Source organism: Leptospira inadai serovar Lyme str. 10 (assembly GCF_000243675.2).
GTDB classification, from domain to species: domain Bacteria; phylum Spirochaetota; class Leptospiria; order Leptospirales; family Leptospiraceae; genus Leptospira_B; species Leptospira_B inadai.
In genome coordinates, this window is sequence record NZ_AHMM02000015.1 from 288,358 (window position 1) to 403,700 (window position 115,343).

Consider the following 115,343-nt stretch of genomic DNA (forward strand, 5'->3'; position numbering starts at 1 on the left):
GCGCCGAATAACGACAGCATCGCCGAGGAAGCTCGAATTCATAAAGAAGCCACCGAACTTCGCAAAACATTGCAGGCCGACGCAAATTCGTTCACTCTCATCGCCGGATCTCCTAGAAATAGCGACGTCAGACTTCGCGGTCGAAAAGGATTGGTGGATTGGATCTCCTCCTTCGAGTTGTATAAGATCAGCAAATCTTCCGCAATCGCAGCCTCCCCGCTCCAAGCAGGTAGCATTTCGGAGGTGTTTCGGGACGAATACAAACGCTATTGTATTCTCAAGGTGGAAGGGAAGAGAACGACTCCTTTCGATACGATCAAGGCGGGAATTATGAATATTCTGGCTCGTGAAAAAGAGGAAGAAAATTTCCAAAAATGGGTTCGAGAGCAAAGAAGCACTGTCCCGATTCAGATTTTCGACGATGCTTATAAAAAGGAAAATAAGATTCCGGACCACAAAGAATCCATCCATCTAGATTGAGTTTCGTTTCCTGCAGCTTTAGTCAGAAATAAAAATATGAAATTTCCTCCCCAAGCGATCGCATTTTATATTCCCAATTCGAAATTCCGATTCCTAACTTCTAGGTCGACTCGGGAAACCTCGGAATATCTTCGAACTACGCTTCATAAGCTCTCGCAAGTGTTTCCGAAACTCCCCATCTATTCCAATACTCGATTTGACGAGAGCCTTCCTTTGCAGGACCTCGCTCATGAATTCGGTTTTACGGAATTCGTACCGATCGATTCGGAATCGGAGGCTCATTTTTTTTCGACGATCGCCGAACAATTACTCCCCTCGAGAACGGGGGATCCGGATTGGGACGAGGCTAGTTTTATCGTTCTAGACGGAATCTTTCCCTTATTAGATCCGAATCTAAGTCGCGAAATCGCAGAGAGACACGATACGTTTCTGGCGCACTATTCTTATTCCGAAAATCTTCCCGTCGGAATCGTTCCTCGAATCCTTTCGCGGGAATTCGTTCGAAGTCTTCCGGCTAATTTTACCGGAAGCACTCAGGATTTCTTAGCTAAGAATATCAATCATTACGATACGGAAATTTTTTATCATTCGCCGGACTTGAGACAGTGGCGTTTGGATTTTTCTCTTCTCGACCTTCGTTCCGTTTTACTCGTGAACTCTTTCCTCGCAAAAAAGAAAGATTGGAAGTACGAGGAAATTTTACCCTTTTTACTTTCCGATCCTCAAGCGTTTCGCGTAGGACCGAGTTATCTGGAACTGGAACTCTTCGGAGGAAAACTTAGGGAATCGCCTATTTATCCCGCAAGTAAACTCAGGGAAAATGGACCGGAGAGCCGCATAGAACCTTCTCTTTTGAATTCCCTGATCGAGCAGCACAGATCCAATTTCGGAACCGAATATAGCGTTTGTTTCGGCGGTTTGGGGGAACCCATATTACATCCTCAACTTCCGGAATGCATCGACATTGTCTTAAAATCAACGTCGTTAAACGAATTATTTATCGAAACCGACCTGGTCGACGATATCCGAAACTTGAAACAAAGTTTCGAGAATCGTACAAAGGAAGAGCTATCGAAAGTCAGCCTCATCGTTAATTTAAGTACCTGGAATAAAAAAACGTATACCGCTTTGTACGGATACGATGGATTCGATGCCGTCGTTCGAAACTTGGAAGAGATTTCGCAGGTTCTTCCCAAGTCCTCCATTTATCTTCAATTTCTAAAATTAAAAGAGATCGATTCGGAACTAGATTCCTGGTACGAAGCCGCGGAGAAGGCAGGATACGGAATCATTCTTCAAAAGTATAATTCGTACGCCGGGAAATTGCCCGAACGTAGGGCCGCGGATCTGACTCCTTTGGAAAAGGAATTTTGTTGGCACCTAGCCAGGGATCTCTACGTAAATGCGGACGGGTCGGTCGCAATATGCAAGCAGCAACCGGGGACCGCATCCAGAAGTCTCGGAAATCTAAATTCGCAATCCTTGCTGGATATTTGGAAAAAAGGCCATCCCTTCTTTGCACTCTCCGCAAGCGGAAAGCACGAAGAGATCCCTGCGCCTTGCCTTACTTGCGATGAGTGGTACACTTTTAACGCATAAAAGACTCGGCTCCCTGTATGCGTTCATACAGGCGAGGACGAGTTCGACTCGCCTCCCCCGAAAAGTACTGAAGGATCTTCCGGAAGGTTCCGGAAACGCCTTGCTGGATCATATCCATTTTCGAATCAGTAAGGTTCTACCTCAATCCCGCATCGTTTATGTCGTGCCGGAGGAAGATTTCGAATTGGAAGCCTTTCTTTCTTCCAGGAATAGACGAGTTTTCTCCGGACCGTTAGAAGACGTGAGAGCTCGATACATTCTCGCAGCCTCGAAATTCGGCGCGGAAGCTGTCCTTCGCTTAACGGGTGACAATCCGTTTTACGACGTAAAACATCTAGGACTGCTTTTACTATCCTTCTTACAAGGATCTTCGCAGCTATCATACTTCAAAGGATTACCCTTAGGAATGGGGGGAGAAGTTTTTCGTACGGAAGCTTTGCTTTGGGAGCCGCAAGACGGATTGGAGGAGCGACATAGGGAACATGTCAGCCTACATATTAAGGAGCATCCGGAAAAATTTCGAATTACTTCCATCCCAGCTTTGCTAGCGGAGGAGGATTCGGATAGAATTCCGCGTTTCCGTCTGACCGTCGATACGCCGGAAGATTTTCGAACAATGGAGGCAATCTTAGAGGGACCGGCAAAATCGATCGGGAACACAAAACCTGAAATTCCGGATTGGGGTGTGGGAGATCTTCTTAAATGGGAAGCGGATTTTCCGAAACTATTCCGGGAAAATGCAAGCGTTCCTCAGATAAAATTTTCTCTTCCTAGGGTAAACCGAAAGTCGAAAGGCAAGATCGCACTTCTCGTCGCTCCCGCAAAGGAATTCGGCAGCGGCCATGAAGCAAGATCGCATATTTTATATTCCCTGCTTCCCGACCGAGATTGGGAACCCACATTGATTTCCAAGTTTCCAAAGGACGGCGAATATCAAGGATTAATAATCGACTACAGGGATATAAGTATTCCGATAGAATATAAGAAAACAAAATTATTGCTTTTGGATCATTTCGGAGCGGAACGGAAAATTCATCCCCATTTCGATCTATTACCCCATCCACTGAATCGTGGAGACTTTGACTGGAGTAATATTTTGCTCCCTCCTTCCCTTACAAGTTCCGCATTAAATCCGACACAGGAGGAAATGGAAGAATATGAATTCTTTTGCTACGCCGGCACGATCGAAAAGCGACAATCGAACGACTTGGATCGAATTCTACTTCGGCAATCACCATCCGGAAAAATCCTAAGAGTCGGCGGAACTCCTCCCGCCGCAGAGAACGCAAGAATCGAACATGTCGATAGACTTTCCACGAACGATTATTTAACGGCGCTTAGAGGCTCAAAACGATTTTTCGGATATTTCGGACAGAGTCTATTCGAAGCCTTATATCTTGGAATCCCATCCGCTACGTTCGGAATCTCCCCCGTTCATGAAACTCTTTCGTCCATGTTGGAGGAAGACGCAGGAATTCCGTATTACAAAAACATCGGTTCCGCAAAATTTTCCGTCGGAACGCGAGCCCCCGGAGCCGGCGGATATGATAATATATTAGAATATATAGATTTTCTGTTTTATCAAAAATGAAGATATTCAATTTTGCGCGGATCGGACGGGAAGCAAGATTAGCGATTTTATCCGGAGCCCTCCAGAGCCGTAACAAAACTAAAAATAAAAAGGCTACCTCTGGATACCCCGAATCGTTCGGTATTTTCCGGAAAGGAACAGATTGTATTTTAAACCGTTCTTTTCTACGGCTCCGATCGAAGCGGATTTATTATTCGATTGAATGACTCTCTGAATATCCTACAGATCTAAACCGTAGGCCCGGAGTTTTTGAAGATTGCAGGCGATCAATGCATCCCGGACCTTGCGCAACCAGGAAAATAAGTGATTGCACGTTGAGTGGAGTTGCTGTCATACTTTCCTTGTAACCGTTAAAACGGTTAAAGGCTTCGGGAGTTTTTATGGTAAAGAGAATCGTACACAATCTGACTCTTCCCTTGATTGTAGCGTCTTTTATTCAAATTTCCGCCTGCACTGCTGCGAATCCGCATCCCAGAGAGATCGCCATAGGCGAGGAAAAGATTAGCGTCACTCTAAAAATCGATGAAACATTCAAACCCCAAATTTTTTATCCGTTTGGAACAAGTGCATTCGAAACCGTAAAAAAACCCCAATGGATCCCGCTCGAAGAATCTCCGAATATTCTTCTGAAGCCGTTCGTCGGACTCTTTCGGCGAGAGACAGGAATCCTGCTCCAAACGGCGCCATCCCAGTCTCAGTCGATCATGATCCAGCCCGTAAATTTACTCGTAGCGGATAGCATGGCCGCCTTCGCTGAATTTAGAATTTACTACAAATTCTCCTCGGGAGAAACGACGGAAGATCGGTTTAGCGTGGCCTGTAATCAGGAATTTCCGACGGCAGCCTATCCTCGCGCCCTCATGGAAGCGGCTTCGAACCGAGCAGCCGCTTACTATTATCATCGCTCGAAAGTTGAGCCTCAGGGCAAACTCCCGGCTTACTATAAGGCAAAAAGTGGATTCCTGGAATCGCCGGTCACTTATGTTCTGAATCTATTTAAGAACAATCCGGAAATCACGGTCGTTTATTTTGAAACCGCAGATTCCGCCTTATCATATCTTCCCAAAGAATTCGAGACGACTGGCTGCCTGATGTACACGAATAATATAGGCGGAGGGGTCCGTTGCGTAACCCCGCAAAAAATCAAAATCCCGGCGAAATGGTCCAGTAAACTAACTCAGACTCCGATCGAGCCGAATTAGAATATCCGACGGAGAAGATTAGGATTCTTTAATCCACGTTGAAAGAACAAAGATGAGTTGTTAATCGACTCTTTCGCATTACTTCAAAGAAATGGTAATCAAGAAAACGAACAGAGCAAGCGGGAAAGACCAGGTTAGGACTGCCTTTCCGGTATTTAAACCGAAGCAGGATTTTAGCCCTTTCATAAACAGAATCGCCTGAAGTAGAAACCCCGCTAATAAAAAGATCCCGTTTAAACTCAGAAAGAACACCAGCTTAAATGTATCCTCCCTAAAGCTAGCCGGAGCGATATTGAATAGGAGAAGGATCGGAAAGAAGGAAAGAAGAATATAAAAATTACTTATTGCCGTAATCCCTAAGATCCTGAAATAGGATTTCCTTTCTTCTCCGAGTAACCAAAGAAAGATATGACTCAGACTTCCGGCAATAAGCATCGCAAGAAGAAAGGAAAAAACAAGGGTAAAAAGATTCCAAGGAAAGACGTTAAACAGAAACATCGAAAAAGAGATTTTTCCCTCGTTATAGTAGGTGCGCATGACTGACGAAAACGACTGAACCTTTTTCCAATTGGCAAACGAAACGAGCAAATTAAATACTATGTATGTAATTAAATACAGGCCTTGGATTCTCAGAGTGCGAAGCAAAAAGATCGCGGGCTTGATCTCCAAGATCGTCTCAGGACGGATCGAGTATCTCCAGTTCTGTTGAAACGCATCGGAATAAATCTTTAAAAACTTCAAATTCTAATCCTCTATAGATTCGTTCGAAAATAAGTCGACCATTCGCTTAAACGCATCCGATTTCTTTTTATCTTTCGAATAGATTGCGGACAGCCGAGCGTAAGCCAATGCGGTTTTCCTACCGACGATACGCATCTGATTATATGCCATAATCGCACGATCCAGCCGTTTAAGATCCTCGAATAATTTACCTTGAATAAAAAGGACATCCAAATTTTCCGCATCCGAACGGAGAAATTCTTCTACTGAAACCAGAAGTTTTTCCTTGCTCGACGTATCTTTTGCAGTTGCATATTTGCATCTCAAAAGAACGGACCAAACGTTTAAATTTTTAGGATTGGATTCAAGAGCCTCTTCCAGAATTTTTTCCGAATTCCGAAAATCCTTTTCGTAATAATAGATTTTTCCCAAATGTAAAGCGGTGTCCAAAAAATCCGGATCATCTTTGTAGATTCGTTCTAACGCCTGTCTTGCTTCCTGGATTCGATTCGATTTATAGGATTCGATGGCGGACGTGTACGTTTTTCTTTTCTCTTCGGAACTCATGGAGCCGCAGCCTACAAGACTTAGGAAAAAACCTAAGAATAAAAGAACAACGAGACGTGGTTTTTGCCCGATCGGAAGCATTGAAGGGATTTTCAAAAAACTATCTTGATACAAAAGGAAAGTCTCCGTTTATTTATGAAACCAGGATCTTAAAAGCGCGATAGCACCCATCGCCAAAGGACCGATGACAATTAGATAATAGAAGAATAAAACGGATTTCTTCTTTTGGATAAAAAAGGAAATCGTTTTATAAAATTTAGTCCCCTGCTCCTGAAATACGAAACTACTCGGATTTGGGTCCCCCAAAAGATTTTTCTTGGAAAATAAATTTTTGAATTCGGGATGTGTTTCAAGATATTCATCGACTACCTGGGAACACAAAATGCACTCACGTAAATGACGAAGATAAATTTGATCCGTTTCATTCCCGGGTCGGAAGCTCTCTATAGCCTCGCTCCAAAAGTCCACGGAACCGATTTTTAGATTGCAGACCGGTCCTGGCGGCTCGGGAAACTCGGAGATTTCCTCCTCACCAACCTTAACCTTCGAATCGATCCTTTCAGCAACAGGAAGATTCTTTTTGGGCTTCGCAGGAGCAGGAGTCTTCCCTTTATTAGAGTTAGCAATTGGATTCGATTTTTTCATAATCTACACTCGAAGGTTTTGATAGTATTCAGAAAGTTTTGCACAATTAGGATTTCAGAAAGAGCGTTTCACAGCTTCCTTCAGTCCTCCGTTGTCGTAGCCCTGCGCTCCTTGTAGGATCGCCTTTATTAATGCTACTTGGCTTTTGCGTTTTTTCCTCATTCTGGGCGGCCCCCTCACTTCGCTCCGGGTCACGCTGCTCCGGGCTCCGCTTTCGCTACGGTCTCAGCGGCTCCTTTCTTTTAATATTAACCGTTACCCGGAAACGCTGCGACTGCTTCGCACCCTACACACCGTTGCCGCGGGGGGAAGTAGAAAATTCTGGCTGAAATACTTAACGTTCGGAAGATAATGTCAAGAATTATATCCCCTTTTAGGATTTCAGAAAGAGTGATCGTAGTGAAAGCTCGAATTTCGGTCCCTAAAAGAAGAGTCAGATAGTGTTTTCTCGTTCGCTATATATGCGCTTTCATCTGCTACTTTAGTTTTTGCGAGGCTCACCCTGTTCTTTTGACCGTTCTCGCGCCACTGATCAAAAAGTCTCTGACTATTAGGTTTCTCAATATCCAAAGCTAATCGTTGATTACTAATATATTCTGAAGTTTCGGCGCTTGTCAAAGGTCTTGTTTTGGCTATTTCATTTAAACGCTCATTCCTATTATTAGCTTTCTCCAGAGAGTCTATAGCAAATCGTTCTGCTGAATTTAATGCAAAGCCTCTCTCTTGTTTAAAGTTAATTGCGGAGATAGTTCCATGAGAATCTAATTCCCGGTTAAAGAATTGGAGATCCGTTGAAAAACTCCCTTTAGTAATTAGATTATTAGCGCGCTCATGAAGACCTGTCAAAAAGCTACTAGGGTCCACTAGTTCTGGTAATTTCTTCGCACTGTTACTTTCAATCGAAAAGGTTGAAGACATTAAACTCTCTTCCGATTTTGCGCTTCCTGATCCGCTAATTCTAGTATAACCTATTGGAATAACCGTTTGCGGTGCATTCGGATCTACACCCAAGCCATCCCTGGTAGCTGTAGGCTCGGAAAGTACCTGCTCCTCTTCCTTCGTCCGAGTCGCCTCATAACCGGCACCTAACACATTTGTCGCATTCTGCTGGTCCGGAGTCACCGGCCAAGAACTCGGATCATAGGGACTAGCCTCATTCGAAGTACCGCTCGTCCGCTCAGTCTGCCTCGTCTCAGGAATATACTGGTCTCCCCCGGCCATCGCCTGGTTCTGGTTCACATCCGCATAAAAGTTATTGTTAAACGTAACATTACCGAAACTACCAGGATCATTCAGATTCCCGGTCACCGATACCGCCGTCGCATTATAATCCGTCACACTGATCGTCGTATCCCCATTCTCCGAGATCGTAACCGAACCTCCCAGTTGCGTCTCTTCTTCCGTTCTCTGATACGTCAAGCTCGGACCCTGGTGTTGCCCCACATTCACCATTACTCCGTTCGGATTGCCTCCCGTCATGTTGATGCTACCACTGAATCCGCTTGCCGGATCATACTTTAAATTACCAGCTTTCGTGCCTATGTTAAACGAAGTAGAGCCGTGCTCTGAAAAATTGGCCCCCACGTTCAAGCTCGACGGACCCACGCTTACCCCCCCTCCAAATCCGCTCTCATCGCTATACGATACGTTTACATTCAAACCGTAGGGATTCATATACGCGCTACCAATTCCGCTGATCGCTCCGGTCAGGGCTCCCTTCAGTCCTCCGTTCTCGTACCCCTGTGCTCCCTGTAGAATCGCTTTGGTTAATGCTACTTGGCTTTTGCGTTTTTTCCTCATTTTGGGCGGCCCCCTTCACTTCGTTCCGGGTCACGCTGCTCCGGGCTTCGCTTTCGCTACGGTCTCAGCGGCTTCTTTCTTTTAATATTAACCGTTACCCGGAAACGCTGCGACTGCTTCGCACCCTACACATCGTTGCCGCAGGAGGTAGCAAATTCTAACTGAGATACTTAGCGTTCGGAAGATAATGTCAAGAATTATATCCCCTTTTAGGATTTCAGAAAGAGTGATCGTAGTGAAAGCTCGAATTTCGGTCCCTAAAAGAAGAGTCAGATAGTGTTTTCTCGTTCGCTATATATGCGCTTTCATCTGCTACTTTAGTTTTTGCGAGGCTCAACCCGCTTTCGTGCCTATATTAAACGAAGTTGTACCATGTTGCGAGAAATTGGCCCCCACGTTCAAGGTCGATGGACCCACACTCACTCCCCCTCCGAATCCGCCCTCGTCGCTATACGATACGTTTACATTCAACCCGTAGGGGTTCATATACGCGCTACCCATTCCGCTGATCGCTCCGGTCACAGCTTCCTTCAGTCCTCCATTCTCGTATCCCTGCGCTCCTTGTAGGATCGCCTTGGTTAATGCCACTTGGCTTTTGCGTTTTTTCCTCATTCTGGGCGGCCCCCTTCACTTCGTTCCGGGTCACGCTGCTCCGGGCTTCGCTTTCGCTACGGTCTCAGCGGCTTCTTTCTTTTAATATTAACCGTTACCCGGAAACGCTGCGACTGCTTCGCACCCTACACATCGTTGCCGCAGGAGGTAGCAAATTCTAACTGAGATACTTAGCGTTCGGAAGATAATGTCAAGAATTATATCCCCTTTTAGGATTTCAGAAAGAGTGATCGTAGTGAAAGCTCGAATTTCGGTCCCTAAAAGAAGAGTCAGATAGTGTTTTCTCGTTCGCTATATATGCGCTTTCATCTGCTACTTTAGTTTTTGCGAGGCTCACGACGTTTGTATCTTTCGATGATCGCAGACTCGAACGGAATTGTTCTAAGTTTAGGAACTTTTAACTTTACTTTTCCGGCTTTTGTTTCGAAGTTTCTATTATAAGATCCGGCTCGGGTATCTACTCGATCTGGATTTCTTTCATACTTCGAGGCTTGGCAGAGTTTATCTGCCTCCTCATCTAAAAGAGCATTCAGCGTTTCTTCGACTGAACCTCTTACGAGTTCACTCAAGTCCTTCTTGAGTTGGGTCTCATCCACTTGGATTACTTTCAGGTGGCTTTTATCTTCTTCTGCCCTCATGGGGGGTTCTCCTCTTCTTGAAATTTGTTTGCTTACAATCTCAATCGGTTAGGAGAGCCTTTCTTTTTATCTATAAATGTGCGAAATATTTAGAACGTTATCTTTCCTTTGGTCAAGCTACGAACCATAGTCGAAAAGCTATAACAGAAAATACGGAATGAATCTAAGAAAGATAGAGGCCGAGAAGCTTCATATAACAAAGTATAAACTTCACTCGCGATAATGCTGCCTTCCGACCTATCTTGATTGCCTGGAGTTTTGAGTAACCTGTTCTCACCGTTCACAATAATTACTCCGCCCGGATTAATACTCTTATCATTCGTTCGAATAAAATCCGAAAAGGAATAAGTTTTAAAATCCTTATACCTAATCGGAATCCCGCCTTCTTCATCACCCCTAGTTGCAAAATAGCGAACTAGACCAAAATAATCTATCCAGGACGAATAAAGTCCAAATTTAAAATTCGATAAATCAAATTGTATCCTAAATCCTGTATCTGCTATCAGTTCATTTGCAATCGTTATGGAGCAATTTTCAAATAAATATTTTCCATAACGGTTATAGGGATATAAAGTCTCCTTGATATTATCAAGATTTAAATAGGAAATATACGAACATAAATATTTACTTCGCAAAATCATGTCAACGGGAGGTATACTAATTCCAGTAAAGTCCCAAGAATGAACAAAATACGAATCATTGATTGTTCCCTTAATGGCCTTACCAATCCAACGCTCCGCTTCAGGGGACAGGCCCAACTCTCGATCACTTGAATTCAGGTCAATTAGAGAAATTGTTCGAATTTCTCTATTTAATTCTTTGGCAAATTCAGCTTCATTTCCCATTTTCAACACGAAAGCCATATTAAAGAATATGACGGACGGTTTATATCGCTTGATCTTTTCTGATAAAATTACTAAATTTTTACGAGAATCTCCTTTCTTAAAGTCCCGATTATTTTCGATTTCAATTATAGAAATATTCTCTTTTTGTAATTCTATCAATTTCAATCTTTCTTCTATATCAGAAAAACTATTTTTACATACAAAGAAAATACTGATAAAAACTATAAACGAAATTATTTTTAATGAAAATTTCATAGCGTTATAAAACAGTAAGCTCTATTAATTTTACCGAGGCTTGTCTACGCCACTCGGTGGTTGCATTTTTCCTGGTTTATTTTTATTATTATCATTCGGAAGACGAATAATTGGATCTAGATTTATTTTACTATTTGGCTTGGTCCATTCCGTAGGAATTTGGTTACTATCAACTTTTTTACCCTTCGGAATTATTAACGACCCGCCATCACGAAGAATGATTTCTCCTGACCTCTTAGAACCTTCTGTTGTAATTATGATATGCCCATTCTTATCAGCGTACCATTTTATGCCCTCCAGTCCTTGACCTTTTACATAAAATTCTGTACCAGGAATATGAAGTAGTTCATTCTCCCCGATAGGCTGCGGTGCCATTTTGTTAAGCGATCCATCTATTGGCTTTCCACTTTCTTGTGAAGTAATAACTTGCCCGAGCTCTTTAACTTTTGCGCCAGGATTATTTCTCAAATATTCATCGATCTTCCCATTCGAGTAATCATTCGCAATCGGTTTTCCTTTATCGTTCCCACCCGTTAAAACAATCGGTAGGGATTCGGAGTTACCAACATTTTGTGGCTCTGCAAATGTTGCTCCGTCCAAGGCACCGATAATAAAGGAATCAAGAGGTGTAGAGCCTTCCGGTCCTGTACGAGAATTGTCCTCAGATGTCGCAGCCCCCTCGCTCCGCCTCCTACCACGAACGGCTCCTGCCACCGCAGCTCCAGCAAGTAACAAGCTATTCGGATCTACACCCAAGCCATCCCTGGTAGCTGTAGACTCGGAAAGTACATGCTCCTCTTCCTTCGTCCGAGTCGCCTCATAACCGGCTCCTAACACATTCGTCGCATTCTGCTGGTCCGGAGTCACTGGCCAAGAACTCGGATCATACGGACTAGCCTCATTCGAAGTACCACTCGTCCGCTCATTCTGCCTCGTCTCAGGAATATACTGATCTCCTCCGGCCATCGCCTGGTTCTGGTTCACATCCGCATAAAAGTTATTGTTAAACGTAACATTACCGAACCTACTAGGATCATTCAGATTCCCGGTCACCGACACTGCCGTTGCATTATAATCCGTCACACTGATCGTCGTATCCCCATTCTCCGAGATCGTAACCGAACCTCCCAGTTGCGTCTCTTCTTCCGTTCTCTGATACGTCAAGCTCGGACCCTGGTGTTGCCCCACATTCACCATTACTCCGTTCGGATTGCCTCCCGTCATGTTGATGCTACCACTGAATCCGCTTGCCGGATCATACTTTAAATTACCAGCTTTCGTGCCTATATTAAACGAAGTCGTACCGTGTTGGGAAAAATTGGCTCCTACGTTCAACGTCGATGGACCCACGCTTACACCGCCTCCAAATCCGCCCTCGTCGCTATACGATACGTTTACATTCAACCCGTAGGGGTTCATATACGCGCTACCCATTCCGCTAATCGCTCCGGTCACAGCTCCCTTCAGTCCTCCGTTCTCGTAGCCCTGCGCTCCTTGTAGGATCGCTTTGGTTAACGCTACTTGGCTTTTGCTCAATATCTGCGTACTCGCATTGGCTCCCGACTCTACAGTACCCGCCGCAGTTTGGGCCCCATCGCTTGCAGTCGTTGTCGCGGAATCGCTAACCAAGGCTCGGGCGCTATTCGCAATCCCCCTTGCACCGTTCGCGATCGAGCTACCCACGTCCGATACAAATTCAGAAGCCGAGTTATACGCGCTACTCGCTAAATCCGAAAGGGAGCTGTCCGCTAAATTACTGACCGTCGTCATCGTGCTATTCGCAAAATTTCCGATACTGCTCATTGCATTTCTCGTAAAATTCGAAATCGCATTTCCGGCGGTCTCAAACATGCTGGAAGAGGCCGCTTCTGCACCTGATGTCGCAGCTCCCTCGGCCAACGTTTCCGCTCCTATTTCAGCCGCAGTTCCGGCTGCTTCCGCCGTTAACGCTCCTTCGGTTGCCGCCGCTCCGACTGGACCCGTAAATAGAGTCGCTACGATTCCACCGATGATCGTCGCACCCATTACGAATTCTTTTTGTAATGCCTGCGATTTCGCTTTTTTGGCAGCCTGCTTTCCTTTATACCATTGTAGCAATTGGCTCGCCACATCCGGAGACAATCCGGTCATCGAAGCCAATACCTGGGATTCCGCCTGGTTGACCATGCTCTGTAATTGGCTTTTGACCCAACCGCTGGTGCTCATTCCTCCAAGCAGAACATTCTTCGCAAAATCCTCCATTAGAGATACGGTAGAAGCCCTACTTTGTGCATTTTGCTGGGCCGCTGTTAATTCCTCGGAATCTTTTTTATCTACCGCTGCCATACCTTCCATCATTCCGTTCACAAGTTTATTCAGGTTATCTTGGTTTTCGAAACGATTCAGATTCGTTAGAGCGGTATTTGCAAACTGATTCACTGCGTTGGAATCAAACAGATTTACTGCAGGCTGTAAAGTGCCGCTCCCATTCAAGGACGCAGCAAGTAGCGAATTTTGCCGGGGAACTCCAGTATGACCATCGGTAACGGTTTGATCCGAGTTATTTGCAGCCGGAGGAGAAACGTTCTTAGAAGTCGCTCCAAAGGCAATCATTCCAGGTGCTTGGATCGTAAACGTTTCCGCCTTGGTATCATAATTATAATTATTCGCGTCGGTGGCATCTCCTTTACCCGAATACGTCGCATTACCGGTATGCACATTTCTCGTCACAAGCACGGAACCGTTGGACTGAACGGTCACGTCCGTATACTCATGAGTCGTATAGGAGCTACAAGCTGCATTCGATAAATCCGCGCCGCAAGTGGACGCGATAAAACTTTGAAGCGTGAGATTATTTCCTTTCGCATCCGTCCGAATATTCCCGTTCGAATCGGTGATATAGACGATCCCGTTTTTACCCGTTACGGTAGAATCTCCATACGCTTGGAGTAGTTCTCCTTCTCCCTTATCGGTAAACGTCATCTGCTTAGATAAGGAATCGGCAAAGTTCTGGATAAAACCGGACCTTGCATTCAAAAGGGAATTATTGACCGCACTCAAGAGGGAGAAGTTCTGAGTTGCGGTAAGTCCTTGGTTGATATTATTATAAATGTTTTGCAGGTTAGACGTATCCGGAAGATTCGTTTGCGCGCTCGCAGTCGTCTGAGAAACAAGGCTCGCAATTTGCGCGCTAAAATTCTGAGCCACATTGCTTGCATTCGTGTTGGGAGCTACGACCGGAATCGTATTGAATAGATTCGCCAGAGAAGAATTAAATCCTGTACCGTCCCCGTTCGCTTCCGACTTGGACAGCGTGATGCTCGCCTGCGCGAATTGGCTGACGGCTTGTTTCTGTAAATCCTCCATTTGCATCATCCAAGCGGCTTGCTCCGACTGGAGTTTGGCGACTCCGGATTGATAATTCGCCTGGGCGGTCGCTAATTCCTGTGTTTTCTGAGCCTGGAAAGCCGCATATTGGGATTGGTACTGAGAGGTTTGAATCTCCCAATTGGAGATGGCCGGAAGGATCGTATTCGTGAAATTTGCGGAGAATCCGGTCAACTGAGTCTTTAAGGAATTCCAGTTATTAGCGCTGATCGCAGCATTCGGATCGTAAGTATTATAATAGAGAATTACGCTGATTTGATCGGCTTGATAATAATTCGTTACTGGATTACCATTGCTGTCAACGGTATCGTCCGCGTAAGTAGTAAAGCCGGAACCTACATGTGCATAGACTGGATCGCCTACATCCCCAATATTGCAACCTGCCTTTATACCCCAAGCATCAAAACAATAATGTTCAACATTGGATCCTGGAAAAAAATATGACCAAATAGCATAATTATCTGCTGCGACAATGCTACTCACCTGGAGATCTCCAGTAAGTCCCATCAATGCCAAGCCATTCGCCTTTGCTATGTTTAACCAGTTCATAAATTGAGCCTGAGATATGGCCCCATCGTTGTACGCCTTAATTTCATAGGCAACGCTAGTAAGATTATATCCTCCTGGATTTCCTGCATTATAATCGTTTACGAGCAACAACGGTCCCCCGCCGTTATACCGAATCGGTGTAGTCGAATATTCCAAGTTCGTATAATAGGTAACATTATTCGTCGCCATCTGTTGTTCGGATTTCAAGAAACTGCTCAGGTCCCCCGCAATCGTACTCAAGGGTAGATTTTGGTTGATATCGGTTTGGATTTGATTCAGGAACGTCTGCAAAGTCTGGCCATCTGCGGTCAGAGTCGTTTTCTTGGTCGGGTCTGTCGGATCATGGTTCCAAAATAGATCTTCTGAGTTTAAATACGACTGTACACTATTCACCTCGGTCTGGATTCCCTTGATCACTAGCTGCTTATAGGAATTAATCTGCTGTAGATTCGCCTGAAACTGCGCGTCCGTTTGATTCAACTGGTTCACCAGGGCTTGGTAATTATTCTGCATATCCTGTAAGGATTTTGTGTACTGGGAGATCCCGTCCTGTAAATTCGTATCGTACGTTTTCTGCCATTCGCTCTGTACATAACCCATGACCTGGCTTGACTGAGTCGGGGTATTCGTCTTTGAGTTTAACGTTTGATTGAGTTGGTTCTGAAAATTTGCCTGGTCCTGCGCAGTAACTTGGTAGTTCGCACCCAATAAAGATTGCAAAAAAGCGTCTCTCTCCGCATAGATCTGAACATCCGCGGCAGCGACCCAGGTATTTAAGGAAGTCTGTTCCTGGGATTGAAGAGCTTTGTACAGGTAATCTTGGTATTCCTGAACGGTGGTAAAACCGTCGGAAGTAGTGACCGAGGAAACATAGGACAGGATCGCCTGGTCTACCGTATTTTCCCAGTTTGTCTTATAATATTGCACATTATTTAATACGTAATTCGACCAAGCAGCCTCGTCCTGTAGATGACCCGCGCTCGAATACATGGTTTGCAGACTGTTCGGATTAAAAGCCGGTGCGTTCAACTGCGGAGGGGTCAGCGGTTGCGGGTAAATTCGATCCGAGAATACGCAGAGTCCTAGGGTAGCAATGCTAATCTTATAAAAGTAATTCAGGGATTTACCGGCAACCATACAAAAACTTCCCCCACTTTGGTAGCTACTGATAAGCGACAAGATACCTGGTTTTTCAGAAAAACATCAGAAAAATGTCGAAATCTGTAAAAAGAATTTTCAAATTGATAATTACACCAAGGGTGCCTTTCTTCAAAATCAAAATCAAATACTTTTTGGCCTTCTTTTTGACATAAAACCGAGAATGGGTCGATTTGGTTTTCCAAACTGTAAATTTGAATCTTAAATTAATAATTTACCAGAAATCTTTCTATCCTTCTCGATTCGATAAATAATATATCCAAACTCGATGCTAAAGTTTTTAAAGGCAAAAGATTTTATTTGGGTCCCGGTAGGAATTTTCCTTTTATCTCTTGCCGTGCCGGTTTTATACATATTGCACGGGAACTCCGTCTGCTCCATCTCTCCGACAGGACTCCATCAGTCAGGAGATTCTTATTTTATATTAGAACAAAATTTTGCTGGCTGCTTCAGTAAGGGCGTGGAAAAGAAATTTCATTTTACGATCGCTAACGCGACGGAGCAGGAAAATCATTTAGAAATTTATGAAAACTTAAAAAAACTTGGAGATTGGCCCATCAAAAAAGGAATCAGCAATATCGATTTAATTTCCGATCGAAGTACTATAAATTTAAGTTTTAAACTTAAGATCCCGCCGCAGGCGCAGAATCACTTATTTCTGTTTCAAAAAAAGACGATCGAATTTAAAACATTTTATCGTCTCACGATCGTACTACTAGTTATTTCCCTCTTAATCTTAATTCTTAAATTTCCACTCTTAATTAAAAGCAAACTTAAATATTATACTCTGATGTGGATACTCAGCTTTTCCATATATTTCATGCTGTTTTCCCATTCTCCGATTTCTTTAATTGGAGATGAACCTCATTACCTGATTGTTGCAGAATCCATAATAGAGAATCATGATTTAAGTATGAAAAATCAGTATGATACAACTAAGCCTTCTCTACTCTTTCGCGATTTTGACCATCATACATTATCAATCAATGGAGTTGAACGTCCGGCCCACTATCCTTTTCTTGCACTCTATCTCGCACCGGCATTCTTGAACCAGAATGGGAGAATTCACGCTGATCCCGTATTAGCCGGGAAGTGTCTAATGATACTGATATCAACTACCCTAAGCGCCTTTCTACTCTTTACTTTCATCAATCGGCCAATAACCCCGATCAAATATTTATTCACGCCATTAATTGTCTTCGGAATGCCTATCCTCGCCTATTCAAATCAAATTTATCCCGAAGTGATGATTTCGTTTTTTTTATATATTTCCTATTTCCTCTTAACCAAAAGCAGATACTCGAAGCTATGGAATTACCTTCCGATTATTTTTATAATTTTCCCTTTTATCCATATTAAATTTTTAGCAATATCATGTATCCTCGTTGTATATTGGGCGTGGAAACTTCGAAAAAAAGGTAAACTTATTTATTCAGGCCTAGCTATTTATTCTTTGGGAATACTGCTCTTCTTTTACTATAATTATTTTATATACGGAAAAATATCTCCCTATACTGAACGGGATATTTTTTTAGAAAATATAATAAAAAGATACCTTGGATATCTATTCGATGTAGATCGAGGTCTCTTTGCATTAAACCCATTACTCTTTTTTGCCTTTATTCAGCTGACTATCCTTTTTCGAAGAAATAAAATTGAATTTCTCTTGACCTTATCATTGATAGTTTTTGGACATATACCCAATTTACTTCATTCGATATTTTGGTTAGGATCCTGCCCATTCGGACGATATTGGATAGCGATCTACCCTCTGATGTCCTTCCTTTCCCTCTTAGGCATCCGCGATACGATCCGATTCTTCCAGAATTCTCCGGATGTATTGGTAAAATATCTAAAAATTTCCGTCTTTGCAATTTCCTCAATGCTTCTGCTTATAACGACGTTACAAATCATAGGTTATATTTCTTCGCCCGAAAACTATTATACGCATTTCGAGAAAAATATGGTAATGCCGACATTCATCGAAAAATACACGCCTCTAAATATTCGCTTTTTATTTTATTCTTACTTTATTGAAAGTACGTTATTCCATGTGATATTTTGGTTTGTCATTTTGATATTTTTTATATTTTTAGGGATTAGAATATCGACGCATAAGAGGGAACCCACCCGAAACGGAAAAATATGAATTGATCGGGCAAACCTCTTCTCGCTGGTCCTCCACCTGGGGATTATATTTAGGAAAGAATCCTTAACGAGGAAAGTTTTCGCAAGCGATCAACGTCGATTCCGATGACGATGCGCACTTTTGTCGAAATCGATTTGAATCAAAAATCTCCGTCGGGACGGGAGAGAGCTTCGATTTTTTTTCTATAGATCTCCCGCCTCGTTTTAAACGAATCTCCTTTATAAATTTCGGAAAGTCTAATATACGCCAAAGCCACCTTTGCCGACGATGCTTTTAACTGAGTATAGGCTAATATAGCCGTCTGGAGATCCCCGGCTTCTTCGGAAATCCTGCCCTTAATGTAGAGTACGTCCAAATTTTCGGAATCCCGCTTTAAGTAATCCTGAATGTTATTTTTCAATGCGGTCTTGTCCTTTTGCTGAGCGAATTGGCATTTTATCAACCAAAGCAAAGGGCTTAAATTTTCGGGAAAAAGTTCCCGCGCCTCCATAAAGTATTTCTCGGCTTCCTTGAAGTCTCTATTGAAGTAATGAATTTTTCCGATAAAAAGAGCGGTGTCCTGGTAGGAAGGATCGCTCTCGTAAATTCTTCGGAAGGTTCTCTCCGCCTCGGCTCTATTATTTAGTTCGTAATATTTATACGCCTCTAGATAAAGTTTCTTCTTTTCCGTTTCGTCTAACCCGCCGCAAGAAAATGAATTACAATATATGAGAATTATAATTGCGAATCTTAGGAAAAACGTTCTTATTTCGTCCATGAATTTCAAAACCGCCTAATAGATAAATCGATCAATTCGTATAATAAACATTCCGGTCAAATTAAAATCGCGCCTTTCCGTTGTTAATTTCTTGACCACCCGATCCGAAACCGTTTAGGCTAATAAAACAGGAATCGCAAAAAATGCTAAACAAATTGGAATCCGTATTCGAAGATTTCTACCCTCTATTTCAAAAAAAGATAGAACTCGAAGATCGAACCGAATCGGCGCTGCGACGAGCCTTTTTTCGATACATGTCTTTATCGTTAATTTCGGTTATCCTAATCGGATTAACGCAGATCATCGGAATTTACCTCAGAAATTCCCAAGGAAACAATTACATTAATAATTTATACATAAACGGTAAAATCGGTTCGTTGATGTACTATGCGGCTCATTTTCCGCAAAATCTGATTTCTATCTTTTTGCTCTGGCTATTCCTGCCGATTTTATTCGCTCTAATTTGGTACTTGGCTCTCTTGTCGCTTAACGGCGCAAAAAGCTCGCCTAATAGACTTACGCTGTCCTTACTCACGTTCAACGGATTCTATTTGACCATGGCGGGAATTTCCCTGAGCGGATTCTTGGAAATTCTAAAATCCTTTTTACCGTTCGGCGGTTTTTTGATGAGCTTGCTCACGATATTCCAAGCCCTCGTCATCTGTGTGGGATACATTTCTAGTTTCGTCTATTTTATCCTAGGATTCCAAAAACAGTACGATCAACCGATCGGGCGGGCCGTAGCACAAACTCTCTCTCCTTTACTCTTACTTTTCTTTCTCTTGTATTTTTTTCTGTAGAGAGTATTAAAGAGCCCTTATTAAGGGAGGTCACTCCCTCCGAAATGATTCGATTCTTCGATACGAACCTAGAGTATACTTCGAGCCTGGAGGAAGAATCCTCGTATCTAGCGACCTAATCCGATCGTTTTACGATCCCATAATATTATCCGATTCTTTAACCGGATCGCGAATCATATACGGTGTCCGAACCCGAAAGGGATGAATCCGACAGACTACCCTGGAAATAATATAATCTTTCCTTAACGTATGAAAATTCGGGTCGGATTTTCCGACTATTACAGTTTCATAAATCTCGCCGATTCGATTTTAATGCAAGCGATCGCTCAATCGATCGTCGAACTCAATCGGAATGACCCTTACAATCCTAGGAAAACGATGTAAATCTTATTTGACTCAATTCATTCATGAGTAAAAAACCTAATCCGGATTCCAGGAATTCTCCAAAGTCTCCACATCTCTTTCCCAAACCGGAGCATCGTAGGTAAATTTTTCGACCGCCCGACTACGAGGACTAGGAAGAACCCACCAAGCGTCCATCGTCCAAAAAGAATTATCCGTAACGATCTCTTTTAACAGATTCAATTTTGCATCGTAAATTCGGAAAGTGGAAACCGTTTTCATTTCCTCAAATGCAGGCAGGGTTCCGAGAGTGAATAGGCTAATGAAACTCGTCGGCACGGTAACTATCGCTCCCAGTAATGTATAATAGCGAAAATGAGGATTAAAAATGCCGACTGCATAGTAATCCACGTTTCTCTTTCTTAATTGGAAGGAATTCGATTTAGGATCCCAATCCAAAACCTCGCAAAGATCTGGAATCGCTCCCGCTTCGGACTTACCATAATAAAAATCTAGGAACTCCTTTATCCGATCTTGAGACCCGTCGGGATCAATGCCGGATGCTGGGAAATTCCGAATAGGCTCCCCCCAGGAAATTCCGCCTATCACTTGATCGAATTTAGGAATGATCATGACATGCTTTGAAACGACATTCTTCCTACCTTTAAAATAAGCGGCGTTAAATTTCTTACCGTACCGATTCGCCAGCTCTATATTACAATCGGAGGTTAACCAACCGTTTACCTTTTCTCCGACTAGAATCGAACGGTAAGGATGAAATCCTACAAGTGCGACTTTCGATTTCTGACCTACCCTTGGCTTCCGGGTCGGAGCTGGACCCACGAAATTCATCGTAGTGCAGGAAATTATTACGAACAAGGACAGAAGAAGAACGATACGGCTTCGGATCATGAAAACTTTCCCCGATGAATGACTCAGAATTGAGTAGCTTTTCATACAATTCAGTCGATGTCCAATGTTTTAAAAATCTCAAAATGGTAAAATGTTTAACTGAAAACCGAAAAATACCCGGTTACCTATTTCCAATTCTTATAAAGATAAATCAAACCTGGAAGGATCGGAAAAATCACAATTGCATAATAGAATAATTTTAAAAGATTCTTTTTATCACCGATCACGCTAAATGAAGGCAAGACTTTTTTCAAAAGCGCAATCTTATTCACACTGTAGTAATCATTCCGCTTCCGTTAAAAACCCTGAAACGCGGCGAGGGGACTGAAGAGATTTTTCCTACGCTCGGATAATAATCCGCAATAACGGCAGTGTCCACGGGCGCCATTAATTTTATGAATTTTGGAAAGACTCCGATTGGGAATCCCAAACGCAAATCACGTCCTCCGAGAACCGAACTTTTTCATGGTTTTGATAAGGGAATAAAATAAATTTTCCGAAATAGCCTTCATCTTTTTCAAAGTGAAATTCTGTTCGAAATATTTTATAGTAATCGGAGTCAAAAAAATGGAAATAAGATATCCTACGACGATCGTCAGTTCGAATTCCCGTAAAAATTGGCCACCTTCTTTCGCGAATAAGATTTGAGGGATAAAAAGAGCAAGAGCCGGAAGAAAGGATGTCCATTGAGCCTTGGAAAATTTTGCATCCTTAATCCTATACCGAACGATAATTTGAAACGATACCAAAGCCACCAAGAGTAAAAGACCTAGATACATCGATAAAGTAAAGGAGCCGAATAAATAACTCAAAAAGAACAACGTGACTGAAAAAGGAAAGAGTAGAACCAATAGGACCAGAATCGATCGTTTAAAGGATTCGAAATAGGAGGATAGAATGAAATATATTAATAAAAATGCATATATTATGACGCTATAAATTCTTTTTTCGGTTTCGATCGTTTTCTTAACGCTTCGGCCCATCTCAATATGATAATTCTCCGGAAGATTGGCACTCGCCAACGCGCGCAATTCCGAGAAAATTTTTGCGTGAGAAATGTTTCCGGTTCGCAATGCGAAAGAAAGGGATCTTTTTTTATTCTTTCGGAATATCTTAATCGGAGATTTGGACTCTTTCTGTTTTGAAAGTTCGGTTAACGGCGAAAATTTCCCTTCGGTATTTTTAATATAAAATTTTTCCAAACTCGATTCCGAATTTCTAAATTCCTCCGAAAAACGGATACGAATGTCGATCTCACGGTTTTCCTCCAGAAATTTGCTGGCCACTCCGCCTTGTATCGCCAGTTTTAAAAAACTTCCGATTTCAAAATTGCTTAATGAAGCTCTTGCCGCTTTGTTTTTATCCAAGACTATATGCAGCTCGTCTCTTGGAGGCTTGTATCGAAGAACCACCTCTTCTATTCCGCCCAGTTTGCCGGCTTTTTCCGCAAGCGATCGGACTATTTGATCCAGCTTTCCGTTATCATCTCCGAGTACATCCACGACGATCTCTTTGAATTTACCCGCATCCGATTCTCGCGAGAAATAACAAAAGGCCGGACTAGTATTTCCGATTTTTTGCTTTATTTTCTGAATGAAATCGTCGCTGCTTACCCGACTTTCATTTAATGATATGATTAAAAATGAATGACCGGAATCGATCTTCGTAGTTACCTCTTCCACACCAGGAATTTCTAGGATTTTCTCTTCCACCTTTTTAGTGATTGCATTAGTAAATTCGAATCCTGTTCCGGAAGGAAGTTCTATATACCCCAATATTCTTCTATTTTCGATGGAATAAAAGAGTTCCTTATCAAGCTTTGTTAAACGATAAACTCCCGCTAAAATTGCCAGGGCATATACGGTGAAAAATAACTTCGCAGATAGGCCGGGGATAAACCTAAAATATCCTCCTGGGCTGGGGGAAGAAATCGGCATCGAGGTTGCAGCTTGAAAATACTTGAATCGGATTTGATTAAAAAAACTACGTAGCGGGATGAAAGAGACGTACGATAATACCAAATAAAGTACGATAAAGAATCCCAAGCGCATTGAGGATTCGCCGGTATCTCGGTCTAGGATATAAAGCGGAAGGCATAATGCGAGGATCGTTACCGCAAGAGTCGTAAATTCCGGCAACGTATCCTTTAGTCTCCAATTTCCCTCTTTAGACCGGATATTCTCCAATAAAAAAAAGCAAATAATGCTCCAGATCGAAAACCCGAGCAGGAAGGAACTAAAAATGATAATATCAAAATCTAATTTTAAAATAAATAATATTAACTGGAATATGAAGAAATTGATGAAAATTTGAAAAACAAGAGTTGACCTGACTTGAAAATATTTGTATTTTTCGTTGAAAAAAACCAACAGGAGAAAGGCAGCGAGACCGATAAGGCCACATATTACTAAATTCAAATATGATTTTTTGACCATTTCGGCTTGGTCATAAATATAGTTAAAACGAAGTCCCGTGATATTTAAGTTTTTAAGTTTCTTATTTACCTCTTTCGAGATCTCGAGGATATTTCCTAATGCGGATTTATAGACATAAACGCTCACATTCTCCTTCCCGTTAACCCTGGATCCGCTATCTTCTTCGCGATAGGAAAAGGAGACTTTGGCCACGTCTTCGATGAAAATATTTCTCCCTCGTTCGCTAGAATAGACAGGTAGCTTCTGAAGGGTCCGTAATGCCTTATATCTACCCTCTAATATCAAATTATAAGTCATCCCTTGTTTATCGACGGACGCTACGGAATTCGTCTTATTGTTCTGCTCGATCGCTCTTTGAATGTCTAAAAGGTCTAAACCGAAGCTTTTTAATTTTTGCATGTCGCAGGAGACTAAAACCTCCCGGACTTTCCCTCCGGAGACGGCGATTTTACTGACACCATCGACGTTCTCTAGAAAGCTTTTTACTTCATGGTCCGCGATACTTCGTAATTCGATGAAATCGTATTTCTCGCTCTCCAACGTGATGATCATCGCCGGACGCTGATCGGGATCGTATCGGTAAATAAACGGTTTATGAACTTCTCTCGGGAATTGACCCGCGACTATATCTATCCTTTCTCTGATTTCAAGGCTTTTGAATTCAAGGTTGACATCTTTCGCGAATTCAACGTTTATTTCGGTCTTTCCTCTTTCGGAATAGGAGTATATATCTTCGATCCCGCCGACGCCGGAGATTACTTCCTCGATCGGGATAGTTATCGTTTCTTCGATATTATCAACGTCGGCACCGGGAAATTCGACGGATATCGTTAGCCCTGGATAGGCGGAAGTCGGAAAAAGGGAAACCGGCACTCTGAAGAACGAAAAAAAACCGAATATGATCAATCCGAAAAAGAACATTCCGATCGTGATCGGTCGCGAAGTAAGAAAATTTTCCTTTCGGGAATGCATCTCGTTTTTATCTTTCGTTCTTAAGCAAATAGTAAAAGAGCAACGGTATTAAATATAAACTAAAGAAGAAGGACGCGAACAAACCTATCACGACTACGACCGCCATCGGTGATTGAAATTCCGTACCTTTTTGAAGTTCCAACATTATAGGCATCAAACCTAAAATCGTAGTGCTGTTGTTCATCAGGATCGGCCTTAATACGATCTTGCCGGAATCGACGATGATCTTTTTTAGCGGAATATTCTCCTTGAATAGAAGTTGAACGTATTCGTAATACAAGGCGGCATTATCGACCACCACGCCTAAGAGTAACACTATTCCCATAAAGGAACTTACGTTGAGGGACTTTCCGAAAAGAAATAGCGCGGGGAAAGTTCCGATAAACATCAACGGAATGGTGCAGATCATCACTAACGAATAAAGCAGCGATTCGAATTGACTTGCAAGCAGCATATAAATGAGAACTGCCGCTAATACAAAAGCAAAAGATAGATCGCTAAACGACTTCTCGATGTTTTCTTTTTCTCCGGAGAACTGTATCTTGTACCCTTCCGGAATGGGAAATTTTGCGACGACTTCTTCCGCGTTCGAAATGGCGGAATTCATCAAGACGGGGTTTATATCCGCCATTACTAAATTGATTCGCGAGTTTCCCGAACGTAAGATCGAAGTGGGAGCGACTTTTTCCTCGACCTTGCTGATTTGAGCGATTTGTATTAGTTCACCGGATGGAGCCTTTACATTCAGCCGCATGACTTTTTCCAGCGAATCTACGTCCTGTTTTCTAAAACTCAAGCGAACGTTTACGTTTTTGTTTGCTATTTTTATTTTCGTAACTATCGAACCGTGATTTGCGATTCGGAGATAGTTGGACATATATTCATTCGTCATATGAATGCTACTCGATTTAATCGGATCGAAACTCAACGCGTATTCGATCGATTTATCCTCCATACTCTCCCTGACATCCTTTACGCCGGCGATTGAGGAAATTTTTTTCGCTAAATTAGCGCCGATCTCGTGAAGAGTTTTGAGATCGTCCCCGTGAATTTCCAAAGTTAACTTACTCTGGTCGGAAGTAATAAGCGAAGAAAGAACGTCCCCGCTATTCTCGAAAATTATCTTTATATCCTCGCCTAGCGCTATTTTATTCCTAATTTCGTTAATGAATTTAGTCGTAGAAATATTAGCTCGGTCCTTTAAAAGCACTCTCAACGTCGCTCGGTTGGTTCCCCATTCCCCCTTTTTTTTACTCGCTAATTGATCCTCCTCATATCCGATCCGAGATATTACGCTGGCTACGGGTTCCGACTTTAGAAGAGTCGATTCAATATTGCTTACGATTTCGGAAGTAGCTTCCAATTTCGATCCTTTCGGCGCCTCGATAATGATCGAAAATTCACCCGTGTCAACGTGCGGAATAAATTCTTTCGACACTACCGAAATGAATTGGATGGAAAAGACGAATAAAACGACTATGATTACGATAAGCTTAAACGGATGATCCAAATAATGATTCAATCTGTTTTCGTAGCTCTTTAGCATGTTTAAGTATATTTTTTCGGATCTATTAAAGATTAATTTATTCAGAAATTCGGATTCCATATTAATCGTATAAAGAACCGAGGATAGCATCGGAATGATAGTAAGGGAGGCGATTAAGCTAATGACAAGAGAAATCGTTATTGCTAACGCCATTTCGGCGAATACGATTCCGACGATGCTTTTGAGGAAAATGATGGGTAAGAATACGATAACTGTCGTCAAAGTAGCGGAAATTACGGATCCGGTTACTTCCATCGTTCCGTTCAGCGCCGCCTTCTTTATCTCTGCGCCGCGAGAAAGATTCCTTTCAATCGCCGAAAAAACGACGTTGCTCGTATCGAATAGCATTCCGATACCGAGTGCAAGTCCGCCGAGCGACATCATGTTTAACGATATATTGAATAAATAAAATAGTAATAACGTTGTGAAAAGAGACGCAGGTATGACGGTCAGTAGAATTAAGGGACTTTTGACATTTCGAAGTAAAAAAACAAGGACGAGAAAAGCCAGTATAGCGCCGGAAATAAGCGAGCCGCTTACGCCGGAGATGGCCTCTTTAATATATTTCGATTCATCGAACACGATCTCCGCTTTCAGTTCTCTCCGAAATCTTTCGTTGATGCTCGCTAGTTCGCTTTGAACCTTATCCGAAATTTCGACCGAATTTTTCCCCGATTCCTTAAATAGGTAAGCGATAATACAATCTTTCCCGTTATATCTTGCTATTCCCGTTCTTTCTTTGTATCCCTCTTTAATGCTTGCAAATGAGGCTATATCGACGGGTACACCTTGGGTATTTGTACCTGCAATCGTTTGCCCTATTTCGGCGGCATTCTGAAATTCTCCGATCGCTCTAATTAAAAGGTCTTTTTTACCAACCGGAAGACTTCCTGCCGGAAAGTTTACGTTCGCAGCAACGATGGATCTCCGTACATCTAATAGGGAGATCCCGTACGCATTCATTTTATCCGGATCGATTTCGACGGATATTTCCTTTTGAAACCCGCCTGAAAATTGAACTGCCGCAAGACCTTCGATCTTCTCTAAATGGACTTTTACGTTGTCTTGTATAAAACCTCTTAATTTCTTCTCATCCATGTCTTTTCCGGGAAAAAAAACGATCTCTTGGAAAGCCGATTGCGAAGGATCGAATCGTGTGACGATCGGGCGACTGGCATCTTGCGGTAAAAAATCCCTAATTAAATCGATTCGCTCTCGGACCTCGATGATCGCATAATCGACTGTTATGCTGTTCGAAAATTGAAGAGTGATTAACGACATTCCTTCCACGGATTCCGAATTGATTTTGTCCAATCCTCCGATAGTTCCCACAGAATCGGCGATAGGTTTTGTGATAAGGCTTTCTATCTCCTCCGGCGAAGCGTTCGGATAATTGACAATGACGGTAACTTTAGGAAACTTAAGCTCCGGCATTAAGTTCATTTTAATTTTTTGTAAAGCGATTGCCCCGAACAGCGATAGAGCCAGCCAAATCATGGAAATCGTGATTTGGCGGGAAACGCAGAATTTTATAATGGATTCCATGATTTAGCCGAACAAGGAAGAGGATTGAGGTTTCAGTTTTGGCCTAGAATCGGTTTTACCGGTATTCCATCGCGTAGCTGCGATAGTTTATCTAATACGATTATATCGTCCTGCTGTAATCCCTCCATGACTTGAATATAGTCGTCATATTTTTTTCCCGTCTTTATTTCCTTTTTATAGCAACTGCCATCTCGGACCTCGAATACGATCGCTTTATCTTCTTCTTTAGGAATAGTCGCAGCTGCAGGTATTAAAATTGTAGGAACCGGTTCTCCCGTTAGAACATTTGCACGGATAAACATTCCCGGTTTTAGGCGATTGTCCGTATTCTTTATTAAAGACTTAACTTCAGTCGTATGTGATTTCTGGTCCACTAAGGGGCTAATAAGGACAATTTTTCCCGTGAAATTTTCCTTCTTAAATACGTCCGCCGTAAAGTCGACTTTCATGTCCTTTTTTAGGTGAATGGATTCCGATTCGGAGATATTGAAAACGGCATAAACTTGAGATATGTCTATTATCGTGAGGACGGCTTGGTTTCCGCCGGAATTACCGGAAATCACTTCTCCTTGACTCTTATATTTTTTAGCGACGATTCCGGCGATAGGAGAATAGTTCATAACTTCCTTTAACAGAATTTTCGTAGCATTCACTTGAGCCTGGTGCGATCTAAGAACTCCTTCCGCAACCTCCAACTCCGCTTTCTCGATTTTGGTATTAATGTCCTTGATAATCGAAATTCTTTCCTTCTCGGAAGAAGGAACGGAGTAACCGTTTCGAATAATATCTTCGTCGCTGAGACCTAAAGAATGAATCTCTAAATCTTTTTTTGCAATTGCATATGCGGATTCTTTATTTCCGACCTCTAGCCTTGCTACCTCGAATTCTTCGCGGCTTATGCCTCCGACTTTGTAGATTTCTTCTTTACCTTCGAACGTTTTTTTGGCTTTCTCATATTCGTCCTTTGCTCGCCGGAAAAGAGTCTTACTCTTTTCCATTTCTCTAATTCTTGCATCTATTCCGAACTTTGCTTTCTCGTATTTTTCGGCGGCAAGCTTGACTTGAGAACGGGAAGATTCCATCGTCGCTTCTTGCTTCATTAGCTCTAATTCATATTGGAGGCTTTCAATCTTAAATAATTTTTGATCGAAGGAGACTTTATCCCCTTCTTTCACAAATATTTTTTCGATGCGCCCACTTAATTTCGAATATATCTCGACTTTATCCTTAAAATCGATCATTCCCGAAGAGCTAACGGAAGGTGCGATATTTTTGATAACGATTCTGTAAGCGGAAACCGAGACCGGTCCGGCCTGATCTCCGGCGGTTGTCATCTTACTATCGCGAAAAACCCAAAAGAGCGGTTTAAATAGACTAGCTCCGATGTTATTTACGACCGGATAGCTAGGATTGTCTTTTAACCTGTAATAAGCCGCGAAAAGAAGAAGGTAAATCACCGCTAAATACAAAATAATTTTAGCCGCGATATTCTTGAAAATTGCCTTTAGAACCGAAAATATCAAATTTTTACCTTTAAACCTTGCGCGAATGTTCGCTTCACTCTTGACCTCGGTGAGTTCGGCAGTTTCTAACCGATGTCGTTAGAATAAAGATAGCAGCATCCAATTTTTCTTTTCTTCTCGTTTGTCGAGCTTATCTACTATTTTCGTGCATACGTCCCGTAACAAATTCGCTTCGGTAAACGTACGATCTTCGACGGTATAATTTACGCTGCTGATGATTTTACCTTTTTTATCGAAGACTTCCAAAAAGATAATAGCGCTCTCTTTTTTATCCAGGATTTTCCGATTGTCGTTCATCGATATCGCACCTTGAATAAAGAAGTCGAAAGCAACCGTGCCGGATAGATTTTTAATTTCCTGTTCTTTTAAGTTTCTGGGATCCAATTCGATATTTTGCCAGAAGTTTTCACCGGCCACATTTTTAGCGGAATCCGGTAAAAAGTTCGTGTTATCTTTAGATTCCGTCGACTTTTCCTTTTTAAAAGCCTTTTCCTTGGCCACATTATCTTCGATCGTTTTTAAATAATCTCCGATTACCAGAACGTCATATCCCGAAAACAAAAGTTCGAACTTAAGCATACTGCTCAGATTCTTCGTACTAAACGGATCAAAATGGGAATCTCTATTTTCTATGAATCCTAATAGATAAACTCCCTTAGCTTTGTCCTTTCTTTCCGCATATCTAACGGAGCCGGTATTGAAATAGGTACAAGACTGGATTGAAACGATGAGCAATATACTCAGAATTCCATATTTTATATTCTTAAATCGCATGGCATGTAATCCTCCTGTATTATGATTTCATGTAATTATTGACTAACGAAAGAAAAGAGGAACGGAGGCGATAGCGGTTTTCCGTTCACGTCTAAAGACGTACTGTTCACTTGGATCGTATAGATCGGTGCGTTCGGCGAAACCGGAGGAGACAACGAAACGTTCGTCAAATTGAAGTCGCCATTCGTTCCGAAGGCAGTAGTCGTTCCGCAAGTTGCTTCCATTTCCGAATACACTAAATCTAAAACGCGACACCCGAATGGTGCCACAGCCTGACAGTCTTGCCATTTCCATGTAGAAAGTCGAAGAGTTGTCAGGGGAGGTGAAATACGACTGAGTGAAATCGCATTTAAAGTGCTGCCCGGTTCCATATAATTACTGAAAATTAATCTAAAATTATCGGTAGTTCGATCAGCGCAAGCCGTGCTTGTTCCCGTTCCGTCGTCGCCTCCCCTAAATTGATAGGAACTCGGAGATAGAACCGAAATAGTATCGTCCCACCAGCAGGAACCTATGGTCCAGCTTCCACCGGCTGCATTGCCTGTTCCAGGTAAGGTAGTCGCGCAGCCCGGTTGGCTCGCAACTCCAATCGATTGAACATGAGGCGACGGGTTGTTTGCACCCGCCACGAAACTGCCGGTAACGGGGGTTTTTAAAGCCACTAAATTCGAACTCAGCGCGCTAGTCGATATGCTTACACTGTACCTAGTTCCGTAGGTGAGAACCGAATCCGAAACTAACGTTAATACGGTATTTCCACCCGACCAGGTGTACGTTCCCGGTATTGCAGGTGAAATATTAATCGCTGCTTGAGTACTAAGCGGATCCATTGGAGTCGAAAAATTGAACGTGAGAGTATTGCTTCCGGGGTTTCCCAAACAGCCGTTCGTGACCGCCACGGAAAGAATGTCGGACAATGTGCCTGCCCCTGCCTTACATGTGGGGATTGTTCCGGTAAAAACGGTAATCGAAGTGACTCCGGGAAGAGCGTTATTCGTTCCTACAAAGAAGCTTCCCGCTATATTTCCCGCCAAAGCGATGTTACTCGTGTCGACCGCTTGGGTACTTACAATAACACTGTATCGTTGTCCCGCCGTTAAAGGATAGTCGGGAATGATGGAAAGAGAACTTGAGGATGTCCACGTATAACTTCCTAGCAGGCTCGGACTAATCGCGATTGCTCCTTGCGTAATTTGCGGATTCATCGCTCGCGAGAAATTCAGTATAATTTGATTTTGGTTCGGGTTTCCCATACAGGCAGTTACGATATTCGAATTTAAAAAATCCCCCAAGGCGGCAGTTCCCGCATTACAGGCGGCAAGTGGACCTGCATAAACGTACATGTTATTAATTGTCGGATTCGTTCCGACGTTTGCGGCGCTTCCGACCGAGACCGAAGCGCTAAAAGGATCTTTCAAATCCCGTCCGGAATTATCTTCGCACGATTTAGTTAAAGAAAACGTATAAGTTCCGGCTTTAAGAGAGGCGGAAGGAAGAAAGTTCAAAACCGAAGGAGTATTGTTAAAAAAGCCGGGCGTCGTCGGCGACATAGAAAACGCGATTTGACAAGCGTTCATATTCATTTCCTTACTGAACGCAATTTGAAATGATTGGCTGCTTGGAAGATTTTGCACTCCCGAAACCGGATTACTGAATAAAACCTTCGGAGCGTCCGACTCCCCGATAAAGGGATCGAATTTAAGGAGACTATTTTGCAAATTTTTACATGAGGTCAGGAAAATAACAATCGCCATAATATAGAGCGATTGATTAAAAAAGATTAATTTATAAAGAGAAGTACTGTTTTTCATAATTTTTATTCTATATCAGCTATTTGTTATCGATCAAAAACGATTCAATCCTCTATCAAGCCTCGTATGGATTTACCTTTTATGTCGTCCGGCAGAAAAATATCATCGATACGTTCGTTGTTTAACAAAGCGGATATCAATGAATTCCCCTTGCCTTTTTTATATTGGATTAATTTGTTTATTTCGCCTTCAATCGTTCCGGTAAATGCGAGTTCGTAACATCCCGTAGCATAGGCGGAGAGCGCGTCGGTTAACTCTTCCTGAGATTTGACATATTCGCTTTCGGCGGCCAACATATCTTCGCGTTTGGCTTGACCCACTCTATATTTCGTGCTGGCGATTTTTAAGGATTCCCACTGAAGTAATACCTTCGAATTTGCAATTTTAATAATTTCCCACGATTCCAATAGCTTATCTGCGTTTTTTTGCACTTCAAGGCCGATCTGGTTTTCCAAACTTTTGCGATTTAGAATGGCTTCGCTTAACTGAACTTCGCCTTCCACAATCTTTCTTGCGTAGCTAAGATTATCCCAGAATTTTATCTGGCTGGAATTATATCCGTTCAATCCTGGTCCTACGAATTGGTTTCCGAATCCTGGATACGTTTGGATACCCGTTCCGTCCTTTTGAACGCCTAAGTTCCCGTTGGTCTGCACGGTATTACTACCAAACGGGAAGGTTAAGTTGAAATTTACTCCATAAATATCGTGTTGCAGAGGAAGGCGATCGCCGTTTCTACCGGCATAACCGCCCACATATAACTTAGGTATCCAATAGTTCTCCGCTATAGTTTTCTCATCCTTAAGGCGTTGAATTACGACTCGGGACTTTTTTACGTCTTCTCGTTCTTCCCTAGCTCTCGCGATTACGGTCATTACATCCAAGCGAGGAGGCGAGAGAATAAAATCAGTGAATATGTTTTCTTCCAAGTTAAGTTGAAGTTGATAATCCAAATTTAATATTTGTTTCAGCTCCAAAAGCGATTGTCCGTATTCGTTCTTATATTTCTGAAGAGAATATTGGGACTGCCGAAGCCTGCTCGCGGTTTCGATTAGTTGAATTTTAGGTATGAACCCTTGCTTATACTCGGCCTGGGATTTGGAATATGATTCTTCCATTTTTTCCAACGTTTTCCTTGCGAGAAAAACCTTACCCTTGGCCGCGAGCGTTTTAAAATAAGCCTTTTGAATTTCTAGTTTTAATTTTGCGTAATTGATTTTGAAATCCTTCTCATTCAGGACTTCGTTTAACTTGGAAGTCTCCAAGTTCAAAGAGGCTTCCCCTCCGTCAAAAACGAGTTGTTGAACCGTTAAGCGAACGTCATTATAAATATTATCCGCAGAACCGACATTGATGTTTCTCAGGCCGAAGTACTGAACCCCGACCTTAGGAAGAAATTCGCGCCAGCGCTCCGTGATCAGCATTTTAAAGATTTCTTTTTTGGCCTCGAGAGTTCTTAAAATAACGCTGTTGGTTGTGCCGATCATTATGGCTTGCTCGAGAGTTAACGTTATTCTTAAGTTCTCATCCTCTTTGGCAGGCGCAGCTACGATATTAAACGTGTTTAACCGATTAAATAATATCAGAATGATTACAAGTTTCAGTATAAAAGAATATTTTCGTCCGAATTTTACCATGACAAAGCTTTATACCTTCTAGTATCGTATTTTATAATTTCATTCTTAAAGAAAGATGTAAGAATTCCTCCCAATCTTCCTCGAAAAAACCATCTTAATGACTAAAAATCATGTAATAATTTATCATCGTTGAAATGGGACTTAAAAAGTCAATCAAGCTAAATTATTATCGTCGTTCTTTTATTTATGATTATGTCTCTTACTAAAAGAAAATATAATATAGGTATGCTAGCATTCTTTTGAACTAACCTTAATAACGGGGAGCGTACGAAGTTCGGTTTCCCGCTTACCAATCCAACGTAGAATATTTGAGAGTAAAATCAGAGCAAAGATCGGCATGTGCATACGGATCAATCATAACCGCCTAATGGAGCATAGGTGTGGTGAGTTGTGGCAGCTCCTTGCAAGAAAGACTCCTCGGCTCCCCTCTCCCAAGACGTAAATAGATCCCGCAAATACTCATAAGGATCGACTCCTGCGAGTTTTGCAATTTAAACTAAAGAATAAAATCCTGCACTTGTTGTCACGGCTTCCAGACAACTAAAGAAGAGCCAATTTTTTCTTCTTAAATTCCGAATCGCTGGATCCTTTAGACGTTCAGTTTGATCGAGAAATCGTAAGAACCCTGGAGAATGAATTTAACCGATTCTACTAATTTTCAATTTCGTTATTTTCAAGTTTGGTAGATGTCTTTTGCAATTTGGGATTTTTCGGAAGTTCGGCGAGCCTTTCGGCTATAATTTTGACTTGGCTTTCATGTAGAAAACCTTGGCCATTATCATTCGGGAGTATTCCGAGCTTAAGCCCGCAGTATTTATAGTCTACGCCGTCTATAACGCAAACTTCATAAAGATTTAACATTGATCTGAAAGTCTCAATTCCTTTAATAATGGAGAGAATATGGCCGTTGTCAAAATAAACCCATTTTCTTGAGACGGAGGTATCCGACTTATCTTCAATTTTTAGAATTCTATCTTCCAAGTTTTGTATAAAAACTAATTCAGACATTTCTTTAAATCCCCTTCAAAGCTTTCATAAATTCGAATCGAAAAATATTAAAGCTCTTTTCTCGTATTTTTGGCTTCGAATCTTGGAAAATATTCGCTTGAATATCTGTCGGATTCACAATCGGCTGAGTGCTCGGTAAAGAGTAAGAAAATTTAACGAGCAAAATTTCTGTGAAAGCCTGCTGAAATTTGTAAGCAGTGCTATATGCGGTATTTGTCCCTGCTATAATCGAATTCGCAACGTTTACATTTGGCGTATTTCAATCTTGATATGCAATATGACGACTTGAGTCGATGGATTCGGATTATTTACAGTAAGGTGGGTAGACGTGGAACTGAATCCAATACACTGACCTGCAGCTATGTTTACCGTAAGCGATCAATTAAACCCATCCCATCGATTTTGAAAAAAGACTTTCAAAATCTTGTGTTAAATGGGAGGCAGGCACCCCTTCGAAAAGAGTACGAAGGACGGCATAGGGATCTTTTTTGTTAGCGATAGCGGTTTGAACGATAGAAAAAAAGAAAGTGCTGGCCTCAGCTCCGTCAGGGCTGCCTGAGAATAGCCAATTCTTTCGTCCGATTACGAAGGGTCGAATTCCATTTTCGACAAGATTGTTATCGATATAAAATTCTCCATGAGAAAGATAAATCGTCAATCGCTCCCATTCGTTTAAGGTATAGCGAATTGCCTCTCCGATCGGACTCTTTGGAAGGACTTGAGAATAGGCGCTGTCTAAGAATGTTTTTAAATCATCCAAAATAGGTTTTGATTTTTCTTCCCTGATTTTTTGAATCTTTGAAAATAAACATAGAGAGTGAAGTTTTTGTTTTCGAATTTCTTTTTCGACCGCGTAGACTTCCCTGAGTCTTAAGATGACATAGCCTGCAATACGATCTTCTTCCGACTGCCAGACCGAGTAAAATTTCCTTCTCGCATGCGCGAAGCATCCTCCGTGAAGCACTCCTTTCCAATTTCTAAAATTGGAATCATAGCTACTAAAAGCGTCGGTCTGAATACAACCCTGGTATCGATTCAAGAATTTCGGGATGAACTCCGCAGACCTTGTTTCTCTATAAAGATAAAGTAATACCGGTTTATCCGGATGACCTCCTCGAAACAGCCACATATACGACTTAGTCGTATTGGATCTGTTCGGTTCTTTCATTACTTGAAGCGTAGTTTCGTCTATCCCGATCAAAGATCCTTCGAGTAACTGTTGTTTTAAAATAGAAACGAATGGCTTGCACTTCTCATACACTTGTTTTGTCCAATTGCACATCGTTGAACGGGGCAATTCCAGACCCATTCTACGAAATATCTTCTCCATTCTGTAAAATGGAAGATGATCTACGAATTTACTCGTTAAGAGATACGCTACAAGCCCCGGCGTTGCAATACTTTGCGGTAGTAACTGCGGAGGAAGAGGGGCCGTCTTTATTACGCTTCCCGCTTCGTTTCTTTCGTCTCCATTACAATGTTTGCATGCGTATTTGTATCGGATGTGTTTTACAACAAATACCTTCTGAGGAATGATATCCAGCTTCTCGGATGTCTCTTCTCCGATCCGGCTAAGTTCTTGCCCGCAGTTACAGATCTTCTCCGATTCAGGGATATCATGAATGATTTCCTCTCTCGGTATATGATCCGGGATCGGCTTTCTACCAGGTTTTTTGCGAGTATGAGAATGGACTTCGACTTTCTCGTCCGCATGTCCATTGTATAATCCGGGAGAATCGTTTTGCGATTCTTCTATTTCGTTGAACAACTTTCCCTGTAGGATTTCACTCGGATCTATCTTCTCCGATTTGCTTCCATACAATTCTTTGCGATAGCCGAGAACGAGATTCTCCAAAGAACTAATCTTAGAACGAAGAGACGCATTATCTTTCTGTATATTATGCAATAATACTTTAAGCTCTTCGTTTTCCGCTAAAAGTTCCTCTCTCGACACTCTGCTTTTATATTTCTTGTCCTACTTTCTTCAAGAACTTTTTATCGAAGGCCGGATACATCCATTAATCGATGCTCTTTTCTAAAATCTATACCCTTCAGTAGCCAGGATACTTCACGCCAACTTAAGTCCAACGCCGATTCCTCCGATTCAGGCCACGGAAACTTTCCCTTTTCGAGCCGCTTCTGCCATATGCAAAAGCCGTTTCCGTCCCAATACAGACATTTCAATCGATCTCGGCTCTTGCCACAGAACAAAAACAGATATTCCGAATACACATCCTTCGACATTTCTCTTTTCACTATAATACTCAAACCATTCCACGATTTCCTCATATCTGTCCTTCCCGGTCGGACATACACTCGCAGACTCTTCGGATCTCGAAATATCATTCCTATTTCCCTTGTATCGTTATGTTTATTTCTCCACTCCGGCTTATTTTTATTTCCACACCTTTACTCGCCTCTAAACTTCCTAAGTTTATCGGCACGAGCCTTTTCTCCGAGCCTGCCCTTTTCACTTTCTCTTTGGTATGACGAAGCCAATACCCTAACGTGCTTACGCTGATTCCCGACTCTTCGCAGTAAGCCTTTTGGCTCAAGCCGCTTTCTTGATATTCTGCTATATATTCTTCCCGACTCTTTCTTGCTTTGCTCATCTCATAAGTTTAACACGATTCGATCGATAGCTTACCCTGGGGTTAATTGAGCGCTTACGGATTACGGATCTAATTTCCGCTTTATAAATATTTTTCCATAGCTCCGATAGGCCGTATTTCAGTTAACGAATAGGTTTATGAGAATAAAGAATTCCGTTTACGTACAGGTTGAAAATATGCTTTCACCTTTTTTCGTTAGTCGAACTTTAATTGTCGATTTCTTGGCTTCTCCGGTATTTTTCGTTATTTATTGTTTATGGGGAAACCTACATTGAATTCGATTATCCAAACCGCATTCGATTCAATCGAACGGTAATCGGGGATCTAGAAAAACTGGATTCTCGAAATTGCGTTACGAGGAAGGATGCTATGAATATTAAAGGGAAAAAAATCGCCCTCGTTTTAGGGGGTGGAGGTGCATTAGCGGCTTTCGAAGTCGGCGTTATCAGATGGATGAAAGAAAATAATGCGTATATTGTCGGTTGTTATGGGACGTCGGCGGGAGCGCTGAATTCGGCATTACTATCGCAGGACGACTATAAAGGTCTTGAGACGTTATGGGGTTCATTTTCCGAAAATAACTCGTTTTTTAAACAATGGCCTTTCGGAATATTCCAATCCTACTGGAAACGTGCGGCCTTAAATCCGTCTCCGCTGTATAAACTAATCGAAAAATATACGGATCCTTCCAAAATATTAAAAAGCGGGATCCGCTTCGGTGCCATCATGACGAACATGTCTCTCGGTATTAAGGAATCCTATATTTTATCCCAGGATAATTTGTCCGAATTTAGAAGAGTTCTTGAAGCGTCGTCGGCGGTTCAAAGTATTTTTCCTCCGGTTCAGATTAAGGATTATTTATATGGAGACGGCGGATTAACAGAGAACGTTCCCCTAGAGTTAGCAAAGAAGGACATCTCTAATTCAAAAGCCGATTTGTTCGTTGTCGTAAGCTGTAGTAAAGTTTTAGGTCCGGTCTTACCGGCAAAAGCCAATTATTTTAGATATTTGATGAGGACGATCGATATATTGTTAAATGATCGGGAGAGAAGCGGTTTTGATAAGATTGACTCCGACACGATTTTAATAGAACCGGGAAAAGAATCCGGATTTTTCTCCATTTTAGATACTCGACAAGAATCCATCCGGAAGTTGATTGATCTAGGATATGATCGGGCAAAAACACTTTTTCAATCTTCTTAATTGTTCGTCGTCCTGCGTCGATTGATTCTTATACGATCAGAGACTACGATTGTCGTTGATGATTGTATCGATTTACGGTCGGAACGAATCCGAATGATATCGCAAGTTTAAGAATCGATTTTTTGAATCGGCTGATCGGCCTAAACTTAATTTCACAAAATATATTTCCTCGTAAAAATTCGAAACATACCGGTCATTGGTTATCGTACCGGCAAGACAAGCAAGAAGTAGAAAGCTACTATTATTGTCACTTTTACCTTTAGAACAGCCTGCAAGTAGCGCAGTGAATCCTAAAGCGATTAGAATGATTGATAGTTTATTTTCAAAAGACATGCACTCTCCGGCGAATTTATGTCATTTAGAATAAACGAAAGCGATGAGATTGACAATTCGTAGTATTCACATCGATGTCAATACTTGTACGTGATCTACTTACGATTATTCAAAAATTTATAAAACTTTCTAATTTTTATGAATCTAGAAGATCCCGAAGTTGCACTACAATAGTCGAGAATTGCATGCCCCCTTTGACACCTAGCTTTTCAGCCGCGTTTGCCCGATGAGCTTCGACTGTTCGCAGGCTAATCCCGAGTGTCTCCGCGATTTCTCGATTCATAAACCCTTTAGAAATATATCGAAGCAATTCCTTTTCCCTATCCGTCAATTTATGGAAAGAGAGGATGAGTTCTTCCGGTAAGACTTGGATACCGGTCGGAAAATCGGGAAATAACTTTTCTCCTGAAAACATTCTTCTGATCGATGAAAGTATTTCCATCGGCTCCGCATCTTTTAAAAGGTATCCCCGGGCTCCCAATTGTCCGGCGCGACGCAAATGATCCCAATCTCGAGAGGAAGTTAGGATCGCAAAGGGAAAACTTCGGCGCTCCCTATGAAGCTCTTCCAACAAAGCAAATACCGATCCATCCGGAAGTTGAATATCGAGCAGAGTCAGATCCGGAAGAGGGTCCGTGCGCAATCTGCGTTCCGCCTGGCTGCGGGATCGTGCCACTCCATCAATGCTAAAATCATCGGCTCCGATCAGCGCATTTTCAAGACCGGCAAGCACAAGCGGATGATCATCGACAAAAAACAAGCTACGCTTCAAACTCAACAAGTCCCTGTGCTGAAGGTATTCGTCCTATTCGATCGGTCAATTGTTAATGGAAGTCATAGTATTAGAAAATGTTTCGACTGAAATCACACGTTCGCAGGCAGCTCGATCGTAAATCGGCTTCCCTTTCCCAGTTCCGAATAAAAATGAATTTCTCCTCCATGAGCGAGTACGATTCTTCGGACCACCGCCAACCCTAATCCGGAACCTTTCTGATCTCCGCCGATAAGACCGAACGGTTGAAACAATTTACCTCGCAATTCGGGTTTTATGCCGGGCCCGTTGTCTTGAAAAATAAAATAAAGCCGATTGTCTTCCCGATCTATGATGACTTGAAAGAATCCACCGGACTGCATGGCCGCGGCCGCATTTCGAGTCAGATTTAAGACGACTCTACGAAACCTATCCATGTCCATACGAACGAGACCTTCTTCTCGTAAGACGACTTTATACTCGATAGGTATTTCCTTCAATTGATCGGACAGATCGGTCTCTATGCGCTTAGCTATCTCGGATAAAGTATGCGTTTCCAGACGAACAATAATTCGTTCCCTTGCGAAATCGAGAATGTCCAAGGCCATATTTCTCATGTATAAAGCCTCTCTTTCGATCTGTTCGAGAATTCCTCCTGCGGATTGCGGTTCTTGTAAAGCGGTACGAACTTGAATGCCGATGACCTGACAATGATGATTGATATCGTGAACGATTTCCGATGCGGCTTGACCGATGCTGGCCAGTGCTTCCGCTCGAATCTTATCGATATTATCCAAGACAACGCTAAGAGATTCGCAAACACCCGTAATGTACAGTTTTTCTCTTTCTAAATCCTCGATCTTTATTCCTTCACATTGTAAAACGCAAAGAATTTCATTTCCTCGAAGCACTGGAAGACGCAACCGAGTTCCGAGGAGTTCCAATTCGGATAAGGAACTTAGTTCCATATTAACATCCGATAAAGTGGCTTCCGGTAAAGAATTCGGTTCAGGAAGTAGTCGGATAAATTTCTCCGAATCCGGTTGGAAAAGAAATACGCAATATCCGCTTCTTATATTGAACGCCTCAAGAATTCCGGAGAAAGCGGTCCAAATCGCGGTTTCCCTAGTGTTCGAACGATTCAAATTTCTAGTAATCGTCAATAGGCTTTCCATTCTCTGACCGAGTCTTTCGCTTAAATTGAAAGTATTAGCATAGCGAACGGCGAGATAATACGAGTGAGTCAATAAAAAAATGTGTAGCCCAATAGCGAAAAAATATCCGGAATGAATGATAGACGATGTGTAGAGTATATCGTTTACGTTCGACAAAGTAGAAGCAATCCAACCTATCCAAAGGACGGCAGCACCTGTTTCTTTACGGAGCACGGCTATAAAGTTAATGTAAAGAAAATAGATCGAACAGCTGAGTAGGACCAAATGATAAATAGTAGCGAATCTGGTAAATATAAGAGGATCTAGAAATAAGACAAGGGCACTGAAAAATCCCGAAACGGAGGCAAAAACGCCGAACACGTATCGATTATAGTATTTTTTGAAAAGCGTAAACAAATACCAATGTAAGACCGGCGCTCCCACATAGACCGATAAATAGTCGAGTCTCACTAACGATTCCCAGGATAAATCCGGAAGAATCTGCAAAATATAGCGCTGCCCCGTTACCAAGCTTCGGACGGACATTATAAAACAAAAAAGGCCTAATTGTAAGAAAGTTAATTCCCTCCGCCGAACGAAGAAAATCAAACAATGATAAACTCCGATCATAAAGATCGAACCTGCGACGAAGAGTTCCAATGCTATCGAGTTCCGTTGATCCGATAAAAGGGATTCGGCCTTTCCGAAAGAAATTCCTTGCCAGATTCCACCCAACTGATGATGGAAATTGGAAACGTGAAGAAGTAATTCCGTGTCTCCCGAGGCCTCAAATGGATAAACGGCGGGACGCCATTCGGGGATTTCCTTTTCTCGCGAAGTTCCGACTGTTCCGTTTTTTCCTACGACATCACCGTTCACAAATAGAATATACGCCGATTCTAAGTCTATTATAGAAACTGCATATAATGAACGCTCTTCGGGTAAAAGTATTTTTAAACGGTAGCTTGCGTATCCCTGAGAGTTTAAGGCTTGTTGAGCGACGCTTTTTTCATTCCAGAATCCCGGCATCGGAAAATAATCAACGGGGCTCCGATTTTGGGAGAACGCTGGGACGAACTGATTCCAATAAAATTCCCAGGATCCATTCAATAGTAGAGGAGATGATTCCAGGTTCCGAACTCGCAGATCTAAAGTTCCGGACTCGATTTTCACCTCATTCGATTTTTCCGAAGAACTAGGGTGAGTCTTACATCCTACGCAAATCGCGATTAGCAGAAAAAAGATAAAGATACGGTGCATCGTCGGTTTGGATAAATAGGCTCGACTAACACTCTATAACGATTAGGTGCAAAGTCAACCCGCTTATTAAGAGATCAGACGTTCGATGCAAAAGATAAAATTCAATTTGCACTAATTATTCGACGAGCAATCGTTAATACATACGAATGACACAGTAGAAAGACTAAAGCCAAATTTTTATTTTAAGAACGATCGAATATCGATACTTGATTTAAGCATCGATCAGGAAATACAAATCATTCGTTGATGGAAAAAAGATAAAATCCGGATTTTCCCAATTGGGAAACAGTGTCGCTTTCCGGTATGATCGCAAAACTTTCATCATTGCTGAAAACGGAACCACCCGGTTCCCAAACCGACTGTCCTGTTTGTAACGAGGAAACGGGAATTTTTTTAGGCTTTTTAGAGATGGCCAAGACCTAACTTCCACTAATCCGCCGTGAACGAAGACAAATACGAATTTTCCTGAATTTGAAAAAATTAAATTCCGAGCTCCTTTAATAGAATCGAAAGTTTCCTGCTCCGACGAAGATAAATTCGTTTTGACCAGCTTGCCTGTTTCATTACTTAAAATTAAAAGATTTTGATTACTAGGATCGAATGCGACTCCGTAACGCCCTTTGCCCCGTCAAAGAGAACAAGATTAGTATTAAATTGGACGAACGATCTTTCGTTCGGAAACGTTCCGATTGAGTGGCCTTTATAAAAACATCCGGATGATTCGCCGCAAATTCCGCGACCGGCGGGGACAAATCAACCGTTTTTCTATACGGAATATCTAAAATACGAAATGTAACTTTATTCTTTTCTAATGATTCCCAATTTTCGTTCTTCTGTCCCGCTAAAACGTACCGATTCGCGTCTAATTTCAAAAAGGCATCCGCTCGATTTTGCACCTTGTAACTTTCTATCTTTTTTAACGATTGAGAAGCGACTTCTCCGGACAGTAGTCCTGTAACCACAATTGTTAAGCGTATTAATATATTCCAAAAACTACCCATCGTATTCCCCAGCCGACAAAAATCGATCGCTCAAGAAATAAACGTGTCGTCCGGATAGGGCAAAAATTTATTCGGATTTATAAATTATATTTCCTGCTAATCCGCACTCGGAACATATTACATATTTCGTTTGACAAACCGGTTAATCCAATTAGGCCTTTAAATTCGCGGATTCATTTCGTCAAAGGGGTAGAAAACATGCCGGACATTTTTCACAGAGTTGGAATCGCCTCGCCGATTCAAAAAGTATTCGAAGGTATTTCGAGTATCGACGGATTACGTCATTGGTGGGTATCGGATACGAAGGGAAATTCCGAATTAAACGAGACGATTCTCTTCGGGTTTACTGACATGAAGGTAGTCGAGTTGCTGCCTTACGAATCGATAAAATGGAGGTGCATTCGGGGACCGGAAGAGTGGTTGGATACCGAGGTTAAGTTTAAGCTGGAATATAAGGAAAACCAGACATTCGTAATTTTTACCCACGCGAATTGGAAGAATCCGGTCGAGTTTATGCATCATTGCAGCACCAAATGGGCCACTTTTCTCTTAAGTCTTAAATACTGGTTGGAACGAGACGAAGGTCGTCCCGCTCCTTACGACGTTAAAATACATATAGGCGATTGAAGTTTTCCGTAATATTCGTTAAGATCCTTTTGCGATATTACATTTTTTTCAAGGACGCATAATTAGTCGGGAAAAACGAATTGAAAGATCTTAATTAAAAAGAGATAATTATTGCGTGCCGAACCAGTTAAACATCGAGTATGATCGATCCTTAATTTTAGAAGAGTGGAATCTTCTTGAAAATTGTGTCGAAGACCCCTTATTACTCCTCGATGAGGATTTTAATATTCTAAAATGGAATATATATGCGGACCGGAAATTTAAAAATCTCGGAGAATCCGTACGATTTGAGACCTTGGCTCGAATTATACCCGAATGGGACGGGCGAAACGATTTTTTGTCCTTATCATTTCATGCCGCAATCCGTTCCAAAAATAGAAACGTGGATTCTTCCACAGGGCTCGTTTCCATTTGGCGGAGTTCTTCGAATCGTAATTTTTATTTTGTGGTATTTGAAGCTCCCGACTCGGCTCCTTCCGCGCATAATTCTTTTTCGAAAGGGCGGACATTGTCTTATTCTCGATCCTTTCAGGAATCGGATTTTCAGACCGATCCGATTATTTCTGGAACTAAATCTTTAACGTTAAATGACGAGTCCATAAAGTCGGATTCGCCCGATAAAGAACAACTTCTCTCTAAGATTTCTATTTTAAACCTTCTCCAGCAAATCTCGACGGCGGCCAACGAGGCGGACGATGTCGAAGCGCTTTTGCAATTTGCCTTAGATAGAATTTGTCTGATATCGGGCTGGAAACTTGGTCGGGTTTATCTGTGGTCCTCCGAAACGGAGATGCTCGAGTTAGCACCGATTTGGTATATGGAGGAAGAGGCTGCTCTCAAGGCATTAAAGTTGGAATTGGAAAAACAGATTCATTCTATTGCCTCGGGAATCGCGATGCGGGTAATAAGGGAACGAAAAGTAATTTGGATCGAGGATATTCGTTCCGAGTTCACGACTTTGCAGCAGGACTTGGCTCGGAAGGCCGGCATTTCTTTTTGTTGTTCGATTCCTCTTTTTGTTCGCGAAACGATCGTAGGCGTTTTGGAATTTTTTTCCGGTCCTGAAGTACCGGAGCCCTCCTTCTTGGAAGCCTTACGGCATATCGGTTCTCAAATCGGACGAGTTTTTGAAAGAACGTACGCCGAAAACTATCTTCGCAATTCAAGGGAAGAATTACGAGCCTTGGCCGCTCGCTTGCAAAGGGTGCGGGAAGAAGAAAGAGTTCGAATCGCTCGCGAAATTCACGACGAGTTAGGGCAATTATTGACCGTCTTAAAAATCGACCTTTCTTTATTGCGTAAAAAGAAGAACGATATAGTCCATAACGAAGAAAGGCTAATGGATGAAATAAATTCAATGAACAAGATCGCGGATTCGGCGATTCAATCGGTGCAAAGAATCGCCACCGAACTTCGCCCCTTAATCCTCGACGATCTTGGTTTGTTGGAAGGTATAGAATGGTACGTAAAGGACTTTCAAAATCGTTCGGGGATTATCTGCAGTATCTCCATCGAAGTCGATGTCCCGCTTAGTACCAGTGCGGAAAGCGCTACGGCTATTTTTCGGATTCTTCAAGAAACACTCACGAACGTGATTAGACATTCACAGGCGACGATTGTAGACGTGTCGTTAAGCCAAAATGCATCGAACCTACGATTATCCGTGCATGATAACGGGGTAGGAATTCCTACCGACAAGATTTCAAATTCTAAATCCTTAGGTTTGATCGGCATGAGGGAAAGAGCCACGGTTTTAGGAGGGGAACTGACTATCGAAAATAATAATTCCAAAGGAACTACCGTGACGGTAAGAATTCCGCGCGGAGAAACATTAAAAACGGCATTTCCATGATTGATACTATTCTTGCGGACGATCACATATTGATAAGAGAAGGCCTTAAAAAAATCCTGGTCGGAGAACAGGATATTAACGTCGTATATGAAGCCGAAAACGGAAAGCAGGTACTAGAGTTTCTCGCCGATCGTACTGCGGATATACTCATTCTGGATCTGAATATGCCGCTTATGAACGGTATGGAGACCGTTAAATACGTTCACAAATCCTTTCCGAATATGCGAATCTTGGTCTTAAGCATGTATTCGGAAGAACGATTTGCCGTTCGGGCCTTAAAATCGGGGGCGGCCGGCTATATTACGAAAGGCAGCGCAGGAGACGAATTAATCAGTGCAATTAGAAGAATCGCTTCCGGCCAACGTTACGTAAGTTCCGAAGCGGCGGAAATTCTCGTCAGAGAATTATCCAACCCCGTTGACCGTTTATCCCACGAAAATCTTTCAGAACGTGAATTTCAAATTCTTCTACTATTGGCGAAAGGGAGAAATGTTCGAAGCATCTCGCAGGATTTAGGCTTGAGCGTAAACACGATCAACACGTATCGATCTCGAATTTTATATAAAATGAATTTAAAATCGACTCAGGAATTGATACGATACGCTTTCGATCAACAATTGCTCGAATAAAATATCCAACCTTTCCCGTAAGCGTATATTCCAAAATTGAATACATAGGCCTACGCGCCCTTTGTCACATTTTCTGCTACAAATTATGATGCCGTTTAACTATAATAATACGATAAATAGCAATATCATTTTTTGTTGTTACTCTTCCATTTACGTTGCATAATTATTACTTTCCGCAATATTTTTTGCATCTTTAGCACCGGAGTAAACGGCTATGGTTTCCACTAAAACGACTGAAATCCCTGTTAGAGAAGCGCTGGATTTAAAACAATTATTGGAAGTTTTGTCCGCCTTGAAAAGGGGGGATCTATCCAGACGAATGCCCCTCGACCAAACGGGTATCGCCGGTAAAATATCAGACATTCTTAATGAAATCATAGACCAAAACGATCGGATGGTAAAGGAATTCGAGCGAATCAGCAACGAAGTCGGACAAGAAGGAAAAATTTCACATCGGATCAGCGCCGTAGCAACGGGTGGCTCTTGGGCAGCCTGCATGAATTCCGTTAACTCTCTTATAGGCAATTTAGTACAACCGAATACTGAAGTAATGCGCGTAATCGGAGCGGTAGCCGGCGGAGACCTTTCGAGAAATATGGCTTTAGAAATCGAAGGACGCCCGTTAAAAGGGGAATTTTTACGTACCGCTAAAATCGTTAATACGATGGTGGATCAATTGAATTCCTTCGCCTCCGAGGTGACCCGAGTCGCTCGAGAAGTGGGAACCGAAGGAAAACTCGGGGGCCAGGCAGATGTTCGAGGAGTGGCCGGAACCTGGAAAGATCTTACGGACAGCGTAAACTTTATGGCCGGAAACCTCACGGGGCAGGTTCGGGATATCGCCGAAGTAACTAAGGCAGTTGCGACCGGTGACTTGTCCAAGAAAATCACCGTGGATGTAAAGGGTGAGATTCTAGAACTCAAAAACACGATCAACACGATGGTGGATCAGTTGAATTCATTCGCCTCCGAGGTGACCCGAGTTGCCCGAGAAGTGGGAACGGAAGGAAAACTAGGAGGCCAGGCAGATGTTCGAGGAGTGGCCGGAACCTGGAAGGACCTCACGGACAGTGTGAACTCCATGGCTTCCAACCTCACAGGACAGGTTCGGAACATTGCAGAAGTTACAACGGCAGTGGCGACCGGTGACTTGTCCAAGAAGATCACCGTGGATGTAAAGGGTGAGATTTTAGAACTCAAAAACACGATCAATACGATGGTGGATCAGTTGAATTCATTCGCCTCCGAGGTGACCCGGGTTGCTAGGGAAGTGGGAACGGAAGGAAAACTAGGAGGCCAGGCAGATGTTCGAGGAGTGGCCGGAACCTGGAAGGACCTCACGGACAGTGTGAACTCCATGGCTTCCAACCTCACAGGACAGGTTCGGAACATTGCAGAAGTTACGACTGCTGTTGCTCGAGGAGATCTCTCCAAGAAGATCACCGTGGATGTAAAGGGTGAGATTTTAGAACTGAAGGACACGATCAATACGATGGTGGACCAGTTGAATTCCTTCGCCTCCGAGGTGACCCGGGTTGCGAGGGAAGTGGGAACGGAAGGAAAACTAGGAGGCCAGGCAGATGTCCGAGGAGTGGCCGGAACCTGGAAAGATCTCACGGACAGTGTGAACTTCATGGCGAATAATCTCACTACTCAAGTGCGTGGCATCGCCAAGGTGGTAACCTCCGTAGCTAACGGAGATTTAAAGAAAAAGTTATATTTGGAAGCGAAGGGGGAAATAGCCGAACTCTCCGATACGATCAACGATATGATCGATACGTTAGGCCTATTCGGAGATCAAGTTACGACCGTTGCACGGGAGGTGGGAATCGAGGGTAAATTAGGAGGTCAAGCAAGCGTTCCTGGAGCAGCCGGGTTATGGAGAGATTTAACGGACAATGTGAATCAGTTGGCCAGCAACCTTACCACTCAGGTTCGCGCAATCGCCGAGGTTGCCACGGGTGTGACGAAAGGGGATTTATCCAGGACGGTTACGGTTAAGGCTGCCGGAGAAGTCGCGGCTCTTTCGGATAATATCAATGAGATGATTCGAAATCTAAGAGAAACGACCAGAATCAATACGGAACAAGACTGGCTCAAAACGAATCTTGCGAAATTTACAAGATTGTTGCAAGGACAAAGAAACCTAGTAAATGTAAGTAAATTGATCTTATCGGAATTGGCTCCTCTTGTTTCCGCACAGCACGGAGCTTTTTTCATCACCGAAAACTCGGAGGACGAAACCTCTTTAAAACTCTTGGTAAGCTATGCGTACCAAGAGCGCCAGAATGTCTCGAATCGATTTAACCCTGGAGAAGGATTGGTAGGCCAGTGTTACCTGGAAAGAAAGAGAATCCTATTAACTCAGGTCCCGGATGATTACATCAAGATCAGCTCGGCGTTAGGAGAATCGGCACCCTCGAATATAGTCGTGCTTCCTGTTCTATTCGAGGGAGAAGTCAAGGCGATCATTGAGTTGGCTTCCTTTCCGAGTTTTACTCCGATCCATCTGAACTTTTTAGATCAGCTGACCGAGAGTATCGGGATCGTTTTAAATACGATCGCAGCCAGTATGAGAACGGAAGAACTCCTAATTCAGTCACAGACTTTAACCGAGGAACTACAAGGACGTCAGGAAGAGCTGACTAAAACGAACGAACGATTGGAAGAACAAGCCAAATCATTGCAGGCATCCGAAGATCTGCTTAAAGAGCAAAGAGAAGAATTGCAGGACAAAAACGACGAACTGGAAGAGAAAGCTAGACTTCTCGCGAGAAAAAATAACGAAGTCGAGCGGAAAAATATGGAGGTGGAGCAGGCCAGACATTCCCTTGAAGAGAAGGCCAGACAGCTCGCCTTAACATCTAGATACAAATCCGAATTTCTCGCCAATATGTCCCACGAATTACGAACTCCGCTGAACAACATGTTGATCTTATCGAGATTACTATACGATAACGAAAATAATAATCTATCGATGAAACAAATCGAATATGCAAGAACGATTCACAGTTCCGGAAACGATCTACTGCAATTGATCAATGACATATTAGATTTATCAAAAATAGAATCCGGAAAAATGACGGTCGATTTGGATTCCGTATCATTTCAAGAATTTGCGGATTATCTTGAAAGGTCTTTTCGAGAAACAGCTAGAAATAAGGAGCTTGAATTTCAAGTGGATTTAAACGTCGATCTCCCGGCCAGAATGACTACCGACCTACAAAGGTTGCAGCAGATCTTGAGAAATCTCCTTTCTAATGCATTTAAGTTCACGCATAAGGGAGGAGTGCGCTTGGTCATTTCTACCGTCAAATCAGGCTGGGGAGGTGATCACCAAATACTCAATCAGGCCAGCTCGGTGATAGCTTTCTCCGTCATAGACACCGGGATCGGCATCCCGTTGGAAAAGCAAACTTTGATCTTCGAGGCGTTTCGGCAAGCCGACGGAAGCACGAGTCGCAAATACGGTGGGACAGGTCTAGGTCTATCGATCAGCAAGGAGATCACGAGATTATTAGGCGGAGAACTCAAACTCACAAGTCAATCGGATACGGGTAGCACATTCACGCTCTATCTCCCGATCGAATACATACCGACGGATGAAGTTCAAACCGTTGGAGAGCCGACGGAATGGATTCAGTCCAACCGAATCGGCGATAAGATGAATCCGATAATCTTACATGAATCATTCCCGAAAAATTCCGGCAGAATTCCGAGACGTTTGGTGGAAGACGATCGTTCCAGCTTATCCGGGGATACGATCTTAATTATCGAAGAAGAGGAATCATTCGCAATGCTGCTTTTAGAGATGGCCCGAAAGAACGGGTTCAAAGGCCTCGTCGCATTGGACGGTAAAACCGGATTTTCTCTCCTCAAGGATTTTCCCGTTCAGGCAGTATTGCTCGATCATCAATTACCCGACATGAACGGTTGGCTCATTCTTAATTGGCTAAAAAAGGAACCGAAATTCAGACATATTCCGGTACAGATAATATCCGAACGTGATGAATGGAGGAGAAGCCTTCGAATGGGAGCTCTCTCACATGTAACCAAGCCGATCGAGTCGAGTATGATTCAGCAAGTCTTTGATAGGTTCTCAAATTTTAAAAGTAAAACTTCGAGATCGCTGCTGATCATCGACGGAAACGAGGAAATATCAAAGGAACTACGTGAATTACTCGGCGAGTGCGATTTGAATATAAAGACGACGGAAAACGCAGGTGAAGCATTAGGCTTCTTAATGCAGGATTCTTTCGACTGTATTTACTGTTCGTTTGACCTACCGGACAGGCCTTTCCACGATTTCGTTCTTGAAATCGACCATATTGGCAAGGAAATAATTCCGATCGTTTTAAACATCGACTCCGAACTGAGTCAAGCCCAGGAGGCGGAAATTCAAAGTCTAAAGAAAGGTTTTATCCTGAAGGAAGTTGAGTCTCCGGCTTTGGCTGCGGAAGAAATATCGATCTTCCTGCATCAACGGATCGAAAACTTAACCCCTCTGCATCAAAAATTGATTCAGGAAACTTTGCATAATGATCAAGCCTTAAAAGGCCGCAAAGTACTGATCGTAGACGATGATGTGCGGAATATTTTCGCACTAGCCAGCGTTCTAGAGCGGCATAAAATGAAAATCGAGTATGCGGAGAACGCTCGAGACGGTATCGAACTTTTAAAAAAGGCCGTGGGCGTGGAAGTCGTGCTAATGGATGTAATGATGCCTGACATGGACGGTTATGAGGCTATGAGATGCATTCGAGCGGATGAGAATTTCGTCGAACTTCCTATCGTCGCCCTGACAGCCAAAGCTATGAAAGGGGACCGGGAAAAATGTATCGACGCCGGTGCTACGGATTATATTACAAAGCCGGTCAGCGTCGACCAATTGCTTTCGTTACTCCGGGTCCTGCTATGTAGGTGAATATGAATCTTAAATTTAAAGTGAATATCCTCATCGTCGACGATAATCCCGAGAATCTACGGGTGATGGAATACATTCTTGCAGATCCGGAATTAAATGTGATCAAAGCTCATTCGGGACAGGATGCCTTAAAACTACTTATAGATCCGGAGGATTTCGCTCTAATATTCATGGATGTCCGAATGCCCGGAATGGACGGCTTCGAAGTCGCTGCGCTAATCCGTCAACGCGAAAGGTGCGCACAGATCCCGATCATTTTTTTGACCGCTTACAGCAATAGTGATACGGTAATGTTTAAGGGATATTCGCTAGGAGCAGTCGATTTTTTAATTAAGCCGATAGCCCCGGAAATACTGAAATCGAAAGTCTCCGTATTTGTCGATTTATACAAAAAAAATAAAATTTTAATTCTGCAGGAAGAGTTACTTCGACAAAGCCACGATGAGTTGGAGATACGGGTCGAAGAACGCACCGGCGAATTACATAAAGTCAATGCAGAATTGATGACGGAGAATTTAGAAAGAAGACGAGCGGAGGAAGCTCTGAGAAATTCCTTACGAGAAAAGGAAGTTCTTCTTCGCGAAATACATCATCGTGTGAAGAATAATCTTCAAATCGTATCAAGCATATTGAGCTTACAGGGCAATTATATTAAAGATCAAAAATCGCTCGAAATGTTCGAAGACTCCCAGTCCAGAATCAGATCGATTGCGCTCATTCACGAGTTGTTATATCAAAACGAAGATTTGGCAAAAATGGATTTTAAGGAGTATCTGCGTAGTTTAGTGACCAATCTATTGAGAACATACAGAGTGGATTCCAGAATCAGCTTCGAAATAGACGCCGATCCCGTAACGTTCGGTTTGGACTCGGCAATACATTGCGGATTGATCGTAACCGAGTTAGTAACGAATTCCCTGAAATACGGGTTTCGAGGCCGAGACCAGGGTAAAGTTTCAGTTTCTATAAAAAATATCGACGAGGAATACGTTTTAACGGTCGAGGACGACGGTATAGGTTTCCCGGAACATTTTGATTATAGACAAGCCGATTCTTTAGGCTTACAATTAGTGAGTACGTTAGCCGAGCAAATCGAAGGACAATTGCATTTGAGTAAAGACTCGGGAACAAAATTTACTATAGCGTTTAAAGATCGCAGTCGGGTAAAGAGATGAGTATAAATCCGGCCAGAATTCTAGTCGTCGAAGACGAAAATATAGTAGCGAAAGATATACAAAGCCGCCTAATAAAAGCCGGATACCCTAACGTTAGTATAGCCAGAAATGGGGAAGAAGCGATTTGCAGGGTAATTGAGGCGCCTCCGGATTTATTGTTAATGGATATAATGTTTTCTTCAGGTGTCCTCGATGGTGTCGAAACTGCAATTGCCTTCGGAGGAAAAATAGACGTTCCTGTCATTTTTCTAACCGCATATGCCGACTCATCGTCAGTTTCACGAACCATTGCCACAAAGCCTTTTGCCTACGTGCTGAAGCCGTTTCGAATCAGAGGACTTCAAGTCTTAATCGAAACGGCATTAAGTAATCGCGCGCTGAGGAAAAAAAGAAAAGAAGATTATCGCCTACGCAGTTCTATTTCAGAAATTCTTAAAGATCTTGTTGATATGAAAACGTACGGAACTTATTGATCGAGCGAAGATTTTACCGAAAAAGGAAGGCTCACTTTGGGAACCGCAAAAATACTCATTGTTGAAGACGAAGGACTCGTCGCACAGGATATTAAGCATAGAATTTTAAGAATGGGTTATCCGGCTCCGTTCATCGTCTATACGGGAGAGGAGGCGGTGAAAAAGGCGGAAAATACAGAGTTGGATTTGATTCTTATGGATATAATTCTTTCCAACGGATTTATCGATGGGGTCCAGGCGGCAGAACAAATTCATAAATTTTCAGACGTACCTATCATTTACTTAACCGCCTCTTCGGACGCGCAAACATTAACCAGGGCTAAGGCTACCGGACCTGACGGTTATATTTTAAAGCCTTTTCAAAGTAGGGAATTGCAAATTGCGATAGAGCTAACCTTATATAGGCATAAGATTGAAAAGGGATTTTTAGAAGAGGATCGCATCATGTCGGCTACACTCTATAATCTACAGGAGGGTATCGTTGCCATCAATCGTTCCGGAAATATTTGCTTTATAAACGGAGCCGCTCAAAAGTTGACCGGCTGGGGGGAATCGGAGGCCTCAGGACGTCCCCTCAAAGAAGTCGTCAGAATATTGGCTTCTTCTCCTTCTAAGGATTCGGATATAGAGACCTTATTAAAAGCGGAATCCGATTTAGACATTCCCTCCCACGGTTTCATAATTTCGAAGGACAAAGTTATGACGGAAGTGTTGACGGTAAATAAATTCGTTGTAGTGGAAGAGGAATTAGATCTTGCCTATATACTTATCATCAGAGACTTTACAAAGTCTCTCTCCGATAACTCATGGAAATGATATCGAATCGACGGAACGAGTAAATCCCGATTCCTATCACTTCAAATTTGGCACTCTTCTTTCGGACTATTTTTTAACGAAAGTAAGGAAATGCTCTACTTCCTTTTTTGAACCAACGATGAATGTCGTTCTTTCGTGAAGTTCCGAAGGTTGTAAGTCCAAAATTCTTTGCCCTTCCACAGTAACTGCGACTCCTCCCGCCTGTTCGGCGATCAACGCCATCGGAGCAACTTCGTATAACAATCTCAGTTTTCCTTTCGGGTATTTCGGAGATTTTGTATCGTTCGGATATAGAAAGATCCCGCCCTTCAACAAATTTCTATGAAAATCGGCGACGAGAGATCCTATATAGCGAGCGGATTGCGGTTTACGCCCGCCCTCGATGGATTTGATATCTCGAATATAATTTTTTACTTCATCGGACCAATAATTATAATTTCCTTCGTTAATGGAATAGATTCCTCCGGAGTCGGGCATTTTCATTTCCGGATGGGAGAGTATAAATTCCCCGCAAGAAGGATCTAAAGTAAATCCCGAAACCCCCTTGCCAACGGACAAGACTAACATGGTTGAAGATCCGTACACGATATATCCGGCGGCTCTTTGTTTAGCTCCTTTTTGTAGCAAATCTTCCTTGGTGCCCGGCGTTCCCTGAGGGGAAGTGCGCAAATGAACGGAGAATATCGTACCTATCGAAACGTTTGCATCTATATTCGAAGAGCCGTCCAAGGGATCAATCGCGATCGTATATTTTCCGATCTTATAACCCGGCGGAATCGGAATGATATTTTCCTGTTCCTCGCTTCCCATCGCACATAGGTGACCGCAACGTGTTAGAGTATGAGTAAAGATTTTATCCGCATATTCGTCCAGCTTCATGACGGTTTCGCCCTGAATATTCGTCTGGTCGGTGGAGCCTAAAATATTATCCAGTAACCCGGCCTTACGAACTTCCCTCGAAACGATTTTTGCGGCGTAAACCAAGTGACTCATGAGAGCCGTAAAATCTCCCGTTGCTTGAGGAAGCTTCAGTTGCTCCTCAATCAAATATTGGGAAAGACTCATCAATTGGGTCGGATGTGCGGTCGTCACGGGAATCTCCTACATTAGCAAATGGTACTCGGTTATGAAATCGCGCCCTGCTGGGAAGACAAGCCGGATTTGAGGGAAAGAATCGTATCAGACTTTGAACCGGGAAGGGACAACCGAAAAAATTTTAACCGGATACCGGGATTCTGCAAAAGAAAAAGAGGTGAAAATCGGACCGATTCGGTCGATATTTAAAACAGTCGTGAGTTCACCCATAACCAAAACGCAAATTCCGGATGTTTTCGAAGAATTTACGAATCAGTTTCTCAGAGACGTAAAGAATTCCCTGAGTACGGAAATGGTATTGACTCATTTTTATTTCCAGGATCTTTCCCAGTACTTTCGACTTTTGGGGGAGCAAAAATCGGGGGAAATTCTAGCCGATTTAAAATCGGTGATACAGGCGCATTTACGACCTTACGATAAACTCTATGTTTTGAATTCCAGGTCCTTTCTGACCTTTTGCCCCGATTGTAGATTGGATATCGTGAAGAGTAGATTTGATGAAGTTATTTTTCAAGTGAACCATCTAATCATCGATTACGAAATTCGTTTCCTCGAAATCACCGAACCCCTGGATTCCTTTCGACCTGTATATGAAAAATTGCTTCGCCCCTTGATGGGATAGTTCCCGCCTTAGTTCTTAGGATTTCCCAAAAATCTTGCAACGCTAAAAAAACTCTCTTCTGAAAATGAACGTTTGTACCGTAAATTGGAACGTACGGGAGAGAAAGATGGAAGATAGAGCGAAAAAGTTTAGAGCTACCTTGGAACGTTATATCAACTATCGCGGAATTGATATTATTCTCACATTGAAAGATGGAACTATCATCGAATTAGATAAGAACCGTAGAATGGACGGGGACATCGTAATTAAAAACGGCAGTTTCGGTATCGAAGCCACGATCGAGATTTCCGAAATACAGAAGGCCGATTTTTTTGCCGCGTGAAAGGCCAGTTTGTAGGAACTTCTACAAATCCCACGCCAAAAATTCCAACTGGAATTCAAGTTCCGGATGAACCTGAGTAGAAATTACCGACTTGTAGGAACTTCTACACACCAACAAGCCCCAATCTCGCCATCTTAAAAAAGCACCTTTTGACCACACTTGGTCAAAATCACCCTCAACTTTGGCCAAGATCCATAACAGATAAACTCTCCAGGATCGAATTTGGGAATAAATTCCCTTGACAGGGAACCTGAAAATAAGAAACTAGTAAAACAGGGCTTTTTATTCCCTGCTTCCGGACCTCGGGGAAATCTGTCCCTTCAGGGTTGGTTTTCCCGCCGAAATTAAGGCCGAAATCCTAGATTCCTATCCGGAAAATCCCAACTGGAGGAATTCCACCGAATGGTAGGAGTCATCGTAAAAGAAGGAGAATCCATCGAATCCGCCCTCAAACGTTTTAAGAGGGATTGTGCTAATGCGGGAATCATGAGCGAAATTAAACGCCGTGAATTCTACGAAAAGCCAAGTATCAAAAAAAAGAAGGCACTTGAGTCTGCAAAACGCAAGCTCGAAAAGAAAAAGCGCCTCTTTTCGCGGAAGGATCGCGGTTAATCCGCGCTCACGCGATTTCGGACAGTGAAAAGGGGAGGAACATGTCCCTACAGGCAAAGATCAATACCGACCTCAAAGAGGCTATTAAGTCAAAGCAAGAACCTCTTCTGTCCACACTCCGCCTTCTTAAGGCGGATATCCAGTATGAATTAACGAAAACCGGCGCTCAAGAGTTAGTAGACGAACAAATTATCGCATTAATCAAGCGTAGTTACGTAAAGAGGACCGATGCGATTCAAATGTATGAAAAGGCGAATCGATCCGATTTAGCGGATAAAGAAAAGGCCGAAGCGGAAGTTCTCAAATCCTATCTTCCCCCTGAAGTATCTGAAGAGCAGATTATCGGCGTTCTAGATAAAATTGTAGCCGAGTTAAAACCGACGGGTCCGAAAGATATAGGCAAAGTCATGGGGAGAGTCATGGCCGAGTTCAAAGGGTTGAACATAGATGGATCAAAGGTCTCTGCGATCGTTAAGTCCAAACTCTCCTAAGCGGGCAACCATTGCAGTTCCAAAGGGAGTTTATCGACCGAGTACGTAGGGAAGTTCCCATCGAAAGCTATATCAGTCGATTTGTACCACTTCAAAAACGCGGAAAAAATATGGTAGGGCTTTGCCCGTTCCATCAGGAAAAATCTCCCTCATTCAACGTTTCAACGGACAAGCAGTTTTACCATTGCTTCGGATGCAAAGCCTCCGGCGATATATTCCAGTTCGTTATGAGCTACGAGCGCGTCGATTTTCAAAGAGCTAAGGAAATTCTTTCCGAATATTCCGGGATACCGATCCAGGAAAAAGGGAAAGAGGAACAGGAGAAGACCGAATTACTTTATAAGGTAAATCGTAAGGCTTTGCAATTTTTCTTAGAAAATCTTCGTTCTCCTACTGGGCTTGCGGCAAGAGATTATTTAAATTCGAGAGGATTGGGCGAGGAAGTCCAAAAAAGTTTTCAGATCGGATTCTCTCTTCCTGGATTTCAGAATTTGATCCCTAAAGTTTTTTCTTCCAAGGAAGAGATCAAAGCCGCCTTAGATGTCGGACTCATCCGAGAGTCGGATAAAGGCCGAGAACCGTATGATTTTTTTCGAGAAAGACTCATGTTTCCGGTTCTGGACCTTTCCGGCAGGGTCATCGCATTTTCGGGACGAATTTTGGGACCGGGAAAAGAGGCAAAATACGTGAATAGCCCCGCGTCTTCGATCTTTGACAAAGGCAGAACCTTTTACCATCTATACCAGGCCAAAGAATCCATCCAAAAATCCAGAACAGCGATTTTAGTGGAGGGGTATTTGGACGTGATCGGATTGGTCTCGAAAGGAATTGAGAATGTGGTCGCCTGTATGGGAACTGCAGTCACGGAAAACCATATTCGAACGATGAAAAAATTCGCTGATCGGTTCCTTTTAGTTTTGGATGGGGACTCTGCAGGTCGAAAAGGGGCGCTTCATGCCGCCGAACTCTGTCTAAAAGAAGGATTAGAATGCTCCGTTGTGCTTCTTCCGGAGGGGAAAGATCCTTTTGATATCTCCAAAGAAAGCGGTCGTCAGGAATTACAAAAGCTGCTCGAAACTTCACACCCCGCTTCCTCGTTCGTAGTGGACGAATTATTGGAAAAAACGGATTCTCGCGCCCTTCCGGAGAAAAAAAGGAAGGCTCTGGACAATCTCTACGGTTTCCTCCGCGGATTAACTCGCGATTCCGATAGGGAATTTTTCCTCGGACTCGGGGCTCGCAAACTGGGCATCAGCATGGATGCCGTTTTACGCGATTATAAAGGCGGGGGAGCCAAGTTCGCCCCGGCTGGGTCCGATAATAAAGGTAGATCGGGAGTGCGAATTTCCGGTCCAAGTCCCGCAGAAGATTGCGAACGAAAATTGATAGCTCTTCTTGTACGAATGAACGCACTTTTTTCTTTTTCGGAAGAATTGTCATCGATGGAATTCTTAGACGCTAAGAGCGCGTTTCTTTGGGACTTTCTATATACAAGGTATGCTAGCGAGGAAGAAATTTCTCCGGCAGCTATTTTAGCTTCCGAAGTACCGAACGAATTCAAGGAAGCGATCGCACCGTTTCTGTTGGACGAATCGGAAATGAGCTTGGAGGAAGCCTCCAAAGTTTTCGGACTTTTACTGGAGCAACAAAAAGTATTCGTAATCGACGAAAGAATGAGAGAGCTCGATCGAGATTCCAGCCTAGACCAACTGGAAAAACTAACTAAATTGGCATATTACAAGACCGAGAAGGAAAAGCTCTTAGAGCATATTCGCAACGCCGGCTCGGCAATACGATAGAGGAATCCCATGATGGAAAATTTGCAAAGCATGCCCGAAGTACAGAAGATCATCGCGATAGGAAAGGCGAACAGCGAAATTTCCTACGACGAGATCAACGAGATTCTTCCGGATAAAATCCTAAATTCAGAAAAGATCGACGACGTCTTCACGCTTTTGCACGAGATGGGAATCGAAATCGTAGAAGAGTATACCAGGAAAACTTTAGAACCTTCTTCGGCGGTCGTTTTAAAAGACGACCCAAGTATGATTCCCGCAAAACCCGCTCGCAAAAAGAAAGAGTCCGCCTCGGCGGCAGGGGGTTCCGAAGATCCGATCCGTCTCTATCTAAAGGAAATCGGAAAAGTAAATCTGATCTCGGGCGAGACGGAAGTTTTTCTCGCAAAGAAAATCGAGAAAGGCGAAAAGATCATCGAAGAAACGATCTTAGGATCATCGATACTTCGCGCTAACTTCATCAAACTTCTACCTAAGATTCGGAGCAAAAAAACCAAGGTCTATGATCTTGTTCGCGTAGATAAAATGTACGCGATGAATGCGGAAGAAGCTAAGAAATTAGAAGAACTCTTCTTCAAAAACATCTCCGTTATCCAAGAACAGGAAAAAGTCCTGCAAGAAGCGCAATCGAGAATTCGCAAATACTCGGAGAATTCCAAAAAGTTCAAAGAATTTAAGGAAAAAATCGACGTATCCAAAGGAATCATCGATACGGCGATCCGTGAACTCGGGGTTTCCCAAAAAGAAATTCAAAAAATCTCCCAGAAAATCAAATCGATGGTTTTTCGGATTAAAGAGATAGACCGTCATTTCTTGAAAATCAAAGCCCAGTACGGCTACGACGTAAGAGATATCAAGGCCTTCAATCGCTTCATCGAGAAGAACGAAAAGCTCGAAGATATCGAAAAAATGATGGGAGTCTCCATCGACGAAGTTCGCGAAGTCATTAAAGATATTCGAAACAACGAAAGAAAGCTCCGTCGTATGGAGCAAGAAGCCGGTTCTTCCGTTCAGGAAATTAAGGACTGGGGCGAGAAAATCATCAAGGGCGAGCGCGAAATCGCGCAGGCCAAAAAGGAACTCGTTAAAGCCAACCTTCGACTTGTCGTTTCGATCGCAAAACGTTATGCGAATCGCGGTATGCATTTCTTCGATTTGATCCAGGAAGGAAATATCGGATTGATCAAAGCGGTCGACAAGTTCGAGTATAAGAAAGGTTATAAATTCTCCACCTATGCAACCTGGTGGATTCGGCAAGCGATCACGAGGGCGATTTCCGATCAGGCCAGAACGATCCGCGTTCCCGTCCATATGATCGAGCAAGTCAATAAGGTGATACGAGAGACTCGATTGTTTGTCCAGGAATTCGGCAGGGACCCATCCAATGAAGAAATCGCCGAACGTTTAGGCTGGCCAGTTCAAAAAGTAAAGGCCGTCAAAAACGTTGCGAGGGAGCCGATCTCTTTGGAAATCCCGGTCGGGTCCGAGGAAGATTCCGAACTGGGAGATTTTATCGAAGACAAAGACGTTGAATCTCCGGTGAATTCGGCGGCTTCCAGTATTCTCGCCGAACAGATTCGTCAGGTTTTACATACTCTTCCTGCACGGGAACAGAAAGTCATACGGATGCGCTTCGGTTTGGATGACGGTTATCCGCAAACGTTAGAGGAAGTCGGTTATCAATTTAAAGTCACCCGCGAACGGATTCGTCAAATCGAGGCAAAAGCATTGCGTCGCCTCCGGCACCCGTCTCGCTCTAAGAAACTCAGGGATTATATAGACTGATTTTTAGATTTAAGTTAGGTTCGGAGTTTTCGCTATCGCGAAACGAAGTTTCCGAATAGATTCAAAGGCGGAAGCAGGCTGACTGCCTCCGCTTTTTTATTTAACGGATGTTTGCTTCACCCGATATTGTCGACGCCAACGACTGAATTAGGGTCCGTGCAGACTCTTCCTGTCTTTTTCGTTCCGCTTCTTTCCAACCCAGAGATTTCGACAAAATTTGCGCAACCGGCGAGATCAATTTTCCGGCTAACTTTAAATCCACAAATTGAACCCGAAAACGTCTAGCGATTATATCCGTAATAGTCAGCGCAAATTCTTCGGAAATAAACCATTCTACTTCTTCTTTAAAGAATTCCAGTCCGGGACCTAGCGCAGTCGGCTTCTTACCGAGAATAGTAAAGACTTCTCCACCATAGGCATTTTGCAGGCGCTTCGAAGTTAGTTCCGACGTTTTATACGTTTTACCTATTTCCAGATATAATTGCTCCGAAAAGCCGGACTTCCCGGGAAAATCATACTGATACGTTTTACAACCGTTATTAGAGGAAAGATTTCCGTCTCGAATGACTCGATCGATCAAGTCCTCCGCCATCTTACGGTACGTGGACCATTTCCCGCCTCCCATCGTAATCAGACCGGACGGAGAAGTTAAAATAACCTCCTCTCGGGAGATACTTTTGGTATCTTGATTGCCTTCCGGAGAGATGAGAGGGCGAATACCGGCGTAAACCGAAATGATATCCTTTCGGGAAACGGACCTCTCCAAATAATCCGAACTCGTATTTAAGAGAAATTCCACTTCCGATTCCAAGGGCATCGGATCCTCGGATATGTCCTGAACCGGACTGTCGGTGGTGCCCAATACCACATGGTCTTCCCAAGGAATCATAAAAACGACTCGACCGTCTTTGGTTTTAGGGATAATTAATGCGGTATTGCATGGAATCGTCTCTTTTTTAAAAACCAAATGAATTCCTTGACTCGGAGATAATACTCGGTACGTCCGAGGATCGTCCTTTAATCGAATATCATCCACCCATGGACCGGTCGCATTAACGACAACCTTAGCTTTGACATCCACCGCTTGTTCGGAAATACGATCCTTAACTTTCGCTCCGATGATCTTACCGTCTTTCTTCCTAAAAGAGAGTAATTCGGCGCGATTGAGGACGACTGCTCCTTCCTTTTGCGCCGAGCGCGCGAGTAAAACGTTTAAGCGAGAATCGTTAAATTGAGAGTCATAATATAGAATTCCCCCGACAAGATGTTCTTTTTTGAGGGATGGAAAATCAGTTAATACTTCCTCTTTGGTAATGCGCTTGTGAGGCGGAAGTTTTCCTCTCCAAGCTAAGATATCATACATAGTCATTCCGATACTATAGTAGGGTTTTTCGTAGAATTTATAAGTAGGTAAGACGAACGGCAGCGGTTTCACAAGATGGGGGGCATTTTCCAAAAGTCTTTGTCTTTCGGTTAAGGCTTCATGGATCAATTTGAAATGGAATTGCGCCAAATAGCGCACTCCTCCGTGAATCAGTTTGGTGGATCGGGAAGAAGTTCCCGAAGCAAAGTCGGCCTTCTCGATCAAAGCGACTTTGAGACCTCGCAGACTTGCATCCAGAGCCGCTCCGGCTCCGGTCGCTCCTCCGCCTAAAATGAGGACATCGAACTCGGTCTCCGAAAGGCTCCGAAATCTAGTTTTACGGTCTTGTTTTTGCATGCGTAACGTCTTCCTGCTTTACAGGGTGGTTTCCGCCTGCGAATTTGCAAATAGATTTCCTAAACAAGAACGAACTCGGACTACATGGAAGCAAAGAAACAAATCGAAATCATCAGGCGCGGATGCGTGGATGTGATTAGCGAAGAGGAACTTCTCGCTAAGCTGAACAAGAAAAAAACTCTCAAAATCAAGGCGGGCTTCGATCCGACCGCCCCGGATCTTCACTTAGGCCATTTCGTCCTCCTTAGAAAAATGCGACACTTCCAGGAGCTGGGACACGAGGTTCATTTTCTATTGGGCGATTTTACGGCGATGATCGGAGATCCTACGGGAAAATCCGAAACTAGGAAACGTCTCTCTAGAGAAGAAGTCCTAGAAAATTCCAAAACCTACCAGAACCAAGTGTTTAAAGTGTTGGATAAGGATAAAACTAAGATAGTCTATAACTCTTCCTGGTGTTCTCGGATGAACTTCGAAAACGTTCTCGTTTTATCCTCCAAATACAGTGTGGCCCGATTATTGGAGAGAGATGATTTTAGCAAGAGATACAAATCCGGTCAGTCTATTTCCCTAATAGAATTTTTATATCCGTTGGTTCAGGGATATGACTCGGTAGAAATGGAATCCGACGTGGAGTTAGGGGGAACGGATCAAAAATTCAATCTACTAGTAGGACGCGACTTACAGCGCGAATACGGTAAGGAACCTCAATGCGTCTTGACCGTTCCGTTATTAGTCGGATTGGACGGCGTAAAAAAAATGTCCAAGTCTCTGGGTAACTATGTAGGAATAACGGAAGAACCGATAGATATGTTCGGGAAATTAATGTCCATATCCGACGACCTTATGTGGAATTATTACGAATTACTGACGGATCTCCCCCTGGATAAAATTTCCGAAAGAAAGAAAGGAATGGAATCCGGAAGTCTACATCCAAAAGAAGCGAAGACCGAGTTGGCGAAATTGATCATGGATCAATTTTCTCCCGCAGAAAAGAATGCGGAGGCAATCGAGGAATGGGGTAAGATTCACAATCCTAAATCCAGAGCGATTCCGGAGGATATTACGGTTACGCAACTTGGGCAGGAGTTTTTTGCGGAATCGGAAACGCCCCAATTAGTTTGGGTTCTCGCGAAGCTAAGTTTTATTCCGTCCGTTTCCGAAGGAAGAAGAATTATTAAATCAGGCGGAATTTATGTCAACGAGGAGAAACTCGGAGACGAGAAATTTACTCTGGCACGGGGCAGAGAATACTTGATTCGACAAGGAAAAAAAGGAAAATTCCTCCGTCTGATCAGTTAGTCGGGCAATCTATATTATTTATGCTTAGCGAAGAAGAATCGTCCGTCCTTTCAAAAACGATTAAGGAAATCCAGGATACGGGAATTCAGTCCGAAGTTTTGGAAAGGAAATTTCGTACTATAAGATTGGCTTCCTCCGGACTTTTCTTTTTGATTTTGATCGTTACGACGGTTTTTGCTTTGGCGCGCAGACTCGACTCTCTCCAGACAACCGTCGAAAAGCAGAATAAGGTCATCTCGGTCTTATCCGAAGACATTACGAGTCTCCGCCTGGACGAACAACAGAGAGAAGAGGAAGTTTTACGATTTAAATCCTCCTTACTGGACGATGTTCCCGAAGGTGACTTACACGAAGAGGTGGAAAAAAATCTCGAAATTTTGAATCGGTCTCTCCCAACGAAAGGGATCGGAAAAAATATCACTCGAGGAAACGTAAAATTTAAGGAAATCGCGCTTACTTTCGATCTAGGCACGGGAGAAGATTTACAAATTCTTTATGAGTTCATGAGTCGCTTTCCGATTAAGGTTACATTATTCGTATCGAACGAAAATCCTGCAAAGAAGGGCGGTTCTCTTTTTTCCAATACGAACATACAGTATTTGAAAAAACTGGTCGCCTTAAAGGGAAGGGTAGTGTTTGGAAACCATACGTGGAGTCATTACAATCTCCCGCGGAGTTTAAGAGAACCCTCGCTACGAAAACGAGCCTTGCTCAGCTACGTGAACGATGAAATTCCCGATCTGAACGATTTACTGGAAGAAATGAAAGCGGTCGAAGAAAAATTTCGACTTCTAACGGGAGCCGAGTTGACTAAATATTATCGCTTGCCGTACGGCGCAGTCGATCCGATTCTGCTGGATACTTATGCCAACTACGGATATGAAAATCATATTTTTTGGAGCAATAATTCCGTAGGTTCATTGGATGTTCCCGATTTCGTTTATAAGAAATACGTAGCAAGAAAGGATTCCGCCGGAAAAACAAAACTGATTCAAAATCCGCATTATAAAACCAAACAAGAGATGCTGGATTTTCTTTATCGCTGGGAGCAGTCCGACAAAAACGGAATGAACGGCGCAATCATACTAATGCATTTAGGATCGCCTAGGCAGACGGAGAAACTAATCTATATTTTACCCGATTTTATCCAAGCGATGCTGGATAAAGGTTATAAATTCGTGACAGTTCCGGAAATACTAAACGACCGGCAAGACTAAGCTTTACCGAGTAGACCGAGCCGGCGACGAGTTCCTCTATCCCCCTTTCTAGTATGTATTTATGCATTATAGGAAAGGCGAATGACTATTAAAATATGTTTTCTACTGAGATTGCGATTACATGGAATAGCTAATACTCCGGAATCATTTCCTACCGATATTCTCATCCGTGAGGAAAAAGAGAACCCATGAAATGAAACTGGAAAAATAGTTACTTCGAGAAAGTTTTATAGAAACCCTCTATCTTTTCTTTTTTTCCTTTTGAGGCGTCGGGGAAGAAGCGAAAGAATATGTTACCGATTTCGGTTTTGTATTCCAAATTCGTTCCGACAGACCGCTAAACCAAGTCTGGTACCGATATAGATGCAGATAAAATACCGGAACCATGACCAGAGTTACTAAACTCGCAAAAGCCAGCCCCCAACCGAATGCTAAAGCCATCGGAACCAAAAACGGATCGAATCCTCCGATTCCGTACGCGGTAGGCAGCAACCCCAGGACGGTGGTTACCGTAGTTAAAATGACCGCACGGAGTCGTAAATTTCCCGTTTCAAGAAGCACTTCTATAATATCTTTGTTCGGGTTATTCTTTCGCAGTGAGTTTGCAAAATCCACGAGCACGATCGAGTCGTTAACTACAACCCCCGAAAGGCCCACGATTCCTAGAAATGCCAGGAATCCGAAGTATTCTCCGTGAGAAACGAAAGCAAGAATGACTCCGATAAACGAAAATGGAATCGCGCTCACTACGACTAAGGGCTGCAATAAGGAACCGAATAAAGAAGCCAGTATGATATAAATGATCAAAAAGGCGGCAGCAAAAGCGAGTCCCAAGGATTTAAAAGAATCGTCGGTGTCCTTATTTTCTCCTCCGAAACGCACCGTATATCCCGGATACTTTTCGAGAATCTTGCGGGCATCCGCCAATTTTTTACTTTCCGAGTTGGCCTTACTCGGATTCGTATTTTTACCGGAAGCGAGATTTGCGGAAACGGTCATGACTCGTTTCCCATCCAAATGATTGATATTGGAGAAGCCGGGATTTTTTTGTATTGTGATGAGTCTCGAAACAGGAATCATTTTTCCCTGCAAATTCGAGACATATACGTGATTCAAGCTGCCGACGGACTGACGATAGGATTCGGGAAAGCGCACCTTTACTTCCACCTCCTCGTCGGTTCGCTTAATCTTAGTCGCGACCGTTCCTTGAAAGGCAGTATTGATGGCTTGTGCAACTCGACTCACCGAAACGCCCGCGGTCGAAGCAAGCGATTCGCTTACCTTGATCCGAACCTCGTCCTTTCCTTCGTTAAAATCATCGGCGATATCGGTAACCCCGTTCACTTTTCCCAAGACGTCTTTGTACTCGGCGGCGATTTTCAGCAGCGTATCGTATTCATCGCCTCGGATTTCGATTGCGATCGGCTTTCCTACGGGAGGTCCTCCGGAAAGTTTTTCGTATTCAAGCGCGACTAACTTTCCGCGCAAGGATGCGAATTCTTCCGGAATCGCCGTCGGTTCATCGGTATCGCATTCGTCCTTCTTATCCGCAGTTTCTTTTTTGATCCGTCCTTCTTCGATTTTACGGGATTCGTCGTTCAGGAGCCAAAGAGTCTTCTTTCGTAATCGCCTGATGATGTCGTCTGTCTTATGGCATTTTTTGCGATTTTCTTCTGCGGTTAAATAAGCCATCGTCATTCCAAAATGTTTTCCACGTTTGGTGAACGGATCGTTAGGATTTGCCTGAATGATCCCGACTCTTGTGGCAAAATTTTCCAAATCTTCAGGAGGAATCTTTGCGATTTCCTTTTCGATCACCTTTAGATAACGATATGTTTCCGTCAGACTGGCTCCCGTCTTGGCAGTGATTTTAGCGTAAAACTGATCTACCGAACCTGGAAATAATTTGAATCGCGGGTAATTTGCGAGAATGATAAAACTTACGATCAGAAGCCCGACGATTCCGAAAGTCATGGCCCAAGGGTGGGCGAGAGAAAACTTTAAAACGGGAATGTATTTCGTATTGCGAAATCTCGCGAACCAACCCGATTCTCCCTTAATTTCTCCCGTTTTTACATTTCTCTTATTGATGTCGTATAAGTGATTCGGAAGAATAAAAAAAGCCTCGGAGAGGGAAGCGCAAAGTGCGATGATCACGACTAAAGGGATACTATAGACGAATTTTCCGAAGATTCCCGACATGAACAACATCGGGGCGAAAGCGGCTATAGTCGTCGTAACCGTCGCGGTAACCGGGGAAACGACTTCCAAGGTACCCTTTAATGTGGCTTCGTAAGGGGGAAGACCTTCCTCGATATACCTGTACACGTTCTCACAGATGATAATGGCGTCATCGACGAGTATTCCGACGACCAGTACGAGACCGAACATCGAAATCAAATTTAATGTCAGTCCGAAATAATTCATTAATATGAACGTTGCGCCGAATGAAACCGGAATTCCGAGCGCAGTCATTAAGGCGACTCTCCAACCTAAAAAGAAAAATAGGGAAGCCGTCACTAAAACCATTCCGAAACCCGCGTTCGAGATGAGTACATTCAATCGGCGACGAATGTATTTGGATAAATCGTTTACGAAGGCATATTCGAATTCTTTATTGTTTTGTCGGAATTTTTCGACGGTTTTTTTCACGTCGTCCACGACCTTGATCGCGTCCGAACTTTGTCGTTTTAAAACCGTTAAGGCGACGGTTTTTCTCCCGTTCACATTTTCTAAGTAATCGGCTTCCTTCAAACCTTCCGTGACTTTAGATACGTCCTGAACGCGAATCGCATATCCGATCTCGTTGCCTCTGACATGCACTCTGGAAATCTCTTCGGGAGTATCGAATTCTCCCACGGTTCGAAGAATGATTTCATTTTCGGAACCGGTCACATTTCCACCGGGTACATTTACATTTCGATTTCGTAATGCACTAATTACGTCTTGGCCGGTCAAGTAATGGCTATTCAAACTGCTCGGGTTCAGATCCACCTGCATTTCGGTGTCTCTCCATCCGCGACGTACGACTTTGGCTACTCCGGAAATATCGAGGAGTGATTGCTCTACGATTTTTGCGTGGGCTTTCAGTTTCTTCTCGGATTCTACGGAGCCGTCGTCGTTTTTCAGAGTTACGGAAACTTCGATAACCGGAGTCCTCGCAGTCGTAATCTCGGTAACGATCGGATCTTCCGCGTCTTCCGGAATATCCTCCACTCGGTCGATTGCGGATTTGATATCGTCTACGACTTTTTGGGAATCCTTTGCATCAGGGTCTAGAGTGACTACAATGCCGGACCGCCCCTCGATCGAAGCGGATCTATATTCTTTGATTCCGTCCACTTCCTTGATCGCTTTCTCCAAAGGATTTGTGACCAATTTCTCTACTTCTTGAGGGGAAGCCCCCGGATACAAAGTGGAAATCGAAACTATGTCGAAATTGATATTAGGAAATGCTTCCCTGTTCATCAAAATGGCGGTCAGCCCGCCGAACATGATAATAAGGAAGGTAAGAAGATTGACGAAGATACTCTTCGAGAGAAAATATTCTAGAATAGTTTTCATGGAGGAACCCCGTCTAGGTGGTTTGAAAGACGAATGATCAGTCTAGGATCGGACCTGTCAATTCCATAGAATCGTTAAAACCAAAAAGTTTGGTGCTTTTTAGACGATCTACGTAGAGGACACCCTTCAAATGGTCGCATTCATGCTGAAAAACGATGGCTTCATAACCTTGTAACACTTCTTCGTGCCGGTTCCCTTTTTCATCCATCCATATGACTCGAATTTTATTCGGCCTTTCCACAAAGCCTCTCATTCCGGGAACAGAAAGACAACCTTCCCAATTTCCGTCGACCGATTCGACCAAGGGAGTAATCTCCGGATTCAGAATCACCCGCTCGGGAACTCGGGAACTTTCCGGATAATCTTCCTTTGGATCCGTGCCAACGACGACTATCTGTTTAAGAATTCCGATCTGAGGAGCCGCTAGACCGACTCCCTCCGCGTGTCGCATCGTATCAAACATATCTTTAATGAGCTTTTTAAACTCTTTGGTTTGAAGTTCGTCAGGATGCACCGGCTCGCTAATTTTACGAAGTATCGGATCGCCTATCTTAAGAATTTTACGAATGGACATATCAATTTAGAATTTAGTCTTAATCCTAGACTTAGACCGCTTTTGCCCACTACTATTCCAGAACAACTCCAGGATTTTATCCAACTTAAGCATTTCCGGTTCGGAAAATCGAGGATTTCTGGTTTCCCAACGATAAATTTGAGTTCGCTTGGACAATCGAGAAAGCTGTTCCGCCTGTGCCGATAGTTGTCCGACGGTTCTAGGTAAGAGAACCCCTAACGATACGGAAATTTGAGATTCGTAAATGTCGTTCTGATCAAACTGAGAAAGAATTTTATCCAATGAAAACGGATTGGTAATGAATCGCGGTAAAAGGCTTAGATTTTTTAGAATCCAGTCCGCCTTCTCCAAAATCGGCAGAGCAAATCCGGAAACCGGGCTAGGGTTTGGAAAGAGCAGAAAAAGAGATTGAATCGATTCCTTTTTTTTTAACGCGAGTTCCCATGCAAATCTAGCCGAGAAACCTTCCGCAACCATATTTACTTTTCTTTTTCTGGAGGAGAAATACTCAAATAGCTCGTTGAAAGTCTCCGTTCCTGAGTTCTTAGGAGGAACGGCAAACGTTAAATAAGAACCGGTTGGTGAATTCGGCTCTTTCGAAGAAAAAGACAAATTCCAACTATCCCTGATCCAGAGAATTTCTTCTCCTTTAGGGGTTCCTTTACTAGTAAAACTCCAATGGTTATCGTTCATCGGTCCCAAAAGATATTGACAGTGATTGCGAAACGTAAGTAGTTATAGGAGAATTGGGAAGGCGCTGGAGACGAGGGGAATCGAACCCCCGACCTTTTGAATGCCATTCAAACGCTCTCCCAACTGAGCTACGTCCCCTCGGGCCCCACGATCCCATGAGAGGTCGTGCTGTCAATAGATAATTGTTAGGAGCATGTGGATGAGCGAATCCATAGAGGAATTAAAGAAAAAAATAAAAATCCAGAACGACATTATCAAGGGCTACGAAAAAGTCCTGCGACTGAACGAACAGGAATTAGAAAACGCTGATGAAATCATAAGAATGTACGAAACGATTATTCAATATTCCGGACAAGAATTGAAAGACGTACGGGAAGCGTTTGACGCAACCTCGGTCGTTACAAATCTTTCTAGAGATGAACTCATTTCTGCAATGAATCGAATCAAAGAATTGGAACTTGCTAACAAGAAACTTCGGGAAGAATCTCTTAAGTTTCATTCTTAAACTTCACCATTGACCCAGATTAAGAAACAGGAGACTCTGCTTCGCAGCCGTCCTGACGGCTCCCTCTCTCTAGAGGAAGGGGAAGGAGTCTCCGCGATCTTCGACAGCTTTTTGCGCGAGTCGATGAGTTTGACTCACGCGGAAGCCGGAGCCATATTTTCCAAAATCAGCCACGGAGAACTTAGATTAGTTTCGGGAGAATCCACGAAAGAATTAGTGGAAGCGGGAGACTGGGCATTTTCAACGGCAGGAAAGGATCTATTACTCGAGAGAGGAAAGACTCCCCCCTGGACAAAACATCGTTCGAATTCTCCGATCATTATCTGCAAATTAAAAATCGATGAAACAGGATCCTCCCTTCCGAAAGGTGCGGTTTACGCCGTCTTGGTTCTTCGAGGAAAGCAAACTGCGGATCGATTTGCAAAAACCGATTTCGAATTATTGCGAACGACATGCAGAACGATAGGAAGACTCCTAAAAGAATCCTACGTTTCTGGTGATTCATCTCTGGTCACTCTATCCCTATTGGCGACCACTCAATTGGTGCTGGAAGCCGCGCAAGCCAAGCGGCAGTCCGAAAGATTCGATTTTCTACTAACCGAGGTGATACGAGTTTCTGGACTGATTAATTCTTCCTTGGATCTCTCTCAATTGTTGGAAGCGATTATGCTTTCCTCCAAGACCGTATTTCGTACGGAAGCTTGCAGCGTTTTACTATTGGACGAAACGAAGGAATACCTATATTTTCATACCGTTTTGGGGGAAAAGAGCGAGGCCGTCACGAAGATGAAGGTTCCGGTCGGCAAGGGGATCGCGGGCATGGTCGTTCGCGAAAGCAAGCCGATGATCATTAACGATGCGCAAAACGACGATCGTGTATATAAGGAGGTGGATCGTGCCTCACAATTTACGACTCGAAATATAATGGCGGCTCCTCTGGTCGCAAACGACGAAGTGATCGGCGTTATCGAAGCCATCAATACGGTCGACCGGGAATCTTTTAACAGTGAAGACTTGGAGTTGTTCTTGAGTTTTTCGGGAACATCGGCTCTGGCGATTCAAAAAACCGGGCTATTGCAGAATCTTGAACTTGCGAACCGGGATTTGCGCAAAAAAGTTTCGGAACTCGAATCTTTATTCGAACTTTCTCATGCAGTAACGCAATCTAGAAATCGTCTGGGCTTGGTCCGCAAAACGATTCGATTGGTAAACCGCGAATTGGATGCTTCCATCTCGGGGATATTTCTTTATAGTCTTACTAAGGACGGGCATATTAATTGCGCCTATTTCGACGGGAAAAGCGAACGAATCGATCGGATTCCGGAAACGACGATTGAGGGCTCTCAAATTCATTCCAGCATAAAAGAAGGATTGCCTATCCTGAAACGGGATATTCTGGATCATCCTTTTCCTCACGCGTTGGATCGTACCTATTTAAGAGGCTCCTATATAATCGTTCCATTATTCTTGTCCAGCGGCGAACCGTACGGCGCTCTGACCGTTGCGGACCGGCGGGATAAACTTTCTTACCGGGATTCCGATTTCAAACTTTTACAAACGATGGCCTCCCAGGTGACGAAGGGGTTCGAAGCATTTCGACTTAGAAACGAAATGTTGGCCAAGAAAGCCATTCAGCAGGAAATCGACATTACTCGAAAAATCCAGCAGAACATTCTTCCGTCCGAAAAAGTATTTCTTTCCAACTTCGATTTGGGAATCCTTTCCGTTCCCGCAAAAGACGTGTCGGGAGATTTTTACGATTACTATCAATACAGCGACGGACAATATTCTTTCTTAGTCGCCGATGTGTCCGGAAAGAGTTTACCCGCAGCCTTATTCATGGCAATGAGCTCCTCGATTATTCGAACGTTGGCCAGAAATCACGATTTGACTCCGGAAGAAATTTTACGCCAAGGGAATGAGCTCATTTTCGAGGATTCTCATTTCGGAATGTTCGTAACCGCATTCTTCATTCATTATAACCCGTCTATCTTTACGGTTGAATACGCTTCCGCAGGTCACAACGATCAAGTATGGATCAAAGAGGACGGCTCTTACGAACTGATTAAAGGGCAGGGACCTCCACTGGGAGTTATTCCCACGGCAAAATACCGCGGAGGTAATTTTAGAGTAAAACCGGGAGATATCGTAGTCCTGTACACGGACGGAGCGGTGGAGGAAAAGGACGCTCAGGGATTCGAATTCGGATTGGAGCGAATGATCGAAGAAATTCGCAGCCGAAGACATTTGTCTTCGCAAAAAATCGTAGAAGAATTATATGAGGAGATCCGTAAATTTTCCGGATCCAAGGAACCGTTCGACGATTTTACCGTCCTCGTTTTGAAATTCAACGACGATTATCAATTTTACAGAACCTTCGATGCAAATACGGCGCAAATTCCGGTATTCAGGGAATTCATTTACGACACGATCAAAGTGCGTAATCTGGACGAGGCTTTCCGCGATGATATCCTACTTGCTTGCGACGAAGCCGGAACGAATATAGTGATGCACGGGTATAAGGATACCTTTCTAAGGAATCCGAAATTCGATTGTAAAATACGCTTCACTGAGGATTCTATCACGATCGTCCTGACTGATTCCGGTACGGGTTTCGATCGAACTCGGGTTAAGGATCCGTCCATCGAGGAAAATCTTTCCGGAAAACGGAAAGGCGGTTTTGGGGTTTACCTGATTGAAAAACTGATGGATTCGGTTGATTACCGGATCGAAGAGGGTAGGAATATTCTTACTCTTAGAAAAAACTTTCGCTAAACGGCGGTTGGAAAGAATGGAGCTTACGGTAGAAATAAAAGGGAATTCGCGCGTCGTCCATCTAATCGGGAATATGGATGTCCATAATACCCATAAGATCGAGCAAGCGTTTATGGAACATATTAACAAAGCCAAAGAATCGAATATCGTTCTCGACATGTCGAATGTTGAATTCGTTTCTTCCGCAGGGTTAAGAGTCATTGTCGCGTCTCTTCGAGTTTGCAAAGAAAGGGAAATTCAGCTTAAATTGGCCGCTTTGAGACCTGCAGTCCGCAAAGTTTTTGAGATCATCGATATGGATTCCCTTTTCAAAATCTACGATACGGTGGATTCATCCTTACAATAAATAATCCGATACCTACTCGTTTCACTTCAAAATCGTGGGATCTAAAGGAGCCGAGGCAGAACTTGCTTAGCGCAGGTAGGAGTTCTTTCCTTTATTTTCCGCTTTCCTCTCAGACCTTTCTAGAAAAACTGTGTACCGGCACTCTCAAAGCCTCATCAAAACCGACCTTCTTTAATAAGCGGCAGGAATAGTTTAGTCGGTTTGGGATCGCCTTTTTTATTTCCTAGCGGACAGGACCAAGTATGTCGGAACCAACCTACTCTATGGAAAATCCCTTCCAAAGCAAATCAGGAACGGATATCGAATCTTCTACGGGCATCTATGAAGAAGCCAATGCCATGGGCAAGGAGCTACTAGAAAAGCCTCTTCAGGGAGGCGGCACTGATCGAATTCTAGTACAGCACTCCAAATCCAGAATGACCGTCTGGGAAAGGATCAAGGTCCTGACCGAATCGGAACCGAATATACTTTACCAAAACTGGGGAAAGAATCTAGACGGAGCTTCTCTCGTTACCGGGATTCTTAATATTAACGGAAGGGACGCGGCCGTTTACGGTCACGATTTTACGCTTCGCGCCGGTTCAATGGATGCTACTAACGGTAGCAAATTAGCGAGATTAATTTATACGGCAGGCGAGCATGGCATTCCTTTAATCGGGATGAACGATTCCGCAGGCGCTTATGTTCCCGCGGGAGTGGGAGGTCTGGACGGTTACTCCGAAGCATTTACTGCGCTGCGGAAAATTAGCGGTGTGGTTCCGAGTATCATGCTTATGTTCGGATTTAATGCAGGAGGAGGATCTTATCTTCCGCGCCAAGGCTCTTTTATGATCCAATCCGAACATACGTTCTTCGGGCTTACCGGTCCGGGAGTCGTAAAATCGGTATTAGGAGAGGATATTTCCGCGGATGATCTGGGCGGACCTAAAGTGCATGGTCAAAGTGGGGTCGTGGATCTTGTAACCAACGACGAGCTCGGTTCTTTACGTACATCTCTCCGTCTTCTATCTTATCTGCCGGATAATAACTATAGCTTTGCGCCCTTTCATTCCACATCGGATCCGACGGATCGCTTTATTTACGAAGAAGAAATCCTATTTCGAAAAACGTTCAATTCTCCGACAGGAATGAATACCCCGTTCGATATCACCCTTTATATCCAAAATATCTGCGACCATGGGCAATACTTCGAAATTCAACCGCAACGTTCTAGAAACCTAATCACCGCGTTCGGAAGAATCGGAGGTCATGTCGTAGGCTTTGTCGCGAACAATTCGGCGGTATCTTCCGGCCAAATCGATATCGGTGCCGCCAGAAAGGGAACTCGATTTATACGCTTTTGCAACGTATATAATATTCCCGTAATATTCCTGGAGGATACCACCGGTTTCTTACCGGGAAAAGACCAAGAGCATCACGGGATCGTTTTAGAAGGACGAAAGCTCCTGGATTCGATTATCGACCTTCGCACACCTCGATTAACGTTGATTATTCGAAATGCCTTCGGCGGAGCGTATGCCTCCTTTAATTCATATCATACCGGGGCCAGTATGGTATTCGCATTGCCGACCGCGAGAATTGCGGTCATGGGCCCCGCCGGGAAGGACTATGTTTATAAGGACGAGATGGCCGCCATCCATAAGGAATTCCAAGAAAATATAAAGAAAGGCATCCTCGAAAAGGAAGCGTCGGTTATCCGCGATAAAAAATTCCAGATTTTATCGCAGCAGTATGAGAAGGAACTCATGAATCCTAAAGAAGCGTTATCTTTAGGTTCGGTCTCCCGTATCGTTCTGCCCGGAACCACAAGAAGTATTTTATTCCAAAATCTAGACTATCTAGTTCGCCACTATAAACCGGCCCCTATGTCAGGGCCGCAAAGGGAGTTCGAATAAGAACCGATGATCGACTATCAAAATAGACGTATTAAATTTCACGAATCATCTTCCCCTTGGATCCGCTCATTCACGCTCGAGTCGATCAAATGTTTGATCGTATGTCGAGGTCCCGTGCGAAAGGAAGCGATGGAGATTTTCGATCTGATAGGAATCCGGGAATACGGGATTCTTTTATCCGAAAAGGACTCGGTCGTTTATCCGATGTCTTTGGCTCCGGAATTGAGAGGATTCCGATTTCCTTCCAATATCCACAGAGTCCCCGATTATATGGGAAGCGGGGCGGAAGAGAAAGCGACTCGAATAAAACAAATTATTTCGGTCGCGAAGGATAATCAATACACTCATATATTCGCGGGATACGGCTTTATGGCGGAAGACGCCGAATTCATAGAAGCGATCGAAACGAACGGAATCATTTTCATGGGTCCGTCGGCTCATGTAGCGCACCAGGCCGGTTCTAAGGACGAAGCTAAGAAACTGGCTAGAAAATTAAATGTTTCCGTAACTCCGGGAGTCGATACGATTTCCGCGACCTGCCTTTTAAAAAAAGCAAAAGATGCAAGCTCAATGGAAGCGTTGGCAAAGCAAAAGGGAATTTCTTTTTCCTACGATTCGTCCAAATCTGCGGAAGAAAATACGGAGGCCCTACTATACGAGGGCTATGACAAGATCGTAGAACTTGTCACGATCGCGGAATTGCAAGCTCAGGCAGAAATAGAATGTTCTAAGATTTGGGAAAAATATCCTTCGAATCGGATCCGTTTTAAATATGTAGGCGGCGGTGGCGGTAAAGGGCAGCGGGTCGTTGCTAAGCCCGAGGAAGTAAAATCCGCAGTGCAAGAAATTTTATCCGAATCGAAAGTAACAGCGCCGGGATCGAATAGAAACTTTTTGATCGAATTGAACATCGAGAAAACCCGTCATAATGAAATCCAATTGATCGGGAACGGCCAATGGTGTGTGGCATTAGGCGGAAGAGATTGCTCCGTTCAAATGCACGAGCAGAAGTTACTCGAAATTTCTCTTACCCAGGAGTTATTACAGAAAGAGATCACTGCCGCCGAAAAAAAATCTCCGAAAAAAGCGGAGGTTCTCAAAGCCGATCTGAAAGTTTTAAAAGAGATGGAAGAGCAATCGGAGCGTTTCGGTGAAGCGGTCAAACTCAATAGCGTTTCCACATTCGAGCTAATCGTGGAAGGCACGAATCACTTCTTCATGGAAATGAATACCAGAATTCAGGTGGAACATAGAGTCACCGAGATGGCTTACACCTTGAAGTTCTTCAATCCTGAAAATAAGGCCGAATTTTTCGTAGTGGATAGTTTGATCGAAGCCATGGCATTAATCTCCCTGCATGGAAAGAGATTACCTAAGCCGGAACGCACCGTCAGAAACATCTCCGGAGCGGAAGTGCGCATCAATGCCACGAATAAAGCGATTCAACCTCATGCAGGCGGAATCATCCTGAATTGGTCCAAACCTCTACCGGAGGAAATTCGAGACGACCAAGGGATTTCGGTACGAAATCCGGATACGGGATTATTCGTTCATTACCGGGTAGCCGGAGCCTATGATTCGAACATCGCTTTGTTGATAACGTACGGAACGGATCGTGAGGATAACTTACGCAGATTAGCGAATATTCTCCGTAGGACGGAACTCAGAGGGCAGGATTTGCAGACGAATCTGGTCGTTCATTACGGTTTGATCAATTGGATTCTAGGTAAGGACGCCATGTTCAAACCTTCCACGGCATTTATGATTTCCTATCTAGCGGCGGTAGGGGCGCTGGAAGTATTGTCTAAAGATGTCGACTTGGAAGTCGCTTGGAAAAAATTGCTGGCTTCCGTTCCCGCTGACGGCAAGAAAACCCTTTCTAGAAAACTGACTCTTCTCACTCGTCCGGTCGGCGATTTATTATCGGACGCTCATTTATTGGCGGGATTTCTAGGATACCATTTGGATTTTTCTTGGAAGCTCGAAAAAGGAAACGTAATATGGTTACGAAATCCACTCTATGTTCTTTCCGACCTTTATACTTATTTAAATATGGAAGGCGAGCCTCATCAGTCGCCGTCCGAAAAAATCTGGGATCACGACGAAGAGATTTTGAAAGCAGGTCTGGCATTCTATTCGGAGCTGGAAAAAAGGACTGGAACAAAGGCGGATTCCAATCGTTGGGAGGACTTCTTCGCTTCCCCTAAACCCCAAGCGGGATTCGATGAGACGTTGTGGGGCAGGTCCGTTGCTGCGCATAAAGGATTTCAAATCGGTTTAGAACTTTTGAAACTCATTCCGAATATCGGGAATCAATCCGGCTTCTATACTCTTACAATGGACGAAAATATGGAACCGGTTATTCCTGAGGAATTTAGAAAGGCGGAAACGAGGGACGCGCTAATCAAGGTTCTTGCTCCTCCGCCAAAAGCGAGTTCGGATGAAATCGTATCTCCCATGGGCGGAATGTTCTATTCGAAAGAATCTCCCGATCTTCCTCCGATGATCAAAGAAGGAGATCACTTTAAAGTAGGGCAATCGCTCTTTATCGTAGAAGTCATGAAGATGTTCAATAAGGTTACCGCACCGTTCTCCGGCACGATTAAAGAAATAGTTCTGCAGGATAGTGACGGCAAAATCATCCAAAAAGGGCAAACTATCTTCAAGATCGTCCCGGACGAAGTTTTAAAAGTCGAAACTCCTCAAGAAATACTGGAAAGAAAGAATAAGGTAACTCTTTCTTTGTTCTGATCTAACTTCTAGAACCGCTTAAAAGGCTTCTTTGCTCCTTACACAGGGAGCAAAGGAGCCTTTTTCATTCATTGATAACAAAATAAATCGATTCATTTAGATCGACGTTCAGTCTCGGAAAAGTGCGTCATTGCGCCATAATGACAATAATTTTTATACAAAACTCTTTCAAAAGGGTTAGAGTTTTGGGAATGAATAATTAGAAAACATTAATAGAACCATTCCATCACAAAAAATTCCAGCGAATATGTCCCATCATGAATTTTCATAAAAATATATGTAGATTTATTGGCCTTACTGTTGACAATTTTTCATTAAATATGTTAAATTTTCGCAAATAAGAATGTACTGCTATATAATTTCAATATTCTCTATATAATGGAATAGAAATAAATATATTGTGATTATCTTAAATGAGTCATAAGGGGGGATTCCATGGAAGTTGATTTAAAAGCGTTATTGCACGATTTCCTAGCCGAATCGACGGATTTACTCGATTCGGCGGAAGAAACCGCCCTTTCTTTGAAAAAAGAATTCAATCCGGAATATGTCAATACCCTATTCCGAGCGATACATACGATCAAAGGCAATTCCGGAATATTCGAATTCCCAGCTATTTCCTCACTCTCTCATTCGCTGGAAAATCTACTGAATCATTGGAGAAGATCGAATTCCCCTCCGGGAGAACATGAAATTTCTATTATATTAGAATGTCTTGACGAACTTAGGCTTTTATTAAGCGATGTCGATCTCTATAAAAATAGGAACGAAGAACATATCATTTCCCGAATCGATTCCGAATTATCCGATTCGAATTCGACATCGAGAGAAATTTTCGGGTTTTTTCCGAAGAACTCTACGGTCTCGGTTAACGGGAACTCCACTGTTTCCCCTCTCGTAAACCGAGGATCGAAAGTAGTAATTCCCAAGAAATATTTAGAGCGAGCGAAATCGGAAAATTTATCACTCTATATTGTTAGATTCAATTCGCTTAATGATAGAACGTTATCTCTACACAAAGAAGGCGGCTTATTTCGATCTCTGGAAGGAAAAGCCTTAGTGTTACAATCATATTTGTCCGAGCCGTCGCCATCCGGGCCAAACCGCAACGGAACACAAGAAATCCATCATCTTGTACTTTTGAGCCGATTGACCCAAAGAGAAATCGACGAAGAGTGCGCTTATTTCGGTTCCGTAAAATCCGTCCAAATTATTTTTCAGAAGCAGGAGGAAAACAAGCGCGCAATTATTAACGAAGCGTTTTCGGAATCCGGCGGCGTTAGAGAAATTGAGATAAATGGAGTTAAACCTCAAACGGAACTTACTGATAACTATTTAAGAATTCCTTTAAATCTTCTGGATCACCTGATTAATTTAGCCGGCGAGACGATCATAGTACGAAACCAATTATTACAAAAAATGGAAGCCATCCAGGAACATTCTCTACTCTCGACGGTAAGGAACCTAAGTCAATTAATCACACTTTCGCAGGAAAGTATCATGAGGACTCGGCTACAAAGACTGGAAACCTTCTTTAAAAAAATTCCAAGGCTCGTTCACGATCTGGAAAGAACGACCAATAAGGAGATCGAACTGCATCTAGAGGGCGGCGACGTCGAATTGGATAAAACGATCATCGATACTATCTCGGATCCGATTACTCATATGATCCGTAATTCGGCGGACCATGGCTTGGAATTTCCCCAAGAAAGGATTTTAGCAGGCAAGCCTAGAAAAGGAAGGATCTATATTTCGGCGGCGTTAAGAGGTGGGAATGTCATTCTACAAGTTCGAGACGACGGAAAAGGATTTAACTACGATCGTATTCGTGAAAAGGCGATAGAGAAAGGTTTATTAACGATCGATGAAATACATCGTAAAACGGAAGTTGAACTCGCCGAATTAGTCTTCGTTCCGGGCTTTAGCACTTCGGAAACCGTTTCTTCCACTTCCGGTCGAGGTGTCGGAATGGATGTCGTTAAGATGAACTTGCAGAAGGCGGGAGGGTCGGTGGCGATTTCGTCCATAACCGGGTCCGGAACTACAATCACCGCAACAATACCTCAAACTCTTTCCATTCTAAACTGCCAGATGGTTAGGGCAGGCAATATGTTGTTCGCGATTCCTCAACAAAATATTACCGAACTATTACTTCTGGATCCTAAGGCCGTTTCTACCGTAGAGAATAAACAAGTCTATCTTCTGCGCGGTCATCTATTGCCGATTATAGACCTGGACGAGATGTTAGACCTTCCGAAGGACGATACGACAAAGAACAAATATATAGTAGCCGTTCATACGGAAAGACACGCGTTCGGACTGCTTATCACGGAGATAGAAAACCCGGAAGAAATAGTGGTAAAGCCGCTTTCCAAAGCTCTATCCACGCTGAACTTATATACCGGAGCTGCGATTCTAGGCGACGGAAACCTGGCGTTGATCCTGGATATTTCCGGCATTGCAAAATTCCTTAAATTACAAAACGCCTCGATGGAAGATCGCATCTACGATTCTATCGGGGACAGAAATTCACAAAAACATTATTTATTGTTCACCGTACGTAATCAACTTTTCGGAATAGATAGCAAGGATGTGCAAAGGCTCGAAATATTCGATCCGAAAAAGACCGAACGTATCCTAGATAGGGAAATCATTCAGTACCGAGAAGAAGTCGTGGAACTATGCAGATTGGAAAATTACTTCAGTCTATCAAAATCGGAAACAAAGACGGGAAACGTCATGATCCTCTTTCGAATCAACGGAATCAAGAAAGGTCTTGTCGTTAACGAAATTCACAACGTCGTCGACGAAATACCGTCGTTCACAAAAAGCGAAGACGGCGAAAAAGGGATAATCGGAAGCGGAATTCTTTCCGGCGAAACCATCATAATAATAGCTCCGACCGTGCTATTATCCGAATTATCGACATCGCTTTTGTCCGCCGCAAAAGAAGCGGAAGTCGAGCTGTAATGAAGGAGGGAGGTTCCATTAAACAATTGCTATCATTCACCTTAGTGGGGGAACTTTACGGGATTGAATTAGAGGACTGTAAAGAAGTAGATCATAATAAAAACATACTAAAGGTTCCGCATTCACCCGAGCATGTCCTCGGAATCGTAAATTTAAGAGGAGATGTCGTCACGATACTCAATCTGATGGCATTGTTCGGAAAGGATTGGAATTTTATCGAAAATAAAAGTTCTCTAATTCGCTTAAAGGGAAAAAAAGAATCGTTTGCCATTCTCGCGGACAGCATTTCCGACATCGTCGAGATTCCGGAGGAGAATCTAGAACCCTGTCCCTCTCACTTAAATGAGAAAGAAAGCAAGTTCATCGATCATATCTCGATTATCAAGAGTGAAACGATCATAATTGTAAATCAGCAAGAACTATTACGAATAGCAGATGAATAAGGATTAGAAAATGTTAGGATTAACGTCACAAAAAAAGAACATTGAATCCGAAAGAAAACAACTTTCGGTCGCCGTAACCGACAGAGAGGTCATGATGATCGACGGCACCACATTGGTGTCTATGACCGATTTGAAAGGAAAAGTCACTTACGCCAACAAGGAATTTTTAGAGATAGCCGGATTAACGGAATCGGAACTTATCGATAAACCGCATAATGTGGTTCGACACCCGGATATCCCTCGCAGCGTTTTCCATGATTTTTGGTCCACAATACAAAGCGGAAAACCATGGCGAGGAATCGTAAAAAACAGAAGTAAGAACGGGGACCATTATTGGGTGGATGCGAACGTTGCACCTAAATTTGAAAACGGCAGCATCGTAGGATATATGTCCGTAAGGAGAAAGCCGACCCGTAAGCAAATTGACGAGGCATCAAAGCTTTATAAAAATATATTGTCCGGTATAACGCGATTCCCGTCAACGAACTCCAAAAAACTATCGATTAGGCTTAAATTATTATCTTCCGTATTCCTAAGTTCCGTAGTCGTTGCTGTGTTGGTAGTCTTTCCTCATTTCGGAATCCCGCCCGTCTATTCCTATATTTTAGGTTCGGTAACGATCATTTTTCAATGCGCGGTGGCTCCGTACTTTCTCAGCTACAGTATTTTAAAACCGATTCAGAACGCCAGCAATATCGCCAACCGGATCGCAAGCGGGGACCTTTCAGTTAACATTTCGCATAATCGAAATGATGAAATCGGTGAATTGGAAAAATCGATTCTCAATATGTTGATCAATACAGCCGCTCTTATCTCGCGATTGAAAGAAAACGGAAACATACTGTTTCAGTCTTCCAGCGATCTATCCGGCGCCAGTTTGAATTTGTCTTCGGGAATCGAACAGATGTCCCAACAGTCTCAGACGATTGCGGCCGCCGCCACTCAAATGAATCAAAACCTGAATATGATCACAAGCTCGATCGAAGAAATGTCCGTTTCGGTTGGCGAGGTCGCCAAGAAAGCCGCTGATTCGGCGAAGATCGCTAGGGAAGCAAACAGCACGGCTCTAGAAACCGGCGGAGTAGTTAAAGAATTAGGCGATAACGCACGAGAAATCGGTAATGTAATCGAGAGCATTTCAAATATTGCGGCGCAAACCAAACTTTTAGCGCTGAACGCCGCAATCGAAGCCGCTGGAGCCGGAGAGGCCGGGAGAGGGTTTGCCGTAGTCGCATCGGAAGTTAAAGAATTGGCGAGGCAATCGGCGGAATCGTCGGAAGAAATCAAAAATAAAATCTCAGCCATTCAAAAAAGTACGGAGCGGGTTACGGAATCGATCGGAAAAATCACTTCCGTTATCGCCGAGGTGAACCAAATCAGCGGTAGCATTGCCTCGGCCGTGGAAGAGCAGTCCATTACGACTAAAGAGATAGCTGCCAACGTTAGTCAGACGTCCATGACATCCAACGACGTGACTAAAAACATAAACGGTATTTCCACGGCTTCATTGGACGGTGCGAAAGAATCCAATAACGTATCGAACCTCGCGAAATCGCTTCAATCCTTGGCGGAAGTCCTAACCACGTTAGTCGCACAGTTTAAAATTTCGAATACGGCGAATTAAGAATGGTCATGGCAAGTAGCGTGGAACCTAAGAATCAAAGAAAAAGAATCACCGTCTTTGCCGTGGACGATTCCCTCATTTATCGTAATTTACTTCGATCCGCAATCATGAGCGAACCGGAATTCGAATTTGTGGGAGCCGCAATTGATGGAATCTTCGCTTTGCCGAAGATAAGTTATTTAAAACCCGACTTCGTAGTAATGGACGTCGAAATGCCTCAAATGAACGGACTAGATGCTTTAGCCGAAATTAAAAAGAGCAATCCTGAGACTCGCGTAATTATGTTCAGTTCCCTCACGTCGGAGGGAGCGAAAACGACGCTACAGGCATTGGACATGGGGGCGCTGGATTTTGTCGCTAAACCTTCGCACATGACGAAAGGTAATGCCGGTATAAACGAAACGCTCGGATTATTATCGGATAAAATCAAAGCTATTTACGCGCAAGAGCTAGTGCGATTTCAGGATCGTAAAATCGGAACGCTCTCCGGTGAATCGGAATTAAAACCGAAGAGAAAATTCAATATCTGCGGGATTGGCATATCGACGGGCGGACCGGCGGCATTACGAGAGCTTCTCTCAAAGTTAAAACCGGATTTAAGGGGAATTATAATAATCGCTCAGCATATGCCGTCCGGATTTACGAAATATTTGGCGGAGAATCTTACGGCGAGTAGCGACTTCATCGTAAAAGAAGTCTCGGATGGGGAAATTTTAGAGGAAGGATCCATCTACGTCGCGCCAGGGGGGATGCAATTAGAAGTAATAAGAGATAAGCGGGGAGTGATCGGAAAAGTTTATCAAGGACCGTTACAAGAGTTATGCAAGCCTTCGGTGAATATTCTATTCAATTCGCTTGCCGAAAATTTTTCGAACGAATCGGTGGGGGTGATTATGACGGGAATGGGAGAGGATGGATATCTCGGAATGAAGAAAATGAAAGAAAACGGAGCCTACCTAATCGCACAAAGTAAAGAAACATGTCTTGTTTACGGCATGCCTAATAAACCCGTGAAAGAAGGCATCGTTAACGAAGTTCTAAGCATCGATTCGATCGCGGAACGAATTTCAAATTTTCTATCCAAGGACCTAACGTAATGAGCGAAGAAATTCTAAAATTTATGACCGCTTTAAAAAAAGATACCGGGCTATCCTTAAACGAGGAGAAAATTTATCTGATCGAGAGCAGACTTTCGGGACTGATGGAAGACTATAAAATGTCATCCTATCAGGAATTAACCGATCGATTTCAAAACCGCTCGGATAGGGAATTCCGCGAAAAAGTCATCGATAAAATCACGACCCACGAAACCAAATTCTTTCGCGACGATGGACTCTTCGAAGCATTGGTATCGCGAATCATTCCCGAGCTATTAGAACAACGAGTCCAATCCAATGCGAATTCGATCGGAAGCTACTTAAAAATATGGTGTGCAGCCTGCTCGACCGGCCAGGAACCGTATTCGATCGCAATGGAAATTAAAGAGAAGGCACCGGAAATATTTAAGAAAACCAGAATCTTCGCCTCGGATATCGCGTATGACACTCTCATAAAGGCAAAAAGCGGAATTTACAGCAATTTCGAAATTAGTCGAGGCCTCGATACAAAATATCTTAATAAATATTTTACTAAAATATCTGATACTGAATATCAGATTGACGACGAGATAAAATCGATCGTGGAATATAAATATCAAAATCTAATATCGGACGATTTTCCGACCGGATTCGATCTGATTCTATGTAGGAATGTATCGTATTATTTCGATCATGACGATCGAAGAAGGCTATTTAAGAAGATCCAGAAATCGATGAATCCGGATAGCTTTCTTATCCTCGGTTCGGCCGAATCCATTACGGATTATTCATCCACGTTCATAGTGCGTGAATTCGGAAAATTTAGATACTACGAATTAAATCCGACAAATGTAACGTTTTTTTCGAAAGGAGCTTAAGATGGCTACAGCAAAAATTCTAGCGGTCGACGATTCGGCTACTATGAGGAGTCTCGTTCAGCAGACTCTCGGTTTGGGCGGTTATGAAGTTATTCTTGCCGTTAACGGAAGGGAAGGGATGGAGAAACTCGATATGGAGCCCGTCGATCTAGTGATCACCGATATCAATATGCCGGTGATGGACGGAATTTCATTTATCAAGGAAGTCAGAAAAAAGAATCAAACGATTCCGATCCTGACTCTGACAACGGAATCGGAAGAGGACATTAAACGGCAAGGAGAGGAGGCAGGCGCCGACGGCTGGATCATAAAGCCGTTCCGCCCCGTTCAATTTTTGGATATTATCAAACAAGTCCTTCACTAATATGAATACAGTCGAACAAAATAAATCCAACAATATCCTTTCATTACCGCAGTTAACGACGATTATACACGCGAGCGGCTTTGCGACTTCGGACGTACTATACGGCGAAATATCGAGCTTAGGTCAGATACGCTTGATTCCGACCGGATCGATCGAAGAATCGATAGAAACATGTATAAATCTTCAACCGCAGATAATTCTACTCGATTTGGATTTAATTCGTCCTGATTTGAATTCGAACTTAAAATTGTTACGTAGATTATGCTCGGATGCACTCGTTATTCTAATAGTTTCGAACAACCAATCGATCTCGGAATTGAGCCATATCGATTGGATTTGGTCCTATATTAAGCGCGATAATCTCCAAGAAAATCTAAAGGAGAGAATCTCTGAGGCATTACAGTTTATAAAAGAAAATTCGGAGCGAATCCAGTTAGGAAGCAGACGGAACGAAAATCTTTCCTCGGAATTGGAATGGTTAATTTGGAAGGAATCTTCATCGGGTATTACGGAATTGGAATTAGGTAAAGGAATCCTTACTAGTCTTACTCGAAGTATGTTTCAGGGACTCGGAATCGGATCATTGGTCGGTCAACTAGATTTATGCGAATTTTTTATGCAAGAAGACGAAGGTTTTGTAAGAATTCCGGAAAAATTACTCTCGGTCGTGCTTAATACCAAAAATCTACTGAGGGATAGAATCGAAAAAATAGAATATTTCAAAAAGTATTTAGATCGTTCCATCGAAAAACAAACGATGAAGTCATCGGACATTAGAACGTACATAGAGGAGATAATACGAACACTTAGCCCGTTGCTTGAAATAAAAAAGCAGTCTATCGTAATTATGAAAGAATTCGAATCGATCGATTTGATCTGCAATCGAGATTTTCTACATTTTTCCATAACCGAAATTCTTGTGAATGCTATGAAATTTTCCCCGGATAATTCGGAGATCGTGGTTTCCTTCGTTAAGAGCGAAGATACCTGTAGCCTCTTGTTCAAGAATGACGTGAGTTCCTTTATTGAAGGAGGCCCGGGAATCCCGAACGAATATTATTATAAAGTATTCGAACCTTTCTTCCGACTCAATAATCTTTATGACGAGCGATTCTATTCTAACGAATTGGGAATGGGAATAGGATTGAATGTGGTTAGAAATCTTGCAAAGCAAATCGACTGCAGAACTTATCTGTATGAAATTAAGAAAACGAATCGGGAAGACAAAACGCGAAGGGTGGCAATTGAATTAAAATTCAAATTGGTTTCTTTAAAAAAGGAACAAAATTCTCTGAGGGTTTACGAAGATGGGAAGATCAGAAAAACGCATTCACCTTTTTAAAGAAAGCATTTACGTAACTAATTTTAAATCATCCGAGTTCTCCGAAAATCTGAGTGAAGATGCCGAAAAATCCGTTTATTTGAGGAATTTATTCGAAAAATATTCAAATATGCTTCGGAAAACGCCTGTCGGTAATGTCTCAATCGATTTTTTTCGGAAGGAGCAGGATGAGCGCTTTCATTCGGTTCAAGTCACAGGAAAGACTTTGCTAGTATCCGATAGTTCGAATAGAGATTCCTATTCGGAAAACGATCGCGGTCCACTCAGTTATTCATCAACGTTAAACGAAAGCGTTTCCTCGGAGCTGATTATTCCGATCCTGGTTCAAGAGGGAGAATCGAAAAAGAGACCGCTTGCATATATTCATGTGGTTTCGGTAGAGAATCGATTTACGAAAGAAACCGCGCAGGAGCTCGAATCTCTTGCGGTTGAAATTTCTCAAAATATAGAGGAATGGGGTCGGGAAAAAATATCGCAAAGGTTTATCGTTAGCGACATTTCACAAAACGGTATCGGGTTCGAGATTCCTCCCGCCGTCTCGAAAGATAATTTGAGCCGCTTTAAAAAATATGCATTTAAACTGGCTTTACCTAACCAGCGACCGTTTCTTCTGGAAGGAACTTTAAGATGGTGGGCAAAATCGGAAAGCGGAAATATGAACGTCGGATTGAAACTCGAGCGGAAGGATCGAGACGAAATAGAAAAGCAAAGATTCGAAATCGCGATAAAGCACCTGGAAAAATCGCTCGATAGATCGGACTCCTATTCGAATAGGCGCGGGGTCCAATCTCGCATCTCCGGCTATAAAATGAATTCTTCTAGCTCTCTCTTATATGTCGATCCGGATCCGTATTTCTCTAAGAGGGCGAATGAACTATTTAAAAACGAGGATTTGGTGCTGATATTCGCGGGTTCTCTGACGGAAGGACTAGTACAGTGTGCAAAATGGTCTCCGGCGGTGGTCGTGACCGAGATCGAATCCAAGAAGATTCACGTATTAGATTATCTGAAAGCTCTGCGAAAAATCTCTCCCGGAAGCTTGATTATCACCTACTCCAAAATGGAGCATACGAGCTTGAGCCTAAGCTCGTTCAATTGGATATGGGCCCAACTACTGAAGAAGAAGCAGGAAAAGCAATTATTGGAGTCCGTAAAAAACGCCTTAAGTTGGTACAAGGACAAGATCAGCACGTATCAAAATGTTCTTCAGGACGAAAAGAATCTAGCGGGAGAAATCGATTGGTTAATTTGGAAGGACTATCAAAGAAATTCAGATCAAATGACGGTCGGGAAAAATATCCTAAACAGCATTTCACATAGTTCTTCCCAGGGGATCGGCCTCGGCTCACTAATTTCCTATTTAGATCTCGCCGAATTTTCCCTGAAACGGGACGAGAACGACTGTCTGATTTCGAAGGATTTAATGAAATCAATCCTCGAAAACAAAAACATGATGAGGAGTTGGACGGAAAAATTGGACAAGTTAAAGGGCATGTTTGATTTGAAAATTTCCCCGGAAGCGTTGGACGTCGAGGAAGTTCAATCGATCATCAAGCAAACCATTTCCGATTTACATAAAACGGCAAAAATAAAGAACAATTATATCGTCTGCAAGGATAAGCATCTGGAATACAAGATAAAATGTAACCGAAGTTTCCTTGCATTTTCGATCAAAGAAATTCTAGTAAACGCGATGAAATTCTCTCCCGAGCATTCGAAGATACAAGTCATTATGTATCCGGAAAAATCCATGTTAAACGTCGATATCATCAACGAAATCGACAGGGACAAAACCGGCATTCGCGGAATTCCGAAAGAGTATTCCGAGAAATTATTCGAACCTTTTTTCAGAATGAATCATACATATGACGAGCGGTTTCAGGAGGCCGATTTCGGTTTTGGAATCGGTTTGAATTTAGTTCAAAACCTGGCGAAGCAGATCGGTAATACCGTTGGAATATCCGAAATAAAAGATTATTCCGGATCGAAACCCGCAAACAAAATTGCGACCAAAATACAAGTACCGATTCTTTAGAGGAAGGAAGAACAGAACGATTCCGAAGAAGATGCGATTCGGACAAGGATTGAAAACGGCCGTTAAAGCGATTAATTCAGTAATTTCGCAGGCAGTTTAAAGCTCATCGAGTCTTCTCTGGATTCGGGGAAGAGTTGTACGCTTACTTCCGGATAGAAATGACGCAACTTATCGATAATCTCATCCACTAAAATCTGTGGAGTCGATGCTCCTGCGGTAATCCCAAGGGTCTTAATTCGATTGTTTATCAGATATTCCTTATTTAGGTCGTCCGCCGAAGTGACTTTAAACGACGCCGGTTTGGATTTTTGCGCTAATTGCAATAACCGTAACGAGTTGGAACTATTATCCGCTCCGATAACCAACATTGCGTCGATTGAATCCATCATTTGCGCGACAGCTTCCTGGCGTTCGGTCGTAGCGTAGCAAATATCGTCTTTAGTCGGATGCTCGACTGTCGGGAATAATTCGGCGATTTTCTTAACGATTAGCTGAGTATCCGCTACCGATAGGGTCGTTTGCATCAGATAGGTGATCGGATTTTCCGGATTGATTTTATCAACGAGCTTTTCCACATCCTCAGGAGATTCGACTAGAAACATCTGTGCTTCGCCCATAGTTCCGATCGCTTCGTCGTGTCCCTGATGGCCGATGTAAATAATCTGGTATTCTTCTTTGTATCTTCTTGCTTTGCGATGAACTCTTGTCACTAAAGGACAGGTTGCGTCGCCGATCTGCATATTTCTAAGTTTAGCATCCTCTACGACTGCCGGAGAAACTCCATGCGCGGAAAAAATCACCGTTGCTCCATCCGGAGCCTCGTCTAGTTCGCTTATGAAGCGAATTCCCCGCTTTTTCATATCCTCGACGACTCGCCGATTATGGACGATTTCCTTCCGAACATAAATTTGTTCGGACGATTGCGCTTGCACTTGCTCCACATACGAAATCGCGTATTTAACACCGGCACAAAAACCTCTGGGATTGGCTAAGTAAATGGTCTGAAGCATACTTCTTTCAGCTTGTGCCGGATATTCACTCGGGGCAAGTACTTTCTACCAGAAGACAGAGGGCAGCGGACTGAAGACAGAACATTGATGAGCCGGGTTTCCATGTTCTGGAGAAAGATTCTTACGATTTTTCCTCCATCTCTACAGCATTTCTAACTTCGAGCAGCTTCTGTCTAGCGTGAGCAAAGCGAACGCGTCTGTCCTCAGTCTTCTGTCCCCCGGAAGGCGACATATCCGAATGAAGTAGGAAGGATTCTTTTATCGAAACCTAAGGGAAAAAAGTATCTACTCGGATTTTACGAATTGGACGATCCAAATGGTGAAGAGGTCAAGGAAGACCTCTAGGAAAGTCACATTCCTCGAAAGAGGATTCGGATTCAAGGAGGAACCGAATGATTATTAACCACAACATAAGCGCCATTTTCGCTCATAGAACATTGAAGTTCAATAGCGAAAGCATGACTAAAGACATTGAAAAATTGTCTTCCGGTATGCGGATCAACCGTGCAGGTGACGACGCTTCCGGTTTGGCAGTGTCCGAGAAAATGCGGACTCAAGTCGGCGGTTTACGCAGGGCGGAACAAAACACCGAAGACGGTATGTCTCTGATTCAAACGGCGGAAGGGTATCTGCAAGAAACCCATGAAGTCGTTCAAAGGATTCGAGTTCTGGCGGTACAAGCCGCAAACGGAATCTATTCGGAAGAAGACCGTCAACAAATTCAAGTAGAAGTATCTCAGTTGATCGACGAGATCGACAGGATCGCTTCTCAGGCCGAATTCAACAAGATGAAGCTTCTTACGGGAGCTTTCGCTCGTTTGAATCCGACCGCGAGTATGTGGTTCCACATGGGTGCGAATATGCACCAGAGAGAAAGAATATACATCGAAACGATGAACACTGCGTCTTTGGGTCTTAGAAACCCGACCGTGTTGACCTTCATCTCTCTTTCTACGGCGGGAAAAGCCAACTCCGTGATCGGATTGGCGGACGATGCGCTCAGACTGATCTCCAAACAGAGAGCGGATCTGGGGGCTTATTACAACCGTTTGGAACATGCCGCTAAGGGGTTGATGAACGCTTACGAAAACATCCAGGCTGCAGAGTCTCGGATCCGTGACACGGATATGGCTGAACAAATGACCAGCTTTACCCGTTATCAGATCTTGACGCAAGCTGCGACCGCGATGCTCGCTCAAGCGAACATGAAGCCGCAAACCGTGCTGCAGCTATTGAAGTAATTCAATAGCTCGCCGATCGGTTTCTTAGTCTGAGGACCGGTCGGGCACGTCCTTAAGCGAATGCAGGTTCTTTCGACGGGACCGACGGATTTATAATTTTGTTATAAATCGCCGTACGACTCTGAAGCCTAACGTTCTTTTAAAGAACCGTTGGGCTTTTTTTTGCCTAAAATTTCTTCCCTTTGAAATCCAAAAATTCCTTTCACTCTGTCCGGCAGATGCAAGAACTTCAATTTAGGATAAAACCGGATCCGTTCGTTCCTATAGAATGGGGTGGCTATCCGCAATCCGGAAAATTCCAAATTGGGTTCCGTCCCGGGAGAATTCTTTGAAGTTCAGATTCGACTCCGTGCTCTTTTTACTGGGTTTATATTTTCTCTTTTTGATTTTAGGTTTAGGCTCGTTTCCCTTGATCGATTGGGACGAGAATATCTACGGGGCCGCATCCAAAGGGATGTTCTTATCGAGGGATTTTTTTAGAATCACGGTAAACCAGCAATTATTCACGGAAAAGCCGCCTTTGTATTTTTGGTTGGCCGCGATTTCTTATTCCGTTTTCGGGCTTAACGAATTCGGGACCCGATTTCCTTCCGTTTTGAGCGCGGTTTTAGCCTTCGGAACGATTTATTTTTTTGGGAAGCGGCTCCGATCCTCCTCGTTCGGAATTCTTTGGGCCCTTTTGTATTCTTCTTCTTTACTTCCCTTGGTTCTTGCAAGAACCGCGTACATCGACCACCTATTTAATACCTTCATCTTCTTAGGTGCTGCCGGACTTTGTTTCTATGATATTGATACAAGGAAGCAAACTCTAGGGGCTTGGAAATGGCTTGTCGCGGCTTCGGCGAGCATGGCCCTGGCGGTTCTGGCAAAGGGGCCTCTCGGTCTTGGCATTCCGGTCGTGTCCTTTCTCGCAATGAGAATCTTTGAGCGAAGGTACAAAATCTCGCTTGTGGATATTGCGCTCGGTGCAACGGTTTTTATCGGAGCCGTCTCGATCTACTATCTGACGGATTACCTTCTTCACGGCGATGAATTTCTACAGGGATTTTTGGAATTTCAACGGAAGTTGTTAACCAAGTCCCTAGAATCGCATACGGGTCCCTGGTTTTATCATTTCATCGTGGCGTTGATCGGCTTCTTCCCCTGGACTCCGTTTCTATTCGCATATATTTCCAAGGATAAGCGGGAATTTTTAAGAGAAGAGGGGATCCGTCAGGTTTCACTGCTCATGATTGCCTGGACTGCGATCGTACTTATCATATTTTCCATCGTCCAAACTAAGCTTCCCCATTATTCTTCTTCGATTTACTTTCCTCTGTCCTTTTTTACCGCCTTGGTCCTGGAAAGATTCGGTTCGGAACTCATGCTCAAAAAAGGGATTACTCTCTCCTTTCTTTCCTTCGGTTTTCTGTTAAGCGTCCTATTTTTAGGGCTCGCCGCCTTGGCGAATTATCTGATACGGTCCGGATTTTCCGATGAGAAAGTATTTCCCCATTTCGGATTAACCGATTCGATTCCGGGTTTAATTCTTCTAACGGGAATCCTATTCGCTTATTTTCGGGGTAGAAACGTCAGGCAAGCTCACTTATTGGGGAAATTCGTCTTTCCGGTTTGGATCACCTTGCTCGTATTCCTGATTTCTCTTTCGGTTACTCTGGCCCCGAAAGTAATCGATCTACTCCAAGGAAAAACATTACGATTATTTGATAGAGTCGTTCAAAAAGAAGGAGGAGAGGTCATCTTTTATAAATATCTTTCCTTTTATCCGATGTTTTACAGGAACCAACCTATCCATATCATCGGAAGCTATAAATTCAAGGACGAAACGGATCTATTGAATCATCCTCCGGAAGGAAAGAAGCTCTTTATCATCGGAAACGCGAATAGTCAAACTGAATTAATTTTTCTTTACCCGAATCGCAGATTTATCCCGATCGAAACGGAAGGCGGATTGGTATTATTGCAGGTATTATAGAAGCGGAAACAAACCTATAACTCGATTACGATCTCGCCGTTACACAAATAGCGAGATCGTTAGTAGAATCTACTCTTCTTTATATTTCAATAATTGAAGTTCGAAATTGAATCGTTGAATTTTCGCGACGGTATGAAGGATTAAACCGATCGAAAAATTCAGTATGGATGCGATCATTAAACCGGTGGCTAAAATGGCGAGAGGTACGTGATATACGTATTTGTATTTCCAATAATCCCATACCGCTTGGCTTCCGGACGCAATTGCGGCTATAAACGCAATAACCGAGAGGAAACCGAAAAAATGCATCGGTTTATAATCTTTAAAAATCCAGAGAATATTATTTACGACTCTGTAGCCGTCTCGAAACGTATTCAATTTCGAAAAACTACCGGACGGCCTATCTTTGTATTGGATTGGAATCTCGCGAATCGCAAACCTCTTATCTAAGGCATGCAGGGTCATTTCAATTTCCAGTTCGAAACCGGAAGCCAAAATCGGATAATTCTTAACGAACTTTCTGGAAAATACGCGATACCCGCTCATTGCATCCCGCAATTTCACGCTAAAAAGAAAATTGATCAGCCGAATGACGAGCTGATTTCCTAGAGAATGGAACATCCTCTTATTCTCCCGACCATAATCGCCCCGGCTTAATCGGTCGCCGACCACCATGTCCAGTTCGTTCTTAACTAATTCATCCGTCAATTTCCGAACTTCGTCGGCGGGGTACGTCGTGTCCGCATCGGACATCACGTAAACGTCCGCATCCGCCAGCGAAAACGCCTTTCGGACCGCATTCGCTTTTCCCTGTCTATTTTCGAATAAGACGGAACCTTTAATTTTATGTTTCTTAAATGTTTCCGTCGCGATCAGATTCGTTTTATCTTTGGAGTTATTATCCACCACCCAAAAAACGGCATTCGGTAATTCTTTGTAAAAGGAGAGAATCGTTTCGCGAATCGTGATCTCTTCGTTGTAAGCGGGAATAATCACCGCTATACGCTTGTCTTTCATAGTACTGCTAAATCCCGTTACCTTTCAGAACTCGAGAACCGAGGTTTCGTAGAAACCAAAAAGTGAGTTAACGGGAATAAGCAAAGACCTTTTTAAAGCCGAAAAAAAGTTTTCTTAAAAATCCTAGGAGAAGGAATTAGGTTAATACGCCGTCATGATAGCAAAGTCGATATCGTCCGGAATGGACGAATTTAAATGAATTTCCGAAATTGGAAACGGCCGCTCCTCGGTCTTTTCGTTACAATCGTTGTGGCCATCTTAGGCCTGAATGCTTGGAGCCTCTTTTTTTTACGCTCCGATCTTAAACCGAAACGGATTCCGAACATTACCCAACCGCTAGGCCGGGAAATCCAGAATCCTTATCTCAAATCGACTCGGATGAAATGGATAAAAACCGCAATTCATTTGCATAGCAATCGGGCTTGGTTTACGCCCATCCGAAATTCGCCGGAAGAAATTCAGGAAGTATATTCCAAGAACGGATATCGAATTCTCGCGTTTACGGATTATGAAAGCGTAACTAGGATCGAATCAAATAAGACAGCGCAGGTACCGGGGTACGAGTGGGGAAGGAATCTCGTAAAAAGACATCTTACCGTATTGGGTCTTGAAGACGCGGACCACGATTTTTTCCCCCTATTCGCATTTCCCGAAAATATACAATGGGAAATCGACAGTCTTCAAAAAAAGGGCGCATTCGTCGCAATCAATCATCCTCTGCTGAACGATAGTTTTCCACTCAAGGTTCTCGAAAGACTGAGCGGGTATAACGCGATCGAAGTGCTATCTCCGTTCGGGGATATATTCGCGTACTGGGATCAATTACTAAGCTCGGGTGTTTCTTCTTTCTGCATGGCGGGAGACGATTTGCATTATCTTCCGAAAGAAGAATATTTAAAAGTCGCAAAAACGGGATTTCCTAGTTTCCGGCAAATCGCAACCGAGTGGTACGACGAGGACGGAGAATCCCTTATGCGGTATATCCTTTTAAATACCGATTCTTTGGAGAAGGAGGATATCCTCGCGGCCCTCAAGAACGGGAACTATGCCTGCGTTCGAAAAATGTCCCGAGTTCTGAGCGACCCGAAGGTGAAAGCCTTTGGAATCCGAAACGGGGACGAGGTCTTTTACGAATTTGACGAAACTCCTTTGACGGTGGATTTTATCGGTAGGAACGGAGAGACATTGTCCAGATCGTACGGCCAAAAAAAAGGAACATATCGGTTTCGCCCGGGAGATTTATACGTTCGAATCCAAGCCTTTTTACCTACAGGTTTAATCCTAAGTAATCCTTTCTATAGAAAGCAAATTCCAAACTAGATCGCCGGTATTGTTCTTCGAATCGGCGTGGACCTTTTTTTCTTGACAAATCCGTTTTAGAAACAGTCAGATTGAGTGAGATGGGGTTTTCTCCTAGAAAGACGATAGGGTTTGTGCTCGCAATCGGTTTTGCGTTGCAGGTAACCTGCGCTTCCTTAGCCAGTCTATTGGGAGTTTGCCCGGTTGGGACTGTACCAACCGGAATAGCAAGCTCGTCATTAGAAGACGAACTTCCGCCCTGTCATAAATCTTCCCAAACGGAAGACGAATCTTCCTCCTCGGATACCTCCGGAAGCGATTGTTGTCAAAAAGAATTGACCGTATCCTTCGAAACCCCAACCCATAGGATATCGTCGGAAAAAATAAAGTTCCAATTCGTTCACTTATTTTCAGTATTCCCGATCCGATTTGCCTTTCAAAGCGTCTCCAATCAACGGCAAATTCACGCGGACGGAATTCCGTTTTTTTCCGCCATCCACTCTCCGAGCGTTCTTCAAGTTTTTTTAATTTAATATACAGCTCTTAATTCCCCGACAAACCTTTAGGAGGATTTATGAGCGGTCTACGCATATTTTCTAATATTATCATTTTCCTAGTTTCACTTCCGATCTTCTCGGAGACGAAACGACTAGAAGAAATTCTTGAGATTCTTGCCAAGGAGCATCCCGAAGCAAAATCTTTGGCCGGAGTTTCGCATGCGCATAAATCGCATTCGGATGCCTCCGGCATTCTCCCCGATCCGAAGATAGGATTTGCATACCGAAATTATCCGACTCGGAACGGCTACTCGCTTAACGGAAATCGGGCCTTGGATACGCCCACGATGACGGGGATGGAATTCTCCGTTTCCCAGGAATTTCCCTTTCCCGGAAAATTGGGAACCGAAAAGAGGATCTCAAAAATTATGGAGAGCGAGGCGACTCTCGGTTATCAGGTCGGAGTCAATCGAATGCTGGGGGATTTTTTTATTCGTTTGAATCGTTTTCAACGGATCGAAAAGAAAAAGCAGATCAACGGCAGAATTTTGGATCTGCTCAACGCGCAAAAATCCATTGCCGAAGGATATTATTCCGCGGGAAGCGTGCCTTTAACCGGAGCCTTGAAAGCTTCGATCGCAAAGACGGATGCGTTAGAGAAGGAAGCGGAGTATAATACAAATTTAAAGGATTTAACCTCTCAGCTCGAATACTATAAGGTGTTGGATCGAGTCTCTCTCTCGGATTTATTTCGGATCAATTTGGATTCGTTTTTAGAAGAGAGTCTTCAGAGATTGAATACACTGGCGATTTCCGGCGTTGCTACGGTGGAAGAAACTCCCGATTATAAAATTTTGCTAGCGGAAGAGAAAAGACTGAAAGAGCAGACTAAATTGACGAAATATTCCCTGGCTCCGCAGACGGAGGTTTTTTTTTCATACATGAAGAGAAAACCTCAAACGTTCGCCTTGGACTCCGGCCCATTAAACTATAGTTTAATGGATACCACCGAGTATAGAGGAGATTTATTCAGCTTCGGCGTCAATATGCGCGTTCCTGTCTGGTCGGCTTTAAAGTGGAACTCCATAACCGGAGAAACGGAACATTTGGCGGAAGTAGGAAAAGACTCGGTAGACAAGACTCGGGCGCAAATGGTCTCCGAAATCAATCGGGGTATCGAGGTCATCCGAGGAACTTCCAATCAAATTCAAATCATCGAGAAGAAATTGATTCCGGAAATGGAAAAGGCGGCCAGAGCCAGTGCCTCTCTTTACGCTCCCGGCAAAGCCAATCTCCAGGACACTCTTCTTGCCCAGACGGAAGTGCTGAATGCGAAGATCAGATTGGAAGATCTGCGCGAGCGTAAAAATGAAAGCATCTTAAATATGCTCAAACTTCTTAGCATAATTTACCAGGATCAGAAAGTTCCTCAGCACGAAAAGCATCAGCCTGACGTTACGTTAGGCAGAGGTCGCGAATGAAAGGAAAGGATGCTAGTAATATGCAAGATTTTCGATATACTAAATATTCGAAGAAAGTCGTCGTTTTTACGGGGCTCATTTCATTATTCCTTATACTGGTCGCCTGCGGAAAGAAAAAGGAAATATATTATTGCCCGATGCATCCGACTTACATTTCGGACCGTCCCGGGACATGTCCGATCTGCGGGATGGATTTGGTAAAAAAAGAGGCCGATCCATCCCGCCAAAGTCATTCGAAAAATACCAAAACTACGGAATCATCGAACAACGAAACGGATCATAATCCGTCTCATGAAAAGAGCGATAATTCCCATCAGGAAGAAACGACCTCCGAAATAGTTCTCTCCGCCGAAAAACAACAATCTATCGGCATTAAGACCGATTTGGTACTTCGCAGAAACTTGACGAAGAGGCTAAGCGCTTATTCGAACGTCGCCTATGACCCGGATCTGTACGCAGCTCTTACCGAATATAAGGAGGCTCTACGAACTTCGGAGGTTATATCCGAGGCAGGCTCCTCGATCAGCTTGACGAATCTACAGATGCGCCTTAGACAATTGGGTCTGTCCACGGATCAAATTCGTGTTTGGTCCTCTCGACAGAGAGATCCTTCCGAATTGATCTTAGGCGGGAAGGCCGGACGAGCTCATATTTATTCTCAAATTTATGAATCGGATCTTTCGACGGCCAAAGTGGGATTACCGTTTATTTTCAAGACGGACGTTTATCCCAATAAGGAATTCAAAGGTAAAATCAAAAGTATCGATACGATTCTGGATAAAAATAGTAGAACATTAAGACTGCGAAGCGAAGTGTCGGATCCTCAGCACCTTTTAAAACCGCAGATGTTCGGTGAAGCCAGAATCGAAGTGTCGCTTCCTTCCATCCTAACCTTACCGACTTCTGCGATTCTGGATACCGGAATGCGTAAGATGGCTTATATTCAGACCGGTCCGGAACGGTTTCGACCGGTCGAGATTCAAACAGGTAGGACCGTCGATTCCTGGACCGAAGTCATTTCCGGAGTAAAGGAAGGGGAACGAGTCGTCGCCGAATCCACCTTTTTAATCGATTCCGAAGCGAAAATCCGTTTCGGGAATAACGCTCATAATCATTAAGGTTGTAAATTCCCCATGATTCAGAATATCATTCGTTTTTCGGCTCATAATAAATTTCTTATACTTCTTTTTACGTTAGGAATCCTTGTCGCTTCGTATGTTTCGATGAAAACGATTCCGTTGGACGCGATTCCCGATCTTTCGGACACTCAGGTTATCGTATATTCTAGGTGGGACCGAAGTCCGGATATCATAGAGGACCAAGTAACGTATCCGATCATAACCTCCTTACTGGGGGCGCCTAAGATTAAAGTAGTGCGAGGATTTTCCGATTTCGGATTTTCCTATGTTTACGTGATTTTTCAGGACGGTACCGATATCTATTGGGCTCGTTCCAGAGTTCTGGAATATCTATCCAGAATCCAATCCCAACTTCCTGCAGGCGTGAAAACCGAATTGGGACCGGACGCCAGTGCGGTCGGGTGGGTGTTCCAGTATGCCTTAGTCGATACGACCGGAAATAATTCACTCGCCGATTTAAGAACCTACCAGGATTTCCATCTAAGATACTTGCTGAATTCGGTGCCGGGAGTTTCGGAGGTCGCAGGAATCGGCGGATTCAAAAAACAGTACCAAATCACCATCAACCCGAACGCTCTTCGTTCCTATAATATAGGATTCGAAACGTTGGTTCAGAAAATACGGGAAAGCAATCAAGAAACGGGAGGAAGACTCCTCGAAATTTCCGGCGCCGAATATATGGTTCGGGGGCGAGGGTATTTAAAATCGCTGACCGACATAGAGAATATTCCTTTATCAACGGACATTAATGGAACGCCGGTACTTTTAAGGAATATAGCCTCCGTACAATTCGGACCCGATATTCGAAGGGGAATCGCCGACCTAAACGGGGAAGGGGATGTGGTCGGCGGAACGATCGTGATGAGACACGGTGAGAATGCGCTTTCGGTCATCGAGAGGGTTAAGGCCAAAATCAACGATATCAAGGCGAGCCTTCCCGTCGGGGCCGAGATCGTAACCACGTATGATCGATCGGAATTGATCGATCATGCGATTTCTAACCTGAAATTTAAACTAATGGAGGAGATGCTCATCGTTTCTCTGGTGATTCTCGTTTTTCTTTGGCACTTCCCGTCGGCAATCATCCCCATACTTACTATACCGATCTCCGTCATCGTAGCATTTATTCCGATGAATCTTTTGGATGTTAACGCAAATATAATGTCCTTGGCGGGGATGGCGATCTCCATCGGCGTACTAGTGGACGGAGCGATCGTCGAGGTGGAAAACGCGTATAAGAAATTGGAGGAGTGGGAATCGGGAGGAAGAAAAGGCGACTATCATATGGTTCGTCTAGAAGCTTTGCTAGAGGTCGGTCCGTCCGTATTCTTTTCCTTATTAGTCATTGCGGTGGCATTCTTCCCGATCTTCACTCTGGTGGATCAGGAAGGTAGACTCTTTCGTCCATTAGCTTATTCTAAGAATATCGCTATGGCAGTGGCGGCTCTGCTTGCGATTACGCTCGATCCCGCCTTTCGAATGCTATTTACACGAATGGAGCCGTTTCGGTTCAAGAGCGCATTGCTTTCGAAGGTTGCAACCGCGTTGTTCGTAGGAAAATATTATCCGGAAGAAAAGCATCCGGTAAGCAAGATTCTTTTCCGACTTTACGGGCCGGCTTGTCATTGGGTCTTAGAAAGACCCAAAACCGTTATCGCTTCGGCGCTGGCTTTGGTTTTTTTGACGATTCCCGTCTATTTGAGTTTGGGATCGGAGTTCATGCCCCAACTTTATGAAGAATCCCTTTTATACATGCCCACAACGCTTCCCGGTATCTCCGTAGCCGAAGCGGAAAAACTGATGGTGGCGATGGATAAAAAGATCAAATCGTTTCCCGAGGTAAAAAGAGTATTCGGAAAAGCGGGAAGATCCGATACCGCGACGGATTCCGCTCCCTTTTCAATGATGGAGACGGTGATTCTACTAAAGCCTCAGGACGAATGGAGGACAGCGAATCGATTTTATTCCGATTGGCCGCGAATTCTACAACTCCCGTTTTTACCTTTCGTAAACGAACGATTGAGCAAGGACGAACTTATCGAACTGATGAACCGAGAGATGCAATTTCCCGGAGCGACGAACGCTTGGACGATGCCTATAAAAACTCGGATCGATATGTTAAGTACCGGGATGAGAACTCCGATCGGAATCAAGGTCCTCGGTTCTTCCCTGGATGAAATTGAAAAGATAGGAATTCAAATCGAAACTTTGCTCAAAACGAATCAGGACGTGAGAAGCGTCTTTGCGGAAAGGACGGCAGGAGGCTACTTTTTGGATCTGGAACTGAAACGGGAAAAATTGGCCAGATACAATATTTCCGTCGATGCCGCCCAACAAATCATAGTAGCGGCTATCGGCGGAGAGCAGGTAACTCAAACGGTAGAGGGACGGGAACGATTTTCCGTGAACGTCCGCTATCCCCGCGAACTGAGAGATTCTGTGGAGAAAATACGATCGATTCTGGTTCCGACTCAGGAATTCGGCCATATCCCGATCGGAGAAATCGCAGATATCAAAACTAAAACCGGACCGTCCATGATTCGGGATGAGAACGGATTTTTAGCCGGGTATGTCTATGTGGATCCTTCCACGTCCGACATCGGAGGCTTCGTAGATCAGGCAAAAAGAAAGGTTTCCGAATCGATCCGGCTCCCACCCGGCTATTCGATCCTTTGGAGCGGTCAGTACGAAAATATGCTGAGAGTTCGGGAAAGAATGAAATACATTTTACCGCTAACTATCTTTATTATTTTTCTACTATTGTATTTTAATACGAAATCGTACGCGAAAACTATAATCGTTCTCCTAGCGGTTCCGTTTTCATTGATCGGCGCGGTGGGATTATTGTACGTCTTGGATTATCATGTTTCGGTCGCGGTCTGGGTCGGCATGATCGCATTGATGGGCTTGGACGCCGAGACGGGAGTTTTTATGCTGCTCTATTTGGATCTTTCCTACGAATCCGCCGAACGAAAAGGGATGGTTCGAACTCGGGAAGACCGCATAAACGCGATCATACACGGAGCCGTCCATAGGGTTCGCCCCAAAATCATGACCGTCCTGGCTGCGATGATGGGTTTACTTCCGATCATGTGGTCCAACGGGACGGGTTCGGACGTAATGAAACGAATCGCGGCGCCCATGGTCGGCGGGCTTGCCACGAGCTTCCTACTGGAGCTTCTAGTATATCCGCCTATTTACTTATTATGGAAAGAAGGGAAACTCGTCTTTGGACAATCTCTACCGATCGTTTCCAAATTTTTCGACCGAACCGAATCTAAGAAAAAAGACGTTCTAATAACGCAGGTAAAATCGGAAAGTGAAACATTGAATGAAGCGGATTCTTACGAAGATGAAATTCGAAAGACGGCTCAAATCAGAGGAAAGAAGCTTAAAAAAAAGACACTTTCCTAGACTCATTCGTATTCTTGGAGATTTAGGTCGGATGGAAATGAGATACAGTTTCGATTCGGACACTCGAGCCGAGACCACTTGTCAAAAAAATACGCAATAAAGAAATTACGTTTCTCTTAATCGTTTTTTGCGACGCAAAAGACGATTAAGAATTCAAATGTTAAGCGAACAAAATTTTCATCTTGATCAAGGGAATCCTCATTCGTATAATGTGGTTAATTCGGTATTAATTGCCGAGAAAATGTTTAGAAAGCCCGTGGAGACACTATGAAAAAAATATTCGCAACCATCCTATTGTCGGCAATCATTCCGACGATCGGCGTTTATGCATTCAGCGATTTGGAAAAACTTCTGATCGCGGAAGCGACCACACCCGAGTTAAAGAAAATAGCGAAAGATTATTTCCTCAGAAAAGCTCAGGATCAAAAGGAGCTGGCCGAAAAATATAAAACCTTAAGCAACCTGAATCGGGGCGGTAAGTCGACTGCTGAAGACGCAGACAGAAAGAAGTACAAACAACTTTCCGAGCAAGTCGCCCAAGAGGCCGAAAAATATAAGGCTCAAGCCGATAAATTGTAAAGGAATCGTCCGTAAAGGTTTTCCGGATCCTTTCAAATCCGGGGAACCGATTTACCGAATTTGCCTATGAGTCAAGAGGGAGATAAGCGACAAAATTGTACTCCGGAATTTTCGGTTCCCATCCATAGGTTTCCTGAATCTTCCGTTCCAATCCCTCGGCGCCACCCTTTTCCCCGTGAACGATATATATCCTAGGGTTGGATCCTCTTAGATCCGATAGCCAATCGACAAGTTCCGCTTGATCCGCGTGTGCCGAGAATCCGTCTATGATATCGACGCTACATCGGACAGGATGCCATTTTCCGCGTATTTTAATTTCTTTTTCCCCATCCAAGAGATTCCTTCCACGAGTTCCTTCCGCCTGGTATCCCGCGAGCAAAACCAAGGAATTGGGATCTTTCAGAGTCTCCTCTAAATATGTAAGTACTCGCCCTCCGGTTGCCATCCCGCTTCCCGCGATTACGATCTTAGGGCCCATTAAAGTGGAAATATGCTTGGTTTCATCCGCGTGTTGCACGATCGAAATTTGTTCGCACATCGCGTCCAAGTCCGATTTATTAATCTTATGCCAATCCGCTCCGTAACGACGAAAGATTTCCAGAATATGAAGCCCCATCGGAGAATCCATATAAACGGGCGTCGGAGGAATTCTTCCTTCAATCCTCAATTTCCAAAGCAGATACATGAGAAGCTGAGTCCGCTCGACAGCGAAGCTTGGAATGATTATGCTTCCTTTTTTTTCCGCGAATTCGTTTATCAACGATGCTAATTTATTCTCGGACTTTCCCGAATGAAGCCTATTACCGTACGTAGATTCGATCAAAAGCAAATCCGCATGTTTCGGCTTTTCGGGAGGAAACAAGAGCGGATCGTCTTTTCTTCCTAAATCTCCGGAAAACAAAAACGTCTTCCCGTTAACTTGGATCTCGATCGAACTGGCGCCGAGAATATGTCCTGCATAAAAAAAACGGGCTCGTATCCGCGGGAACAAGTCGAACCAAACGCCGATTTCCCGTCTGCGAAAGAAAGAAATGGTCTTTTCTACATCCTTTATTTCATAAAGAGGTAAAGCAGGCAAATGCTTCGAATACCCGTGACGATTTGCAGCCTCCGCGTCTTCTTCTTGCAGATGGGCGCTGTCTTTTAAAATGATCTCGGCTACGTCGAGGGTAGGAGCGGTTGCCAAAATGTTTCCTGAAAATCCCGATTTCACCAACCTAGGTAAGTAACCTGTGTGATCCAAATGTCCGTGAGTCAAAAGGATAACATCGATTCGTTCAGCCTCCGTCGGAAGAACATCCCAATTTCGTAAGCGCAATTCCTTAATGCCTTGGAATAATCCGCAATCGATCAAAATATTTTTGCCGAATACGGTAAGGAGGTATTTAGATCCGGTGACGGTGCCGACAGCTCCTAAAAATCGTAAGCTTGCGATTTCGGAATTCATAGAAAGAATTATCCTTTATTAATATATTTAAGCATAAAAAAGCCCGCCTGATTAGCGGGCTTACAATTCATAATTTTAAGTTCGACCGATAAAATCCGAACGAACTGCACTTTCAGGCTTCAAGTTTACTTTAAGGTAAAAGATCAGCCGAATCTTTCGCTCAAAAGCTTTACGACCTGCTCGGGTCGCATGTTTGCTTGCGCCAGCATCGCGACTCCGCTCTTGGTCAGTATTTGATTCTTCGTAAATTCCACGATATGTTCCGCGACGTCCGCGTCTCGAACGCGACTTTCCGCCGAAACCATATTAATGTAATTTGCCTGTAAACCTTCCGCCGTAATCTCTAATCGGTTGTAGTAAGCTCCTAAATCGGATCTCTGCTTATTGACTCTTTGGATTGCATTATCCAAAATGCCGATCATCGAATTGGAGGAAGCCGGAGTGGATAAAGTCTGCTTTTTCCCGTTGCTTTCCAATTGTAAAGCTGCTGCGTTCATAGCGTCCACGAAAATTTCGAGCTTCTCGTTCTGATTCGGACCAACGTGAAGTTGGATGGGATTCTTGGATTCCTTGGAATAAGCCCCGCTTAACGGGCGAATCTTATTGAATTCGGCCGTTTTTCCCAAACGATCCACTTCGTCTATCAGTTGGTCGACTTCGAGCTGAACCAATTTTCGATCGTCGTCCGAGTAGATTCCGTTGGAAGTCTGAACGGAAAGCTCTCTCAATCTTTGCAGAATATTATTCACCTGCTCTAGATTTCCTTCCGTGACTTGGATAAAGGAAACTCCGTCCATTACGTTTCGTTCCGCCTGAGCGATGCCTCGAATCTGAGTCCGCATTCTTTCGGATACCGCAAATCCCAACGCATCATCTCCGGCGCGATTGATGCGCATTCCGGTAGAAAGCTTTTCTGCGACCTTGTCCTGATCTTGGTTTACTGTCTTCAGTACATTATTCGTACGAAGAGCGCTGATGTTGTGATTGATAATCATCAACAACCTCCCTGTAGATGAGGTACGGATCCGTCCGCACCTATATTTCCGGATCTTTGGGGGGAGGGGAGCCCCCCGGGCTACCCGGGTTCCACTGCGAATTTCCGCTCCCTAATTTTTCCGAAGGGGCGGACTTTTTTTATAATTTCTCCTAAAGGACTAAACCATCAAAGACGATATTGTCTATAGGGAAAATTCTGTTTAGAATATACTCCCTTTTGATCAATCTGCAACTTTTTTTCCTGGTACCAGCCCTTTTCCTAGGGAAATTTCTGCCCCTTCCTAAGATTTTGTCTCCTAATTCCTTATTTATATGAAAATATACACGAAAAAGGGCGACTCTGGGACAACCTCTCTTGCCAACGGATTGAGAGTTTCCAAAGCGGATGACCGCGTTGAATTGTACGGAACCGCAGACGAATTGAATTCTTCCTTGGGAGTGGCAAGCGCCTTCCTGAAATCGGATTCTAAATTAAGAGCGAGTCTAGAACGAATCCAAAATCTTCTATTTGAATTAGGATCGGAACTCGCAGGTTACAGAAAGGATGACGGTACTTCCTGCTTGTTGGAAGAAGATACTCTCCAGCTGGAACGAGAAATCGATGAATGGCAAAATTCCCTTACCCCTCTTAAGCATTTTATACTGCCAGGAGGTTCCCAGGCCTCGGCACTTCTTCATGTAAGCCGCACTCTAGCCCGCAGGCTTGAAAGAGAATTGGTAAAGGCCAAAGATTCCCGCATGGAAATTCATCCGGAAACTTTGAAATTCCTAAACCGTCTCTCGGATCATTTATTCGTAGCCGCTCGATATGCAAATTTCGAATCCAATATAAAGGAGCCTCAATGGCAGTCGAGAGCCAAGGGAAATTAAGACATCCGAAAGGACTTTTTATTCTTTTCTTAGTCGAGATGTGGGAAAGATTTTCCTTCTACGGAATGCGGGCCCTGCTCGTTTTGTTTCTGACTAAGGAATGGCTGCTTTCCGATCCGGAAGCAAACCGAATTTACGGAGTCTATAACGGACTCGTATATCTAACTCCGATCTTCGGAGGATTTCTAGCGGATCGTTTTTTAGGGTATCGATCGTCCATCTTTCTGGGGGGACTTTTGATGATGTTCGGACACCTCTCCTTAGCCATAGACGGAAGCGTTCCGTTTTTTTTAGGCTTGGCTCTTTTGATCTTAGGGAACGGATTCTTTAAGCCCTGTATTTCGACTGTGGTTGGTAGAATTTACGAATTGGAAGGAAAGTCCGATTTAAAGGATTCGGGTTTTACGATTTTCTATTTCGGAATCAATACAGGCGCGGTGCTAGGAACCTGGGCCTGCGCGAACATCGCTGATATTTACGGTTGGCACTACGGATTCGGAGTCGCGGCAGGAGGAATGCTGACCGGATTACTTATCTTTGCCTTTCTAGGAAGAAAGATCTCCGGAAAGGCTTTTATCCCCGGAAACGATACGGATTCGAAGATCGAGTCCGAAGCCTCCTACGTCGATAGTTCATCGACCGGCATTGTGGACGCGGGAAGGATCCGGGCAATTCTGGTTTTTTCTAGCGTCACGATCGTCTTTTGGGCTTCGTTCGAACAGATGGGTTCCTCCTTGAACCTGATCATTGATCGGTATGTGGATCGAAATTTCTACGGTTGGGAAATCCCCGCCGCTAATTACCAATCCTTAAATCCTATTTTTGTGATCTTACTTTCGTTGGCGATCTCTTGGGCCTGGAGAAAATTAGAAGCCTCGGGAATTCATGTTTCAAGCGTCACTAAATTTTGCTCGGCATTGATTACCCTTGCCTCGGGTTTTTTGGTTCTTTCCATCGCAACTTCGGTATCGTCGGGTAAATTCTCTTCGGGGTGGATCGTTCTTGCGATTTTATTCCATACCATCGGAGAGCTTTTGATTTCGCCGGTCGGCTTATCTTTAATCACGAAACTTGCTCCGACTAAAATGGCATCCATGATGATGGGGATCTTTTTTCTTTCCAGCTTCTTCGGACATTTGATCGCCGGCGAACTGGCGGGTCTCATGGGAGGACGGGAGAATCTACCCGTCTTCTTTCTGATCTTCGTGATCTTTCCGGGAATCGTAGGAATCTTCTTATTTCTGTTTCGGAAAAAATTAGAAGCTTGGATGCATGGAGTAAGATGAAATCGAAAATTTCAATTCTTATTCTGATCTGTATTTTTCAAGTTCCGTTAGTTGCGGATCCGTTTCAAGATCTGCTAAAGGACGATTTCTCCAGAGGTCAGACCTTACTGATCAAGAATACCGTCTTTCAAAAAATCGGAAAAAGATCCGGCGACAAAGATGTCCTGGCAATCACCAAGAAAATCGTCCCTTGGGCAATTTTGGAAGGTTTGCCGCCGGAGAAAGTAGCGGACCTAATTTTAAAAATTGATATCGCGCAAACTGCGGGACTTAGTTTTGAAGAAGCGGAAGACGCGATTCCTCCTTCCGCTACTCGGAATCTTAGCGACGAAGATTTTCCGTACGTCGCATTGTATTTAAAGGAAACGAAATTGTCGGGGATTCGAGAGGAGGTTCGAAATCGATTCCTGGAGGCTGCCTTAGAGAAACAATGGTCCGGATTTTCCGTTCTAGCGGGCGGACGGGCCTTGTCTGCAGGAAAGCTGGTTGATTTTCCGCAAAATAGACTCGCGACAAGGATTCTAAAACGATTCAGCCCGGGAGGAAGAAAGGAAACTCTCGCCCGGTGGGAAAAGGATTTTAAATCGGTATTGAACGATACGCTGGAAGGAGGTTCGTACATTCTTCTTTCAAATCTGAAGACGGTCTATAACCAAGGTTTGAATTCGAAAGAGCCCGACTTGAGCAAAGCTAGAGCAGTAGAAAACTCGTTACGCGAAATCGGTCAGATCGTAATCGGAGATCGCCCGAAGTTCGAACCGGTTAGCGAACCGCCCTTAGTTCCGAATCTTCCCGAACCGAATGAACCCTTGCCGGAACCGAACGTTATAAAACAAAATTGGCAGACAGTATCGGCGTCTATGCTGCGTAAGGTTGCCGGAGAATGGGTAGGAACTCCTTATAAATGGGCAGGGGCGGCAAAAACAGGCACCGACTGCTCCGGGTTTACTTACAGAGCCTTGACCGATACTAGAATCGGAGTCCCGGAAAATCGAATGTCCCGGGCCTCCAACGCTCAAACGAAACTCGGAGTCGCCGTCGCTCATAACGAAATGCGAGCAGGAGATTTGATTTTCTTTTCCGCGTCACCCAACCAGGCAAAAGTAACCCATGTCGGACTAGTACTTTCGGAAACAGAGTTTGCGCATGCTTCCTCTTCTCGCGGAGTAATTTTCGATAAGGTCAATTCCAAGTGGTGGCTGGATCGTTTCGTACTCTCAAGACGATTATTTCGGACTGTGATCGATTAAAATCCGCGTCGGCTTTCGCCTAAGATCTCAGGTAAAATGCGAAAGATTTTAGCTCATTCTCCCAAATTCATTTCCTCTACGATCCAGAGTAATACCTTCGCCTTCGCGATCGGATCGGGATGAGAGAGAATCTCCTGCTTTTTCTGGAATTCGAAATTTAAAATCGAAGAAATGAAGTCGATCGGGAACGGGTGATTCCAGAGTTCGTTCATCCGCAAAATCAGATCTTCCTGCGCGCCTTCCGCCAAGAGAATTCGCTTGGTTAAGGAAAGAATCTTATCGAATACATCACGAAAACCGTCTTCTTTCGTGTACTTTGTCTCGGAGGGAATTTTCTCGATGATTCCGATTCGAAACGGATCCATGACCTCGTATCCGCTTAGTTTAGCGATCCCTTTCCCTTCGAGAAGAATATTCGATCTTCCGTCCGGAAGGGGATCCCGTCGGATAATCGTTCCCCAACCAAAAACGGATTCGATCTCCGGATGAGGATCCTGCTTCTTTAAGGAATCCATTCGAATCGGAGCCACCGCCATTTCTTCCCCCGACTCGGAACAATAATCCAACATCATTCGATACCTGGGTTCGAATATATGTAGAGGAAGAAACGTTCCCGGAAATAGAATGATGCCGGGAAGGGGAAAGATAGGGATTGTAGTTGTTGACACCGAAGGAATATCCTAACCTTTTGAAGAGAAAACGCAAACGAATTTGCCAATCTCGGTCTGAAATTGTATTCTATAGAAAAACATCAATATGTCGCCGCTTCTTCTAGACTCGCCAAAACGAAGATTATCGTATTAGGAGATCTTATTCTCGACGAGTATTTGTTCGGCGAAGTAAATCGAATTTCTCCGGAAGCACCGGTTCCAGTCGTCTGGATTCGAAAAGAAAAAACGACTCTCGGCGGTGCCGGGAATGTGATCAAAAATTTATCCAGATTCGGAGTGCAATCCGTCGTTCTAGGACGATCCGGAAACGACGAGACCGCGAAAACATTAAGTCATTTGTTGACCTCCGAAAAGACGGAGGAAGGCGAAAACAAAGTGATTCGTTCCGAAAGAGTGCCGACAATCCTGAAAACAAGAGTGATAGCGGGTCATCAGCAAGTTTGTAGAATCGATCGGGAAGAAACTCTTTCCTTAACCCAAGAAGAAGAATCCGAATTGATTCGGGCATTCGCGGATCGGATCGACCGAGTAGACGGGGTTGTGTTATCGGATTATGATAAAGGAACCCTAACTCCTAAATTAATTCGTGAAGTCATTTCACTAGCGGTAAAAAAAGGGAAAATCGTCGCCGTCGATCCGCAGGTTTCTCATTTTTTTCAGTACGAAACGGCAAGCATCATGACTCCGAACCATCACGAGGCAGGGCGTGCTTTAGGAAGAAAATTGGATTCGGATGGGGAAGTCGAGATCGCCGCAAAGGAAATCGCGGAACGTCTCCGGTCTCCATCCATGATGATCACTCGCGGAGAAAAGGGAATGAGTCTTTATCTAGCAAAGGAAGGAAAAACATATCATATCCCGACAGTCGCTAAGGAAGTCTTCGATGTCACCGGCGCCGGAGATACCGTCATATCCGCCTACACTGCCTTCCGCACCGCAGGTTTAACCGAATTGGAATCGGCACTCATTGCAAACGTGGCGGCCGGAGTCGTCGTAGGTAAACTAGGAGCCGAAACCGTTTCCCCGGAAGAACTGCAATTAGCCTTGGAAAAAAGAGGGCTATTTCGTTGACCATAATTCGATCCTGCTTGGAGAAAATCATACCGTTTTCGGAGGCCTCGCCCGTCGCAAATCGCGTTCGTAAAACTCATAAAATCGTATTTACGAACGGCGTCTTTGATTTGATGCACAAAGGACATTTAACGTATCTGGCCCAGGCGGCAGAACTGGGCGATTTTCTTTGGATCGGTCTCAATTCCGATTCCTCCGTAAAAAAAATCAAAGGCCCGGAACGACCTATTCATCCTGAAGAGGATAGAGCCCTTCTTCTCGCATGTCTCTCTTTCGTGAATGCTGTTACCGTATTTACCGAAGAAACCCCTATCGAATTGATTTCAAGGATTCGTCCGGATATTCATACGAAGGGTGGGGACTACGATCGAGAGGCACTACCGGAAACTCCACTTGTCAGGAGTCTTGGTGGAGAAGTCCAGATTCTTCCCTTTATTCAGGGTTTTTCGAGCACGGAAATCATCCATAGGATTCGGGGAGTCTAACAAAAAGGGCGGATTTCCTCCGATCCGAATCCCATCGTTGTCCTTTCCGGGAAATTCTTTGAATTTCGGAGTTGGTTTTTCACGAACCGAGAAAAACCCTGTTCAGCAAGGAAGGAGACGGAATTGTCCAAGACCAGATTTATTTTCGTAACCGGAGGAGTTTGCTCTTCCCTAGGAAAAGGGGTTTCCGCAGCGGCCCTAGGTTGCCTGCTCGAAAGCAGGGGATATACCGTTTCTCTTCAAAAAATGGATCCGTACATCAATATAGATCCCGGAACCATGAGCCCTTACCAGCATGGTGAAGTTTATGTTACGGAAGATGGGGCAGAAACGGATCTGGACCTAGGATACTACGAACGCTTTACGAAATCCAAGTTCACCCGAAAAAACTCCGTATCCACCGGCCAAATTTATAATACAGTCATCCAGAGAGAACGAAAAGGGGATTACCTAGGAAGAACGGTGCAAGTCGTTCCGCATATCACGAATGAAATCAGAAATCGAGTTTATACGCTCGCTCGAGAAAATGCCACCGATTTCGTGATCGTAGAAATCGGTGGTACGGTAGGGGATATAGAGTCGATTCCGTTTTTAGAGGCAATTCGACAGATGAGATACGAGCATGGGCCTACCCACGTTCTATTCATTCATGTGACTTTGGTCCCGACAATCACTGTTGCCGGAGAAGCAAAGACGAAACCGACGCAGCACTCCGTGAAAGAACTCCTGGCTTTAGGAATTCAACCTGATATTCTGATTTGTAGAGTAAACCAACCGATGAGTAAGGATATGAAAGGCAAGATCTCCTTATTCTGTAACGTAAAGGAAGAAAACGTGATCTCCGCTTCGGATATCAGTACTTCCATTTATGAAATTCCCAAAATGTATAAGGAAGAGAAATTAGATCAGGTCGTTTTAAAGACTCTTGGTATGGAGTTGGGGAAATCGAATTTCTCGGAATGGGAAAAGATTATCAAAAGTCTTCAATCCGCAAAGCATACCGTTCAGATCGCGGTAGTCGGAAAATACATTTCTCTCCATGACGCCTATCGCTCCGTTTATGAAAGTCTTTCTCACGGTGGAATCGCTAACGAAGCGAATGTCGAATTCGTAAAAGTCGATCCCGAAAAAGTGGATAAGACGAACGTAAAAGAAGTCCTTAAGGGTGTTCACGGAATTTTAGTCCCCGGCGGTTTCGGCGATCGAGGAATCGAAGGAAAAATTCTAGCCATCCAATATGCCAGAACCAAAGGGATTCCTTTTTTCGGAATCTGCTTGGGAATGCAATGCGCAGTCATCGAATATGCCCGAAATGTTCTAGGTTTGAAGGATGCGAATTCCACCGAATTCAGGCCGGATTCCTCGGATCCGGTCATTTCATTGATCGAAGAGCAGATGGATATCGATCAAATGGGAGGCACGATGCGTCTTGGATCGTATCCCTGCAGAATCCGCAAGAATACTCTCGCGTTTGCGGAGTATAAACAGGAATTGATCTACGAACGTCATCGACATCGTTTTGAATTCACGAATCGCTTTAAGGAATCGTTCGAAGAGAAAGGCCTGGTTTTCTCGGGAATTTCTCCGGACGAAAATCTGATCGAAATCGTGGAAATTCCGGATCATCCCTGGTTTATCGGAGTGCAATTTCATCCGGAATTTACCGGCAAACCGACCAAACCTCATCCTCTATTTGCAGGATTCATTCGCGCTGCCGTCAAACTAACTAGGAAGGTTTCATGAGCGATCAAACTGCGAGCACAAGGGAGTTTTTGAACGGAACTAAAATCGGCGAGGACAATCCTTTCTTTTTAATCGCAGGCCCCTGCGTAATGGAAAATCGGGAGCTTCTCGATTCCGTATGCGGCGAGATGGTGGAAATCTGCGGAGAATTAGGAATTCCTTATATATTTAAGAGCAGTTTCGATAAAGCGAATCGATCTTCGGTGAATTCTTACAGGGGTCCGGGCCTAACGGAAGGAATCAAACATTTAGAATTCATCAAAAAAAAATACGACGTATCCGTGTTAACCGACATCCACGAGACTTCGCATATTATTCCGTTAAAAGACATTTTAGATATCTACCAAATTCCCGCATTTCTATGCAGACAGACCGATTTAATTTCGGAATCCGCAAAAACCGGCAAATGGGTGAACGTCAAAAAAGGACAATTCCTGGCTCCTCAAGATTGCAGACATATCAAAACGAAGATCCAAGAATCGGGATCCGAAAAATACCTGGTAACGGAACGCGGAACCACATTCGGTTACGGAAATCTAGTCTTCGACGGCAGAACGGTCCCCATACTCCACGGGTACGATATTCCTGTCGTTTTCGATGCGACCCACTCCGCCCAACTTCCGGGCGCTGCCGGAAATATTACCGGCGGTCAGAGGGAATTTATTCCGAGCATGGTAAGAAGTGCCGTTTCTCTAGGTATCGAAGGAATTTTTATGGAAGTCCATCCTGACCCTGATAAAGCGCTTTCGGACGCCACAACGCAGTATCCGATTTCCAAAATCAAGGCTCTTTTAAAAGAACTGATCGGATTGGATCGATACGTAAAACGGGAAATTCTCAATAAAGATTGACCGGCCTCGGTCAATCAGGCGGAACTTTGAAATTTCAGCTCGCCTTTCTAAAAAATCTAGATTCGGAAACCGTCCAAAAATACAGGATGTTCGGCGGAATAGCGGCCGGCATCGGATTAATCGTAATTTTCTTTCTGGTTACGGGTAAGAAAGAAGCTAAATACACTCGAGTCGAAAACGAGAAAGAAAGCGGAGCGACAATATCGTTCAGGAATTTCGAGCGGGACCAATATGACGAAAACGGAATTCTCATTTGGAAACTGAAAGCCGAAGAATCATATGTGTTTGTCGGAGATGGCAGAACCGTCTTTTATGTCGTCGACTTCGATCAGTACGAAAACGGTAAGTTTAAGTCGAAGCTCACCGGCGATAAGGGCGAGATCAATCATATGTCGAAGCTAATGGTTCTGAACGGTAACATTCATCTACGCACGGATGAGGGACGGACCTTGTCGGCAAAATCATTGGAATACAACACCGAATCGAAAAAACTTTCCTCGGACGAAGAGGTAGTGGTGGAAGCGGATGGTACCAAAATCAGAGGAATCGGTCTAAGAGCCGATAAGGATCTGAATAAATTCACCATTCTACATCCGACTGCAATTACGCAGGGAGGATCCAATCCTCTGTCTTCCGCACCGGAGTAAGAACCGATGAAAAATCGACTCGGTTCGCTTCTTTTCATATCGGCTCTTCTATTCGTAAGCGATCTTTTTTCCCATGTACGTCCCCCTTTGTTATTCTCGCCGGAATCATTGGAACGGAAGCCTATTCAAGGAATCGGTGAATCCGATCCGACAAAGAAGGAAAGTTTTCCGACGTATTGGGGAGGCAGCACACTGACCCAGGAGGATAAGCAAATCCAAGGATTGAAAGTCACGACTTTTACTCTTGAAGGAGGCGCCTGGATCCAACATAAAAAGGTAAAGCTTTCCGCCAACCGAATCGAAGTGATCGGGAAGGAAGCATATAAAGCATTTTTAAAATACGGCGTCGAAGTGGACGACCAGGAAAACGGAACCACTCTTAAGGCAGGCACGGGCGAATACGATAAATATGCGGAAACCGTCATCATAAAAGATAGACCAAGGTTATTCTTTAAGGATAAAACCGGAAAAACCACCATCATTGCCGCTCAGACGATCGAAAGGCAGCTTAGTACGAAAATTACGAAGCTGATCGGCGGAGTGATCATCACTCACCCTGATGTAACTATTTTATGTAAGGAAGCATTGTTTAAAGAATCCGAAAATGTGATTACTACGGATCCGAACCCATTTTTACTCTCCAAAGATCGATATCTAACAGGCACGAAGCTTTCTTTCTATACAAGTGAGAATAGAATTCTATTGGAGCAGAATACCGTTCTTTTCCAGACTTCCTACGAGAAACGACAAACGGAAAACGGTAAGGAAACGACGGAAAAGATCATTACCATCCTAGAGGGCGATCGATTGGAGAGCAGCAACAACGAAAATAAGGAAAGAGTAATCAGTTTAAAGGGGAACTCCACTATTTTCAGAAAGAACGTAAAAATAACGGCGGACGTATTGGAATCGTTAGGAGCGGATTCGCACACGATTCGAGGAAGAAAAAACGTCCGGATCCACGACAGGGAGAATTATTTAATCCTTTCCGGAAACATATTGGATTACTTTCGTAAAGAAGAGTATATGCATGTTACCGACGAAGGTAAGATGGAATTCTTAGATTCGAAATCCGGAGCCGTAACGACTACTATGACGGCTCAAGAGTTCGAACGTTTTCTAGATAAAGACGAAACCGTAATACGCGGGAATGTGTTCATAAAGGCAAAAGGTTCTCAAGCGATGGGCGAGTATGCCACTTACTATGAAAAAGATGAGACGATCCATTTGGAAGGGAATCCTCGGATAGATCGATCCGGCAAGATTTTACGAGCGGGAAAAATCCTCTTTTATCCCAGGGAAGGCCGGGCGATCCTGACGGAAGGAGTCCATCTAGGAAATTAGGAGACGCATGGGTACGACAATCCGTTGCCAGAACCTCGTAAAGATATACAATAAACGCAAGGTCGTTGACGGGGTAACGTTCGATATTCGAAAAGGAGAAGTCGTCGGATTATTAGGTCCCAACGGGGCGGGCAAGACCACTTCCTTTTATATGTCCGTCGGATTCGTGCAACCCGATTCGGGCCATGTGTTCATAGACGACCAAGAGGTAACTGAATTTCCGATGCATACCCGCGCTAAGTTAGGGGTCGGGTATTTAGCGCAAGAGGCTTCGATTTTTAGAAAGTTGACCGTCGCCGAAAATTTGGAAGCCATCCTGGAAACCCTAAAAATTCCCAGAAGCGAAATCATCAGACGAAGAGACGAGCTACTGTTAGAGCTTCAAATTATGCGTGTTGCCAATCAAAAAGGGTATACGCTTTCGGGTGGAGAACGCAGAAGATGCGAAATCGCCCGTTCACTTGTTACAAATCCGGACTTTATCCTTCTTGACGAACCTTTTGCCGGGGTAGATCCTATAGCGGTTAAGGATATTCAAACGGTAATCAATAGCCTAAAAGAAAAAGGATTAGGAATACTTATCACCGACCACAATGTGCGAGAAACGTTAAAAATAACGGACAGAGCATATATAATGCATAGCGGCAAAATTTTGATCGCCGGAACACCGAAGGAACTTGTGAACGATAAAGAAGCAAAGCGAATGTATTTAGGCGAGGATTTCAAACTGTGAATTTAAATCACCAACTCGTCCAAAAGCAAACTCAGAAACTGGTAATGACTCAGGATCTTCGCCAGTCCATCGAGCTATTGCCGCTTTCGACGGTGGAACTTGCGGATAGAATCAGCGCCGAGTTGGTGGAAAATCCTATGCTGGAGGAGGAAGCCTCTTCCGAAAGGAGCAAAAATCCGGAACTGTATTCCATAGACGATCTTCGGAGAAAAGAAAAAAACGATTTCCTAAAAAATTCGGACGTCGGCTGGCAGGAATCGTTCAGCATCGATAGACCCCAGACACGCGGTTCGGACGCCTCCGATCGAAATCAAAAATATATAGAATCCTCCCCCAATACTCAATCTTTGTCCGAGCATCTTCTTTGGCAATTGCGGATTTCCTCACTAAAAGGAAAGGAAATGGAAATAGCCGAAATGCTCATTTCCATGTTGGACGATCGGGGTTTTATT

At 43.6% G+C, this 115,343-nt stretch carries 89 protein-coding genes, 1 tRNA gene and 2 pseudogenes (2 of these 92 only partly in view); 54 read left to right on the forward strand and 38 right to left on the reverse strand.

Annotated elements, in window-relative coordinates; all coding sequences use genetic code 11:
• From LEP1GSC047_RS05155 to LEP1GSC047_RS05175, 4 genes are all read left to right on the forward strand, one after another.
• A protein-coding gene (locus LEP1GSC047_RS05155) for a putative peptidyl-prolyl cis-trans isomerase (RefSeq protein WP_010415017.1) crosses the window boundary here: on the forward strand, window positions 1-480 show its end. It extends 585 nt beyond the left edge of the window; the window shows 480 of its 1,065 coding nt (coding positions 586-1,065); its start codon lies beyond the left edge, outside the window; it ends in the stop codon at window positions 478-480.
• A 36-nt stretch (window positions 481-516) separates the two neighbouring features.
• The gene (locus LEP1GSC047_RS05160) at window positions 517-2,079 is read left to right on the forward strand and encodes a spiro-SPASM protein (RefSeq protein WP_010415019.1); all 1,563 of its coding nucleotides are present in this window, start codon (window positions 517-519) and stop codon (window positions 2,077-2,079) included.
• Entirely contained in the window at window positions 2,054-3,670 is a 1,617-nt protein-coding gene (locus tag LEP1GSC047_RS05165) for a cytidylyltransferase domain-containing protein (protein ID WP_010415022.1), read from the forward strand. The genes LEP1GSC047_RS05160 and LEP1GSC047_RS05165 overlap by 26 nt, the downstream gene beginning before the upstream one ends.
• Before the next feature lie 380 nt (window positions 3,671-4,050).
• Entirely contained in the window at window positions 4,051-4,872 is an 822-nt protein-coding gene (locus LEP1GSC047_RS05175; RefSeq protein ID WP_010415026.1) for a hypothetical protein, read from the forward strand.
• A 78-nt stretch (window positions 4,873-4,950) separates the two neighbouring features.
• Here LEP1GSC047_RS05175 and LEP1GSC047_RS05180 read toward each other — a convergent pair whose 3' ends face one another.
• The 8 genes and pseudogenes from LEP1GSC047_RS05180 to LEP1GSC047_RS05215 form a co-directional block, all read right to left on the reverse strand.
• Window positions 4,951-5,613, reverse strand: coding sequence for a YIP1 family protein (locus LEP1GSC047_RS05180; RefSeq protein ID WP_010415029.1), 663 nt, complete (start codon window positions 5,611-5,613; stop codon window positions 4,951-4,953).
• 3 nt (window positions 5,614-5,616) lie between these two features.
• Window positions 5,617-6,273 (reverse strand): tetratricopeptide repeat protein, encoded by a 657-nt coding sequence (locus LEP1GSC047_RS05185; protein ID WP_010415031.1) that lies wholly within the window; start codon window positions 6,271-6,273, stop codon window positions 5,617-5,619.
• Between the two features lie 15 nt (window positions 6,274-6,288).
• Complete coding sequence (locus LEP1GSC047_RS05190) at window positions 6,289-6,804, reverse strand: globin family protein (protein ID WP_010415033.1); 516 nt, start codon at window positions 6,802-6,804, stop codon at window positions 6,289-6,291.
• A gap of 381 nt (window positions 6,805-7,185) precedes the next feature.
• Window positions 7,186-8,604, reverse strand: coding sequence for a TIGR04388 family protein (locus LEP1GSC047_RS22055; protein WP_010415035.1), 1,419 nt, complete (start codon window positions 8,602-8,604; stop codon window positions 7,186-7,188).
• A gap of 333 nt (window positions 8,605-8,937) precedes the next feature.
• Window positions 8,938-9,216 (reverse strand): hypothetical protein, encoded by a 279-nt coding sequence (locus LEP1GSC047_RS05200; protein WP_020988517.1) that lies wholly within the window; start codon window positions 9,214-9,216, stop codon window positions 8,938-8,940.
• Between the two features lie 332 nt (window positions 9,217-9,548).
• Window positions 9,549-9,854: pseudogene (locus tag LEP1GSC047_RS05205) on the reverse strand (transposase); the annotation flags it as partial.
• Window positions 9,855-9,943: 89 nt separating this feature from the next.
• On the reverse strand, window positions 9,944-10,954 hold the full coding sequence (locus LEP1GSC047_RS05210) for a hypothetical protein (RefSeq protein WP_010415040.1): 1,011 nt from the start codon (window positions 10,952-10,954) through the stop codon (window positions 9,944-9,946).
• A 30-nt stretch (window positions 10,955-10,984) separates the two neighbouring features.
• The gene (locus LEP1GSC047_RS05215) at window positions 10,985-16,006 is read right to left on the reverse strand and encodes a TIGR04388 family protein (protein ID WP_010415042.1); all 5,022 of its coding nucleotides are present in this window, start codon (window positions 16,004-16,006) and stop codon (window positions 10,985-10,987) included.
• A gap of 289 nt (window positions 16,007-16,295) precedes the next feature.
• Between LEP1GSC047_RS05215 and LEP1GSC047_RS05220 the strand changes: the two genes are divergently transcribed.
• Window positions 16,296-18,176, forward strand: coding sequence for a hypothetical protein (locus tag LEP1GSC047_RS05220; RefSeq protein ID WP_039934138.1), 1,881 nt, complete (start codon window positions 16,296-16,298; stop codon window positions 18,174-18,176).
• 139 nt (window positions 18,177-18,315) lie between these two features.
• Here LEP1GSC047_RS05220 and LEP1GSC047_RS05225 read toward each other — a convergent pair whose 3' ends face one another.
• Window positions 18,316-18,933, reverse strand: a complete 618-nt coding sequence (locus tag LEP1GSC047_RS05225) for a tetratricopeptide repeat protein (RefSeq protein WP_010415051.1) — start codon at window positions 18,931-18,933, stop codon at window positions 18,316-18,318.
• A 143-nt stretch (window positions 18,934-19,076) separates the two neighbouring features.
• Here LEP1GSC047_RS05225 and LEP1GSC047_RS05230 point away from each other — a divergent pair, with 143 nt between their 5' ends.
• Window positions 19,077-19,733, forward strand: coding sequence for a hypothetical protein (locus LEP1GSC047_RS05230; RefSeq protein WP_010415054.1), 657 nt, complete (start codon window positions 19,077-19,079; stop codon window positions 19,731-19,733).
• Window positions 19,734-20,153: 420 nt separating this feature from the next.
• Here the strand turns inward: LEP1GSC047_RS05230 and LEP1GSC047_RS05235 are convergent, their stop codons facing one another.
• From LEP1GSC047_RS05235 to tnpA, 13 genes and pseudogenes are all read right to left on the reverse strand, one after another.
• Window positions 20,154-20,987 carry an Lp29 family lipoprotein gene (locus tag LEP1GSC047_RS05235; protein WP_010415057.1) on the reverse strand — a complete coding sequence of 278 codons (834 nt, stop codon included), beginning with the start codon at window positions 20,985-20,987 and terminating at the stop codon, window positions 20,154-20,156.
• A 125-nt stretch (window positions 20,988-21,112) separates the two neighbouring features.
• Window positions 21,113-21,259 carry a hypothetical protein gene (locus LEP1GSC047_RS22060; RefSeq protein WP_238325522.1) on the reverse strand — a complete coding sequence of 49 codons (147 nt, stop codon included), beginning with the start codon at window positions 21,257-21,259 and terminating at the stop codon, window positions 21,113-21,115.
• Window positions 21,260-21,424: 165 nt separating this feature from the next.
• Window positions 21,425-24,394: an efflux RND transporter permease subunit gene (locus LEP1GSC047_RS05240; RefSeq protein WP_010415061.1), complete on the reverse strand. Its 2,970-nt coding sequence runs from the start codon at window positions 24,392-24,394 to the stop codon at window positions 21,425-21,427.
• Window positions 24,395-24,401: 7 nt separating this feature from the next.
• Window positions 24,402-27,485: an efflux RND transporter permease subunit gene (locus LEP1GSC047_RS05245; protein WP_010415064.1), complete on the reverse strand. Its 3,084-nt coding sequence runs from the start codon at window positions 27,483-27,485 to the stop codon at window positions 24,402-24,404.
• A 32-nt stretch (window positions 27,486-27,517) separates the two neighbouring features.
• Complete coding sequence (locus LEP1GSC047_RS05250) at window positions 27,518-28,972, reverse strand: efflux RND transporter periplasmic adaptor subunit (RefSeq protein WP_420323994.1); 1,455 nt, start codon at window positions 28,970-28,972, stop codon at window positions 27,518-27,520.
• Between the two features lie 114 nt (window positions 28,973-29,086).
• Complete coding sequence (locus tag LEP1GSC047_RS05255) at window positions 29,087-29,782, reverse strand: lipoprotein (protein ID WP_010415074.1); 696 nt, start codon at window positions 29,780-29,782, stop codon at window positions 29,087-29,089.
• Between the two features lie 35 nt (window positions 29,783-29,817).
• Complete coding sequence (locus LEP1GSC047_RS05260; RefSeq protein WP_010415077.1) at window positions 29,818-31,593, reverse strand: Ig-like domain-containing protein; 1,776 nt, start codon at window positions 31,591-31,593, stop codon at window positions 29,818-29,820.
• Between the two features lie 44 nt (window positions 31,594-31,637).
• Entirely contained in the window at window positions 31,638-33,230 is a 1,593-nt protein-coding gene (locus tag LEP1GSC047_RS05265; RefSeq protein WP_010415080.1) for a TolC family protein, read from the reverse strand.
• Window positions 33,231-33,594: 364 nt separating this feature from the next.
• Window positions 33,595-33,793: pseudogene (locus tag LEP1GSC047_RS22595) on the reverse strand (IS66 family transposase); the annotation flags it as partial.
• Window positions 33,794-33,881: 88 nt separating this feature from the next.
• On the reverse strand, window positions 33,882-34,238 hold the full coding sequence (locus LEP1GSC047_RS05270; protein ID WP_010415084.1) for a hypothetical protein: 357 nt from the start codon (window positions 34,236-34,238) through the stop codon (window positions 33,882-33,884).
• Window positions 34,239-34,620: 382 nt separating this feature from the next.
• A complete protein-coding gene (gene tnpC / locus LEP1GSC047_RS05275; RefSeq protein WP_020988455.1) occupies window positions 34,621-36,192 on the reverse strand; it encodes an IS66 family transposase in 1,572 nt (523 codons plus the stop codon).
• 41 nt (window positions 36,193-36,233) lie between these two features.
• The gene (tnpB, locus tag LEP1GSC047_RS22490) at window positions 36,234-36,584 is read right to left on the reverse strand and encodes an IS66 family insertion sequence element accessory protein TnpB (RefSeq protein ID WP_010415109.1); all 351 of its coding nucleotides are present in this window, start codon (window positions 36,582-36,584) and stop codon (window positions 36,234-36,236) included.
• A gap of 2 nt (window positions 36,585-36,586) precedes the next feature.
• Entirely contained in the window at window positions 36,587-36,850 is a 264-nt protein-coding gene (gene tnpA, locus LEP1GSC047_RS05285; protein ID WP_010415111.1) for an IS66 family insertion sequence element accessory protein TnpA, read from the reverse strand.
• A gap of 369 nt (window positions 36,851-37,219) precedes the next feature.
• Between tnpA and LEP1GSC047_RS05290 the strand changes: the two genes are divergently transcribed.
• Window positions 37,220-38,053, forward strand: coding sequence for a patatin-like phospholipase family protein (locus LEP1GSC047_RS05290; RefSeq protein WP_039934317.1), 834 nt, complete (start codon window positions 37,220-37,222; stop codon window positions 38,051-38,053).
• Between the two features lie 72 nt (window positions 38,054-38,125).
• Here the strand turns inward: LEP1GSC047_RS05290 and LEP1GSC047_RS21590 are convergent, their stop codons facing one another.
• The 5 genes from LEP1GSC047_RS21590 to LEP1GSC047_RS22075 all read right to left on the reverse strand — a co-directional run bounded on the left by LEP1GSC047_RS21590 (window position 38,126) and on the right by LEP1GSC047_RS22075 (window position 42,552).
• On the reverse strand, window positions 38,126-38,386 hold the full coding sequence (locus LEP1GSC047_RS21590) for a hypothetical protein (RefSeq protein WP_146036895.1): 261 nt from the start codon (window positions 38,384-38,386) through the stop codon (window positions 38,126-38,128).
• A 136-nt stretch (window positions 38,387-38,522) separates the two neighbouring features.
• Window positions 38,523-39,158 (reverse strand): response regulator transcription factor, encoded by a 636-nt coding sequence (locus tag LEP1GSC047_RS05300; RefSeq protein WP_238325523.1) that lies wholly within the window; start codon window positions 39,156-39,158, stop codon window positions 38,523-38,525.
• A gap of 92 nt (window positions 39,159-39,250) precedes the next feature.
• The gene (locus LEP1GSC047_RS05305) at window positions 39,251-41,551 is read right to left on the reverse strand and encodes a sensor histidine kinase (RefSeq protein WP_010419551.1); all 2,301 of its coding nucleotides are present in this window, start codon (window positions 41,549-41,551) and stop codon (window positions 39,251-39,253) included.
• A gap of 236 nt (window positions 41,552-41,787) precedes the next feature.
• Window positions 41,788-41,967 (reverse strand): hypothetical protein, encoded by a 180-nt coding sequence (locus LEP1GSC047_RS22070; RefSeq protein WP_020988420.1) that lies wholly within the window; start codon window positions 41,965-41,967, stop codon window positions 41,788-41,790.
• 174 nt (window positions 41,968-42,141) lie between these two features.
• A complete protein-coding gene (locus LEP1GSC047_RS22075) occupies window positions 42,142-42,552 on the reverse strand; it encodes a hypothetical protein (protein WP_010419547.1) in 411 nt (136 codons plus the stop codon).
• 198 nt (window positions 42,553-42,750) lie between these two features.
• On the opposite strand from LEP1GSC047_RS22075, the gene LEP1GSC047_RS05320 reads away from it, so the two are divergent.
• From LEP1GSC047_RS05320 to LEP1GSC047_RS05350, 7 genes are all read left to right on the forward strand, one after another.
• Window positions 42,751-43,179 (forward strand): SRPBCC family protein, encoded by a 429-nt coding sequence (locus tag LEP1GSC047_RS05320; protein WP_010419545.1) that lies wholly within the window; start codon window positions 42,751-42,753, stop codon window positions 43,177-43,179.
• Between the two features lie 115 nt (window positions 43,180-43,294).
• Window positions 43,295-45,031 (forward strand): GAF domain-containing sensor histidine kinase, encoded by a 1,737-nt coding sequence (locus LEP1GSC047_RS05325; RefSeq protein ID WP_010419541.1) that lies wholly within the window; start codon window positions 43,295-43,297, stop codon window positions 45,029-45,031.
• Entirely contained in the window at window positions 45,028-45,660 is a 633-nt protein-coding gene (locus LEP1GSC047_RS05330) for a response regulator (RefSeq protein WP_010419537.1), read from the forward strand. The genes LEP1GSC047_RS05325 and LEP1GSC047_RS05330 overlap by 4 nt, the downstream gene beginning before the upstream one ends.
• A gap of 214 nt (window positions 45,661-45,874) precedes the next feature.
• The gene (locus LEP1GSC047_RS05335) at window positions 45,875-50,584 is read left to right on the forward strand and encodes a HAMP domain-containing protein (RefSeq protein ID WP_020988233.1); all 4,710 of its coding nucleotides are present in this window, start codon (window positions 45,875-45,877) and stop codon (window positions 50,582-50,584) included.
• A 2-nt stretch (window positions 50,585-50,586) separates the two neighbouring features.
• Window positions 50,587-51,759, forward strand: a complete 1,173-nt coding sequence (locus LEP1GSC047_RS05340; RefSeq protein ID WP_010419532.1) for a histidine kinase dimerization/phosphoacceptor domain -containing protein — start codon at window positions 50,587-50,589, stop codon at window positions 51,757-51,759.
• The gene (locus LEP1GSC047_RS05345; RefSeq protein WP_010419530.1) at window positions 51,756-52,232 is read left to right on the forward strand and encodes a response regulator; all 477 of its coding nucleotides are present in this window, start codon (window positions 51,756-51,758) and stop codon (window positions 52,230-52,232) included. The genes LEP1GSC047_RS05340 and LEP1GSC047_RS05345 overlap by 4 nt, the downstream gene beginning before the upstream one ends.
• Window positions 52,233-52,268: 36 nt before the next feature.
• A complete protein-coding gene (locus LEP1GSC047_RS05350; RefSeq protein WP_010419528.1) occupies window positions 52,269-53,048 on the forward strand; it encodes a response regulator in 780 nt (259 codons plus the stop codon).
• A 66-nt stretch (window positions 53,049-53,114) separates the two neighbouring features.
• Here LEP1GSC047_RS05350 and fbp read toward each other — a convergent pair whose 3' ends face one another.
• Window positions 53,115-54,113 carry a class 1 fructose-bisphosphatase gene (gene fbp / locus LEP1GSC047_RS05355; protein ID WP_039934144.1) on the reverse strand — a complete coding sequence of 333 codons (999 nt, stop codon included), beginning with the start codon at window positions 54,111-54,113 and terminating at the stop codon, window positions 53,115-53,117.
• 211 nt (window positions 54,114-54,324) lie between these two features.
• Here fbp and LEP1GSC047_RS05360 point away from each other — a divergent pair, with 211 nt between their 5' ends.
• From LEP1GSC047_RS05360 to rpoD, 6 genes are all read left to right on the forward strand, one after another.
• Window positions 54,325-54,765, forward strand: a complete 441-nt coding sequence (locus LEP1GSC047_RS05360; RefSeq protein WP_052580653.1) for a hypothetical protein — start codon at window positions 54,325-54,327, stop codon at window positions 54,763-54,765.
• Between the two features lie 106 nt (window positions 54,766-54,871).
• A complete protein-coding gene (locus LEP1GSC047_RS05365) occupies window positions 54,872-55,087 on the forward strand; it encodes a hypothetical protein (RefSeq protein WP_020988364.1) in 216 nt (71 codons plus the stop codon).
• Between the two features lie 402 nt (window positions 55,088-55,489).
• Complete coding sequence (rpsU, locus tag LEP1GSC047_RS05370) at window positions 55,490-55,699, forward strand: 30S ribosomal protein S21 (RefSeq protein ID WP_010569755.1); 210 nt, start codon at window positions 55,490-55,492, stop codon at window positions 55,697-55,699.
• 41 nt (window positions 55,700-55,740) lie between these two features.
• A complete protein-coding gene (locus LEP1GSC047_RS05375) occupies window positions 55,741-56,190 on the forward strand; it encodes a GatB/YqeY domain-containing protein (RefSeq protein ID WP_010419516.1) in 450 nt (149 codons plus the stop codon).
• Between the two features lie 11 nt (window positions 56,191-56,201).
• On the forward strand, window positions 56,202-57,989 hold the full coding sequence (dnaG, locus tag LEP1GSC047_RS05380; protein ID WP_039934147.1) for a DNA primase: 1,788 nt from the start codon (window positions 56,202-56,204) through the stop codon (window positions 57,987-57,989).
• Between the two features lie 12 nt (window positions 57,990-58,001).
• Window positions 58,002-59,771, forward strand: a complete 1,770-nt coding sequence (gene rpoD, locus LEP1GSC047_RS05385) for an RNA polymerase sigma factor RpoD (RefSeq protein WP_010419509.1) — start codon at window positions 58,002-58,004, stop codon at window positions 59,769-59,771.
• 100 nt (window positions 59,772-59,871) lie between these two features.
• Here rpoD and LEP1GSC047_RS05390 read toward each other — a convergent pair whose 3' ends face one another.
• Entirely contained in the window at window positions 59,872-61,491 is a 1,620-nt protein-coding gene (locus LEP1GSC047_RS05390; RefSeq protein ID WP_010419506.1) for a glycerol-3-phosphate dehydrogenase/oxidase, read from the reverse strand.
• An 84-nt stretch (window positions 61,492-61,575) separates the two neighbouring features.
• Here LEP1GSC047_RS05390 and tyrS point away from each other — a divergent pair, with 84 nt between their 5' ends.
• On the forward strand, window positions 61,576-62,793 hold the full coding sequence (gene tyrS, locus LEP1GSC047_RS05395; protein WP_020988263.1) for a tyrosine--tRNA ligase: 1,218 nt from the start codon (window positions 61,576-61,578) through the stop codon (window positions 62,791-62,793).
• A 20-nt stretch (window positions 62,794-62,813) separates the two neighbouring features.
• Window positions 62,814-64,010, forward strand: a complete 1,197-nt coding sequence (locus LEP1GSC047_RS05400; protein WP_010419503.1) for a polysaccharide deacetylase family protein — start codon at window positions 62,814-62,816, stop codon at window positions 64,008-64,010.
• Between the two features lie 240 nt (window positions 64,011-64,250).
• On the opposite strand, the gene LEP1GSC047_RS05405 is transcribed toward LEP1GSC047_RS05400, so the two are convergent.
• From LEP1GSC047_RS05405 to LEP1GSC047_RS05420, 4 genes are all read right to left on the reverse strand, one after another.
• A complete protein-coding gene (locus tag LEP1GSC047_RS05405) occupies window positions 64,251-67,574 on the reverse strand; it encodes an efflux RND transporter permease subunit (RefSeq protein ID WP_010419501.1) in 3,324 nt (1,107 codons plus the stop codon).
• Between the two features lie 37 nt (window positions 67,575-67,611).
• Window positions 67,612-68,148: a peptide deformylase gene (gene def / locus LEP1GSC047_RS05410; protein ID WP_010419498.1), complete on the reverse strand. Its 537-nt coding sequence runs from the start codon at window positions 68,146-68,148 to the stop codon at window positions 67,612-67,614.
• Between the two features lie 6 nt (window positions 68,149-68,154).
• Entirely contained in the window at window positions 68,155-68,841 is a 687-nt protein-coding gene (locus LEP1GSC047_RS22080) for a hypothetical protein (protein ID WP_020988404.1), read from the reverse strand.
• 65 nt (window positions 68,842-68,906) lie between these two features.
• Window positions 68,907-68,979 (reverse strand) — tRNA-Ala (locus LEP1GSC047_RS05420).
• A gap of 61 nt (window positions 68,980-69,040) precedes the next feature.
• On the opposite strand from LEP1GSC047_RS05420, the gene LEP1GSC047_RS05425 reads away from it, so the two are divergent.
• The 13 genes from LEP1GSC047_RS05425 (at window position 69,041) to LEP1GSC047_RS05485 (ending at window position 87,845) form a co-directional block, all read left to right on the forward strand.
• Window positions 69,041-69,346, forward strand: a complete 306-nt coding sequence (locus LEP1GSC047_RS05425) for a hypothetical protein (RefSeq protein WP_010419493.1) — start codon at window positions 69,041-69,043, stop codon at window positions 69,344-69,346.
• A gap of 9 nt (window positions 69,347-69,355) precedes the next feature.
• On the forward strand, window positions 69,356-72,121 hold the full coding sequence (locus tag LEP1GSC047_RS05430; RefSeq protein WP_010419491.1) for a SpoIIE family protein phosphatase: 2,766 nt from the start codon (window positions 69,356-69,358) through the stop codon (window positions 72,119-72,121).
• A gap of 16 nt (window positions 72,122-72,137) precedes the next feature.
• On the forward strand, window positions 72,138-72,467 hold the full coding sequence (locus LEP1GSC047_RS05435) for an STAS domain-containing protein (protein WP_016547953.1): 330 nt from the start codon (window positions 72,138-72,140) through the stop codon (window positions 72,465-72,467).
• A 242-nt stretch (window positions 72,468-72,709) separates the two neighbouring features.
• Window positions 72,710-74,362, forward strand: a complete 1,653-nt coding sequence (locus tag LEP1GSC047_RS05440) for an acyl-CoA carboxylase subunit beta (protein WP_039934150.1) — start codon at window positions 72,710-72,712, stop codon at window positions 74,360-74,362.
• A gap of 6 nt (window positions 74,363-74,368) precedes the next feature.
• Window positions 74,369-77,113 carry an ATP-binding protein gene (locus LEP1GSC047_RS05445; RefSeq protein WP_010419485.1) on the forward strand — a complete coding sequence of 915 codons (2,745 nt, stop codon included), beginning with the start codon at window positions 74,369-74,371 and terminating at the stop codon, window positions 77,111-77,113.
• Between the two features lie 435 nt (window positions 77,114-77,548).
• Window positions 77,549-80,083, forward strand: coding sequence for a chemotaxis protein CheW (locus LEP1GSC047_RS05450; RefSeq protein ID WP_010419483.1), 2,535 nt, complete (start codon window positions 77,549-77,551; stop codon window positions 80,081-80,083).
• Window positions 80,083-80,526 (forward strand): chemotaxis protein CheW, encoded by a 444-nt coding sequence (locus LEP1GSC047_RS05455; protein ID WP_010419481.1) that lies wholly within the window; start codon window positions 80,083-80,085, stop codon window positions 80,524-80,526. The genes LEP1GSC047_RS05450 and LEP1GSC047_RS05455 overlap by 1 nt, the downstream gene beginning before the upstream one ends.
• A 10-nt stretch (window positions 80,527-80,536) precedes the next feature.
• Complete coding sequence (locus LEP1GSC047_RS05460) at window positions 80,537-82,150, forward strand: methyl-accepting chemotaxis protein (RefSeq protein WP_010419479.1); 1,614 nt, start codon at window positions 80,537-80,539, stop codon at window positions 82,148-82,150.
• Window positions 82,151-82,158: 8 nt separating this feature from the next.
• The gene (gene cheB, locus LEP1GSC047_RS05465; protein ID WP_010419475.1) at window positions 82,159-83,247 is read left to right on the forward strand and encodes a chemotaxis-specific protein-glutamate methyltransferase CheB; all 1,089 of its coding nucleotides are present in this window, start codon (window positions 82,159-82,161) and stop codon (window positions 83,245-83,247) included.
• The gene (locus LEP1GSC047_RS05470) at window positions 83,247-84,104 is read left to right on the forward strand and encodes a CheR family methyltransferase (RefSeq protein WP_010419472.1); all 858 of its coding nucleotides are present in this window, start codon (window positions 83,247-83,249) and stop codon (window positions 84,102-84,104) included. The genes cheB and LEP1GSC047_RS05470 overlap by 1 nt, the downstream gene beginning before the upstream one ends.
• A gap of 1 nt (window position 84,105) precedes the next feature.
• A complete protein-coding gene (locus LEP1GSC047_RS05475; RefSeq protein WP_010419469.1) occupies window positions 84,106-84,468 on the forward strand; it encodes a response regulator in 363 nt (120 codons plus the stop codon).
• Between the two features lies 1 nt (window position 84,469).
• Window positions 84,470-85,810, forward strand: coding sequence for a sensor histidine kinase (locus LEP1GSC047_RS05480; RefSeq protein ID WP_010419466.1), 1,341 nt, complete (start codon window positions 84,470-84,472; stop codon window positions 85,808-85,810).
• Window positions 85,776-87,845 carry a DUF1577 domain-containing protein gene (locus LEP1GSC047_RS05485; protein ID WP_010419464.1) on the forward strand — a complete coding sequence of 690 codons (2,070 nt, stop codon included), beginning with the start codon at window positions 85,776-85,778 and terminating at the stop codon, window positions 87,843-87,845. Before LEP1GSC047_RS05480 ends, LEP1GSC047_RS05485 begins: the two co-directional genes overlap by 35 nt.
• A gap of 71 nt (window positions 87,846-87,916) precedes the next feature.
• Here the strand turns inward: LEP1GSC047_RS05485 and ispH are convergent, their stop codons facing one another.
• Window positions 87,917-88,855, reverse strand: coding sequence for a 4-hydroxy-3-methylbut-2-enyl diphosphate reductase (ispH, locus tag LEP1GSC047_RS05490; protein ID WP_010419460.1), 939 nt, complete (start codon window positions 88,853-88,855; stop codon window positions 87,917-87,919).
• Between the two features lie 392 nt (window positions 88,856-89,247).
• Here ispH and LEP1GSC047_RS05495 point away from each other — a divergent pair, with 392 nt between their 5' ends.
• Both LEP1GSC047_RS05495 and LEP1GSC047_RS05500 read left to right on the forward strand, forming a co-directional pair.
• Window positions 89,248-90,096 (forward strand): flagellin N-terminal helical domain-containing protein, encoded by an 849-nt coding sequence (locus tag LEP1GSC047_RS05495; RefSeq protein ID WP_010419457.1) that lies wholly within the window; start codon window positions 89,248-89,250, stop codon window positions 90,094-90,096.
• A 328-nt stretch (window positions 90,097-90,424) separates the two neighbouring features.
• Window positions 90,425-92,071 carry an ArnT family glycosyltransferase gene (locus tag LEP1GSC047_RS05500; RefSeq protein ID WP_010419455.1) on the forward strand — a complete coding sequence of 549 codons (1,647 nt, stop codon included), beginning with the start codon at window positions 90,425-90,427 and terminating at the stop codon, window positions 92,069-92,071.
• Between the two features lie 69 nt (window positions 92,072-92,140).
• Here the strand turns inward: LEP1GSC047_RS05500 and LEP1GSC047_RS05505 are convergent, their stop codons facing one another.
• The gene (locus LEP1GSC047_RS05505) at window positions 92,141-93,088 is read right to left on the reverse strand and encodes a glycosyltransferase family 2 protein (RefSeq protein WP_010419452.1); all 948 of its coding nucleotides are present in this window, start codon (window positions 93,086-93,088) and stop codon (window positions 92,141-92,143) included.
• Window positions 93,089-93,283: 195 nt separating this feature from the next.
• Here LEP1GSC047_RS05505 and LEP1GSC047_RS05510 point away from each other — a divergent pair, with 195 nt between their 5' ends.
• The 6 genes from LEP1GSC047_RS05510 (at window position 93,284) to LEP1GSC047_RS05535 (ending at window position 101,497) form a co-directional block, all read left to right on the forward strand.
• Window positions 93,284-94,408, forward strand: a complete 1,125-nt coding sequence (locus tag LEP1GSC047_RS05510) for a CehA/McbA family metallohydrolase domain-containing protein (protein WP_020988307.1) — start codon at window positions 93,284-93,286, stop codon at window positions 94,406-94,408.
• 80 nt (window positions 94,409-94,488) lie between these two features.
• Window positions 94,489-94,920 (forward strand): hypothetical protein, encoded by a 432-nt coding sequence (locus LEP1GSC047_RS05515; protein ID WP_010419447.1) that lies wholly within the window; start codon window positions 94,489-94,491, stop codon window positions 94,918-94,920.
• Between the two features lie 41 nt (window positions 94,921-94,961).
• Window positions 94,962-96,365, forward strand: a complete 1,404-nt coding sequence (locus LEP1GSC047_RS05520; RefSeq protein WP_010419445.1) for a TolC family protein — start codon at window positions 94,962-94,964, stop codon at window positions 96,363-96,365.
• Window positions 96,366-96,385: 20 nt separating this feature from the next.
• Window positions 96,386-97,483: a heavy metal-binding domain-containing protein gene (locus LEP1GSC047_RS05525; protein WP_039934152.1), complete on the forward strand. Its 1,098-nt coding sequence runs from the start codon at window positions 96,386-96,388 to the stop codon at window positions 97,481-97,483.
• A 15-nt stretch (window positions 97,484-97,498) separates the two neighbouring features.
• Entirely contained in the window at window positions 97,499-100,918 is a 3,420-nt protein-coding gene (locus tag LEP1GSC047_RS05530) for an efflux RND transporter permease subunit (RefSeq protein ID WP_010419439.1), read from the forward strand.
• 267 nt (window positions 100,919-101,185) lie between these two features.
• Entirely contained in the window at window positions 101,186-101,497 is a 312-nt protein-coding gene (locus tag LEP1GSC047_RS05535) for a hypothetical protein (RefSeq protein ID WP_010419438.1), read from the forward strand.
• Between the two features lie 64 nt (window positions 101,498-101,561).
• Here the strand turns inward: LEP1GSC047_RS05535 and LEP1GSC047_RS05540 are convergent, their stop codons facing one another.
• The gene (locus LEP1GSC047_RS05540) at window positions 101,562-102,944 is read right to left on the reverse strand and encodes an MBL fold metallo-hydrolase RNA specificity domain-containing protein (RefSeq protein WP_010419436.1); all 1,383 of its coding nucleotides are present in this window, start codon (window positions 102,942-102,944) and stop codon (window positions 101,562-101,564) included.
• Between the two features lie 143 nt (window positions 102,945-103,087).
• A complete protein-coding gene (locus tag LEP1GSC047_RS05545) occupies window positions 103,088-103,939 on the reverse strand; it encodes a flagellin N-terminal helical domain-containing protein (protein WP_010419434.1) in 852 nt (283 codons plus the stop codon).
• A 313-nt stretch (window positions 103,940-104,252) separates the two neighbouring features.
• Between LEP1GSC047_RS05545 and LEP1GSC047_RS05550 the strand changes: the two genes are divergently transcribed.
• Genes LEP1GSC047_RS05550 through LEP1GSC047_RS05560 form a run of 3 tightly spaced genes read left to right on the forward strand, consistent with a single transcriptional unit; the run spans window position 104,253 to window position 107,346 of the window.
• The gene (locus LEP1GSC047_RS05550; protein WP_020988412.1) at window positions 104,253-104,810 is read left to right on the forward strand and encodes a cob(I)yrinic acid a,c-diamide adenosyltransferase; all 558 of its coding nucleotides are present in this window, start codon (window positions 104,253-104,255) and stop codon (window positions 104,808-104,810) included.
• Window positions 104,783-106,096: a peptide MFS transporter gene (locus tag LEP1GSC047_RS05555; RefSeq protein WP_010419428.1), complete on the forward strand. Its 1,314-nt coding sequence runs from the start codon at window positions 104,783-104,785 to the stop codon at window positions 106,094-106,096. The genes LEP1GSC047_RS05550 and LEP1GSC047_RS05555 overlap by 28 nt, the downstream gene beginning before the upstream one ends.
• Window positions 106,093-107,346, forward strand: a complete 1,254-nt coding sequence (locus tag LEP1GSC047_RS05560) for a C40 family peptidase (RefSeq protein WP_020988313.1) — start codon at window positions 106,093-106,095, stop codon at window positions 107,344-107,346. The genes LEP1GSC047_RS05555 and LEP1GSC047_RS05560 overlap by 4 nt, the downstream gene beginning before the upstream one ends.
• A 53-nt stretch (window positions 107,347-107,399) precedes the next feature.
• On the opposite strand, the gene LEP1GSC047_RS05565 is transcribed toward LEP1GSC047_RS05560, so the two are convergent.
• Window positions 107,400-108,023 carry an LON peptidase substrate-binding domain-containing protein gene (locus LEP1GSC047_RS05565; protein WP_180993194.1) on the reverse strand — a complete coding sequence of 208 codons (624 nt, stop codon included), beginning with the start codon at window positions 108,021-108,023 and terminating at the stop codon, window positions 107,400-107,402.
• Window positions 108,024-108,077: 54 nt separating this feature from the next.
• Here LEP1GSC047_RS05565 and rfaE1 point away from each other — a divergent pair, with 54 nt between their 5' ends.
• The 8 genes from rfaE1 to rpoN form a co-directional block, all read left to right on the forward strand.
• Window positions 108,078-109,088: a D-glycero-beta-D-manno-heptose-7-phosphate kinase gene (rfaE1, locus tag LEP1GSC047_RS05570; RefSeq protein ID WP_020988238.1), complete on the forward strand. Its 1,011-nt coding sequence runs from the start codon at window positions 108,078-108,080 to the stop codon at window positions 109,086-109,088.
• Window positions 109,085-109,573 carry a D-glycero-beta-D-manno-heptose 1-phosphate adenylyltransferase gene (gene rfaE2 / locus LEP1GSC047_RS05575; protein ID WP_010419421.1) on the forward strand — a complete coding sequence of 163 codons (489 nt, stop codon included), beginning with the start codon at window positions 109,085-109,087 and terminating at the stop codon, window positions 109,571-109,573. Before rfaE1 ends, rfaE2 begins: the two co-directional genes overlap by 4 nt.
• A gap of 123 nt (window positions 109,574-109,696) precedes the next feature.
• Window positions 109,697-111,316, forward strand: coding sequence for a CTP synthase (locus tag LEP1GSC047_RS05580; protein ID WP_010419419.1), 1,620 nt, complete (start codon window positions 109,697-109,699; stop codon window positions 111,314-111,316).
• On the forward strand, window positions 111,313-112,167 hold the full coding sequence (kdsA, locus tag LEP1GSC047_RS05585; RefSeq protein ID WP_020988384.1) for a 3-deoxy-8-phosphooctulonate synthase: 855 nt from the start codon (window positions 111,313-111,315) through the stop codon (window positions 112,165-112,167). Before LEP1GSC047_RS05580 ends, kdsA begins: the two co-directional genes overlap by 4 nt.
• Before the next feature lie 86 nt (window positions 112,168-112,253).
• Window positions 112,254-112,814, forward strand: a complete 561-nt coding sequence (lptC, locus tag LEP1GSC047_RS05590; RefSeq protein WP_039934323.1) for an LPS export ABC transporter periplasmic protein LptC — start codon at window positions 112,254-112,256, stop codon at window positions 112,812-112,814.
• 6 nt (window positions 112,815-112,820) lie between these two features.
• Window positions 112,821-114,158 (forward strand): LptA/OstA family protein, encoded by a 1,338-nt coding sequence (locus tag LEP1GSC047_RS05595; protein WP_010419416.1) that lies wholly within the window; start codon window positions 112,821-112,823, stop codon window positions 114,156-114,158.
• A gap of 7 nt (window positions 114,159-114,165) precedes the next feature.
• On the forward strand, window positions 114,166-114,891 hold the full coding sequence (gene lptB, locus LEP1GSC047_RS05600) for an LPS export ABC transporter ATP-binding protein (RefSeq protein ID WP_010419414.1): 726 nt from the start codon (window positions 114,166-114,168) through the stop codon (window positions 114,889-114,891).
• Window positions 114,888-115,343, forward strand: partial view of an RNA polymerase factor sigma-54 gene (gene rpoN, locus LEP1GSC047_RS05605; RefSeq protein ID WP_010419411.1) — the beginning only. 975 nt of this gene lie beyond the right edge of the window; the window shows 456 of its 1,431 coding nt (coding positions 1-456); it begins with the start codon at window positions 114,888-114,890; its stop codon lies off the right edge, out of view. Before lptB ends, rpoN begins: the two co-directional genes overlap by 4 nt.

Bases quoted from the DNA above. Each gene is read 5' to 3' on its own strand.
- LEP1GSC047_RS05470 (WP_010419472.1), top strand. From the start codon at position 83,247: ATGAGCGAAGAAATTCTAAAATTTATGACCGCTTTAAAAAAAGATACC.
- rpoD (WP_010419509.1), top strand. From the start codon at position 58,002: ATGGAAAATTTGCAAAGCATGCCCGAAGTACAGAAGATCATCGCGATA.
- LEP1GSC047_RS05515 (WP_010419447.1), top strand. From the start codon at position 94,489: ATGGGGTTTTCTCCTAGAAAGACGATAGGGTTTGTGCTCGCAATCGGT.
- cheB (WP_010419475.1), top strand. From the start codon at position 82,159: ATGGCAAGTAGCGTGGAACCTAAGAATCAAAGAAAAAGAATCACCGTC.
- LEP1GSC047_RS05320 (WP_010419545.1), top strand. From the start codon at position 42,751: ATGCCGGACATTTTTCACAGAGTTGGAATCGCCTCGCCGATTCAAAAA.
- LEP1GSC047_RS05480 (WP_010419466.1), top strand. From the start codon at position 84,470: ATGAATACAGTCGAACAAAATAAATCCAACAATATCCTTTCATTACCG.
- LEP1GSC047_RS05460 (WP_010419479.1), top strand. From the start codon at position 80,537: ATGTTAGGATTAACGTCACAAAAAAAGAACATTGAATCCGAAAGAAAA.
- LEP1GSC047_RS05305 (WP_010419551.1), bottom strand. From the start codon at position 41,551: ATGCACCGTATCTTTATCTTTTTTCTGCTAATCGCGATTTGCGTAGGA.
- def (WP_010419498.1), bottom strand. From the start codon at position 68,148: ATGTCCATTCGTAAAATTCTTAAGATAGGCGATCCGATACTTCGTAAA.
- LEP1GSC047_RS05290 (WP_039934317.1), top strand. From the start codon at position 37,220: ATGAATATTAAAGGGAAAAAAATCGCCCTCGTTTTAGGGGGTGGAGGT.
- LEP1GSC047_RS05220 (WP_039934138.1), top strand. From the start codon at position 16,296: ATGCTAAAGTTTTTAAAGGCAAAAGATTTTATTTGGGTCCCGGTAGGA.
- LEP1GSC047_RS05400 (WP_010419503.1), top strand. From the start codon at position 62,814: ATGCTTAGCGAAGAAGAATCGTCCGTCCTTTCAAAAACGATTAAGGAA.
- lptC (WP_039934323.1), top strand. From the start codon at position 112,254: ATGTTCGGCGGAATAGCGGCCGGCATCGGATTAATCGTAATTTTCTTT.
- LEP1GSC047_RS05540 (WP_010419436.1), bottom strand. From the start codon at position 102,944: ATGAATTCCGAAATCGCAAGCTTACGATTTTTAGGAGCTGTCGGCACC.
- LEP1GSC047_RS05520 (WP_010419445.1), top strand. From the start codon at position 94,962: ATGAGCGGTCTACGCATATTTTCTAATATTATCATTTTCCTAGTTTCA.
- rpsU (WP_010569755.1), top strand. From the start codon at position 55,490: ATGGTAGGAGTCATCGTAAAAGAAGGAGAATCCATCGAATCCGCCCTC.
- LEP1GSC047_RS22075 (WP_010419547.1), bottom strand. From the start codon at position 42,552: ATGGGTAGTTTTTGGAATATATTAATACGCTTAACAATTGTGGTTACA.
- tnpA (WP_010415111.1), bottom strand. From the start codon at position 36,850: ATGAGCAAAGCAAGAAAGAGTCGGGAAGAATATATAGCAGAATATCAA.
- LEP1GSC047_RS05190 (WP_010415033.1), bottom strand. From the start codon at position 6,804: ATGAAAAAATCGAATCCAATTGCTAACTCTAATAAAGGGAAGACTCCT.
- LEP1GSC047_RS05530 (WP_010419439.1), top strand. From the start codon at position 97,499: ATGATTCAGAATATCATTCGTTTTTCGGCTCATAATAAATTTCTTATA.
- LEP1GSC047_RS05160 (WP_010415019.1), top strand. From the start codon at position 517: ATGAAATTTCCTCCCCAAGCGATCGCATTTTATATTCCCAATTCGAAA.
- LEP1GSC047_RS05215 (WP_010415042.1), bottom strand. From the start codon at position 16,006: ATGGTTGCCGGTAAATCCCTGAATTACTTTTATAAGATTAGCATTGCT.
- fbp (WP_039934144.1), bottom strand. From the start codon at position 54,113: ATGAGTCTTTCCCAATATTTGATTGAGGAGCAACTGAAGCTTCCTCAA.
- LEP1GSC047_RS05495 (WP_010419457.1), top strand. From the start codon at position 89,248: ATGATTATTAACCACAACATAAGCGCCATTTTCGCTCATAGAACATTG.
- LEP1GSC047_RS05260 (WP_010415077.1), bottom strand. From the start codon at position 31,593: ATGAAAAACAGTACTTCTCTTTATAAATTAATCTTTTTTAATCAATCG.
- LEP1GSC047_RS05525 (WP_039934152.1), top strand. From the start codon at position 96,386: ATGCAAGATTTTCGATATACTAAATATTCGAAGAAAGTCGTCGTTTTT.
- LEP1GSC047_RS05230 (WP_010415054.1), top strand. From the start codon at position 19,077: ATGCTAAACAAATTGGAATCCGTATTCGAAGATTTCTACCCTCTATTT.
- LEP1GSC047_RS05550 (WP_020988412.1), top strand. From the start codon at position 104,253: ATGAAAATATACACGAAAAAGGGCGACTCTGGGACAACCTCTCTTGCC.
- LEP1GSC047_RS05450 (WP_010419483.1), top strand. From the start codon at position 77,549: ATGGAAGTTGATTTAAAAGCGTTATTGCACGATTTCCTAGCCGAATCG.
- tnpB (WP_010415109.1), bottom strand. From the start codon at position 36,584: ATGATATTTCGAGATCCGAAGAGTCTGCGAGTGTATGTCCGACCGGGA.
- LEP1GSC047_RS05200 (WP_020988517.1), bottom strand. From the start codon at position 9,216: ATGAGGAAAAAACGCAAAAGCCAAGTGGCATTAACCAAGGCGATCCTA.
- LEP1GSC047_RS05485 (WP_010419464.1), top strand. From the start codon at position 85,776: ATGGGAAGATCAGAAAAACGCATTCACCTTTTTAAAGAAAGCATTTAC.
- LEP1GSC047_RS21590 (WP_146036895.1), bottom strand. From the start codon at position 38,386: ATGTCTTTTGAAAATAAACTATCAATCATTCTAATCGCTTTAGGATTC.
- LEP1GSC047_RS05545 (WP_010419434.1), bottom strand. From the start codon at position 103,939: ATGATTATCAATCACAACATCAGCGCTCTTCGTACGAATAATGTACTG.
- LEP1GSC047_RS05240 (WP_010415061.1), bottom strand. From the start codon at position 24,394: ATGCATTCCCGAAAGGAAAATTTTCTTACTTCGCGACCGATCACGATC.
- LEP1GSC047_RS05335 (WP_020988233.1), top strand. From the start codon at position 45,875: ATGGTTTCCACTAAAACGACTGAAATCCCTGTTAGAGAAGCGCTGGAT.
- LEP1GSC047_RS05425 (WP_010419493.1), top strand. From the start codon at position 69,041: ATGAGCGAATCCATAGAGGAATTAAAGAAAAAAATAAAAATCCAGAAC.
- LEP1GSC047_RS05175 (WP_010415026.1), top strand. From the start codon at position 4,051: ATGGTAAAGAGAATCGTACACAATCTGACTCTTCCCTTGATTGTAGCG.
- LEP1GSC047_RS05375 (WP_010419516.1), top strand. From the start codon at position 55,741: ATGTCCCTACAGGCAAAGATCAATACCGACCTCAAAGAGGCTATTAAG.
- LEP1GSC047_RS05330 (WP_010419537.1), top strand. From the start codon at position 45,028: ATGATTGATACTATTCTTGCGGACGATCACATATTGATAAGAGAAGGC.
- ispH (WP_010419460.1), bottom strand. From the start codon at position 88,855: ATGCTTCAGACCATTTACTTAGCCAATCCCAGAGGTTTTTGTGCCGGT.
- LEP1GSC047_RS05505 (WP_010419452.1), bottom strand. From the start codon at position 93,088: ATGAAAGACAAGCGTATAGCGGTGATTATTCCCGCTTACAACGAAGAG.
- kdsA (WP_020988384.1), top strand. From the start codon at position 111,313: ATGAGCGATCAAACTGCGAGCACAAGGGAGTTTTTGAACGGAACTAAA.
- LEP1GSC047_RS05390 (WP_010419506.1), bottom strand. From the start codon at position 61,491: ATGCAAAAACAAGACCGTAAAACTAGATTTCGGAGCCTTTCGGAGACC.
- LEP1GSC047_RS05535 (WP_010419438.1), top strand. From the start codon at position 101,186: ATGAAAAAAATATTCGCAACCATCCTATTGTCGGCAATCATTCCGACG.
- LEP1GSC047_RS05440 (WP_039934150.1), top strand. From the start codon at position 72,710: ATGTCGGAACCAACCTACTCTATGGAAAATCCCTTCCAAAGCAAATCA.
- LEP1GSC047_RS05365 (WP_020988364.1), top strand. From the start codon at position 54,872: ATGGAAGATAGAGCGAAAAAGTTTAGAGCTACCTTGGAACGTTATATC.
- tyrS (WP_020988263.1), top strand. From the start codon at position 61,576: ATGGAAGCAAAGAAACAAATCGAAATCATCAGGCGCGGATGCGTGGAT.
- LEP1GSC047_RS05210 (WP_010415040.1), bottom strand. From the start codon at position 10,954: ATGAAATTTTCATTAAAAATAATTTCGTTTATAGTTTTTATCAGTATT.
- LEP1GSC047_RS05245 (WP_010415064.1), bottom strand. From the start codon at position 27,485: ATGGAATCCATTATAAAATTCTGCGTTTCCCGCCAAATCACGATTTCC.
- LEP1GSC047_RS05555 (WP_010419428.1), top strand. From the start codon at position 104,783: ATGGCAGTCGAGAGCCAAGGGAAATTAAGACATCCGAAAGGACTTTTT.
- LEP1GSC047_RS05270 (WP_010415084.1), bottom strand. From the start codon at position 34,238: ATGTCTGAATTAGTTTTTATACAAAACTTGGAAGATAGAATTCTAAAA.
- LEP1GSC047_RS05510 (WP_020988307.1), top strand. From the start codon at position 93,284: ATGAATTTCCGAAATTGGAAACGGCCGCTCCTCGGTCTTTTCGTTACA.
- LEP1GSC047_RS05475 (WP_010419469.1), top strand. From the start codon at position 84,106: ATGGCTACAGCAAAAATTCTAGCGGTCGACGATTCGGCTACTATGAGG.
- lptB (WP_010419414.1), top strand. From the start codon at position 114,166: ATGGGTACGACAATCCGTTGCCAGAACCTCGTAAAGATATACAATAAA.
- LEP1GSC047_RS05595 (WP_010419416.1), top strand. From the start codon at position 112,821: ATGAAAAATCGACTCGGTTCGCTTCTTTTCATATCGGCTCTTCTATTC.
- LEP1GSC047_RS05405 (WP_010419501.1), bottom strand. From the start codon at position 67,574: ATGAAAACTATTCTAGAATATTTTCTCTCGAAGAGTATCTTCGTCAAT.
- LEP1GSC047_RS05340 (WP_010419532.1), top strand. From the start codon at position 50,587: ATGAATCTTAAATTTAAAGTGAATATCCTCATCGTCGACGATAATCCC.
- LEP1GSC047_RS05345 (WP_010419530.1), top strand. From the start codon at position 51,756: ATGAGTATAAATCCGGCCAGAATTCTAGTCGTCGAAGACGAAAATATA.
- LEP1GSC047_RS05255 (WP_010415074.1), bottom strand. From the start codon at position 29,782: ATGCGATTTAAGAATATAAAATATGGAATTCTGAGTATATTGCTCATC.
- LEP1GSC047_RS05235 (WP_010415057.1), bottom strand. From the start codon at position 20,987: ATGATCCGAAGCCGTATCGTTCTTCTTCTGTCCTTGTTCGTAATAATT.
- LEP1GSC047_RS22055 (WP_010415035.1), bottom strand. From the start codon at position 8,604: ATGAGGAAAAAACGCAAAAGCCAAGTAGCATTAACCAAAGCGATTCTA.
- LEP1GSC047_RS05225 (WP_010415051.1), bottom strand. From the start codon at position 18,933: ATGGACGAAATAAGAACGTTTTTCCTAAGATTCGCAATTATAATTCTC.
- LEP1GSC047_RS22080 (WP_020988404.1), bottom strand. From the start codon at position 68,841: ATGAACGATAACCATTGGAGTTTTACTAGTAAAGGAACCCCTAAAGGA.
- LEP1GSC047_RS05165 (WP_010415022.1), top strand. From the start codon at position 2,054: ATGAGTGGTACACTTTTAACGCATAAAAGACTCGGCTCCCTGTATGCG.
- LEP1GSC047_RS05560 (WP_020988313.1), top strand. From the start codon at position 106,093: ATGAAATCGAAAATTTCAATTCTTATTCTGATCTGTATTTTTCAAGTT.
- LEP1GSC047_RS05455 (WP_010419481.1), top strand. From the start codon at position 80,083: ATGAAGGAGGGAGGTTCCATTAAACAATTGCTATCATTCACCTTAGTG.
- LEP1GSC047_RS05265 (WP_010415080.1), bottom strand. From the start codon at position 33,230: ATGGTAAAATTCGGACGAAAATATTCTTTTATACTGAAACTTGTAATC.
- LEP1GSC047_RS05435 (WP_016547953.1), top strand. From the start codon at position 72,138: ATGGAGCTTACGGTAGAAATAAAAGGGAATTCGCGCGTCGTCCATCTA.
- LEP1GSC047_RS05445 (WP_010419485.1), top strand. From the start codon at position 74,369: ATGATCGACTATCAAAATAGACGTATTAAATTTCACGAATCATCTTCC.